Consider the following 115,343-nt stretch of genomic DNA (forward strand, 5'->3'; position numbering starts at 1 on the left):
TGTCTGAGCCAATAGAGACAAAGACAAAACCGATTATGAGAAGTAAGATGCTCAGTATCATATGTAATACCACCTCTTCAAAGAAATATTTTTTATCTTTTTTGCTTATTGGTTTGTTGTAAAATATATTATACAATCAAATAAATTTACTTGCAACTCGAAATGATTAAGTATTGCTTGTTAATCTTTTTTGTGGTAAAATATAATTAGTTATGACTAAATAAACTGTAAAAATTCTTTCTATCTGTTATATGCTTGAGTATGCAAAAAATATTTCAAAATCTTAACCTGATTTTTGTAGCAAATGTAATAATTATATTGTACAATTTTTCACGAGGTGGGAAGAAAAATAAATTGGGAAGTCTCTACAATACTTGATTTAAGGAGGGAGTAAGATGAAGATAGCTATTAACGGTTTCGGAAGGATAGGAAGACTTGTTTTGAGGGAACTCATTCGCCGCGGTAGTAACGTTGAGGTTGTTGCCATTAACGATTTGGACAAACCAGAGACATTAGCTCATCTCTTTAAATATGACTCAGTTCATAGAATTTTCCCGGGAGAAGTAAAGGCAACAGAAAATTCCATTATCATTGATGGAAAGGAAATCAAAGTATTTGCAGAAAAGGATCCAGCGAACCTTCCATGGAAAGACCTTGGTGTCGATGTTGTTATTGAATCAACAGGTAAGTTCACAGAAAGAGATGGAGCGATGAAGCACATTCAAGCAGGAGCGAAGAAAGTTATAATCACAGCTCCAGCAAAAGGTGAGGACATAACAGTAGTATTCGGTTGTAACGAAGATAAACTCGCACCAGAGCACCAGATTATTTCATGTGCATCTTGTACAACAAATTCAATAGCATCAATTGTTAAAGTACTCAACGATGAGTTCGGAATAGTCACAGGATACCTCGTAACAGTCCACAGCTACACAAATGACCAGAGAGTTCTTGACTTACCACACAAGGATTTGAGAAGAGCAAGAGCTGCAGCGATGAATATTATTCCAACAACAACAGGCGCAGCTAAGGCAGTTGCTCTCGTCGTTCCAGAAGTAAAGGGTAAACTCGACGGAATGGCTCTTAGAGTTCCAACTCCAGATGGTTCTATGTCAGTTTTGAGCGTACAGGTGGAAAAAGCAACAACAGCGGAAGAAGTAAACGCAAAAGTTAAAGCTGCTACAGAGGGCAAACTCAAAGGCATCATTAAGTACAACGACGAAGAGATCGTCAGCTCTGACATAATTGGAACAACATACGCAGGTATCTACGATGCAACACTCACAAAAGTTATGAATGGAACATTCGTAACAGTCTACAGCTGGTACGATAACGAATACGGTTACACCTGCAGAGTTGTTGATACAATCGAGAAAGTTGCAACGATGCTTTAATTTTGAAACCAAATAAGGGGGGGACTTGTCCCCCTTTTTTCTACTGTTTCTATAATTCTTCATGTTTGATAAGAAATTTATGGAGGTGAATAAGATGGAAAAGTTAACGATAAGAGATGTTGAGCTCAAGGGTAAAAGGGTAATAATGAGGGTCGACTTTAATGTTCCGACAAAAGAAGGTAAAGTTACGGACGATACAAGGATAGTCGAGGCTCTTCCAACAATAAAATACGCTCTCGATAACGGTGCAAAGGTAATTCTTCTCTCACACCTCGGCAGGCCAAAGGGGGGTCCAGATCCTAAATATACGCTGAAACCAGTTGCAGATAGACTTGCAGAGCTTTTTGGCAAGGAGGTAAAATTCGTACCTGCACTTTACGGAGAAGAGGTCGAGAAAGCTGTCGCCGAGCTAAAAGAAGGCGAAGTCTTGATGCTTGAAAACACAAGGTTCGATGCAGGCGAGGAAAAGAACGATCTTGAACTTGCAAAAAAATGGGCAAGTTTAGCGGATCTCCACGTTAACGATGCATTCGGTACAGCTCACAGAGCCCATTCAAGTAACGTCGGTATTGCGCAGTACATTCCATCAGTTGCTGGTTTCTTGATGGAAAAGGAAATTAAATTCCTTGCCAAAGCAACACTCAACCCAGATAAACCTTATGTAGTCGTTCTTGGCGGTGCGAAGGTTTCCGACAAGATAGGGGTTATCACAAACCTTCTCAGCAAGGCAGATAGAATAATCATCGGTGGCGCTATGATGTTCACATTCTGGAGAGCACTCGGCAAACAGACAGGAAATTCTCTCGTTGAAGAGGATAAAATTGAACTTGCAAAACAGATGCTTGAGCAGGCAAAAGAGAAAGGTGTTGAGCTTGTTATACCAACCGATGCTGTATGTGCACAGAAGATGGAGGCTGGGGTTGAGAAGAAAGTCTTCACATGCGAAGAAGGCATTCCAGAAGGTTGGAGCGGTTTTGATGTAGGACCAGCGAGCATTGAGCTTATAAAATCAAAACTTGCCGATGCAAAGACTGTTGTGTGGAATGGACCACTTGGTGTGTTTGAAATCGAAGATTTTGCAGCTGGAACGAAGGCTGTTGCCGAATTCATTGCTTCATTGACTGAAAAAGGTGTAACAACAGTTGTTGGCGGTGGAGACAGCGCAGCAGCAGTCTCTCAATTTGGTCTTGAGAAGAAGTTCAGTCATGTATCAACAGGTGGCGGTGCTTCTCTTGAATTCTTAGAAGGTAAAGAACTGCCTGGTATCACATCAATCGCAGATAAAAAAAAATAATTAACAGGAGATTTATTCTTGCTGGAAATTGGAAAATGAATAAAACACCCAGTGAGGCGCAATTCTTTGCAAATACGCTAATGAATGCGCTTGCTGGGTTTAATTCTTTTGACATATACGTAGCCCCTGTATTTGTTGCACTTGATAGGGTTCGGGAAGTAGTAAGTTCAAGCAATATAAAACTTGCTGCTCAAAACATGTATTTTGAAGATATTGGAGCTTTCACCGGTGAAGTATCACCAAAAATGCTTAAAGAACTCGGCGTAGAGGCAGTTATAATTGGACACAGCGAGAGAAGAAAGATATTCGGAGAAACCGATGAGCTTATCAACAAGAAGGTTAAGAAAGCGTTGAAAGAGGGACTAACTCCAATTTTCTGTATAGGTGAAACATTGGAAGAAAGGGAAAAAGGATTGACGTTCTGCGTCTTGGAAAAGCAAGTTCGTGAAGGTCTTTACGGAATTTCAGCAGATGAGGTTACAAGAGTTGTAATAGCGTACGAACCAGTATGGGCAATTGGAACAGGAGTTGTTGCGACACCTCAACAAGCACAAGAAGCTCATGAATTTGTGAGAAAATTGCTCGGTCAAATATATGGCGAAGAAGTTGCTCAGTCAGTTACAATACTCTACGGCGGTAGTGTTACGCCTGAAAATTTCTTCGGATTGTTTGTAAAGAAGGACATCGATGGTGCTCTTGTTGGAGGAGCAAGCCTAAAAGAAAGCTTTGTTGAATTAGCTAAGATTATGTCAAAAGTAATCTGCTAAGAGCGAAGACCTGAAGAATGACAAAGGTATGTCCCTCATGGGACATACCTTTTTTCTAAAATTGTCAGAATCTGTTTTTTGTAACGCTGAATCTTGAATTTTTGAAACTATGTGGTATAATAATAATGCTCATTTCACGAACTGACAAAGGAGAGGTGGCCGAGGGGTCTAAGGCACACGCCTGGAGAGCGTGCGGTGGCCACAAACCACCCGTGGGTTCAAATCCCACCCTCTCCGCCAGATTTTCGAAGCCGAGAAAGTGTATTTGTAAAACCGGGACAACTGTCCCGGTTTTTCGATTATCCTTTTCGAAAAAAAATTATGAGGTGGAGGCGGTTGCAATGCTAAGTGCGAAGGAAATAGAAAAGAGAGTTGCGGAGTTGGTTAAGCCAGTTGTTGAAAAACATGGCCTTGTACTCTTTGATGTGAAGTACAAATTGCAGTCTGGAAGATGGATACTGACTATTGTGATTGACAAACTCGAAGATTACGTTAGCACTAAGGACTGTGAAAATGTATCGTACGAAGTTGAAAGAATCTTAGATTCAGAAGACTTGATCCCAGGAAGATATTATCTCGAAGTTTCTTCACCAGGACTCGATAGACCTCTACGAAGCATAGACGACTTTAAGAGATTTGTTGGAAGTTATGCAAAAGTTAAGACCACAAAAACGGTTAGAGGTTACATTAGAAACGTTGATACCGAAAATGAAAAGATTGTAATCGAAGTTGATGGAAAAGAAATTACGTTTGATTACAAAGATATCAAATCTGCTAATTTAGAGATAGAAGAATAACAATGGATTGATAGGAGGTAGATTGAGCGATGAACAGCCCGATGTTGTTAGAGGCATTGAGAGAACTTGAAAGAGAAAAAGGAATTTCTGTAGAAGAATCGATTAGCATACTCGAGAAAGCTATCATGAGCGCTTACAAGAACAAGACAGGAGAAAGAAACGTCGAAATAGTTATTAACAGACTTTCAGGAGAGATAGAAGCTTATCAGCTCCTTGAAGTTGTCGACAAGGTTGAGAACGACACGCTCCAGATCTCCTTGGATGAGGCACTGAAAATCAAACCGGACGCAGTGATCGGAGACATTGTGAAGAAGAAAATGAACGTTAAAAAACTCGGCAGGTTTGCGATACAAGTTGCAAAACAGGTCCTTGTTCAGAAAATTAGAGAGATTGAAAAAGAAAAGCAGTACGAACGGTATTCAGAGCTTGTTGGACGAGTTGTTGTTGCTGAAGTGTTGAAAGTTACACCCGAATGGCTCGATATTCGTATAGGTAAACTCGAGACGCACTTACCGAAAAAGGAATGGATACCCGGCGAAGTCTTTGAGCAATCGGATTTCATAAAGGTGTATGTAAGAGAAGTAAAGAAAGATAAAAAAGGACCAAAGATAATAGTTTCACGAACGGATCCAGAGTTTGTGACTGGATTACTTAAACTTGAAGTGCCTGAACTGGAGAATGGCACGGTCGAAATAGTAAAAGTTGTGAGAGAACCAGGAGTGAGAACGAAAATCGCTGTCATTTCGAAGGATCCAAAGATAGACCCAGTTGGTGCTTGTATTGGTAACGAAGGTTCTCGAATTGCATCCGTCTTAAAAGAACTCAAGATAGAAAAGATAGATATAATCAAATGGTCGGAAGATCCAAAAGAATTAATTGCAAACGCTTTGCTGCCTGCTTCCGTCATTGAAGTTGAAATTCTCGACTACGAGGCAAAGGCTTCGCGAGTGCTTGTCTCGCCAAATCAGTTGTCTCTGGCTATTGGCAAAGCAGGACAGAATGCAAGACTTGCAGCAAAACTTACAGGCTGGAAAATAGATATTAAGCCTGTTATGAACGCATAACGAAGGGGCGAGAATATGCACGTAGATAGCTTAAAAAAAGAGCTTAAAGATCGGAAATGCCGAATGACTCCTCAACGTGAACAAGTGTTGAAAGTCTTTATCGAAACAAATAGTGAGCATCTTGGAGCTGAAGAGGTTTACAGATACCTTATAAGCAGAAAATTGAATGTCAGTAAGGCAACGGTATATAGAACTATAGATTTACTCGTCGAACTCGGCTTTTTGAGAAGACTTCAATTTGATGAAGGCGTTTTCAGATATGAATTGGTTGATAAGGAAGAGAAACATTCACATTTTATCTGTACTTCATGCGGAAAGATCTACGAGTTGAAGGGTGAGCTTTCTCCTGAAAATGTTATGAGAGAATATTTGCAACTAATGAGTAGTAAAGGGTACATTATCGAAGAGGTCGATTTAAAGTTCAGAGGTCTTTGTCCGAAATGTACAAAGAAGAAGAAAAAATAAAAGAATTTTTTCTTTATATATTACGCGGTACCATATTTAGGTTGGTACCGCGTTTATTTTCTATAACTATCGCTATGAATATTACGTATGTCAATGCAAATGCTATTGTTATTGAAGGGTGTCGCGGTATAGTAGGGAATTTTGATAGCGTTTGAGCAACGAGTTTCACAAACCAAGCAAATGGTGAGAGTGCATACAGCACAAATGACGAGAGGTAGTACATTTTACTGGAGAAAAGTAAATAGCTAATTGTTAATCCAAACATTATTATCTGCACTGGAATGGAGACAATTATAGTGCCTACTATCGAAAATGGATTAACTGGATTAATTAGCGAAACGTAAGGAGCACTACCAAGAAAACCTCCGACATTTGTCAAAATTTTATTGTCGCATACCAGCACACCAATTGTGGCAAAAAACGTCATGTAAAAGGACAGTGAGTAAACGATTTCCGGATTTGCAATGATCATCGCTGTTCCAATAATAGATACAGTATTTATCGGATTTATCTTATAGTCAGCTAATTGAAAGATTGAAGATAGCACTAACATAAGAAGTGCTCTAAAGGCAGGAAGGTTCATACCAGAACCGATGACAAAAATTGTTGGAAATAGCAGTGATAAAATTATTCTGAGAAATTTCCTGTGTGTTACAAGTTTCACTATTGAAAGAGCGAATAGATATAGCAAAGATACATGCATGCCAGAAACACAAAATATATGATACAAACCGCTTTGTATAAAATCTTCGTCTCTCGCCGCTGAACCGAAGAGGCTTTCGTAAAATGGATTGATCTTACTTACATACCTTCGAAAGGCTTCGAAGTGATTGTAAATTCTGTGTTTGAAGGAATTGTAGTTCGTTGCTGTTGCTAAGTAAGTTGGCTTGGCATAATAGAAAGGATAACTGTTTCTGCGTCGCAACTCGCCTTTGAAATAGACTATGGTACCTAACTTTTCCTCGTTGTACAATAAAACATCAAAGCCTAACTTTTTCCAGTTCACTCCATCAAAGTATGATAGTTTCAGAATTGAAGAATTGTTTTGAACGCTCTTAACTACACCAACGAATTCCGTTTTAACAGTCACATTTCCGACGAATCCGAGATTTACAATGAAGAATATAAGAAACGCCAAGCCAATTCTTGGCTTTTTGAAAAACAAGAGTGGAATTGCCAAAAAGAAAAGTGGGAACTTATAATAAGCTCCCACTAACGCACCTAAAATTGCACACCCGAAGTAGTAAAATGATGTGTAAATTTGTATCCCCCCAAGATACTCCCCCACATTTCACTCTAAATTATTTAGGATTTCTTATTACGCACCGAATTTCTCAAATTTTCCTGAATATGCCATTATTAAGTTCATAACGTCTGTTGCATGAATTGTACCAATTGTCCCCCTTGCACATTCAAATTCGTTGAATGCTTTGGAAAGGCCTTTTCTTGTGTATTTTGCGCAGAACATAATTGGTACTGGATGGAATGAATGTCCTTTCATGGCACATGGTGTTGAATGGTCGCCTGTTACAACTAACACATCGGGATTAAGTGCAAGTATTTCTGGGATTATTTTATCAACGTTTTCTATAACATGCACCTTGTCGTCAAATTTTCCATCCTCGCCGTATGAATCCGTCTTTTTAATATGTACGAAGAAGAAGTCGTAGTCATTCCATTCTGTTTTCAAAGTCTCGATTTCATCTTCTATTGTCTGTCCGGTTGGAATAATCGTCATTCCGACTAATTTTGCTAACCCTTTGTACATTGGGTAGACTGCGATAGCTCCCGCTTTCAATTTGTAAACTTCCGGGAATTGTGGAAGTTGTGGGTATTTTGAAAATCCCCTTACAAGTGCGAAGTTCAGCTTTGGTTGGTCTTTTAGAACTTCTTTGATTCTCTCCAAAAGTTTGTTAACTATCCTTGCTGTCTTTTCTGCTTCTGGTGAAAGCGCAGAGGTGAATTTTATCGGCTTCCCCTCTTTTTGTGGATCGGCGTCTTCAATTTTGTCTGAAAGGCCTTCCCCTGTTAGTTTGAGGACAAATCTGTGTTCTTTGCCAGGGTAGAACTGAACTTTTACGTCTTCTATTTCCTTGATGTTTGCGTTAAGAATTTCCACTACCTTAGCGCTTTCTTCAGTTGCTGGCCTTCCAGCTCTTCTGTCAACTACGATGTCACCTTGTATTGTTGCAAAATTTCCTCTTGCAACAACATCGAGTTCTCCAACATCGATATCTTCGCCAAGAGCTTCGAGAATTCCACGGCCTATCTGGTATCTAATTGGGTCGTATCCAAAAAGGCTAAGATGCCCTGGTCCACTACCTGGTGTTATTCCTTGAAGAACTGGGATTGTCTGACCAAGGTCACTCATCTGTGCAACTTTATCAAGGTTTGGAGTATTTGCTTTCATAAGTGGTGTCAAGCCTTCTTCATTTGGAAGATCACCGATACCATCCATAACCAAAAGAACAATCTTGCTGCTGTTTGGCGTTATTAATTCATGAACGAACTGTTGTTTGTCAAAGCTCATAACTTTTACCTCCTTTTAGAAAAATTAAACTATAAGTGATTTAATTCACAAAATATTATAACACAGCTTTTGATATTCGTGTAGAGAAGTTTAAATTTGCCAAAGGCCGTTTTTCATTAATTGATATTCCTTACCGCCTTTAATCCCGTAGACATTCATTTTGTCATTGCCAACCATGAAGTCTACATGTGTAATGCTCATGTTTATACCAGCGTTCTCTGGATCTCCACCAAAGCTCTCAACACAAGTTGGGTATGCTCGTCCCAATGCAAAATGCGAAGCCGCATTTTCATCGTACAGTGTGTTGTAGAAAACTTTTCCAAGTTTATATATTGGTGATGTCACATCGACAAGTGCAACCTCACCAAGATATGATGCTCCTTCATCAGTAGCTATAAGTTGCTGTAAGACCTCTTTTCCTTTCTTTGCATCAAAGTTTATAACCTTTCCATCTTTGAATTCGAGCCAGAACTCATCTATAATATTTCCTTGGTATACCAACGGCATGCTACTTGAGACTTTTCCATTAACCCCATATTTATACGGGGCTGTAAACACTTCTTCAGTTGGGATGTTTGGTAAGAAAGGTACACCATTAACATCGTGTTCTACACCGCTTAGCCAAAGATGAGCGCGTGGCAATTCAACAACTAATTCTGTACCAGGTCCTTCGTATCTCAATGCCTCAAATTTCATCTCATTAAGGTAGTCCTTTCTATTTTTAAGATTTTCCAGATGCTTGAGTAACGCATCATATCCATTTTCATCTATTCTTGCCATATATAGGATATCGTTCCAAAGTTGTGTAATGTCTTCTGTGCCGTAAACTTTTCGTGCCCATTCAGGATTTGGTACGCCAGCGACGCACCACCTGTTTTTATTCATCATCGTTCGTTCCATAATCTCTTTGAAAGCTATTTGTCTTGCTTTCGTGGCTGCACCTATTCTCTGGGCTGGTACGTCGGCAAGCAGATCCGCATACGAACCAACCAATGAGACGGTAGCAGCACCGTCTTCGAGAAAGCTTTTTGCCATTTCTATCTCCCAGTTGTATATGTTAGTAATTACCTCTTCGGGTGCTTTTAGTAATTTTTGCCTGGAGATGTAAGTATCGTTCCATACGACAAGTACTTCTTTTGCACCTAAATCGTAAGCCTGTTCGACGAAAATCCTTACGAAGTCTTTGTGATCCACAGAAGCGTTCACGATTAACTTTTGTTGATTTTGCAAGTTTACCCCAATCTTAAGTATAGCCTGAGAATAGTTCACAAAAAGCTTTTTTTTCATCACTAAAACTCCTTTCGTTAGTTTAAACTCAATCAGTCTGAACGAGTGAAAATACCAGTCCAACTATGAGTCCGAAAAAACCTATGTCAGAAGCGCAAATGGTCAGTGAAGTTAAAAAACTTATTATACAAAGCACGTAGAATTTCAAAATATTAGCGAAAAATCTTCCCAGATTCTTTTCTAATATAAATCTTGAATACTCTGAGTGATCTGCGCCAAGTGAGAGTACAAGTAATCTGAATCTCTTGTCCATTGAGTACACAGCAACAAGCAATTTATAGACCAGGAAGACGGAAGACATAATAATAAAGAATAGATAAGCAAGATATAGATTATCGACGTAATACCAAACAAGCGTCATGATGCTTAGCATCATCACGTCGTTAAAAAGAAACAGCGGCTGGTATCTAACACGAGCTCTTTTAGATATTATATTGTAAGAAACTAAGAGCCCAACTATACTTCCAACAAGTGTACTGATGCCACTACCGAACAATATGTTTAGAAAAGGCGTTATCATTGTTGCTTTTTGTCCTCCACTTTTCTATCTTTAAACAATTCTGCCATAGCACCCACAGATGATAAAACGGATGAGGCTTCAAGAGGTAAGAATATCTTCGTTGCTTGTCCATTAGCAACTTCTTTAAGAGTTTCAAGGTACTTTATAGCTATTAGGTCGTTTGTTGGATTACCGTCGTGGATCGCTTTGAAAACGTTCACAATAGCTAATGCTTGACCTTCTGCCTCTGCTATCAGCTTGTATTTATTAGCCTCTGCGACTCTCTTTATTGCTTCCGCTTCACCTTCAGCCTTTAATATCGCAGCCTGCTTTTCACCTTCAGCTTTCAATATTTCAGACTGTCGAATACCTTCTGCCTCAAGGATTGCTGCCCTTTTTGTTCTTTCAGCCTTCATCTGTTTACTCATTGCTTCCATTATATCTTTTGGTGGATCTATCTTCTTGATCTCGACTCTCGTAATCCTAATTCCCCATTTATCAGTCGCTTCGTCTAATACTGTTCTTAACTTTGCATTAATACTCTCTCTCGACGTAAGGGTCTGGTCAAGCTCCAGTTCACCTATGACATTTCTCAAGTTTGTTTGCGCAAGTTTTATAGTTGCAAATTCAAAGTTGTTGACATTGTACACTGATTTGAATGCATCTGTTACTTCGTAATAGATAACAGCATCGACCACTACAACCACGTTATCTTTTGTAATGACCTCTTGAGGTGGTACATCGATAACATGTTCGCGCATATCAACCTTTATCATGCGATCAAAGAATGGGATTATGAAGTGTAAACCTGAACGCACTTCTTTTTTAAACTTTCCAAGCCTTTCTATCAATCCGCGTTCGTACGGTCTTACAATTCTGATACCAGTAGCAGCAATTATTAACAACAAAAACGCTATAGCAAGAAGAACTATGTACATCACGACCCCTCCTTTTCAAATAATTTCAGTGCCATTAATCAGATTCCTTAGATTCCGCCGAACTTGATGGTCGCACAACTACATGTGCTCCTTCCACTTTTTCTATAATTACCTTTGCACCTTCGTTGATTATTATATGATCCTCAATCGAAACAGCTCTCCACATATCGCCGTTGACCTTTACAACGCCTTTTCCTTTGATGTTATCGATACGCTCAATTACTATTGCCTCTTTACCAATTATTTCATCTACATTAATGCTTCTAACTTCTTCACCTGTTAATTTCTTTGCCAATTTTCTTGTCAACAAAACCAATACTCCAGACACCACTATGAAAGTGAGAAGTTCGATAAGTGTGTTTTCGTAAAAATACGCAACAACAGCAGCAGCAAGACTACCGATTCCAAACCAAAAGATGAAAAATGTGGGTGTGAATATCTCTATTACCATTAGCACGACCCCAAATACGATCCAAAAAGCAACAGGTGATAACATTTCAATCCCCCCTCTACTTGAATGTTGCCAGTGCTAAGAAACGTTGATTCATACTTCGATTTTGTGCACCGTCTGCATGAATTCTACAAATTTGTTAACCAAATCCGGATCAAAGAATGTTCCAGCCATTCTCTTAATTTCGTTTATCGCCTGTTTCGGTGTCTTTATCTCACTGTCCCAGTCTGCAGAGACGAAATTTGTCACTTCATCATAGTAGTCGAGAATAGCTATGATTCTCGCAAAGTACGGTATGTCTGTTCCTTTCAGTTTGTCCGGAAAACCTGTACCGTCCCATTTTTCATGATGGTTCCTAACTGTTGGTATGTATCTCCAGAGGCTTTCATGTATTGATAGGTATATAGTTCCCATTGTTGGATGGTCTTCGTAGTGCGTTTCGAACGTTCTTAACCTTGTTGGAGAGTAAAGCATCAGCTGTTCAATTGCTATCTTTCCAACATCATGGAGCAAGGCGTGGTTTTTTAAATCCTCTACTTCTTCCGGTTTCATGTTAAGGTACATTGCAAAGCCTTCCGCTATCTTTGCAACCCTTTGGGAATGTGAAAAACCATATCTGTCTTCAACTTCTGTTAAAACTATAAGGTTGACAAACATTGAGCGTAATATCTTCTCTATATCACGTTCTGCAGGGGACAGCAACCCTGCCTTTTTTGCATAGAATGACAATATGTCTCCGTAACTTGATTCATCATCCTTAAACTGCGCGATTAGTACACCATTTGTCTTGATGACTATATATCCATTCTGTTCGAATATGCACGTACCTTTTTCTGTGTCATGACAGATTGGATCCATTCCAAATGCAGATCTGAACTCTTTCAAAAGCTTCTCTGGTAACAAATTACCACCTCACTTTTTGCGTTCGGATTGTTGAACATTAAGGGTTAAAAACTCAGTGTTGAGCTTTTCACAAATATCTCATGCTTCACTCTTTCAACAAAATCTTTCAACTCTATGTCGTGGAGATCTTTTCCTTCCCTTGTTCTGAGCGATATTTTCCCCGTCTCCTTTTCTTTCTCACCAACTATTATCATGTATGGTACTTTCTTCAACTGATTTTCACGTATCCTGTAACCAAGTGTTTCGTTTCTATCATCCAATTCAACTCTGATACCGTTTTTATCTAATTCTTGATATAAATTACGTGCATACTCCACGTACTTTTCGGAAACAGGTAATACAACTACTTGAACCGGAGCAAGCCACGTTGGGAACGCGCCCGCGAAGTGTTCTATGAGTATACCGAAAAATCTTTCGATTGAACCATACAGCGCTCTGTGGATCATGACAGGTCTTTTTTCCATACCGTCAGCGTCTTTATACGTGATATTGAATCTTTCTGGCATTTGGAAGTCGAGCTGTATCGTTGCACACTGCCATTCCCTTCCGATGACATCGCGTACGTGAAAATCGATCTTCGGTCCGTAGAATGCTCCTTCACCTTCAGCAACCACAAATGGTACACCCGTTTCTTCAAGGGCATTTCTTAGAGCTACGGTTGCTTTTTCCCAAGTTGCTTCGTCGCCCATATGATCTTCAGGCATAGTGCTGAGTGTTGCCCTGTATGTGAAGCCGAACACGCTGTATAATTCGTTTATGAATCTCACAACATTCGTTACTTCTTCGACAATTTGATCTTCACGACAGAATATGTGAGCGTCATCTTGCGTAAACGTTCTGACTCTCAGTAAACCATGCAAAACGCCACCGCGTTCGTATCTGTGGACTCTACCGAATTCAAACAATCTGATCGGAAGATCTTTGTAAGAGATTGGTCTATTCTTATAGATAAGAATGTGCCCCGGACAGTTCATAGGCTTTACAGCGTAAGTTACTTCCTCTTTTTCGGTGAAATACATGTTGTTTTTATAGTGATCCCAGTGTCCGCTCTGCCTCCACAGTTTCTCGTGCATTATAAGTGGTGTGCCAACTTCTTTGTAACCGTACTTTTTATGGAGCTTTCTCGATAACTCCATCAACTCTTTCAGAATTGTCATTCCATATGGAAGGAATATCGGCATTCCGGCTGCAACATCTGTATTTATGAAGAAAAGTTCTAGTTGAGGGCCGAGTTTCCTGTGGTCCCTTTTCTTAGCCTCTTCAAGCATTTTTAAATAACTTTCGAGTTCATCTTTCTTTGAAAATGCTGTTCCGTATATTCTTTGAAGCATTGGATTCTTTTCGTTGCCTCTCCAGTAAGCACCAGAAACAGATAATAATTTGAAATGCTTAACCTTACCTGTGCTCGGTAGATGAGGACCACGACACAAATCAACGAATTCTCCTTGTCTGTAAAAACTTACCTTCTCATCCGGTATCTCCTCTATAAGCTCTACTTTGTATGGTTGGTTCTTTTTCTTCATCAGCTCTATCGCTTCGTCCTTTGGCAACTCAAAACGCTCAATTTTTAAGTCCTCTTTTATTATCTTCTTCATTTCTTCTTCGATTTTTTCCAAGTCTTCTTCAGCGATCTTTGCATTAGCAATATCGAAATCGTAGTAAAAACCATTTTCGATTGTTGGACCGATGCCAAGCTTGACATTCTCTTCGCCATAGATGCGCATTACTGCCTGAGCCATAATGTGAGACATCGTGTGTCTATAAATCTCTACCGCTTCTGGGTCGTCTAATTTAACAATCTTTAATTCACAGTCGTAATCAATAGGTCTTTCTAAGTCCCAAAGTTGTCCATTTACCAACGCACCGGCAGAATTTCTCCACAGACCTTCTGAAATGTCCTTAGCAATTTGTCCTGGCGTCACACTTCCTTCGTATCTTCTTACACTTCCATCCGGTAACTTTATTTCCATTATCTTGCACCTCCGAGCTCTAATTTTCTATATGCATAAACGAATAAAATTACATTAACAATATAACCATAAACATATGAAAACGGATAGAGATAATAGTAAGGTAGCAAAAATATCACAGCTTGTAACAATGATGCGCTCCAAGGATAATAAAAATTATCTCTGTACAATTCTATCATAATTATAAAAAACGTAATAGCAACCCATATTAAACTTAAATTCATCGCTGCAAAACTTTGATATGAAACAGAGAATATCAACAGCCTTGCAATTTTCAAAGTTGGCTTTTCCTCCACAACTGACTCAAACAAGAAATACAAGGGAGTTATACTAAAATAATCTCTAAAAACGTTATCAACAAAAACAGCTGAAAAAGAGATAATCCAAGGTACAAAATTCATGTTACACCTCTTTTTACAGACCTATCTTATCTGATATTTCTTTCATCGCTTCGAGTGCTAATGTGTAAAATTCCTCTAAGCTAAGCCCTATGTTTTCGCAAGATTTCATCTGCTCTCTGTTTGCACCTTTTGCAAATCCCTTCTCTTTAAACCTATTAAGTAAGAAAGGAACATCTACAACCTCGAGCTTTTTTTCAGGTCTTATTAAAGCCGCGGCTACTATGAATCCACTTGTTGGATCCACCGCATAAAGTGCCTTTTCCATAGTTGTCTCGGGCGTTTTCTTCTCGCAGTGAGCTAGTATAGCGTTTTTTATTTCATCGCAAACCTTCCCATTAAGAATCTCTACACTTTTGAGCCCATGCTCTTCTGGTTTGTCTTTTGTATAGTCGTAATCAAGATCGTGGAGTAAGCCCGCAAGTCCCCATACCTCTTCGTCTTCACCAAAGTGCTTTGCCAATTTTCTCATGATAGCTTCGCACGCAAGACAATGATTTATAAGATTTTTGTTTGAAACGTGCGTTCTCAAGAGTATTAAAGCTTCTTCTCTGTTCAATTTGCATCCCTCCATGTGCGTTCTCGCTATCAGTTACTTATATTAAGTATATCACAAAATATGGTATAATTAACACGAAAAATCGGAGGTGATTCAATTGGTTTTGGATCTTCACACTCATACAACAGCTTCTGATGGTACACTCAAGCCGAAAGAACTGATACAAAAAGCACAAACGATAGGTTTAGAAGTGTTGGCAATAACTGATCATGATACAATTTCTGGCTTTGACGAACTCGATTCTGTAGTAGAAGAAACGGACATAACCGTTATAAAAGGCGTTGAAATAAGTGCTGATTATCCTACGGACAGTTTGCACATACTCGGGTACAATATTAAGGATTCACTTAGAGTAGCACACGTGCTAAACGAACTTATTGAATATAGAAACAAAAGAAATGAGATTATCTTGGAAAAAATGAATCAGTTCGGGTTTAAAGCAACTATGGAAGAAATAAAGAAAATAGCGAAAGGTAAAGCTATAGGAAGACCGCATTTTGCAAGGTTGATGGTTGAAAAAGGGTACGTGCAGACTATTGACGAGGCTTTTAGAAACTATTTGAAAGATGGCGGACCTCTTTTTGTTGAAAAGAAACGTTTAAAACCACAAGAAGCTATAGAATTAATCAAGGAAGCAGGTGGTATTGCAATATTGGCACACCCCTACCAAGTTCTGAAGGATGGACTACCTTATCCTATAGCTGACGGCGTAGAAAACCTCGAAAGCTTCATTCGTTACCTCATATCAAAAGGCTTAGACGGCATAGAGGCGTACTATTCGACTCATTTGCCGAAGCAGACGGAGGAACTTCTCAGCATAGCGAAGAAATACGATTTGTTAATAACTGCAGGTAGTGATTTTCACGGAGATAACAGACCTAACGTGAAGCTTGGAATGAATGTACCGTTCAAGACTGTTGGAAAATTTTTATCTAAGCTCTTTTGATTTTCCGAAATCCATAATAAGGGGTAAGATAAACATGCACAGAGAAAAGGATGTTAAAGAATACAGACTTGAAAGAGCTGAAAAGCTAACAATTCATGACAACATAATTAATGAATTAGATGCCGAGCAAAGAGAAGCAGTAATAAATTCTTCTGGAAAGGTGATAGTAATAGCTGGTCCGGGCAGTGGCAAAACCAAGGTAATAACTTACAAGATAGCCCATTTGCTTTTGAACGGGATTAAACCTTCTGAGATACTTCTTGTTACATTCACGCGGGCGGCTGCTAAGGAAATGATAGAACGCGCTCAAAAGGTTGCTGGGAAAAATCTTGATGGCATGATGGCTGGTACATTTCACCACGTTTGCAACGCCTTGTTGAGAAAGTATGGGTGGGTTATGGGGATAAAACCAAATTTCACCATACTTGATGAAGAAGATGCCACGGATTTGATGAAATTAGCAAGAAGCCGTTTTGTCACGTCGAAGCAAATGGGTAAAGCCTTACCAACACACAACGAACTGCACTCATTGTACTCTTATATGGTGAACACTATGCAGACTCCGTATGAGGTCCTCCTCAAAAAGGCAAGAAGATGGATTAATGTTGTCGATATAATCGAAAAGATATTTCAGGAATATATCTTGGAGAAAGAGAAACAGAACGTGCTTGACTACGACGACCTACTCTTGAAAATGTTACGATTACTTGAGGAACACCCAGACATACGAGAGCGGATTTCCTCACAATTCAGATGGGTTTTAGTTGATGAATTTCAAGATACTAACATACTTCAGTTAAGGATCGTTGAATTACTCAGTCAGGTTCACGGAAACCTTTTTGTGGTGGCAGACGATGCCCAGAGTATTTATTCTTTTAGAGGAGCAAGGTTTGAAAACGTTAGTGAGTTAATGAAAGACGCGAGGATTTTCAAGATACAGACGAATTATAGAAGTGCGGATAAGATTGTTGATTTGGTTAACGCGATGATTCCGCGCTCAGCTGTTCCGAAACGTTTGCGCGCAGTCAGAAGTAGTGTTCAAAAACCTATTGTTGTGAATACCTATGACCACTTTGACGAGGCACATTTTGTTACGCAAAGAATCATTGAGCATGTCGAAAATGGTGCAAGTTACAGTGACATAGCAGTTATATACAGAGCACATTCCCATTCCTTAGAATTACAGATAGAACTTGCAAAGAAGAATATTCCTTTCAAAATTCTCTCTGGTTTAAGGTTCACAGAAACCGCACATGCTAAGGATGTTATTGCGTTTCTGAAAATATTGGAGAACCCCTATGAGACGATTTCGTGGATGAGAATACTAAAGCTGTTGGATAATGTTGGGAATGTTAGAGCTGAGAAAATTATTAGCGAAATAACATCAACTGAAGACCCAATAGGTACATTTTTAAATGTAGATGTTAAGAGTGAAAACATCAAATCACTTAAGAATGTACTTACCGAATCACTTGGAAAGTCACCTAAAGAACAGATTAGAACTTTTTACGAGAATTTTTACAAATATGTCTTAGAAGTCCATTACCAAGACTTTAGAGATAGAGAAGAAGATATAGAAAGGCTCATCGAGATGGCGAGTTTTTATGAAACTACAGAAGCTTTGCTCAGTGAATTAATTGTTTCAGATGCACGGGGCATAACAATTGAAAATGATGAAGATAGTGGAAAAGTTACATTGACGACTGTACATCAAGCAAAGGGGCTTGAATGGAAAGTGGTATTCGTTATTGGAGTAAATCCGGGAGATTTTCCACATTTCTTGGCTTTAAAAGATAATTCGCTGGATGAAGAGGAAAGACTTTTTTATGTTGCGATAACTCGGGCGAAGGATGTGCTGTATATAACTCATTCTGTTCTATCAAGAGGAAATTATATCAGTTACGATAAGATAGAAAGAGATTTTGTCAAAGATATCCCTCCACACCTTGCAGAATTTTGGCGTGTTAGATAATTCTACTGAAACTTGGAAGTTTGAGAAGAAGGGATTTTGTGAATGAAAGAAATACTTTGAAATGGTATATAGGAACGAGTGGTTTTTCATTTTCTGATTGGATCGGTACGGTTTATCCAGAAAGCATCAAGAGTTCGGAGATGTTTACGTATTATTGTCAGCACTATGGTTTCAACGCAGTTGAGATAAATTATACTTTCTATCAGATGCCGTCTTATAAGTCTATAGTTTCTCTTTTAAGGAGGGCACCTACAGGTTTTAAATTTGCGCTAAAGATACACGGCTCAATAACACATGAAGGCAATCTTGAGAATATTGCCAATTTCCTCAAAAACACCCATATAGTATTCGATGAAGGCAAACTTGCTGGTTATCTTGCACAGTTTCCCTATACATTTAAGTATTCGGATGAAAATATTACTTTTCTAAAAAGGATTGCTGAGTGCTTTAAAGACTCAAAGGTGTTTATAGAATTTCGACATTTGAGTTGGTCTTATAAAGAGGATGTAGTTGAATTTATTAAAGAGTATTCACCAAACGTAAGTATTGTTATCGTCGACTTACCGAAGATTTCAGGATTGTACCCATTTAATACGTATTACAACAGTGAGGACGAAGAAATATACGTTAGGCTTCACGGACGTAAGAAAAGTTGGTTCACTGCTTATGAAAAAACAAGATATGATTATTACTATACAGAAGACGAGCTTGATGAGATTTCAAAGAGTATACTTTTACCAAATGTAAAGAAAGCCCTTGTGTTTTTCAACAATTGTTACAGAGGACAAGCTCTAAGGAATGCTCGTTCTTTTAGAGAGCAGGTAGGGGGCGAAAAGATTGGAATCTTCTAACAACTCTTCAAGAATGGATATTAATTCGCAAAATGAACGATTTGATGAAAACGTTAGTCAAAATAATTGGTGTTCGGAAGATAGATTAATCAAGGCTCTTAGGAAAGGCGATGAAAATGCATACAGGTTCCTCTATAAAACGTATGCTTCAAAGATAGGAGCCTTAGCTAAAAGTTTTATGGGGTCAGACGATGTAGACGATGTGATTCAAGAGGTATTTTTGAAGATTTATAAAAACATCAAAAAATTCAGGGGCGAGTCAAGGCTTTCAACTTGGATATACAAAATTGCTATTAACGTTTGTAGAGATCACTATAAAAAGTACAAGGGTAGAGATGTTTTGATTGATTTGTCTGAGACCAACGATAGCGACGAATATCAAACTCAGTACAGCACCGACGAAGATATTCAGGAAAACGTGGCTAATGAATTTTCTTACGAAAAGCTTAGAAAAGCAATTGAGAGGCTTTCACCAACTGATAGAATGATTCTCTACATGAAAGAGGTTGATGGGTTAACATATTCTGAAATAGGAAAAATAATTGATAAACCTGAAGGAACCGTGAAAAGCAGACTTCACTACATAAAAAAAGAGTTAAGGACGGCACTTAAGGAGGAGTCTTTAAATGAGTATAATGAGTGATCCAAAAGAATTCTCCGGGGAAAGAAAGTATTTGAAATTGGTGTTAAGCGAGTATTCTTACAAACCTGGGCCGATTATGGAAGAGAAAATCATTTTGAAGATAAAGCGAAGAAAAGTCAGAAGCCTAATTTATAGATACGGTATTGCTATTTTGATAATTATTTCAATACTTTTCGCTGGTTTCGAATACATTAAGCCTGGAAGCTATACTAACAGTTTTACACTGATGTTTCACAAAGCAGCAGAGACCTTTAAATTATTTACGGAAAATGATAATCCAAGCGTTATACCAGCTTCGGAAGATGCTTCCTTAGAGCACTCTAATGTTGAGAACGAAGAAAATGATGTTTTCAAAATAATCAGATATACTGCAATTGCAAGCGACGGTGGGTGGTAAAAAGGTAGAAATTCCAAAAAGCGAGGCAGAAAGATGATAAGACATACAAGAAGATTCTTTGTATTCGCTATATTTATAATTTTATTGCTTGTGCCGAGTTTCAATTTCTCAGAAGGCTATTATGTCAGAATGGTTTATGAGACGACCAAATCCGGCACTATGTTTAGAAGTGAAGAGGTTTATGAAAGCGGGGATATAAAGGTTGTTTTCGTGACGAGTCCCGAAAGTTTTACATGGGTAAGGGTGAAAGACAAATACTATATAGGAAACACCAACAATTTAACACGGACTTTTCAGATAAGAGATCTCGCGGATATAGCATACGAGTATGTCAGGTCTAAGAAATTAGATATCTCTGTTGATGGCGTATATAAATTTTCGGAAGATACCTTTTCTTTAGAAATTTTCGTCGTTTCAGGAGAGATAATTCGTATTTTTAGGAAAGTTGGAGACGTTTCAACAACGATGTATATAAACAAACTCCCAAAGCAGTTTGATATGAAAAGTATTTTATCAAAATTTACACTTGTTGAAAACCCTAATTTACCAGAGGAAGTATATAACTTGAATAATATCTTTTTATGGGCTTCCGTGTCAGAAGGTAAAGGATATATAAGGATTTCCGGCTATGATAAAGAAGGAAAACCCCTCGAAATGGAAATAAACAAAACAAGTGGTGATTTCAAAATAGGATCATACTATTTGAAAATATTAAAAGCAACTGAAAAAACGCAGAAGGAGATTAAGAATGCGTTGCGTGGTAATTGACGGTTATGTTGACGAACCTGCTGTTCTTGGAGTACCGCCTTACGTAAGCACTTATGTAAGATACGTTTCAGGAGCTTTCATTCTAAAAGGTTATGAGGTTGATTATTACACAATTGATGAAATACGTGCCAAAAGCCTATGGCACGTTTTTTCTGTTTATGATGTTGTTGTTATAGTCGGTGGTCTAACTGTTCCGGGAAAGTATGTGGGTGGAACACCTATAAATCCGTTTGAAGTTCAAAAAATATTTAGCAACTGCAAGAACTCTTACCGAATCTTAATGGGAGCATTGGCCAAAGCTTTCTCAAACAGAGGTGGAAGTCTAGCAAAGGATATTTCCAACAACATAGAAGTTGAAGAGACAGTGGATGATATAGGAAGATGGATTTCAGAGTATTTAGAGAAGCCTTATATTGATGCTATACGCTCTACCTCAATAAGTGGTTCAGAAATTGTGCAGAAACACCCGAGGTTCCCAAATATAATAGCTGAAATCGAAGTATCTTTGGGTTGTGAGAGAAGAACTTACTGCACATTTTGCACAGAACCCTTGTTACATCCTAAGTTCTTCTCACGTCCTGTTAAAGATATAATTGATGAAATAGAAAGCCTTTACAAGTCTGGAGTGAGAGCTTTCCGGCTTGGCAGAAGTGCGAATATAATAGCCTATGGTAGCGACTTTAACGATAATAACATAAACCCCTTGGCCGTTGAAGAACTTTACAAAGGCATAAGAGAAAAATGCCCCGATTTGAAGGTTTTACATACCGATAATGCCAATCCAGCTTACATATCTAAGAATTTGCCCAAGTCAGCTGATATCCTTGAAATTATAGTGAAGTACAATACCTCAGGAGATATCTTATCTTTTGGCGTTGAAAGTTTTGATCCGATAGTCAGGAAAAAGAATAACATAGACGGAGATGTACAAGATATTGATACAGCTGTCAGAGTTGTTAACGAAATCGGTGCAGTAAGAGATGCCACTGGCGTTCCAAAATTGCTTCCTGGCATTAACCTTATTTTTGGACTATTCGGAGAGACTAAGAAGACATACGAGTTAAATTACAGAAAACTGTTGGACTACCTAAATTCAGGGTATCTGCTTAGGAGGATAAATCTTCGTCAGTTAATGATCTTTCCAGGAACTCCTATATGGCATTTAGCGAAAAGAAAGACGCTGAAACCTAACAAGCAGTTCTTTGAACACTATAAATTTATTATTCGAAGAGACATTGATAATCATATGCTAAAGAGGGTTTTTCCACAAGGTACGATCCTTAAAGAGGTGATTCCTGAATTTCAAGAAGGTCGGATAACATTTGGTAGACAGCTTGGAACTTATCCGATCCTCGTCGGTGTTCCTGCCCAATTTAGTGTTCCAACAGACATAGTTGTTGTAGATTACGGACAAAGATCTTTGACGGGTGTAAGAAAAGTCAATTTTTCAGAACTGACAATGGAGGAGCTTCTCTGCCTTCCCGGAATTGGTAAGAAGAATGCACAGCGTGTCAAGGAGCAAGATTTTACAACTTTAGACAAAAGTTCATATGAGTTTCTAAAAAAATATTTCTTGGATTAAAACGAATAAAAAGCTGGTATAATTGTTAGGGAAAAATTCAAAGGGGGGAAGGGTTATGAAAAAGAAGATTTTTCTTTTTCTGTGCTTGATATTCCTAAGCCTGACTGGGTTTGCTCAATACAAAGATGTACCAGAATCTCACTGGGCTTACGAAGCTGTGGAAAAAATGTCAGACCTTGGAATTATCACCGGTTTTCCTGATGGAACTTTTAGGGGGAACGAAGTTGTTACGAGATTTCAGGTTGTCGTACTGATTTATAGGTTATACACTGCATTTGAGACAAACATTAAAAGCATCGATGAGAAAATAACATCAATTCAAGAAAAATTATCTTCAGAAACTCAAATGTCTCAACAAAAGGTTCTTATTGAAGTGCAGAAAAGTCAAGAAAAGACAAACTCGGATATAAACAAAGAAATTTCTGATATAAAGACTTCGCTCGCCCTCCTTACAAAAGATATGAAGCTGCTCACCGAGAATCTTTCCTCATTATCGTCAGAGATTACAGATGTAAAATCTTCAGTAGATAGCAGATTTTCAAGCGTTAAACAAGATTACGAAGCTTTGCGAAATGCACTTAGTGAACTAAATTCTAAGTACAACGTTCTAGACCTTAAACTCAAAGAACTAGAATCATCATCAAAGAAAGTTTCAGAAACCGTATTTCAATTGTCTGATAAGATTTCTGAATTAGAATTGAAAGTAAATCAAGAAATAGAGTCTTTGAAGCAAAGTGTTGCTGGAGCGGGAAACAAGAATTTGCAGCCAGTCTCTGAAAAGGACAGAAGTGAAGATATTGATGCGCTTAAATTGAAGATAGAATATCTTCAGAAGCAACTAACGATGGTTCAGGAATTGAAGACTGAGATAGAATATCTTAACAAAAAGGTTTCTGAAATTGAGAGCTCATTGTCAGAGGTTAAAGCACAAAAAGAAACTATCCAAGCTGACAGTAAAACCAAGATTGATGAGACGGAAATTGAGGAAATGCTCAGAACTATCCAAGGGTTGCTAAATGAAATAGCTTCTATGAAGACTGAAGCAACTCTCTCAAAGGATAAATTAAATATGCTGCTGTCCAAAGTTGATGAATTAGGTGCTAAATTGTCACAGATGGAAACTTACGATCAAGAAGTTAAAGTACAAGTTGAACAATTGAAAGCAAGTATTCAAACTCTTTCAGAAGCAGTAGATAAGAATGGTCTTATTTCTGACGGCACTGATACAACGATGTTGGCAGAATCTGTAGAGATAATTAAACAGAAAATTCTTGAGAGTGCGGAGCTAACAGCACTTATGAAATCGACAAGGAAATTGGTAGAGCTCGAAACTAAGGTTGATTCCTTAAGTTTGAAGATTTCAGATATAGAGAAGAGCATATCAACTATGGGCAACTATGTAACGAGATCAGAGGTCGAGTTGTTGAAAGCTGAAGTTAAAACGCTCAAAGAGCTTTTGGGAGAGTTAAATGCGAGTTCTTTAGATAGCGAACAAATTGCACAGATTTCCAAACAGATTCAACAGAAAAACCAGATGATTGATAATCTCTCTGTAAAGGTAGATGAATTGACCATTTCCTATTCATCTCTCACAAAGAATGTTTCAAGCATAGCCGAGAAAGTTGAGAAGCTTTCGAATTCCGTAGACTATCAATCTCTTGCTTCTGATATTGCTGATTTGAAAGATAAACTAAGCAAACTTAGCGATGAGCTCCAAAAAAGGGTAACCACAACGCAGCTCAATTCCGTTAATCAAAATATCCAAAAGGTACTCTCACTAACTCTTAATCTGCAAGATGAGGTAAAGGTTTTGACGAAAAGGGTAGAAACCTTAGAGGCCCAGAAAACACAGTCTGAAATAAAACCAGAAACGACTGAGAAAAGAGACGAAGCTTCTGCACAGAAAGTACCTGAATTGGAGAATATTGAAAAAGAGGTTGCTAAAATTGAACAAAATCAGGCAAAAATTACAGAAGATGTTAAAATCCTTACCGGGCAGGTAAAGGGTTTGAATTCAGATACGGGCGAACTAAGAGTAAAAATGAAAACATTGGAGGAAGAAATCAACAATCTTAATAAAATTTACATCGGTCTTATGGAAAAGATTGAAAAGATTTCTTCTAGTCAGATACAGACAAAGCCGACAGTTCTTCCCACTGAGCAACTGGATGAGATGCTGGAAAAATACGTTACGAGAGATATGTTTGAAAAAGACATAGCTTACATAAAGGGTGTTTCAGGGAATATTCAGAATAAACTTGAAGAGATCACAAGTTACGTTGAGAATATTGAACAAAAGATCAGTGCACTCGAAAACCGTGACGAGATTTTAAATGACACAGTAAACAATATCGCTGCTGCTGTTTCTGAATTGGCAGATAACCTAAAAGGTATACAAAATGACGTTGAAGAAATAGAAAGCAAGATATCTCAGATAGAAAATCGGACTCAAAATCTTGAAAAGAAATTTATTGACATGAGTGTTGATCTATCACTTATTAAAGAAACTCAAAATAGATTAACCAGTGATTTAGAAGCTATCTCAAACCAGATGCGGGAACAAAACAGAAGAATTGAAGAGCTTGGTGATAAGAATATTCAGATAGAGAACGAAAACAAAAATGTAAGTGGAAAGTTAGACGCTTTAGCCTCAGAAATTAAGAATCTCGAAAACAAGAATTTGGAGCTTGAGAATAACTACGGAGCCATGCTTATGAGAATTGAAGACTTAGAAAAACAATTAGAGCAGATCAACACTACCAAAAGAGATTATGACGAAGACATGAAGTGGCTGGAACAGGATCTTACCACAAAAATCATGCTCACTGAAACAAAACTGTATGAATTAACTGGGGCACTTGAGAAGAAAATAGAAACTGTTAAAGGATTACTGAACGAAAGTGAAAAAGGATTGGGTGAAAGGATAGATTCTACACTAAATCTGCTGAACGAGAATAATAAGAAAATGGAAGATAAATTGGAAGAACTCAGGAAGGAAAATGAAACGCTTAGGACTTGGCTTGTAATAATAGGTTTGGCCATTGTGGGATTAGGTGCGTATCTGTTTTTGCATACTCACTAAAGTTTTCTAAGTTTATATAAGACAAACCTAATGTTTTATGAGGTGTATCATGGTATTCTACTCATTTCTCGTTGTAAACTTTAGAAATAAATTTCTGTTTTTTATGAACATACTTCTTCCTGTTGTTTTCATAATACTATTTGGAGCAGTTTTTGGCAAACAAGAGAGCGGTCTGTCTGTTGGGTATTTTTCCGACAGGCCGCTTTCTTTTGAAGCAGCTGGGTGGCAGGAGTTAGAAAACATACCGGACAACGATGAGATTGAGAAGAGTTCATTCGATGCGATTGTAGTCGCAAGAGAAGGAAAGATAGATGTCTACATCAAGTCTGCGCTATTTGAAAACAGTTATGATTTGGAAGCTTTCAAACTCAAGTACGCTTCAGCCAATCGAACGTCTATTATTAATGTGAAAGCTCATCAAATAACGATCGGCAAGAATCTTTCGGATCTCGAGTACATAATGATAGGTGTGATTTCCATTTCTCTGCTTTCAGTTGGTCTGAATGCTGGTGTAAATATATATACGGACTATGTCAGATATGGACTTTTTAAGAGATTGGCAACTACTCCGATCAGTGCTTCGAACTTGCTTATCAGCTCGGTTGGTGCAAACATTATCACTGGTCTGATCTCTTCTTTTCTTGTGATTCTTACATCCAAAATTCTCTTTAAAGCAGATATTGTTATCCCACCATCGAGAGTTCCAATTTACATCTTAGTTGTCATCTCGTCAGTTCTACTCAATCTAGCCCTTGGAGCCTTGATTGGCTTATCATTTCGAAAGGCTGCAAAAGGCGTAGCACAGCTTCTTTACACTCTCTTCATATTCTTTTCTGGGGTTTACTTTCCGATCGAGTTTATGCCAAAATCATACCGAATAGTATCTTACATCACAACGCCTCGGTACGTTCACATGCTGTTCCAAAAAGTATACGACATAGACGTGCTTAGCAATACAGCATTTTTTATTTTAGTCACCTCTTTCACTCTCTTAGGATTTATCGTTGGAAGTTATAGCATTAAGTTACACCTCAAACAAAGGTAAATCTGTTCTGAATTATTAATATTCCATGGTGGTGATACGCTTTGAGCGAAATTATATTAAGTGCAAAGAATTTAAAAAAGTATTATCCAGGAGTTAGGGCGGTCGACGGTGTGTCAATAGAGCTCCGTAAAGGGGAAGTAATATCGATCCTCGGACCAAATGGCGCTGGGAAAACAACTACAGTTGAGATACTCGAGGGTTTGAGAAAACCTGATGGGGGGGAGATATTTTATTTTAATAGACCTTTCCGCGGCACAAAGGAGTTTAAAGAATTGATAGGGGTTTGTCTTCAAGAAAACTTCTTCTTTGAGGAGTTAACGGTTCTGGAAACGCTCCGCATGTACTCAGCTTTGTACAAGAAGAAAGTTGATCTTGGGGAAATCATTGAAATATTCGAACTGAACGAAAAACTTAAGTCAAGAGTTAAGAATTTGTCAGGGGGTCAGAAGCAACGATTGGCACTTGCTCTCGCGTTTGTCAATGATCCGGAGATAGTTTTTTTAGATGAACCGACTGTTGGATTGGACCCGCACATACGTCGGCACTTATGGGACATAATAAGACACTACAGGCAAAAAGGTAAAACTATAATACTTACAACACATTATATGGAAGAAGCACATCAACTTTCCGATAGGGTCTACATAATGGACCACGGAAAGATAATCGCACACGGGACACCACAAGAGCTTATAACCTCCTCTGGACTCCATTCGGTTGTCGAAGTTAGGAAACAAAATTTGGAAGGCCTGAAGCTTGAGGAATTTGAAAATGTAATAATCTCAGGTGAATATGTATATATTTCGGCAATAAACATTGTTCCAATTTTGGAAAAACTGCTTGAATACGATATTCATGACTTCGTTGTGAGACAACCAACCTTGGAGGATGTCTTCTTGAAATTGACGGGTAGAAAGATTGACTGACGACATTGATTTTGTTCTTTTTAATAATCAAGAAAGCGGGTTGATAATGTGTATAATTTGGCACATATTTTTGAGATTTTTAGCGCACTATTTAAGGAACTTTTCATAAGGTCAAAAGAGAGTGTTTTTTGGTTGGTCTTGTTTCCAACACTATTATTCTTAATACTGACCTCGATTTTTGGAAATGTCGGGGAAAATATAAGTCTTAAGGTTAAAATACTTGGGAAAAGCGAAATACTGAAAGATGTTTTTACGTCTATAAAGCAATTCGAAGCTGAATTTGTAGAAAATTCAAATATAGAAGTTCTCAAGGAAGAACTTAAGAATGGGAAGATAAACGCTTTTGTAGTGTTACCAAAAGATTTTGACTCAAGATTCGGGTTAGCTAATCTGTTGAGAAACACAAGATTGATGAGAAAATTGGATATAGAAATATACTACGTACCTGTAAGGCAGGAATCGCAGATCGCGGCTGACATTTTAAATGGAGTATTCAGTTCAATCGGAGGTTCAGAAAGAATTGAGTATGCCGTCCATAAGCTGAATGCTACACAATTCAATTACAACTATTTTATCTATCCGGGCGTTATAGGGATGGCGATTCTATCGGCTTTCTTGTTTGGCTTCTTGGATATATTAACTTATACGCATCGCAGAGGAATTGTTAAAAGGTTATATTTAACTCCGACGAGTCTTATAACTCTTTACACACTAATCGGTCTAATTTGTATGATTGTCCTTGTGATTGGTTTGATAGTCCTGAGTTTTGTTGCGCAACTGAAAGGTGTGCAAGTTATGAGATACGTCCCGACGATGCTGATTCATGTTTCTATGGCATCCGCCGTCATGATTTCTATGGCAATGGCAATCTTGACCGTATCTAAGAATACTTCAAGGCTTTTCATATTTGAGCAGATATTTTTTCAAGTCCAGATGTTTGTTGGAGGCTTTTATTTCCCGCTCAAACAAGCCAACCATATAGTCAGATCAATAGCTCAATTTTTACCAATCACTTACACTGTTGATGCACTGAGAAAGGTAGACGGCTTTGAAGCATTTCAAAATCATCTGCTTGTTCCAACTCTCTATATTTTCTTTTTTGCTCTAATTGTTGTACTCAACAGGAAACGACTATCTGTAGGGGTGTAAGAAGATTAAGTATATGAAAGGTAATTTTGCACGATACAAAATCATACCCTACGTAGTAATTCTTAGCATAGTAGCTCCAATATGTACCATATTCTTTTTCAAGATACTGTCTGTAAAGTCTGACTACAAAGTGGGCTTTACAGAGTATGGTCCGTTAACAGATACGATTTTACAATTTATGTACGGTTCTAATTCCTTCCTTTACGTCTCTTCTCTCGATGTTTCACATCCTGAAATACTAAACGCGTTGATAAGTCTTCAAAAGAATGGTATAGACGTGAGAGTTCTCACTGAGAAGCCAGTTACAAATATTAATTCGAAGATTGATATCTCAAAAGGACTCCACCATGTAAAATTCATGGTTAACGACAATGGTGTGGTTTTCGGATCAGCAAATTTCAGCAAAAGTGGTTTAGAAAGTGGCTTAAATGACATGATATTCTTTTCAGTTCAGTACGTTGAGAGATTTAAAGAGTTCTTCCTAAAAGCTTGGGATTATGGTACAATTGTTAAAGTCAAGGACTTTCAAGTATCTCCTGTTGATAAGACAGAAGAATTTGTATTAAAAACTATTCAAAATGCAAAGAAAAGGGTCTGGATATGTGCTTATGCGTTTACTGATTCAAATCTGCTTGCTTCACTAAAATACAAAGAAAGTACAGGGGTAGATGTTAGATTAGTTACGGATAAATGGTTTTTATCAAGTCCTTTGTTAAAATACAAGCCGCACAATTCTGTAATCGTAAGTAGTCGAATGTTGCATCATAAGTTTATAATTGTTGATTCTCTTCTTATTACTGGCTCAACAAATTATACAGAAAGTGGATTTCACAGAAATGTTGAGATGATGTGGAGCACAAAGAACAAATATATATTAAAGCGTTACGAAACTGTTTTCTTAGAACTCTACAATGAGAAAGCTCACGGAAGGTGGTAACGACAGTGGAGACAAAGATAGTTGTTGTTAAAGACCCGTACTCAGATTCTATAGATGTGGCGTGTGAAGTGCTGAGAAGCGGAGGGCTTGTCGCATTTCCAACGGAGACCGTTTACGGATTAGGTGCAGTCGCGACTAATCCTGAAGCGGTGAAGAAAATATTTGAAGTTAAAGGCAGACCTCAAGATAATCCCTTGATAGTCCATCTCTCTTCAATCGAACAGATCACCAATTTTGCATATTTAGATGAGAAATTTGTACCAGTAATTAAGAAACTTTCACCTGGACCTATAACATTCGTCTTGAGAAAAAAAGATGTCATTCCGGCTGAAGTTACTGCTGGACTTGATACAGTTGGGATACGAATTCCAGCACATCCTGTTGCGCAGAGATTGATAGATTGTTCTGGACCAATCGCTGCACCGAGTGCTAATTTATCAGGAAGACCGAGTCCAACAGATGCTCAGAGTGTCATTGAAGATTTGAAAGGTTTAATAGAATGTATCATCGACGCAGGACCAAGTGCGTTTGGAATAGAGTCAACGATTGTTGACCTCACTCGTGAAAAGCCTGTTGTACTCCGTCCGGGTCCTATAACACTTGAAGAACTGAACGAGATATTCAAAGAATTTGGTGGAGTTGAATATCACAAAACAAATATGGAAATCAACAAACCACTTGCTCCTGGAATGAAATACAGGCACTACGCTCCAGATAAGCCGCTAAGAATCTTAGAAAGTAACGCGCTAAAGGATTTCATTAATACAAACACACTGATATTGTGTACAGAAGAAACTAAGGATTCGCTACTTAAGGATGCTGAAAATGTTTATATTATAGGTCAGTTTAAAAAGCCATATACGATTGCGCAAAATTTATATAAAAGTCTGAGGTTTATAGACAAGAGTCCTTATTCCGATGCTGTTATAGAGAAGTTCCCAGAAGAGGGTTTATTCTTTTCTATAATGAATCGCATCAAAAAAGCGGCGATAAAGAAATAAACTAAATGAACCTGACGGTTGTGGAGGGAGGAATAGCATAGGATGGATAGAGAAAAATTCGAGAAGAATGAGAAATTGTGGAGATCAACCACCGTACTTGCGGTTAGGAGAAATGGAAAGGTAGTTATGGCTTCGGATGGCCAGGTGACATACGGAAATACAGTTATGAAGGCGAGTGCCAGAAAGGTTAGAAAAATTGGTGATGGAAAGGTTTTGGCTGGATTTGCAGGTGCAGTTGCCGATGCCATGACTTTATTGGAAAGATTCGAAACGAAATATAGAGAGTGGAATGGAAATTTACTCAAAGCTGCGATAGAACTGGCGAAGGATTGGAGAATGGATAGGGCGCTCAGAAGGTTGGAAGCACTGTTAATTGTTGCAGACAAGGAACATCTTTTAGTAATATCCGGAACAGGTGAAGTAATCCAACCTGATGAAGATATAGCTGCTATAGGTTCTGGAGGACCCTACGCACTTGCAGCGGCTCGCGTTTTGATTCGCAACACTGACTTTGATGCTCGCAAAATTGTCGAAGAATCGATGAAAGTTGCAGGAGAAATATGTATTTACACAAACGAAAATATCGTAATAGAAGAACTGGAGTAAGAGAATATTCATAGGGGCATTCGATATGGTAGTTGGATATGGCACAATACTCATAAGGCTGTTTGGGGTCAATTCTCTAAAAGAGAAAAGAAGCATAGTGCGTGGTATCGTGAACGAATTGAAGAAGAGATTTGAAGTTTCGGCAATTGAAGCTGGAAGGCAGGATTCAAAAGATTATATTATGATTGGTATTGCCTTTGCCACTCTCTACGAAAAAGACGCAGAATCGAAGTTTGACAATATAGAGTATTTCATTGAAAGTATCCATACGATAGAGGATTTTTCATATGATTTTCACCATTTTTAAGTATAGTGATTCCTTAGGCTTGTGGAGGTATGATATGGATTTGGAGTTAGTAATTAAAGACTTAGGAAATTTGGTGAGTAAACTCGTTCTTCCGGAACGCAAGCCACATGTGGACGGAGTTGTAGATTTTTGTCGTAGGCTATCTAAAAGGTACAACGTAGACTCAAAGATTCTTGAGATAATGGCACTTGCACATGATGTTTTTAGAGATGTTGAAGCCACAACGCTCATGAGAATGGCAAGAGCTTACAATATTCAAATAACTGAGTTACATCAGAAGAAACCAATTTTGTTACACGGTCTTGTAGCCGCGGAATTTATCAAGAGCAAGTATGGAATTACCGATGAAGATGTACTCTTAGGAGTAGCATACCACACCTCAGGGCATCCGAATTTTGGAACGTATTCTAAAATGCTCGCACTGGCTGACTCGCTTGAATTTACAAGAGTGTACGACAAAGTGAATCAGTTAAGAGAACTTGCATTTTATGATATGGAAATCGCCTACAAAGAAGTAATCCGCAATAAGATTGTCTATGCTGTTAACTACAACCTTTACGTGCTACCATATACCTTAGAGACATGGAATAACTTGGTGGAAGGAGGAAACTCATGAGAACTGGTGGCAAAAAGACCTACATTGGAAGAAGGAAAGAACGTGAGGTAAACTGGGTAAAACCTACTATCATTGTTTTTGGGATACTGCTTGTTATTATTGGACTCTATTTTGGAGTAAAAATTGCAGCCATTCGGAACTCACCTGAATTCGATTTAACGAAGATTTCAGCGTACTATTTTTATTTACCAGATTTGTCAACTGACATATCCAAGATCGTCGAAGCAAACAATAGTTTGGTCATAGTCGATGGCAACAAAAGGGTCGTTGATATCATAGACATACCGGCAACTCTTTTCGTAAACTCATCGAAAATAGATGCTTTGAATACAAATCCAAAAGATTTTGCGGTGGCTGTCTTAGGATTGCTTCAAATAAAATCTGATTACGTATACACGGTAACTTTAAAATCTGATTATTTAAGGAAGATAGGTGTTTCGAATATTGATGAAATGATTAATACATATGGCAAGAGAGGGTTGCAGATCTTTGATTATTTTTCTCTGAAGGGACAAGTTTCGATTCTAAGACCTGAGTCTATAATCACCGATGCGAGTTTGGCAAAACTGTACAGTTCACTTGGGAAGTTTAATATCAGAAAACACGCACTACCGCTTCTAACACAGAAGCCGCTTAAGATTACTGTCGACGAAAAGATTTATTATAGAACATATTTGGATGAGGGAAAATTATCTGGATTTTTGGAAGAACTGAAAAAATGAGAATCTCTTTCAATAAGGAGTCAACTATGCAAAATTAAATTTTTGTTTTGAGTGTGAGATAGCATAATCAATATTGAACTTCTCTTTCTTTCTCAACATTGCGTACAACGTTCGCAATAACTTGTGTACTACTGACATTATCGCTTTTTTGTACGGTATACCTTGCTGCCTTTTTCGTTCATAGTATGTTCGGAAATATTCGTTGTGAATCACTACACTCACTGCCATTAGCCATAGTATTCGTCTTAGGTGGGCATTGCCCCTTTTCGATATGTGTCCTTCTACTTTGCTTTTGCCTGATTGGGCAATGCTTGGATCGAGTCCACAATACGCAATGAGTTTTTTGTATGTACTAAATCTTGAGATATCTCCAACTTCTGCCAAGAAATGCATCGCGCTGTTTTCACCAATACCTGGTATTGACGTGAGTATCTCGATATCAAGGTTTATCGCACTACATTCGCAATATTCTTTCATCATCTTGTCGTGTTCTTCAAGCTGTTGCTGTAAAAATTGTAGTTCTTTGATATTTTGCACAAGAATCTTTTCTTTCATCGGCCAATATTGAGCAATCGAGTTATTAGCGAGTTCTTTAAGTTTTTGAGCATTAAGTTTTGTACTTCTGCCACGGTCTTTGGAAAAGAACACATCCAGATTACGAGCCTTTTGAATAGCCTTGGCAGAAGGGAAATGAGAAAGAAGATTGAGGATAGTGTCACTGTAGATATTGGTAACTCTTTCGAGTTCAGGGAAAAGAACGTTGAGCAGTTTTTCGATATTGCCTTTAACTTTTGCGATGCGGTGGATAATGTTTTCGCGTGCTCTGACAATATCACGAAGCTCAGAGTTGACAAAAGCAGAAGAAGGAATTTGATGTTGTAGGTAAAACAAAGCAGTAGCGATAATGCGAGCATCGATTTTGTCGGTTTTGGTCTTTCGAAGAGAAGCAAAGTTTTTAACAGTTAGAGGATTAAAAACAGCGCAAGCAAAGTCGTTGGAAGAAAGGAAAGCCAGAAGGTTGAGATGATAACAGCCAGTAGATTCCATAGCGATGATGATGGATTGTTTTGGGAAGGCAGAGAGTTTGTTTGCGAAGGAGGAAAAGCCTTGCTGGGACATATCGAAAGAAGATTCGAAGATGATGGAACTGGGATTAGAGATAGCGCAGACGTTGAACTTATCCTTGGAAACATCGATGCCGACGAAAACAGGGAAGTTATCCATGAAAAATCCTCCTTTCGAATGATGAGGGCAGGGAGCCTGCTGAACCAATCCTCCATGCTGACGAGGGCTGAAAGCCCAACCAACTAATCATGGTTAAAGGCAGGCAACAGACTCCTTAAATGGCTTAAAAGCCAAGGTGACATAAGTTGTCCTGCCCTCAATTTTTTTAAGCTAAATTATTTATACCATATTTTTATGTAGGAGGTAAAGTTATGAAGAAGTTTGTTTTTTTAGCTATCGTGTTCCTTTTGTTTGCAACAAGTTTTGCATTTGAGCTGAACAGTGGAGTATTGTACTCCTTTTCCGGTCAATTGCTCTATGCGCTGGAATTTAATACTCTTAGTAATCTCGTTAATGGTCCGAGCACAACAAGTGGATTCAGTTTGATGTATATAACAGATGTGGCCGAGAAGCACTTTGGAGCAATAGGTGGGCAGGCAAAGTATGACATTAACCTTGAAATTGGTAGGATTTCTTTATACGGTTTTGGAGGTATGTTATTTCCAATTTTTGAATTCGGTTTTGAGAAAATCACGAGCATCGTCAGGGTTGGAGCGAAATATTACATAGGAAACATAATTATCAATTCAGGAATTTACTCATTGTACTTAATAGATAGTACAAAGCTTGAAGGAGTTGAATTTTCAATAGGTTATACATTTTAGTTTGAAAGGTAAATTTGATAGTTTTTTATATTTCTTTATGCACAGTTTTACTTTAGTATGCGAGGTTATATTGAGGTTGAAAAAATGTCTTTTTATAATATCATAACCTATGGTGTAAACATTTCTAATTGAAGGAGGTATATTTTATGGCAGTAAATATGAAGGGCAAGTCTATTCTTTCCTTAATGGACAACACGCCTGAGGAAATAAGGTACTTGCTTGATATTGCCAAACAGGTCAAAGCAGAGAGCCGTGCAGGTATAAGACACCAGAGATTTGTTGGAAAAACGCTTGCTCTGATTTTTGAAAAAAGGTCAACAAGAACAAGATTAGCTTTTGAGACTGCTTTCGCTGAGGAAGGCGGACATCCAATATTCCTTTCCATTCAAGACATTCAACTTGGTGCAAAAGAGTCTGTTGAAGATACAGCAAGGGTCCTTGGAAGAATGGTTGATGCTATTGAATTCAGAGGATTCAAACAAGAAACTGTTGAGATTCTTGCAAAGTATTCCGGTGTTCCGGTTTACAATGGTTTGACTGATCTTTTCCACCCAACACAGGTCTTAGCTGACTTACAGACGGTAGAGGAAGAATTCGGAAGGCTGAAGGGTATCAAGATGGTCTTTATGGGTGATGGTAGAAATAATATGGCCAATTCCTTGATGGTTGGGGCAGCAAAAATGGGGATGCACTACGTTATCTGCTCACCGGAATCACTCAGACCGGAAAAGTGGTTGGTTGACGAATGTTTGAAATTTGCTCAAGAGAGTGGGGCAAAGATAGAATTTACAGATAATCCGGAAGAGGCTGTCAAAGGTGCGGATGTCATTTATACGGACGTCTGGGCCTCAATGGGTGAAGAAGACAAAGCTGCAGAAAGAAGAAAATTGCTCCAGCCATATCAAGTTAACGAAGAACTTATGAAGAAAACAGGAAAGCCTGAAACGATATTTATGCACTGCTTACCAGCTGTTAAAGGCGAAGAAGTAACATTTGAAGTTATAGAAGGCAAACAATCAAGAGTTTGGGATGAAGCAGAGAACAGAAAGCACACAATTAAAGCGATAATGATAGCTACATTACTTTAATCAAAACACTAATAATGAACAATGATAATTGAAAAATCGGCGGTGAGGTCACTCACCGCCGTCTTCTTTCTACATCTGCTCGATTATCTTATACAATCTCTTAGCCGCCAGATAGGTTCCTTCTTTTTCGTATCCCTCAACGCCAAGCATCGTTCTAATCTCTCCAACCTTCACCCCGGTTTCGAACATCTTTTTCATGAATACCTGTGCAATTTTGTGGTGTGCCTCTTTTCTTTGTACGGCGCCAAATGGATTAGCAAAGTAACTTTCTGTCATTCCTTCCTCTGAAGTTGTACCTTTCGACATACGACGCCCAGCCGAGAATACTTCAAGTGCCTTTTCTACATCGTCAAAGAAGACGATCCTATCCTCATCGTTATCGGTTTCTGTGTAATTGTTCGCATAGAAGAAAAAATCAATTGGCGTTGGCGTTATCACTTCTTTATAATTGTTGAATGGTACTATAACTCGTGCATTTATCTTATCTGGATTCATAAATATACTTCTGTCCATTGTGTAGTAAGCGTATCCTGGCGGTAAATCATCAAGCCTTACGAACGCTCCAGTTTCCGTTCCGTAGGCTACAACTCTACCATTTACGATGTCTAAAGAGCCCATGTCATCGATTATAACGTCAACATAAGCCACTTCTTCTAATCTGTTCAATGCATCTAATGTTTCACTCTTACCAGCTCCGCTGTCACCTACGAACATCGCGACTGCACTCTTGCCATTTTTCAAAACTATCCTCGCCATTGAACCATGGATTGGAAGTTTTCCTTGATCAACCCTTATCAAATTGTGAAGCGTAAGTATTGTTTTTTTCATGTATCCAAAATAATCATTCTCATCAAGGGCTGGAATCACACCAATGTATGTGTTTTCTTCCTTGAATATCACACCGTTTTTCCATTCTGGTTTATAGTCTGGTATCAATTCTGGTTGTAACCCGAATATTAGAACACCTGAAACTTGCTTGCTCTTCATGTCTATAAGCTCTGCAAACTGAAAGAGATTTCCAAGACCTGCGGCATGTGACAAGAATTCCTTGTGGACATAAATATAGATTAATAATTCTGCAGCTAAAATTGGCACCAAGTACCAATCACGTTCTTTATTTGGCAACTTTATCCTATCTAATACTCTATTCTCAACGACAGGAAGTGTTCCTTTTCTCTTGTTTGATTTAGTATAGAATATAACAGGCGGATCAAAAATAGCACCCCAGATGACAGGAACGTTATCAAAGTGTCTCAATTTTTCTTGGGTGCACTCGAATGTGTCTACAAGGAAAGTAACCTGTGCGCCGCTCGGCAACTGACGTATTATATTTGTATTATCTGAAATTATATTTTTCATTATTGTCCTGTAGAGATTTCTGACTAAATTCTTAAATTCTTCAGCAACCATTGCTGCAGTAAACACAATGCTCGTTTTTCTTGCACTATCTAACGTATAGCTTTCTCTTTTCATCATAAATCTGTGTTTATTTCTCCAAAAAGAGTAAAAAGACTCAACGAATTTTGCTAAATCCTCAGGATTAACGTAATTTATAATAGTAGTTATCTCGCGGATATTCCGTAAGGTGAGTAAATGAAGGTATTCAACTATATGCCTAATGTCATAATCTTCGCCAATTCGAAAGGCTTCTAAAGTTCTTAATAGCGGAGAATTCCTTTCTTTTAAAACGTCTATATACTCTCTCAGAAGTGCTTCAAAACCTGGGTTACTAAGTATTTCACTAGAATCCGTATATACGATTGAACCGTCGATAATCACACTTCTACCCATCTTATTCCCTCCTTCAAAAGAAAGGCTAGTCTCTTTTGGTCAACTAAATAAAGATAACCAATTAGAGCTTCAAATCCTGTGCTTTCCATATAAAAGCGGTCATTACCATGCTTTCTTGCTCCCTTACTGTTCACGCCCCTTCTTACTATATCGAGTTCTTCTTCAGTAAGCAAAGGCAAGAGTGTTTTAAGAAATCTGCTCTGTCCTTCTCTTGAAACGTATTTACTCGCTGCTTTGTGTAATTCTCTAACTTTCCAGTCTTTTAATGTATATATTTTTATGAATAGATTAAAAATTGCATCACCAAGGTAGGCGAGTGTATCTGTTGAGAGCTCTATTGGATTTACATTAGGTTTTGGAAGAAAATCCAGGAAACTCCTTTCTGATTCTTCAAATTCTTTCGACATTTCTTGTTGCAACTATATCAACTCCCGTGTTAAGTATGTTTTCTATAATTACTTCACCAGCTTTGATAGGTGCTTGGACTTTCGTTTGTTTAAGTATTTTCATAATATCATTTATCAGTCTTCTTGGAACAGGTTTGGTTGTTTTTACTGAAACTAATGGAATCTCGCCGTTTATAACAAGTACACTTGAGGTTAGAATTCGCAACGGTTCTGTCATTTCTTGCTTTCCGTATTCAACACCTCTTGGACATTTATTACCCGTTACTTTAATTTCTCCAGTGTCTTCTTTTGTCACAATTAGTCTACAGCCAAGTGGACACATTATGCACACCATTTCTTCAGTTATCATTCTAACACCTCCACGAGTATGTCACCGCTACCAAGTTTGGATTCCGGAATCTTTATACTCACCATCTCACTCGGGAGTAGGTTGAGATGTTTCTTACTGTAAAGCAAGTTGTTTCTTTGCTTAACTCTTATTGTTCCCTCTGCAATCGGCTTTTTAACTCTCAGATACAGGTTAAGGTTCGTTCCTTCTTCATACCATGAAGGGAATAATATCCCAACGTTTGTACCTTTCTCAACAAAAAATCTTGCTGGTTCCCAATTGTTCTTAGCATACATAGCAGCAAATTTTCCAGCGATTGTTCCCTCATCTGTGACCCAGTCAACTAAATCATATATGACAGTACAATTACCTGCTGCAAATACCCAATTCAAAGATGACCTTCCACTACTCGATGTAACTATACCCTTAGTCCAGGGGTCTATTTTTAAGAAATCTTTGAAAAGTGTCGATTGTGGAATGAGACCAACCGAGAGAACTAATGTATCAACTTTAAACTTTTTCTCAGTTCCCGGTATAGGCTTAAAACTTTCGTCTAACTGTGCTATCACAACTTCCTCTAACCTCTCTTTGCCGTAAATACCAACGACTGTATGGCTAAGGTAAAGTGGGATATCAAAATCTTTCAGGCACTGTCGTATGTTTCTTTCCAGACCGCCAGGATATGGCATACGTTCTACTACCGCAACAACCTCAACACCTTCCAAAGTCAACCTTCTTGCCATAATCAGTCCTATATCTCCAGAACCTACTATAAGAGCTCGTTTACCTGGTAACCTGTTTTCTAAGTTTACGAACCTTTGCGCAACACCAGCTGTGAATACACCGGCAGGTCTTGTACCTGGCACCAAAACGCCGCCCATAGGTCTTTCTCTTGCACCAGTGGCAACTACCAAAGACTTTGGCCTGTAAATTGTTATACCTTCGGTTGAAGCCACGATGACTTCTTTCCTTCTGTGATCGATCTGATGGACATATTGTTCGACTTTTACATCGATATTTGGATACTGTGCGACTATACTTTTTATGCGCTCGGCATATTCAGGTCCTGTCAACTCTTCCCTAAAATAGTGCAATCCGAACCCGTTATGGATACATTGATTTAAAATTCCACCACTTCTATCATCTCGTTCTACTATAACAACATTGTTAACTCCTTCCCGGGCTGCGCCAATCGCAGCGCCAAGACCTGCTGCACCTGCACCGATGACTAAAACATCTATATTTTTCTCGGTCATATTTCCCTCACCCGCCCGTTGAGAATTTGACTTTTTTCACTTCTCAGTTTTATTTCTGATATATCTATATTCAATTCACGCGCTAATATCTTCATTATTCTGTGCATGCAAAATCCGCCTTGGCAACTTCCAAACATGGCTCTTGTACGGAACTTTATTCCATCGATTGTTTTGGCACCTTTCTTTATAGCTTCAAGAATTTCTTTTTCAGTCACTTTATTGCAAAAACATATCATCTTTCCAGCAAGAGGATCTTTCCGTATTTCCTCGTCCCACAAAGCAGGTGGAAGTTCTGCGTATTTCTTAATTCTTTCCCTTAAAGGGTTAAAGTCTTTCTTAGTTGTGAAATTTTCTCCCATAGCTTCTTGGATTTCCTCAACAATGTACTTGGCTATAGCTGGTGCTGCAGTCAAGCCCGGAGAACGCATAGCCATGACGTTGAAAAATCCGAAAACGCTCGTTCTACCAATGAAAAAGTCCTTTTGCGGACTTTCTGGCCTTAAACCAGCAAACGTTTTTATCGAGGCTCTGAAATCGATGAGAGGGGTCATTCTCAAAGCTTTTGACATTAGGGCTTCGAAGCCTTCGAAGGTTGTTGAGGTATCTTCCCTAAACTCTTTTTCAGGTGGCAAATCCACGGCAGTTGGGCCAACTAATATTCCACCATCAACGGTTGGGGTCACGAGTGTACCTTTTCCGAGAATTGAAGGCGTCGGGAAGAGTACACTTTTTACAAAACCTCCGAATTCTTGCTTGTCTAAGAGAATGTATTCTCCTTTACGTGGATGAAGTGGCACGTATTCTGCGCCCGCTTTTTTCGCAATTTCATCCGCATACATACCGGCTGCATTGACCAAAGCGTCTACTTCAAATTCTCCAATGTTTGTAATCACTTTCTTTATTTTTCCGTCTACAGTAGATATGTCAAGTATTTCTGTATTCAAATAAAGCTTTGCACCATTCTGAATGGCATTTTCTACCGCTGCCATTGCAACCATCCATGGTTCGGTAATACCAGCTGTAGGTGCCCAGAGTGCTGCTATAACTTCCGGATTTACGTTTGGTTCATATGCCAGTATCTTATCTCTATCCCAAATCTCTATTCCAGGTACATTATTTTGCTCGCCACGCTTGTATAGCTCTTCAAGCGTCTTAAGCTCTTCGTCTTTGAAAGCAAGCACCAAGGAACCTATTCTTTTGAGGTCAAATTGTAATTCTTTAGAAAGTTCCGAATAGATCGCATTTCCTGGAACACAGAACTTGGAGCGAACAGTACCTGGCTCATCATCATAACCGGCATGCACAATGGCTGAATTAGCTTTCGTGACTCCCATTCCTACATCAGAAGCTTTTTCGAAAATGATAACCTCAACATCGTACCGGCATAATTCCCTTGCTATAAGGCTTCCGACAACGCCCGCACCGACAATTCCTATTCTCATATTTCTACCCCCAACATGTTTGATAATCATTCAATTTAATTCTACCATATGATAGAATATTTTTGAAACTTGCTTAACAGAAGGAGGAATGCCAATGTTTATTGCTTTCGAAGGCATTGATGCTTGTGGAAAGAGCACACAAATACAACTTTTTGCCGAGTATATTAAGAAGAGGGGATTTAAGTATACTACTGTTCGAGAACCGGGTGGCACAAAGTTAGGTGAAAAAATACGGGAAATTCTTATAAATGAAGACATGAATTCAAGGAGCGAGCTTTTACTCTTCTTAGCTTCAAGAGCACAGCTTGTTGAAGAAGTTATAAAACCAGCTCTGAAGAGAGGAGAAATAGTCATAGCAGATAGATTTGCTGACTCAAGTGTGGCTTACCAAGGCGGAGCAAGAGGGCTTGGTGTTGAAATTGTCCAGCGGCTCAACGACTTTGCAACAGACAACGTATATCCAAATTTAATCTTCTTCATCGATATTCCTGTTGAAATTGCTATTCAAAGACTTGAAAAAAACCAAAAGGACCGCATTGAAAAAGAAGGGGCAAAGTTTTTCGAAATCGTCAGAGAAACATACTTGAAGTTAGCAAAAAACAATAAGAATTTTGTTATAATAGATGGTAATGATGATATTAACGAAATCCATAGGAGAATCGTAGAGCATTTTGAACTGAGAACCAAGAGTTTAAATCATTGACATATACTTTTCTATTATGTCTCTGAAAAAATCAAGTATGTCTCTGAAAAAATCAAGCATACTCTCGATCATCCAACCAAAGAGAAACATCAACGTTAAGAACACAACAAGTATCCTTGGAGCAAAGGTTAATGTCTGTTCATGGATTTGTGTAGCAGCTTGAAAAATGCTTATAAGGATTCCAACAATAAGGCTTATAAGCAATGGAGGTGTGATTAAAGTTAACAAGAGTTGTATACCATGCTTGACAACATCTAAGAAGACTTCTAAAGTCATAGCATAACCTCCTTGCTGAAACAGTTAGATCAACACGATTAAATTATAACAAAACAATATAATTTTTCAAACACTGTAAAATCGGGGGGATATCTATGAGAGATTCTAAGCTTTTGAAAATTCTTCTCTTTCTATTTGTCTTATTATTAGCATCCTGTACGTATTCACCAAAACCAGAATTTGCCAGTATTAGTTATGATGGTAGAACGTATACTGAGTTTACGACTCCAATCGAGGTAGTTCGTTCAAAACAAATAACAGTAAATATGAAAACGCAAGGAACTTATGCGTACTCATATAAACTTGACGGGATTTCTCTTGAAAGTGCTACAACAACTAATTTTATAACACTTAAGAATTACAACGCTAAGTTGAACCTTACAAAGGAATTTTTCATTAATCAACATGTTTTGACAATGACTGTGGCTGCGTCAGGAAGAAGTGCTACACTGGAAGTTCCAATAAAAATTCAAAATCAAAAGCCTGTAATTGAAATAAAGAAAAAAAGTGATACAGAGATTTCTATATCTATTGTTGAACCAGATGGTGACCAAATTAAATTCAAAAATGTGAAGTTGTACAAAGATGGCAAAGAAGTCGGTAATGTTGCCGAGGGAATAATAAGCGTTACCGGATTTACGCAGGGTGTGTATAGAATAGTGGCGCAAGCTACTGATGAATTTGACGAAGTTTCTCAAACGGAATATTCATTTGAGATTCAGGGAAGTGGTGGCATCCAAGAAGAAAACACACCTCCTAAAATTACAATTTTACAGCCATTCATGAATGAGATAACACCATCAAGCCTTATATTGAGATTCCAGGGTAAGGACGAAAATGCTGGAGATGTTTTAACTTACGATGTTGCTGTTGCGGAATACGGAAGCTCTGAAGAAATTCTTAAACTACAGAACACAAAATCAACAGAAATTATCGTTCCAAACTTGAAAAATAGTACAACATACGTTGCTACTGTAACGGCTTACGATACTGCGAGAGCTTCAGCAACTGACTGGGTTATTTTTACGACAAACTTAAGAGAAAGATATCTATACTCACTGGGTAGGGATTTTTCGGGAAAGGGAATGATAGCAATTTTGAAAGCAACGACTTTAGATTCCTTAAATACCGTTGGAAGTTTTGTTTATGATTCTGAGATAACTGATTTTGATGTTGTTGAAGATTACATTTATGCTATCAGTGGAAAGAAATTAATTGTTGTTAATGCTCGTGATAAATCAGAACCAGTCAATAGCAATGAAATTTCTTTTGATTCTAATCTTTCCGTTATTAGGGTTTACAAGAATTATGCAGTAGTGGGGGTTGGTTATGATAAGATTGAAGTTCTTAATCTAACGGTTCCCTCCTCACCAACATATGACAGTTATAAATTTGGCGAAAAAATATTTTCATACAAGCTACCCATTCTGAAAACGCAAATAGAATCAACTAACAGCTTAAAGATGAAGAACTCTATTGACATAACTCAAGGAAGGATAAACGATATAGTCTTGTTCGCAGACAAGGCATACATAGCTGCAGATTTAGGTGGAATATTCGAGTTGGATTTGAGTTCAATTCCAAATTTGACAATCAGAGACATCAAGAATGTTATACCTGGTGACTATAGTACTTTGGATATAGGTATTTTTGACGGAAAGTATACTTTGGCATATGGCTCAGGATATACGGTTGGAATAGTAAATATTCCAATATTATCTTCCTCGGTTGTAACTCCTGTGAATTTTGATTTTGATACACCTGTCAGGAAGGTTAAAATTCATGATGAGAAGATGTACATTTTAACAATGGACAAATTCTACGTATGGGATGGTTCTACTGTACGTTTGATTAAGTATATGCCAAGCAGCAACCTCAGGGATTTTTACTTTTCACAGGGTTATTGTTTTGTATTTGATGAATCAAAGGGACTGTGGACATTCAGATTAGAAGGAGGAAGTTACAAGCTTCATGAACCGAATAAGGTTTACCGTTCAGTTATCCATCAGTACCATAATAAATTCATCTTTTTAATTGGTGATGGATTTGTTCATGATGGTATTGATAGTGAAGGGCTATATGTCGTTGATGTTAGAGAACCAAAAAATCCAGTTGTTCGCGATAAGATAATTGGTAATTTTTCAAAACTGAAAATTAATCCATATGTATCGAATCCAACTGTAGGCGTTCTAAGTAATAAAACAATAACTCTTTATTCATTTAGTATGAGTACGCTCAATTTTTCCACTCTTACGTCTCTTGATCTAAGTTCATATGCAAAAGTATATGATTTTGTGGTAGATGCCAACAATAATGTGTATGTTCTTGCAAATAATGGGACGAACAATATAGTTGCACGGTATATGCATGGTATTTCACCATCATTGGACAAAACTATAACTCTTCCAAATACAATAGATCAGGATATACCATACTTTTCTGGAATTACGGAATTTGTTGAACCATATTCAATAGAACTTGTAATAGACACTCTTTCAAAGAGCAAAGATGTTATTTCTGTCTTAGTTGCTCTCGGAAGCGCGGGAAGTATGAGGCTATCAGCCGACCTGAGTGAACAAAAAACAATACTAACAAGGTACTACTTAGTTACAGAGTCACAAAGCGGGGGTTATACTTTGAAAAAGTATAACCCAGGGAATGATTTAAAAATAATTTCAGATAAATATTTCGACAGGCTGTTCGTGGCAGATGGTGAGTACAATGGGGTATGGATTTTGGATAAAAACGGCGTAAATCTTATAGGTGGCTCTGAAGATAATTTGACATCAACCCCGCTGTTTGAAAGTGCGCCAGCAAGAGATATCACTTGGTATGCCGACAAGATTTTTGTAGCATGTGGTAGTTACGGTTACAAGATAATCGACGTTTTCTCAAAGAGCGTCATCGCAGATGTAAGGTTTTCAGGCATGACGTATGCCTTTAGTGTTAGTTCTGATGGTAAGTACCTTTATGCATCAACTGATAATGGCTTGATAATATACGATATATCTGTTATTAGTAATCCTCAACCACTCTTTACTCTTAACATGCCTATGATGAAAGTCTTAGGTAGATGATGTGGATACGAAGAACAAAAAGGGGACATACGTCCCCTTTTCTTTTTATTCGAGCGCTTTTCTAACCAGCAAAACTCTTTACCAAGCTAACTATTACAGATTCCCACCCATTAGCAAGGACAAATACTAATATCTTGAAAGGTAGAGAGACTAAAACCGGTGGAATCATTATCATACCTAAGGAAAGCAAAATACTTGCTACAACCATGTCTATGATTATGAAAGGTATGTAGATTAAAATTCCCATTTTGAAACCGATTTCTATTTCACCCAAAATGAATGCTGAAGTCAATAGCGAATCAGACGCATCCTCTACTCTATCCACGTTTTGATTCAAAGCTCGTGAAAGTACAAAAACATTGTCTTCGTTGTGATGGTTGACAAGTTCTTTAATCATAAATGTTCTTACAATGCCCATAGTCCTTGAGAAGAATTCTTGATATGTTATCTTTCCGTCCATATAAGGTTGAAGCGCAGAATTGTTTATATCGTTCCACACAGGTTGCATGATAAAAAATGTTAAAATCAATGCTAAACCAATAAGAACCTGGTTTGGTGGAACTTGACGAGTTCCGAGTGCGTTTCTGACAAAAGAAAATACAATTATTATCCTTGTAAATGAAGTAAACAGCATCAAAATACTGGGTGCTAACGTAAGAACAGTTAGCACCAAAAGTATTTCCAAAGTAGCGACTAAGTCTCTTGGTGATTGATTGGGATTGACTTGAATACTTATTCCAGGTAATGGAACTTCATCCTGAGGAAAGGACGATGTAAAAAGAAGGATTAAGAAGAATATTGTAAGGAACTTTTTCATTTCTTACCACCAACGAGTTTACTAAGAATATCCTCAAAACTTTTTCCGGATTCTAACTTTTCTATCTCTCCTTCATCTATCATGTCTAGTTTTTTCAGTACCTGTGCGTAGTTTGGACTGACTAATATCACGTAATATTCTTTCAGTATTCTTACCAAAACCAAGTATGTTGTTCGGTCTATGTAGATTTTGCTTAGTACTTTAGCAAAACGCCCCCCAACAGTTGTGGGGAGCTTCCTTCTCAAGAACCAATATGTGAATACCAAAACCAAGATTATTAGAATAAGTCCTATAAAGAAACTTATTAAATTCTCGATTTCTTATCTCTCCTCGAATTCAAAATTTCAAAGATATTATTTCAAGACTTTTTGAACAGCTTCTATTACCCTTGCTGCTTGGAAAGGTTTAACTATGAAATCTTTTGCACCAGCTTGTATTGCTTCTATAACCATTGCTTGTTGACCCATAGCACTACACACTATCACTGTCGCGTTCGGATCAATTTTCTTAATTTCTTTTATTGCATCGATTCCGTTCATTTCGGGCATTGTAATATCCATAGTTACTACATCTGGTTTTAGTTCTTTGTATTTCTCAACCGCTTCGATGCCATTAGCAGCCTCTCCCACAACTTCATGTCCTGATTTTGTAAGTATATCTTTGAGCATCATCCTCATGAAAGCTGCATCATCAACAACTAAAACACGTGCCATCTTATGCCACCTCCGAACCTATAATCTCTTTTAATATTTCTTCCAGGTTAAGATAAACTATCAATCTCATATCTTTCTTTATAAGACCTTTCGCTTTTTTGCCGTATGTATTCATTTTTCCTAAATTTGTCTCAAGTTCATTGCTACTGGTTCTAAGAACGCCTATAACCTCGTCAACCATTAGTCCGAATTCAACATCCTCAATTTTTACGATTATGATCTTTTTATAGTTACTTTCTGCATTGCTCGACAATAACAATGGCAAGCTTATTACCGGGACTATCTTTCCTCTAAGGTTAATCACACCTTCTATTACTTTTCTTGCTCTTGGTACTGGTGTTATTTCTGTTTTTTCTATTACAATTTCCACCATTTCAACGTCAATTGCCATTTCCTGATTGAGAGCTTTGAAAACAAGCACTTCGAATTCCATGATCTTATCGCTCATTTCTGTCACCTCTCTTTTCTAAATATTTTCAACAATATTTGCTACGTCTAATATTAGTGCGATACTACCATCACCGAGTGTGGCACCGCCACTGAATATTCTGACGTCGCTGAATATCTTTCCAAGTGATTTAATAACTATATCCTCTTGTCCTATTAATGTATCAACTGTAAGACCGTACTTCCTCGTACCTGACTTTACGACAACAACGTTCATTTCCTTGGGTGTTTCTTCGTGTTTCATTTCAAACACGTGCCACAGTTTAATCAAAGGTATAACCTCACCGCGTATGACTATAACTTCTTCGTTTTGAACCACTTTTATGTCTTCAGAACTTATAATTAACGTGCTGTCAATTATCGATATAGGAATGGCATAGACGTATTCATTTACTTTGACAAGCAACGCCTGGATGATAGCAAGTGTTAAAGGTAATCTTATAGTTACCTTCGTACCTTTTCCTATTTTACTCTCAATTGAGATCGAGCCATTTAGCGAATCCACAGTGTTTTTTACAACATCCATCCCTACTCCTCGGCCAGAAAGTTCACTCACTTGTTCCTTGGTTGAGAATCCGGGTAGGAATATAAAGTCAAATATCTTCTCATCAGGCATTCCTGCGGCCTTTTCTTCAGTTATTAATCCTCTTTCAACAGCTTTTTTAAGTATCTTTTCTCTACTCATTCCTCTTCCATCGTCTTCAACTTCTATAACTACGTTGTTTCCTTCATGGCGAGCAGATAGTTTTACCGTGCCGATCGGTGGTTTTCCAAGGGCTATTCTTTCTTCTTTCGTTTCGATTCCATGGTCTATAGCGTTTCTTATGAGATGTACTAATGGATCACCTATAACTTCCACGAAAGTTCTGTCGAGTTCTGTCTCTTCACCTTCCATGACAAAATTTATCTCTTTGTTCAACGATCTTGACAGATCTCTTACCATTCTTGGGAATCTGTTAAACACAAATTCGATAGGAACCATTCTGACCTTCATAACGACGTTTTGCAAGTCCAAAGTAATCCTGCTAAGCTGTGCCAAGGATTCATCGACTTCTTTGATATTGTATTTCTTGAGTATATCTGCAATTCGACTTCGCGCTATCACAAGTTCTCCCATTAAGTTCATGAGAGTATCAAGTTTTTCAGTATCTACCCTCACAGTCTGTGTTACTTTGACTTTTTTCTGCTCTTTTGTTTGTTCTTCGGTTACTCTCTCATCTTTTTTACCAGTTTGCTCAGACTTCGCTGCCACCTGCTTAAGTGGCTTAACAACTACATTCTTGACTTCGGAGACGTTCATAAGCTTTTCATAGATTTTTTCTTGCGGTACATTACCAACACCAATCAGTTCAACAGATAGGTCAAACTTCTCATTTTCTATATCCTCCACAGAAGGAATTGAGTGGATTATTTCTACGCCAAGTTCTTCCAGCGAGTGGAAAACCATGTACATTCTGGCAGATTTTAGCTGGGTCCCTTCTTGAAGCGTAACAACAATATGATATGCAGGTATATTTTTCTTCGCTGCTTCTTCAAGTACGTCCTTCACTACTTCTTGCGCGAATGTATCTGCTACATCTTTTGACTCCATAACTTTTTCTTCTTCACGCACATTCTTTTCTGCCTTTTGAACTTCCTTAGAAACTGTTTCGCCTTTGGCTATCCTTTCGAAGATTTCAACAAGTCCGTTGATATCTTCGCTTATATTGTCTGTGCCACTGCTCATAATTTCTGCAATCATCTTTTCAATCATATCAAGACCAGCGAATAAGAAATCAAGCTCATTGCTTGATATTTCTACCTTTCCTCCACGCACAGCCTCAAGATAGTTTTCCATTCTGTGACACAGTTTGGCAAGTTTCTCAAATCCCATGGTTCCGGCCATGCCCTTTAGTGTGTGAAGTGCCCGAAAAGCTCTATTGATTTGTTCCATGTCTGATGGATTTTTTTCTAACTCGAGAAGCGAGTCATTTAGAAGCTGAATATATTCTTTTGATTCATCGATAAAAACACTCAGATATTCATTGTATTCACCCATATGAGTATCCCTCCTTTTTCGGGCTTTAGGATATTACTATCTTATAATAACTAAAATACCCTGAGTTATATTTCCACATAAGCAACTTGGATGGTACATTAAACCCTATTGTCGACTTAATTATATCACTAATATCGATAAAAAGTTTAAATTCGTATGCTGAAATTTTAGAAAAATCAAAATAAGTCGGAACATCTTTAAATCTCGTGCGAGTTTTGTCGTACAGCTCGTACTTAGATCTTTCCAAAGTTCCAATAAAAACTCTGTTCGAAATACTGTAAATATAAAGCTTTATATTACCCTGAAGGTTCAGGATCCATTCTTGTTTTTGGCTGTCATAGATACCTCCTATTTTTGATACACTTGTTTCAAGGTTTTTGCCTGTGTAATTATCAAAGATAAACAGGAAATCTCCAGTATCTATGCGCCCAACAGTGTGCACGTTCGTTGAAGATTTTGAAAGAGTCGATGCAAAATATAGAAATCTGTTCATATCACTTGATGTACCTTGAAACCATTGGTTGATAGAATTGATTACTTCGTCTGTATTACCAGCTGGTGTTGACAAGTAGTAGTTCCAAGCAAATGGAATGTTCCCAAGATTTTCGGTTACCTTTTTGCTAACTGCCTCTTTCTTGTTTTTTTGTTCAAAAGTCGCGTAAAAACTACCTGCGGATACTGTAGAATAGAAAAGAATATACTCCGAATCTTCAGCATCTATCTGGGATACACCTGGTAAATTCAACTTGATTACATTCGGTTTTGCATATCCACTTATAAAGAATGTTCCTGACCTTAATCGGTCAAATACTTTCGTTATCTTTGATAACTGCATTTCCTGGGTTTTTGAGGTCTTCAAAGCAAGCTCCAAAGTGGTTTTACTTCCAGCTATTATGAAATATTTTCCAGTAAATCCACAATATAAAGAGTCTCCAAGTATGTATTGATTATTTCCAAGAGTCTTGTAGCTAACAGATAGTAAGAACGACAAAGCCTTTACAAATTGCGCTGGACTGTTTGTTTGGAAAGCTAAGAAACTATTTGTAGCAATTGACTTAACGAAATCAAAGTAAAAATTCAAGTCGAACGATATTATCTCGGTAAAGTTTATTTCTGCACCCTTGGAAGCAAAGATAATATCTTTAGAGATAGCGTCTTGCACTACCGATGGTAACACACCTGTCTTGTACCGCATGTCTTCCAAAATCCTCATGAATGCATCTTCAAATCCGAGACCCTTTCTTCCAAATATAAACGAGAAGAAAGGGACTTTTTTGATCTCATCGTACCAGGAACCTGCTTGAGATATTCTTAACACAAAGTCATAATCTTTGTGTACTAAGTCCAATATGTCGTTATCGGCGAACGATAATGTAATGAATGAAAATGTAATCAAAAGTATTATGATTCTTCTGGCGTATGCTGTGATCATTTGTGGTGTTCCTCCCAGGCGTTGTTAACAACCTTCATTATATTCTGTTTAATCGTTTCAGGTTCAGAATACGCTTCTCCATAATATCTGACTACAAGGAAGAATTCTATATTCCCATCTCCTCCAAGAATCTTTGAATACGTTAAATAATCTGGGATAAATTCTTCATGAATAAATTCATCGAGAAGATTTTCCAAGATCGTTACATGGAGTTCTCTCTTCCTTACCACTCCAGAGTGCTTGTGCCCAACTTCAAACTGTGGTTTTATTAAAATTATAGCATGCCCGTTCGAATTTAAAAGACTTTTAATTGGTTTAAGTAACTTGGTTACAGAGATGAAAGACACATCTACAGTTACTACGTCCACCTTTTCCCCAATATCTTCAAAGTGCAGTTCTCTCGCATTTTTTTCGATCTTGCATACTCTTGGATCCGTGGCTACTTTTGGATGTAATTGTTTTGTGTTAACATCCACAGCATATACTTTCTTGACACCATGTTGGAGCAAAAAGTCAACAAATCCGCCCGTTGAACTACCTATGTCACACGCGATCCTGTCTTTTAATTCTATGTTATATTCGTTAAATAATCCTTCAAGTTTATATCCAGCTCGACTAACATATTTAAGCTCTTTCAATAGATAGATTGAGTCGTCTTTTTTTATTAATTTTGACGGGTCGGTACATACTTTACCGTTTACTACAACATTGCCCGTCTCGATGATCTGACGTGCTTTTGTCCTGCTCTCTGCGAAGCCTTTGTGCAGTAATGCTATATCGAGTCTCACTCTTTCAGAAATACTTCCCATGTTCCCACATCCGTAAGAATTCTTAGTTTGTCGTTCAAAACATAAATGAAGATTAGTTCATTGCCTAAGAAAGTCTTTCCAAGAAATACGCCGAAACCAGTATTTTGTAAGCTACTTATGCTCGGATAAAAGAAATGTGCTTCACTTTCTTCGATATGGTGTTGATCTACCTTCTCCAAAGAGGTTTCTCTTACATGATAGCATAAGTTTTGACTACATAGAAATACGTCGCTTCCGTGTTTAGAAAACTTGAAAGCTCCTTCAACACCACCCAGATGGTTGACTTTTCTGGTTTTTAAGTTCACTGAATAAACATTTCCAGAAATATCGAGTACATAAAATCTGTCTTCATTGAGTAAGAAATCCAACGGAGTGTTCGATACTTTTAGTCTCCAACTCAATGTCGTGTCGGTAATGCTTCCGTCTGAATACAAGATTATTTTATTCCAGCCAAAGACAGGAACGGATTGATTATAACTATACTTTTTAGTTCCCAATGATATTGTATAAGACTTTGTCATCAAAAAATTAGTTGATAATAGAATCGGGATTTCTTCCACCTGAATTTGCCTGCTGTTTGTAGTTGTCAGAACACCACTTCGGTAAGTGCTACCATCAATAGTTATATAGTGTTCGTAAAAATTCAGCTTGTCTTCAACCACTATTATTGGGATCTTTCCGTACGACGACACATATAATATCTCAGAATTAGGTATAAAAACAATTGTTTTCAAGTCTTCTGCTTTCTCTCGATGAATATCAACATTAAAAATGGATTTCAGTATCGCACTTGCATTCTCTACAAAAATTTCTTTTGGAAGCACGTAAGATTTTTCACCAAAATTTAGTGCTATCTCATCAACGTTCTCGGTTACCTCAAGCACCCCAAGGTATTTTACATTAGTAGAACTTGCATCTTCTTGCTCAAATAAGTATTCAGTAGTTGTACTTTCAAAATTTATTGAATAATCCGGTGCTATACCAAATTTTACGAGATTTGTAGATACTAAGGTTCTAATTTGAACTGAAATATTCCTTGATTTAATACCTACACGTGGAAGCGAGTACCACTTTTCAATCACTTCTTTGGATTGTTCATTTAAAATTCTGTCTGGCAAATATATGCCGAGAAAATTGAAAGCTAAAATAACACTTTGTATAAGAACAATCCATGCGCAGGTGCCAATCCAGCGGATTTTGATCGATCTTTCGATTCTAACACCTCCAGAATATGTTCTGGTTTCCATTGATTTGTTCCTACTTTTATTAAATTAGCCACTAAACTTCTAACCATGCCTCTTAAATACGAGATTCCTTCGACTCTTATCAGTATAAGATCTTTTTTTAAACGTAGTATACGCAAAGCACTGATGGTTCGGATAGGATTTGTATCATCTTCTCCCCTCTTGCTGAACGCTGTAAAATCATGCTCTCCAACTAAGTAAGTAGCAGCTTCACGCATAGCCTCTACATTCAATTTATATGGAAACCACCAAGTATATCGTCTTAAAAATATGTCGTTACTTTTGGAATTCAAAATGAAATAGTGGTATATCCTCTTTTTCGCTTCGTACCTTGGGTTAAAATTCTCATGTACAAACCAAGCTTTCTTCACATAGATATCTCTTGGTAAGTTTGCATTGATGGCGTTTCTAATATCTAGTTCACTAAGTCTTTCTGAAGGGATATCGAACGATGCTACTTGACCGCTTGCATGTACCCCTGTGTCAGTTCTACCGGCTGCATATGTTTGAATTGAAGTCTTGAAAACACGTTCGAGTGCCTTTTCCAATTCGCCCTGAACTGTTCTCACATCGTTTTGTCTTTGATAGCCAAAGAAATCTGTCCCATCGTACGAAAATTCTATCGCAACGCGTTTCATATATTTACTATCCTTCCTCCACCAGATTTTTTTCCAGCAATTAGTGCGGTCCTGATTTTGGACAATATACCATTTAAGTCAGTTGCATCAGCTGGGTACTTTACAATGGCTCCCGTGAACGTTATACCGGGGTATCTTTCCTTAACACTTTCGACAACCTTTTCTGCAACGAGCATTCCGTCTGACTTGCTTTTCGTCCAAAGGAGTACCATAAATTCGTCACCAAGATGAGAATAAACGCCGAATGTTTTCACCTCTTGCTCTAATGTATGTTGTACATGTCTGATGAGTTCATCTCCAAATCTAAAACCCTTTTCCAGATTGATTTTTTCGAAACTATCGATATCAAGGTAAACCAAAGTAAATGATCTATTTGACATTATAGCCTTTGATATTTCCTCCATCAAAGAAGATAAACTTATCTCTTTACCGTAAGGGCTTGTAAAAAGAATACTGTAATGGCTATCTTTCAGTATCTGCAATATCTGCCAGGCAAAAAATTTTGCCAATTCAACTTCTCTTTTTGTTGGTCTAAGTCCGTTGGAAGGTTTATCAAAGCTTATATAACCTATGATCCTGTTACTGTATACTATAGGAACTAAAAATAAATCGTCGGGATCCCATGCGTTTTCTGCATCGAGTTTGGCATAATCTAAAGGTTTAAATGTATATTCTTCATCAAGCGCTAAGCTTCCCTTAGGTATGAAGAAAGCACCTCCTATATCAAACCGGCTCTGCATTAAGAGAATTGTGTCTTTTATGTCTGGTTGCTTTTGCTTTATAATAGCAAAATCCTCGTCTGTAATACCATACTTAGATATTCTTACTACCTTTCCAGTCCTATTGTCGAAAAGACTCATTAAAGAGACGGAAAATCCTGTCATTTTGCAAGTTACTTCTAACAGCTTTGACAATATAGTATCTACATCCTCTGTTCCAAAGCTCTCAAGTATCTTGGGCATCTTAAGTAGATTTTCTGTTTCCCTTGATATCTGTTCCTTCTCATATTGTAATTCCTGATACCACACCTGAGCGTTCACAGTGTAATACAGCTGGATCAAAAAACCAGCATAGAGCAGCAATGTGAAAGATAAATTTGTGAATTTTGATTCTAAAAAGAGGTACGCGGTTGTAAGTATTGCCGAACTATAAATGCCAAGTAAGAACACAACGGCTGTAACCCGAAAAAACTTTTTCACAGAGACCTTTGCAAATGACTTTACATAAATTACTGTAAGAATCGAGTTTAAAGAAAAATAAGATATTGAAAATAACGGTATCCTATAATAATCCGTCGATGATAACTTAAAAAGGAATGTAGCTAAACCATATTGCGCTAATTCAAAAGAGCTTCTCAGTACAAAACTTTTTAAATTGATTTTCCTTTGTACAAGAATTGAACCAATAGATAAAAGGGCTGTGGTTTCAGGTGATAAAAACAGAAGCAAAAAAAGCGCAGCGAATGCCTTCATATTAAATATCACACCGGCAATCGGTATCTGCACATACTGGGCAAAAACCATTATTAAGAAACCGAGTATCAAAAGTCTTAAATCATAGCTTACAATCAAAGGCCTCGAAAGAAAAAAGAACAAACCTCCTATAAGAAATAACGAAATAACAAAAAAGAGTTCTTTTTTAGACACATCCTTCCCCCCAATGTTACGTTATATGAATTGTAACATAATACCACAATATTTTAAACTCATGTTTATGTATATTTTGGCATATATATTCTATCATAAGTTCGATAATTTATACAAGGAGGGACAAAAGAGATGGAAAAACTCAGAACAATAGCAAGCAATTACGGAACACCAGTCTTAGTAATGGATTTAGAAGTAGTTAGACAGAACTACTTAAACTTAGTGGAGAATATTAAGAACTGTAAAGTATATTACGCAGTAAAAGCGAATTCTCACGTTGAGATTCTGAAACTTCTAAGGGATTTAGGTAGTTATTTCGACGTTGCATCAAGAGGCGAGATTGAAAAACTTCTATCACTTGGAGTTGAACCCTATAGAATGAGCTTTGGAAATACAATAAAGAAAACAGAAGATATAAAGTTCGCTTATGAAAATGGAATTAGGATGTTCGCTGTAGATGCCGAAATGGAGATAGAGAAAATTGCAGCTGTTGCACCGGGATCGAATATTTACGTGAGAATCAGCACAAATGGAATGGAAGACGACGCCGATTGGCCATTAACAAGGAAATTTGGTACAAGCGTAAGCCATGCCATTGAACTTGTTAAATATGCAAAGGAAAATGGCTTAAATCCTATCGGTTTGAGTTTCCACGTTGGTTCGCAAAACTACAACCCAGAAAACTGGCGCACGGCTATTAGGGAAGCGGCGATCGTTTTTGAGGAAGCAAAAGAGTTTGGTGTGAAGATGACAATGATAAATACTGGTGGTGGAATGCCAGTCAAGTACGTAAGAAGTATTCCGGCGGTGAAAGATATTGCAAAGGTTATAAACGAGGCAGTTGAAGAGTATCTTGGAGATAATATAACAGTAATAGTTGAGCCTGGAAGATCGATGGTTGGAAATGCGGGTATAATGATTACAAGAGTTATACTCAGAAGCCAAAAAAGTGAGGAAAAATGGCTTTATCTTGACGCAGGTGTATTCCATGGCTTGACAGAAACTATTCAAAACATCAGATACAGAATAACAGTTGATGGCAAAGAAGACGAGGAATTGGAAACATTTGTTTTAGCAGGTCCGACATGTGATAGTGTTGATGTTATGTACTATGACGCTCAGTTGCCGAAAAGCACCACAATAGATGATCTTGTTTACTTCCATGCGACAGGCGCATACACTTCAGAATATGCCACAAACTTCAACGGTATTCCTTCACCAAAGATAGTTTTTGAGAATGGAGTAATCTCAGAAGTGGAACAATATGCTGAATCAGTGAAGGTTGAAAAGGAATAAAAACAGTAATAAGAAATATCAAAAAAGCTGGGATCAATCCCAGCTTTTGTTTTGTCCATTCACCACCATCTGTTGACCCTTTTCCTTCCAATAACAACCTCTGATCTTGTTCCTTCATGTATCCTTATTGCTTGGCGTCCTGAGAGAATCGATATAGCGTTCATGAACAAAGTTGAAGGTGTGACATACTTTTTAGTCGTTATCTTTGCAAAGAGTGGTATAGTTAGATATCTGAGTATACTTTCAATGATAAAGAATATCTGTAGTCCGAAAATATGAAACTCTCCAATGTAAAAATCAAAATGGTTGAACATTCTCGCAATAGGCCCACCAATCATTGACCCAAGCATACCACCTAATCCACCAAGTGCCGAGAAAACAGCAAAGTACATCGGTGAGCTAGTCGAAGCTGTTTCCATCGGTAAAGTGATAATTGAAAGGTTAACAGCAGCCCATCCAACCCCAGACAGTATAGCATCGAGCGTAAGAGCCAATATCCAATCACGTTCATTCATCAAAATCCAAATCGCTGGTGTCATGGATACTATTGCCAAACCAGTTATAAGCACACTTTTGTGCCCGAACTCATCTGCAAGTTTGCCCCATAGCGTATAAAATAACATAGAGAGCAGGGAAGCCGTTATAGATGTGTAGCTTATATATGTCATTGGTAATTTTAAATTATTTAATTGGTGGTATGGAAAAAATGGTGCTGCCATGAGTACAACAAAATTCCAAAAAAAGTATGCCTTTGAGAGCTTGATAAAGTTCTTGTCTGAAAGCACTATCTTTAGATCGTTGAATGTACCTGCCCGTTTTGACCTCTTTTCTTCGATAGGTGCTATCGCCATCAGAGATATAATGGTAGTTATTTCTGTCGCTAGTATTATTAACAAGAAACTGTAAGGTTTCTTTACTGAGTCGTTTATTAAAGAGAAAGAGTAAAACGTTAGTAAAGTCATAAATGAGACAAAGAAATTTCTCAAACCAAGGTACTTACCTCTTCTCTCGGGACTTATTGTATCGTAAACAATGCTTATCCAGACGTTACCAGCAAGAGCGGCGAATATCTGACTTATCGCGAAAACGGTTATGAATATTTCCGGGGGCTTATGCTCTGCGAAAAGATAGGGTATCAGTATGAGCCAGAGAAATCTACCCGAGTTAAAAAAACCAAGAAGGATTTTCTTGCTTGGAATCCTTTCTATTATTGATGGTGCAAAAATTTGGAATATCTGAAACGCCATCGGGAATGAGGCTGCTAATCCAAGTGATACTTCATTCAGGCCGAAGTATATTGCAATTGCTGTAAATATAGCTGTCTGCGTTAAGACTATATAAGGAGTCGAAAATACCCCTTCAACTGTTAAGTAAAACTCATTCTTGTCTTTGTGAAATCTCAGAAAATTTCTCATCCCTTCATCACTCCGAGTGGGATGCATTTTGCCACTTTGAGTGATATTCCAAGTTCATCGACTATCTGAACAACTTTATCGACGTCTTTGTAAGCTTCGGGAGCTTCCTCAACGATACCTTTTTTAGATTTTGCCATTATTTTTATGCCTTTGGATTTGAGCTCGTTAAGGACTCTCTCGGTTGAAAGTTCCCTTGTTGCTTCTCTCCTTCCAAGGGCTCTACCCGCACCATGTGCTGTTGACCCAAATGTCATCTCTTCGGCCTTTTTTGTACCGACAAGCAAGTATGAAGCTGTCCCCATACTTCCAGGTATTATGACTGGCTGGCCAGTTCTTTTGAAGATTTCCGGGAGTACGTCATTGCCAGGTCCAAAAGCTCTCGTCGCTCCTTTTCTATGTACAACCAGTTTTCTCTTTTTTCCATCTACAACATGCTCTTCAACTTTAGCGATGTTGTGTGCTATGTCATATATAACCCTTACATTTACTCCTAAGACAGTTTTGAAAACCTTCCTGATAAGATGTGTTATTATCTGCCTATTTGCAAAAGCGTAATTCGCTGCACAATTCATCGCACTGTAGTATTTCTGTCCCCAATCACTTTTAAATGGTGCGTTTATTAATTGCTTATCAGGGAGATTTTTGTTGTGTTCTTTTAAGTTGTCCCTCATCAGCTTTATGTAGTCCGTTGCTATTTGATGTCCAAATCCTCTGCTCCCTGTGTGGATCAGTACAGTTATCATTCCCTTTTCTACTCCTAATATCTTTGCTACCTCTTCATCGTAAACTTCCGCAACTTCCTGAACCTCTAAGAAATGATTCCCGGCTCCAAGTGTTCCGAGCTCGTCTTTACCCCTTTCAAAAGCTTCTTCGCTGACGTTTGAAAAGTCGCACTCTCTTATACAGCCAAAGTCCTCAATTCTTTCCAAATCATCTTGGTAGCCGTAACCTAATTCGATAACCTTCTTAGCACCTTTTTCGACAATTTCCTTAAATTCCTTTCTTGAAAATTTCTTCTCGCTTCTCTCTCCAACCCCCACAGGAATTGCTTCATACAACCGTTGAATAATCACTTCTAAATTATCTTTTACCAGATTACTATGTCCTTCAACTACAAGCATTCTGACACCGCAATTTATATCAAATCCGACTCCACCAGGACTTATAACACCGTCTTCTATATCAAAGGCAGCTACTCCACCTATTGGGAAACCGTATCCCCAATGTATATCTGGCATCGCTAAGGCGTAATGAACAATCCCTGGTAAAGTGGCAACGTTCTTAATTTGTTCTACAGCGTCTTCATCTATCGTCTCATAGTCAGAAAGAACAACAGCATCCACCTTCATGCTTCCCGTTTTTCTAATTCGGTAGATGTATTTACTTTCCTTTTCAATATTCGAAAGTGCCATAAAAAACACCTCCTTTCTGGTGCATTAAAAAAACCACCCTAAGCCTTGAAACGCTAAGGGTGGTGAGCTCTCAAAACTAATACCTTTCGTGCGGACTGTATTCTTCTTTTGATTTCTGTAAGACCTCGTATATTTTCTCCAAGTCGGCTTCGACTCTCAATTGTTTCCCAGTTCTCCGTTTAATTTCTACGAAGCCCTCATTTAATGCCTTACCTATAGTCATTCTGAATGGTATACCTATTAGATCAGCATCGCTGAATTTTACGCCAGGAGAGACATTTCTGTCATCGAAGAGAACCTCTTCGCCTTTTTCTGACAAGAATTTGTACACTTTTTCTGCAAAACTCATCAAATTCTCGTTACTGCTCACTGGTGTAATTACAACGGTAAACGGTGCAACAGATAGCGGCCATATGATACCTTTTTCGTCGTAAAGTTGTTCAACGATCGCACCCATCGTTCGTGATATACCCCAACCATAGCAACCCATGATGAATGGTTTGAGCTGCCCATCTCTATCCATGTATTTTGTTCCCATAGCTTCTGAATACTTTGTGCCAAGCTTGAATATATGCCCAAGCTCGATACCCTTTTTCATGTTCATGGGCTTTCCACAATGTGGGCACGGGTCACCTGCTGTCGTGACAACCAAGTCTGTCCATTCACTTGGCACAAAATCTCGCCCAACGTTTACATTCACGAAGTGGTAATCTTTCTCCATTCCACCAACAACAAAGTTTTTCATGCCTTTTACTTGATTATCCGCTATTATCTTTATACCCTTGACTCCAACGGGTCCTAAAAATCCGATAGGAACTCCAAAATCTCTATATATATCGTCAGGTGTTGCAAATGTTAATGATTGGTCATTAATGAAAGCTTTAAGTTTTTCTTCGTTTAGTTCCCTATCGCCAGGTACTAATGCCATGAAATAGCCATTTCGCCCTTTGTAGATTAACGTTTTAACGATTTTTCTTACCGGAACACCAAGAAAATCAGCAACATCTTGTGCTGTTTTTACGTTTGGAGTGTAGACTTTTTCAATGGTCTTTTCATCTTCATTGTCGTACACGATATCACCAACATATGGTACTCTCTCGTCATTACCGGCGTAACCGCACTCACAATAGAGTATATTGCTTTCCCCTGTGTCGGCAAAAGCCACGAATTCGTGACTTTCGCTACCGCCTATCGCACCGGACGACGCTTCAACAACGGCATATTTCAGACCTATGCGCTCCATGATGTTTGAATAAGCTCTTCTATGAGCTTGATAAGTCTCATCCAAAGACTCCCAGCTGTCGTGGAAACTGTAGCCATCTTTCATTATAAATTCCCTTGCGCGCAGGACTCCGAACCTTGGACGGATTTCATCTCTGTATTTATTTGCCATCTGGTAAAGTGTTATTGGAAGCTGTCTATAGCTATTCAATTCGTTTTGAACGAGGAAAGTGACGAGTTCTTCGTGAGTTGGTCCCAATGTAAAATCTCGTCCATGGCGGTCTTTCAACTTCATCATCTCAGGACCGTAATCTTCCCACCTGCCCGATTGTTTCCACAGTTCAGCAGGTTGAATTATTGGCATCAAAATCTCATTTGCACCTATTTTGTTCATTTCTTCCCTAACTATGTTTTCAATCTTTAAAAGAACTCTTCTACCCAGTGGTAGGTAAGTGTAAACACCTGCGGCTATTTTTCTTATGAACCCAGCTCTGATGAGTAATTCTTGGCTTGGAACTTCGGAATCTGCCGGGGCTTCTTTCAAAGTTGGCGCGTAAAACTGCGTATATCTCATTTTTCTCCCTCCACTATCTCATATTTCGTTCCTTCTGGTGTGTCGAGTAACTTCACACCTGCTTCTAACAGTGTATTTCTCACCTTGTCGGCTAAATCGTATTGCTTTTGTTTTCTGAATTCAGTTCTCAGATCTATAACCTTTTGAATTACATTGTCGACTATGTCTGATGAAATCTCAGTTGTGACAATTTCTGCGTCAAATATCCCCAATACAGGTCCGAAAACACGCTTAATCAAGTGATACATTTTAAGGGCCCTCTGATCATCTCCACTGTCCATAGCTTTGTTCAATTCTTTTGACACGTCGAAGATTATCGAAAGTGCTATTGGTGTATTAAAGTCGTCAGAGAGGGCTTCAACAAACTTGTCTATGTATTCTTTCATTTCAGTATCTTCTTTTGGAACCAACGGGTACTTGTATTTTTCTGTAAACCTCTTCAAAGTATTATGAACTCTCGTTGCGGCTTTCATGTTATCGCTCAAGATTTCATCTGAGAATTCCATAGGTGACCTGTAGTGTTTGGACAGAAGGAAAATTTTGACGCCATCTTTACCGTATTTTCTAACGGCTTCTCTAACCATGAATGTATTTCCCAGAGATTTGCTCATCTTGTCCCCACGCACGATGATCATTCCGTTGTGCATCCAGTATTTTGCAGGTGGCTTACCGGTCAAAGCCTCACCCTGTGCTATCTCATCTTCGTGGTGCGGAAAGATTAAGTCCTCACCGCCACCATGGATATCGAACATATCACCGAGGAGCTTTTGAGACATTACTGAACATTCAATGTGCCATCCTGGTCTTCCTGCACACCATGGACTTTCCCACTTTGGCTCGCCGGGCTTGGCCGATTTCCACAAAACGAAATCAAGAGGGTCTTTCTTTGCATCGCTTATATCCACACGTGCCCCGGCACGTAAATCGTCCGGATTTTTCCCTGATAATTTACCGTAGCCTGGCAATTTCCTAACGCTAAAATATACATCACCATTCTCAACAGGATATGCGTATCCATTTTCAATAATTCTCTTAACAGCCTCTACTATATCTTCAACAAAATCGGTTGTCCTGGGATGATAGTTTGCCGCCCTTACACCAAGTAAATGCGCATCGTGGAAATATTCTGCAATAAATGTATCTGCAACTGTTTTCCAGTCAACTCCCCATTCATTAGCCTCGTTAATTATCTTGTCGTCGATGTCTGTAAAATTCTGAACCATTATCACCTTATAACCAACAAATTCGAGAAACCTCCTAAATGCATCAAAAACAACCATTGGACGGGCATTTCCAATGTGTATGTAGTTGTACACGGTAGGTCCACAGACGTACATCTTAACTATTCCTGGCTCGATTGTTTCAAGCGGTACTTTATTCTTTGTTAGCGTGTCCGTTATATGTACCTTATGGCTCATTCCACTCACGCTCCAAATGTTATTTCTTTATCACTTACTTAGGAATTGCTCTATCCTTGCAAGCACTTCTTCTTTGCCGAGTATCTCCAATATATCAATTAGCTCAGGACCTTCGTGTTTTCCAGTGAGTACAAGTCTTAGCGTCATGTAGAAATCTTTACCTTTAAGCTTTGCACCTTTCATCACATTTTTAAACGCTGCATATATACTTTCCTTGTTCCAATTTTCTATGTTCTTCAATTCGTTTAACAAGTTTTCGTACGTTTCATGCGCTTCTGGTGTTTTCTCTGGCAAATTTTCTGGTCTTTTGAAGAAGAACTCTGTCAGTTCTGGCAATTGCGAAAGTTCTTCTATTCTGTCCTTAACTGCTGGGATTATCTTTTCCAAGTAGCTTTCATCAATATCTTTACTCATGAATTCTTTCGCTAACAACACGATTTCCCTAACCGGTTTCATCCTTATGTGTTCTGAATTCATCCAGCGCAATTTCTCTGGGTTGAAAATTGCCGGATTCTTTACTAATCTTTCCAATGAGAAACTTTCTACTAATTCTTGCTTTGTCAAGATTTCCTTTCCTTCTGGGTGTGACCATCCAAGCAATGCTAAGAAGTTCACCAATGATTCTGGTAAGTAGCCTCTCGACTTAAATTCTTCTACAGAAGTTGCACCATGCCTCTTACTCAGTTTACTTCCATCAGGACCGAGTATCATTGAGACATGTCCAAAAACAGGTGTATCCCAACCGAATGCTTCGTAGAGTGCAACTTGCTTAACTGTATTTGAAAGGTGGTCATCACCACGCAAAACATGAGTTATCTTCATCAGTCCATCATCGATAACACAAGCGTAATTGTATGTTGGCATGCCATTGCTTCTAAGGAGTGCGAAGTCACCAACGCTACCAGCTTTAAAAACGACCTCACCTTTTACAACATCGTTTATTATGTAATCCTTTCTCGGCATTGAGAAGTAAATTGCAGGTCTTAATCCTTTTTCTTCGTACTCTCTTTTTCTTTCTTCTGTGTTATAAGGTTCAAGCATCTCTCTTGTATAGTGAGGTGGCTTACCCTCTGCCAAAAGCTGCTCTCTCATGGCCTCTATTTCTTCAGGGTATGCATAGACTTCGTAAGCTTTTCCCTGCTTGACAAGCTCTTGTGCATATTTATGATAAAGTTCTGTGCGCTCACTCTGTCTGTATGGCCCATAATCACCACCGATGTCTGGTCCTTCGTCCCAATCGAGTCCCAACCATTTCAACGCACTTATCAGTTGTTCCTCGAAGACTTTTTCGGATCTTTCGATGTCCGTATCTTCTATCCTCAGTATAAACTTTCCGCCCATCTTTCTTGCAAACAAGTAATTGAATAAAGCCGTTCTTGCCCCACCTACGTGTAAATAACCTGTTGGGCTTGGAGCAAACCTAACTCTTACCATAATATAATCAACTCCTTCTCAAATATTTCAATAATATTATTTATGGATAAATCGGGGGGCATGCCCCCCGAATTGACTTTGTCTTTCTGAAATTAAATCTTGAATAGGTTTGAAATTATTCAAGAGGTTCGAACATATCCTTACTTACTCCGCAAACTGGGCATGTCCAATCGTCTGGAAGATTTTCAAACGGTGTGCCTGGATTGATGCCGGAATCTGGATCTCCAACTTCAGGATCATAAATGTAACCGCAAACAGTGCATCTGTACTTCATATTTCCACCTCCATTAGGTACTAAGGTACATTTATTATATCATATACTTTTAGACATTTTCAACAAGTTTCTTGAGAATCTACAAAGTGGTGTGGTATCATATAGAATATGGGTTGAATACACGATGTACAAGGAGGAATGAACGCATGAGAATACACATACTATCCTACGGTGGTAGCATAAGGGTGCCTAAAACAGTAGAAGTTGCTTACTCCACACCTGTACTATTAGAATACAACGAACGTAAGGTGCTTATCGACCCGGGAGACTATGTGTCTTTTCATTTCTTGGAAGAAGAATTTGAAAAAAGAAGCATCAAGCTCGAGGATATAACCGATATATTACTTACTCATTTGCACTTAGACCACGCATACGCTACACGTCTTTTTTCAAATGCTACAGTTTATATCCACCCAGCTTATAAGAATAAGCCTTACAGTAAATTTGGAATAATTAAAAGCAAATTGTATTTGGAAATAATTAATTCATGGAAGCGCGTAATTGAAATAGATGCTGGAAGTAAACTTTTCGATGGTAAGGTAACTGTCTTTCACACCCCTTGGCATGCAAAGGAACATCTGTCTTTTGTTATTGAAACTTACAATATGGGCCGTGTGCTTTACACGGGAGATATCGTAATGAATAAAGTAGAGTTTTATGATATAATAAGGTGGTTAAGAAAAGATGACTGTGCACGCTTCATAAACAAAATAGGCTCGAAGTGTGACTACATAGTATTTACTCATGATGAATTTATTAGAGCAAGTGATTATTTTAGGAGGTGAAAGAAATGAGGATAGCAATGGTGTCGTATGAAGTTTATCCGTTTGCAAAAGTTGGTGGTTTAGCTGACGTAGTTGGAGCGCTTCCGAAATATCTTGAAAGACAAGGCGTTACGGTTGATATCTACATGCCATATCACAAAAAGGTAGACGAAAATGCTGCGAAATTTGGTTATACCATCGAGAAACTCTCTGAAGGAATTGAACTTCCAGTACTATCAACAACTGAGAAATTTGATATATACAAAACAAAATTGCCAGGAACGAAAGATGTCAATGTCTTTCTTATAGCGAACGAATATTATTTCAGTGCAGATGAGGTATACGCTGGACCTGATTTGGCAGAGCAAGCGATATTTTTCTCTAACGCTGTTCTTGAAGCGGTAAAAAAGCTGAATTTCACTTACGATGTGGTTCATGTTAATGATTGGCAGACCGCTTTGATCCCAGTGTACATGAAAACTGTTTACAGAAACGATGATTTAATATCCAGAGCAGCTTCCATGATTACGATTCACAATTTAGGATACCAAGGAATTTATGAACCATCGTACATGAGATTTGCTGGGCTACCTGATTATCTCTTCAACATAGACGGTCTTGAATTTTATGGAAAAATGAACTTCCTTAAGGGCGGCATAATATTTTCAGACATTATCAACACTGTAAGCCCAACTTACGCCAGGGAAATACAAACTAAGGAGTACGGTGAAAAATTGGATGGCGTGCTGCGAATGAGATCCTCAGACTTATATGGTATTTTAAATGGTATAGATTACGAAGAGTACAACCCAGCAACAGACAAGCGAATTTACGTCAATTATGATTTAAATACCATAGAAAAGAAAAAGGAAAATAAAAGGATGCTTCAAAAAGAGCTCGGTCTTCCTGAAAGAGATGTACCTGTCATAGGTATGATAAACAGACTTGTAGTTCAGAAGGGTTTGGACATTATGGCTGAAATAATGGACTACGTGTCTTTGCTTGACATTCAGTTTGTTCTTCTCGGTACAGGAGATGAAGAATACGAAGAAATGTTTAAGAAACTTGGTGAAAAATATCCTGATAAGTATTCGATAAACTTGAAATTCGATGTGGTTCTTGCGCAAAAGATATACGCAGGTAGTGACATGTTCTTAATGCCATCGAGATATGAGCCTTGCGGTTTAGGGCAGATGTACAGCCTGAGATACGGCACAATACCTATCGTTAGGTACACTGGTGGACTTGCAGATACAGTGAAAGAATATGATCCGATTACGAAAGAAGGAACTGGATTTGGCTTTGAAGGCTTTGATCCAGCTCATCTGTTTGAAGCCATAGCGAAGGCCGTATACTTCTACAACGATAAGGAACACTGGGGTACTCTGATAAGGAACGCAATGTCTACAGATTTAACCTGGGACAGTTCGGCAAAGGAATATGTAAAACTCTACCAACGTGCGAAATCTAAAGTTCAGTAAAACCAATAGAATGCAAGAAATGAAAACTTGGGAGGAATTCATATGCCAGAATACCGAAAAGATCCCGTGGTAAAAAGATGGGTCATCATCTCAACGGAACGAGCTAAAAGACCGCATGATTTTCAGGTGCAGCCAGAAGAAGTTAAAGTTGCGTTCTGTCCTTTCGACTACGGTAATGAGCATACAACACCGCCAGAAATTTTGGCTTTCAGGCCAGCTGATACCCAACCAAACACGCCAGGCTGGTGGGTACGAGTTGTGTCAAACAAATTTCCAGCTGTTGATCCAGAGTTACCAGTAGATAGGTACGGTCATGGAATGTACGATGCTATGACCGGTTTTGGATACCACGAAGTTATCGTTGAAACTCCAGATCATGAATCAACATTTGCTCTGTATGATTACAAGCAAGCTGAGGAAGTAGTCTGGGCATACGTAACAAGGTTCAGAACGATGGCAAAAGATGAACGAGTCAAATATATTCTCGTCTTCAGAAATCACGGAAAGGAAGGCGGGGCATCTTTGGCACACCCGCACAGCCAAATTATTGCAACGCCGGTTGTTCCAAAGACTGTCCAAGAGGAACTTGACGGTGCCAAGGATTACTATTCGTACAAAGAGAGATGTGTCTTCTGCGATATGATAAACCAAGAAAAGATAGAAAACAGAAGATTGATCGAAGAAAACGAACACTTCATAGCTTTTGAACCTTACGCAGCTCGGTTTCCATTTGAAACGTGGGTTCTTCCAAAGAGGCATTCACATGATTTTGGCAGCATAACTGAAGATGAGGTAAGATCTTTTGCAAGGATAATGAAGGACGTTCTTCACAGAATTTATGTTGTTCTCAACAATCCGCCATACAATTTCTTAATACATACAGCACCAGTTTTTGAGGAAGGCAAGACTTACTATCACTGGCATGTTGAGATCATTCCACGCTTAACACGTGTAGCAGGTTTCGAATGGGGTTCTGGATTTTATATCAACCCAGTACCGCCTGAAGACGCTGCAAGGTACTTGACTGAGAATTACCAAGAAGCTTTAGAAAAACAATCTAAATAAGGAGGTTAAAATATAATGGATTTTAAACTTTCTGAGACCCTGGCCAAAGTGGGATGTGAAATTGGAGGGATGAGTTAACAAATAAAAAAGAGAGTTAACAAAAAGGGGGAACCGTGCCAAAATTGTATCGAACACCAATCAATACGAAAGGAGGCACAGTTCCCCGTGATCAAAGTTATTATACCAGAAAAATCATTAGAAGCTATTGCGAAAATTGTCTTTAAGAGGTCAAGGAGGATGTTTACGAGGAAATATTCGGATTTAGACATATTAAGAGTCATCATTGCAATGTGTTTGACGAAATGTCAGTATGTGAGGGAGTTCTACGATGAAGTCAAGAGAGGGAATATCTATTATCCATACAAGTTACCAACTCGGCAGACGTTAACGTATCGGATGAAATATATAGACAAAGCGAAGATATCAGGAATAATGAAGAAGGTAGCAGGGAGCATACTTGCGATAGATTCGAGCGAGTTGAGAAATAAGAAAGAGAGATTGCATGCGTTGTACAACAGCAAAGAGAAAGTAGTAGTGGACTTCGAGGTAAGTGAGAGGCGAGAATGGGACGTAGGGATAGAAATGACGAAAGGGTGCAAAGGTAGTTTAATAATAGGAGACAGGGGATATCACGTTAAAAAGTTCAGGGCAGAAGGGGAAGGAGAAAAGATAATCAGGCCGAGGGGAAAAGCTGGTGAAGAATTCATGAAAAGTGAGCTGATGAGGGCGATATACAGGAAGAGGTGGGAGATAGAGTACTATTTTGAAAGGTTGAAACTGGGATTAGTGATAGAGAAGATAAACAAAGCGACGTTGTTTACGAAGTTAACGATAAGGTTAATTGGGCAGGAGTTAACATACTTGATAGGGATGCTGAAGAAACAACCGAAGCTATACACAGTTCTGTTCACTTAGATTTTACATTGGCCAGGGTGAAACTTTCTGAAGACCAAAAGATTACCACGTTAAAAGAAAATGTAAAGCATTTTATCGCTGTTCTGAGTGGAAAGGGTGGGGTTGGTAAGACAACTGTCTCTGTGAACTTAGCAACGGCTCTTGCCGAGAGTGGCTATAACGTTGGAATACTTGATATCGACATCCACGGACCGGATATTGTTAGGATGCTCGGTGGGAATGCAACTCCGCTAATTGACGAAGATGAAAGAATAGTGCCTGCAGAGATACTTCCAAATCTGAAAGCCTTATCAATATCCATGATGGTGGAGGAAGGTAAGCCAATTATCTGGCGTGGTCCTTTAAAACATTCGGCAATAAAACAATTCTTGGGTGATACCAATTGGGGTAAGCTTGATTTCATGATATTTGATTTGCCACCGGGGACGGGTGATGAAGCACTAAGCCTTTTCCAGACGCTTGGCCAAATAGATGGAGTAATTATGGTCACAACACCACAAAAGGTGGCACTCGATGATGTTAGGAGAGCGATAGCATTCGTCCATGCAATGAATCAGAAAGTCCTTGGAATAGTAGAAAACATGTCCTACATGAGATGTAAAGAGGAAGTCGTGTATCCATTTGGAAAAGGCGGGGCCGATGCACTTGCCGAAGAATATTCAGTTCCCGTCTTAGGACGCATTCCCATGGATCCAAAAGCTCTTGAATTACTCGACGAAGGTAAACCAATAACACTTTATTACAGAGAGAGCGAAATTGAACAGGCTTTCAGAACATTAGCTGAAAATGTTGCAAAGGCAGTTGAGAAGTAAGACAAACACTATTAATTTGAAGAGAGGTTAAAACGTGAGGATAGAACCACCTTCAAATGACCCGAAATTGAAAAGTTCGAATATCAAGGGTAAAAAATCTCACAAAAAAGAGTCAGTGCACTCTGAGATCAAGAGTTCATTTGCTGGTATATTCGAAGAAGCTGAGAGCGAGGCAATCAAAAAGACCATCGAAGAGATGGTAAGTGAAGTTGTTGAAGCGGGTAACGACTTTGTCCGTTCGCCAACACCTGAGAATTTGAAGAAATACAAAGAACGCATAAAAAATATTCTAAAATATGTAGAGAAGAACCTGTATAAATTAGCTGGTAAATATGACTATTCATTATCTCAGCCGAGATTACACATAATTGCTGAGCAAATTGACGAAAGGCTTGAACAGCTGACGAGCCTACTCATGCAGGCAGAAAAAGATACACTAAAAATGGCAGAGAAAGTTGGAGAGATTAACGGTATTATTTTTGATCTGTACAAATAATACCTCTATATAATGTGAAAGGAGCGAAAAAGGTGAAAGATTTCTTCCTCGGAGTTGTACAAGGACTTACAGAGTTTCTACCAGTGTCAAGCTCAGGACATTTGGGACTTTTTTCGAAACTTTTCGGACTTCAATCTAATTTATCTTTATTTGCCTTTCTGCACCTCGCAACTTTCTTAGTGGTTCTAATTTTTCTCTGGAAAGATGTTTGGAGTATTCTTTACGGCATGTTCAAGCTTGATAAAGAAATATGGAACTTAGTTTTTAAACTCATCGTTGCTACCATTCCAGCCGGTTTAGTAGGCTTGTTTTTTGAAAAGAAAATCGAAAATATTTTCTCGTCACAGTGGGTTATTGGGATATTTTTCTTGATTACTGCAGCCTTTTTGTGGTTTTCAGATGCTGCATCTGGAAGGAAATCACTTAACGAGCTATCATTTTTGGATGCTCTGCTCATAGGACTTTTTCAAGCTGTAGCAGTATTACCAGGTATTTCAAGAAGCGGTATTACATTAGTAGGTGCCTTATTAGTAGGTCTTAACAGGGCAGATGCGTTTAAATTTTCTTTCCTTCTAAGTCTTCCGATAACACTTGCAGCAGGATTGTTTGAACTTAAAGACGTTGTTTTGAATGCAGCTACATTTTCTGGATTTGGTGGAGCTTTTGTTGCCGGTATTGTGGCTCTGCTTGTTGTAAAGCAACTTACGATATCAGCTCATCTAAGATACTTTTCCATTTACCTAATATTGCCCGCTATATTAAGCTTTTTTATTAGATAAAGGATTCTATAGACAAAAAATAGCGATAGTCCCTGGGGGTTCACACCTCCAGGGTTTTTGTTTTTTGAACGATTTCGGGCCTTGTGATATAATCTTAATGGATTTTTAAGTACAAGTGATATTAGGATATTTAGGAGGGGGTTTTGTGAAGAAGATTTTATCCATTTTCTTAATATTGCTTACCTTTTCTGGATTTATGCTCGCTCAAGAGTTTTACTTTAACACAAAGTATGGGTTTGGGCTCTCAGGCACACATGGACTACTATATTACACACTGGGTTTTCCGTATAGTGAGATAGGTTTTAAGATACCAATTGATGCGAATGGAATATTATCTGTTAATACTCAGGGTGGATACGATTTCCAATTCTCAACTTATTCTTTCAAACTGGCACCCATTCTTCAATTTTACGGATTTTCGATAGGCGTACCTTTTGAACTGTCAACAAAATATGTAGAATCGCAACAAGCAACTGAAACCGGCAGAATGAACGTGGGAATAAACTTTTCAGCTAAATATGACACAATTATGATTAATATATTTGCATCGTATTCTATGTTCTACTTGTACTACGACCCGGCTTTTAATGTTAATGTTCCGACAGTGTATACAGAAAATATATTTAGATCTATACTCGATTTCAAGATCTCGTATGTTCAAAGCAGTTATTCCTTAGGAATAGGTTATTCTTTACCTGTTAGGTGGTTGCCTTACAGATCTACTTTTATCACTGGACAGGATGGAGGATACATAGAGGGGAGATTCTCAGTGAAATTCTGAAAAATTCGGAGGTTATCGTGTGCAAGAAAGATTAAAGAAGGCAATAGATAATCTAATAAAGTCGAACGCATTTTATGCATATATACTTATGGGTAGTCAATTCATTGAGGGAAATGTGAAAAACATATCTATAAGTATCACAAAGAATGGTGATGTGTTGTTTGTATACAACCCAGTCAGCGTGGCAACAAAAAGCGACATAATGGTAGAAGGTTTAATACTCCACGAGCTTATGCACATTATAAACAGGCACTATTTGATACACCCGAAAGATAAACGCGATAAAGCGGTGTGGGACATAGCTAAGGATGCAGCGATTAATCAATTCATCCCTCAACTTGATGCGTTCAGCATACCTTTAAACGTTTTGATTGAAGAAGGTCACGGTACTGATAACGATTTGATATTTGTAGGTCCTCCTATTGATATGCTTAACAAAACGGCCGAGGAATATCACGATTACATAGTTGACCAATTCCTGAAGCGTGGAAGATATGATATAGAGACGATTGCTGAGAGGTTACCCGATTCACACAAGATGGAAAGTGATCTCCCTGTTGAAATGCTATTGGAGGTTACCGAGCAGAAAATTGGTAAAGCTTTTAATCTCTTTGGTGGTGAACTTCCTTCTGGTGTAAGGCAGAACATAGAACTACACTTGAAAAAGCCAGTAATCAACTGGGAAACAGCGATAAGGAAGTTTGTTGGACTCTCTCAGAGAGGTGAAAAATACTCAACACCATTAAGACCGAACAGAAGGTATGATGACCAGCCGGGTTGGAGATATACTTATCTACCGAGGATCTGTGTGATAATAGATACGAGTGGCAGTATCATAGAAGAGGAGATGAATCAATTCGTAAGTGAGATAGATGCCATTGCAAGACAAGAAGTACCTTTAAAACTTATACAAATTGACAAATCAGTTACGTTCATCGGGGATTACAAACCAGGTGGGTGGAAGAGCTTTGAAGTGTACGGTGGTGGCGAAACTGATCTGCAACCAGCTGTAGATATCGCCGAAACGAGATTCAGGAGTGAGGGTATAATAATATTCACGGACGGGTATGTAGACCTACCAAAAGTCAGCCGCAGAGTTTTGTTCGTGTTGAGTAAAAAGCACAATTCTGAGTTTTATATTGATGCAAGAAAAATCTATGGGAATGTATACGTTTTAGAATAAAGGCACGGAATTGGAGGAGAGGAAATGGAGGAATTCAGCGAGAAAATTCTTGTGGAATCAAAAGTTAGTTACTTAGAATATATTAAAGAAAAAATAGATTATCCAGAAGTTTTAAATACTTACAAGTATTATTGTTATTCGTCTCTTGGAAAAGAGTATCTTGAAAGTCTTAATCCATACAATGTTGATGTTATTCAGGAATTGACATATGTTTCTGAACTTTGTGACTTTGTCAGAGTTGAAGGATACCCAACGTCCGATGCTTTTATAGATGTAAGACCCATCTTGCAAAAAGTAGAATCTGGTTTGCTGATCGAAGGTGAGGACTTCCTTGCCATTCTCAAATTTCTCTCCGGAATAAAAACGTTAAGGGAAAGTTTTAAAAATCAGCGTATACTAAATTCACAAGCCACAGTGCTATCGTTCGTATCAAAGCTCGGGAATTACGACGAGATAATAAATGCTATAAGAAGCGTAATAGACGATAACGGGAAAGTGAAAGACAATGCTTCGGTACTTTTGAAAAAAATCAGGAACGAGTACAACGAAACACTGAGAGACATAAGGCATAAACTTGAAAGATTCATTGCACACAATCAGAATGTCTTGCAAGAGCTTAGCTACACCATAAAGAACGAAAGGTACGTCTTACCTGTCAAAGCAAATGAAAGAGGGAAATTGAAAGGTATCGTTCACGGACTATCTTCCTCCGGTTCAACGGTCTACATTGAACCGGAAGAAATAATACCGATGAACGATAAAATTCGTATTCTTTCAGAAGAAGAAGCTAAAGAAATTGCTCGGATACTGAGAGAACTGACTTCTAAGATATTCGACAGGCTTTCTCAAATAAAGTCTGATATAAATGTTTTGAAACGACTCGATGGTTTGTTTGCAAAAGTCAGATATGTGATTGAAAAGAATGCTTCCATAGTAATTCCTGAAGGCAAGTACTTAAAACTTTCGAGAGCACGGCATCCCTTAATACATCCAGACAAAGTAGTTCCTGTAGATATAGAACTTCCAGCGGACAAACTTGGTATTGTGGTTACAGGTCCAAACACTGGTGGAAAGACGGTGCTGCTCAAGACAATAGCCGTTTCCATAATTTTAGTGAGAAGTGGTTTTCCAATATTGGCTGGCGAGAGTAGTCGCATACCGCTGTTAGATATCTACGTTGACATTGGCGATAGTCAGAGCATTTTGGAAAACCTTAGTACCTTTTCAGGCCATATCGTGAACATAGTGAGAGCTCTCGAGTTGGCTGATGATAACTCATTGGTACTGATAGATGAACTTGGCTCAGGTACTGATCCGTACGAAGGAAGTGCGATAGCACTCGGAATAATCGAAGAACTCGTAGCCAGAAGGATCAAGTTTGTTGTGACTACCCACTTAACGCCAGTAAAATTATACTCGATGTCCCACGATAGACTCGTCACAGCATCGATGGAATTCGATCCGGAGACTCTGTCACCTAAATATAGAGTTTTAATGAACATACCTGGAGCTTCTCATGCTTTCGAGATCTCGAAGAAATACGGTTTACCAGATGGAATACTTGAAAGAGCAAGAAAACACCTTGATGAAGAACATGTGAAAATTGAGGAATTGATCAAGAGTTTGAACAAACAGATAAGCGAACTCGAGTTCCGCAAAAGAGAGCTTGAACAGACGCTCAGGGATTATACCAGACAAAAGAGGGAATTTGAGGAAAAGTACAAATTGTTGAAAGTTAAGAAAATGGAAGAATTCGATAAAGAACTGAGAGAGGTCTACAAAGATATCCAAAAAGCGAAGCGAGATTTACAAATAACACTTCAGAGCAAGAATACAGAAAGTGAGCAGCTTATAAGGAAGAGACTCAAAGAAATTGAAAGTGAAGTCAAACACCTTGAAAACGTACAAGAAAAAATCGAGAAGGTTATGTACGAAACAGTAGTTTCTCAGGAAGAGAGGACGATAAGCGTTGGTGATACAGTAAGATTGTTTGACGGTACAGCTTTGGGAAAAGTCGTAGAATTTAAAGGAAACAAAGCCGTCGTTGATTTCAATGGTTTGAAAATCGAAATCAAACCAGAGAAGTTGGTGAAAGTAGGAACCAAAGAATCAGCAGAACTAACCCAAAAACCGAGTCATCCTCATACAACAAAGCACAGAGTTTTTGGTCCGAGCCTAACAAGTAACGAAATAGATGTCAGAGGAATGACTGTTGAAGAAGCTGTTGAGAAAATAGACGAATTCATCGACCAGCTCCTTATGTCTGATTTTACGATGGGCTACATAATCCACGGAAAAGGTACAGGTAAGCTTGCCACCGGAATATGGAATCACCTACGCCATGACAAGAGAATTAAAAATTACAGATTTGGTAGACCAGACGAAGGTGGTGTTGGTGTCACTGTTGTAGAGATATAATCAAAAAGAATATTTGGAGGGCGATATATATGATCTTTGCACTTGACATAGGGACTCGAAAAATCGCAGGTTTGCTTGTCGATATGGACGAAGATGGAAAGATGATAGTCCACGATGTAGTACTCAGAGAACATGAGCACAGAGCTATGCTTGACGGTCAAATCCATGATGTTGAAAAAGTTGCGAAAGCGGTGAAGATTGTTAAAGAAGAACTCGAAAATAGAAACAACGTCAAGCTTGATAAAGTTGCCGTTGCACTTGCTGGTAGGTTTCTAAAAACATATTTCGGCGAAGCAACGATGAACATCGCTGATTTGGGGGAACTCACGAGTGACATAATAACAAAGATAGAGCTTGAAGCTGTTGCAAACACTATGGAGAACGTTGAACCTAACATGTACTGTGTTGGATACTCTGTTATTAGGTACGAACTTGATGGGATGTGGTTCAAGAAACTCGAAGGGTTGAGAGGAGATAATGTCACAATAAAAGTAGTTGCCACGTTTTTACCAAGCCATGTTGTCGAAGCTATGCTTTCAGTCTTAAAAAAAGTCAATTTGACGATAACCCATCTTACATTGGAACCTATAGCCGCTGTTAATGTTACCGTACCAGAAGATTTGAGAATTCTCAACATCGCACTTGTAGATGTTGGTGCTGGGACGAGTGATATTGCGATATCCAAAGACGGAACTATCGTAGCGTATGGTATGGTACCAATCGCTGGTGATGAGCTGACAGAAGCTATCACAAAAACCTTTTTGCTCGACTTTTCAACAGCAGAATATGTGAAAAGGAACTTAGAGAAAAATGAGGTTCTCAGGGTCAAAAATATATTAGATAAGGAAAAAGAGATAAGAGTAAGTGATGTTATCAAAGCAATTGAGCCAGTTGTAGAGATGATGACTAAAAAAGTTGCCGAAGAGATAATTGAACTCAACGGCGAAAAGCCGCAAGTAGTAATGGTCGTTGGTGGTGGAGCAAAGGTTCCCACTTACACGCAATTTCTTGCGAAGCATTTGGGTATAGATGAAGAATATGTCTCGCTCAAAATGGCAAAGAACCTTGACTTTATCGACCGTACCGGCCAAATCATAGGAAGCGAATTCGTTACGCCGCTTGGTATTGGATACACAGCACTCACGAAGACCGGGAGCGTGTTTGAACACGTGACTGTGAACGAAGAGCGGATACAGCTAATCGGCTTTAAGGGAAGTTACACAGTTTGGGAAGTCTTGGCACAAGCTGGAAAAGATATTCACAGTTTGCTTGGAAAGCCTGGAAAATCTGTGGTTGTTGAAGTTAACGGCGAACCGGTTGTAATTAAAGGTAAAATGCCAAAACCGGCACCGGTTAAAGTCAACGGACGAGAAGCAACGTTAAGAGATGTAGTCAAACACGCTGATGTTATAGAGGTTGGCGAAGCTGCTGATGGTGAAGACGCAAATCCAATGCTATATGAGATAATTAAGCCGATTAGGCTTAGGTCTTTAGAAAGTGACGAGATAATTGAATATTATCCACGCGTAAAGGTCAATGGCAACGATATTATCCAGAATATTCCACTGAACGACGGCGACGTTATAAAATACGAAAGCGTTAAAGTCAAGGAAATAAGAGAATTCTTGGCACAGGACTTGATCAAAATCGAGTATTCAGTGAATGGTGCGTACAGAGAATTTACCGCTGGAGAAGTTAAGATATTTAAAGATGAGTTAGAATTACGCGATGAGAACAGTGTAGAATTGGGTGAAGAATTGAAATATGCACTTGTACTAAATTATCCAAAGGTTAAAGATTTACCAGAAATGGAAAAGATAAGTGTAGTCATAAAAATAAACGGACAACCGACTGTACTAACAAAAGAAGGCGTGATTGTTTTGGTGAACGACCAGCTTGTTTCTCCAGAGTATGAAATCAGAGACGGTGATAAGATAAAGACTCAGATACCGGATGAACAAGGCTTTATAGTTGCTGATATACTAAAACTTTTTAACTTCGACATCAAGAAAGTGAAAAGCTATAACCTCTTGAAAAACGGGGAAAAAGTGGGCTTTACCGAACCTTTAGAAAGCGGTGATGAAATAATCTTCGAGTTTGAAACAATCGAAGACATGGAAGAAGTAGATTGAGAAAGTATTAATTAGAAGATAAATAGAGAAAATATAACTAAAGTCACCTGCGGGTGACTTTTTTTACTTTTTACACAAATCATTGACTGAAAAATGTTACTCTTTCTATTCTTCGTGTAACATGTTTCAATAATAGAATTGGGTTAATTAGAATAATTTTAATTTTGGAGGTTGTTTATGCCAGGCATTTTTGAAATTTTACGCTTGGGAAAGGTAAAAATTCTTCTCCTCTTTTTATTAATATCTATAGTGATTGTCCTAACTTCAAACCAGAGTGCACAACAAACAAAAGGAGTGAAAGGGATGCAAAAAATCAGGATATGGCTTACAACATCGGATCAGAGGCATCTGCTTGATGAAGTAAGAATTGATGAACTCGGAGATTTAGCATATCGCGAAGAATTCAAGATTGTTGTAAATCCTGATAAGAAATACCAAATCATGGATGGATTCGGCGCTTCTTTTACGGACGCGTCAGCATATTTAGTGTATCACAAATTATCAGATGAAAAACGCAGAGAGGTTATGGAAAAACTATTTGACAGAGAAAAAGGAATAGGCATATCGTTTCTAAGACAACCCATGGGAGCTACTGACTACACCACAAAAATATACAGCTACGATGATCTACCGGAAGGAGTAAAAGAAGATAGGGAACTGAAACACTTCTCTATAGACCACGATAGAAAATACATAATTCCACTTTTAAAAGAGGCTTTGAAAATGAATCCCCAGCTCAAAATAATGGCTTCGCCGTGGAGTGCACCAGGTTGGATGAAGACAACAGGCAGCATGATAGGCGGTTCGCTACTCAGAAGGTACTACGACGTTTACGCACAGTATTTTGTGAAATTCATAAAGGCATACGAATCAGAAGGAATACCCATATACGCAATAACAGTTCAGAACGAGCCACTATACGTTCCGAAAGAATATCCTGGTATGAAAATGGACTGGGTAGAACAAGCAGACTTTATAGGCGACTATCTTGGACCAGTTTTTGAGAAGGAAGGTATAAAGACCAAGATTTTGACTTATGATCACAACTGGGACAACACAACTTATGCTGCGTATGTCCTTTCTGATGAGAAAGCGTCTAAGTACGTTGCTGGATCTGCTTGGCACTTTTATGGCGGGAAGCACGAAGCTATGACAAAGATAAAAGAGATGTTTCCTGACAAAGAAATCTGGTTCACGGAAGGTTCTGGTGGTGATTGGGTGCCCGCTTTCTTCAACGCGTATATGGATCAAATGATGCATGTCATTAGAATACCTCGAAACTGGTCGAAGACAGTAGTTTGGTGGAACATAGCACTCGATGAGAAAAGAGGACCTACAATTCTCTCAAATAGCACATGTAGGGGGCTTATAGAGATAAATCAGAAAACAGGTGAAGTCAAATACAATCTCGATTACTATACATTGGGACACATAAGTAAGTTCGTTTTACCCGGAGCCTACAGGATAGATTCGTATACTTATCTGGACAAATTAGAAACCGTTGCTTTCGAAAATCCTGATGGAACAAGAGTTTTAATAATATCAAATAGAACTCAGACAAATAAGAAAGTGAGTGTAATTGAGCAGGAAGAAGAAATTTTTGAAATCGTGTTACCATCGTACGGTTCTGCGACGGTTGTTTGGCGATAATTTCTGGTGTGGCGCACCACAAAACAGGAGGTGTTTAAAGATGAGAAGACATGTTACAAGGCTGTTGTTACTTGGATTATTGGTAGTTTTCTCACTCAGTGTCTTTGCAAAGGTAACGATAACTGCGTCAGTTTGGAGCTGGGATGTGGAAAAGTACAAAAAGATTGTTTCAGAATTCAACAAGTACTATCCTGATATTGAAGTTGTTCTGGTTGTCAATGAACCTGATGTCAATGGGTTTTTAACAGCTCGTGTATCAGCGAAGCAACTACTTCCGGATGTTGTAGTCCAGTCATGGGAAGCACTTCCGTATCCTGTCTCTCAAGGATGGATATACCCTATTGATGAATTTTTGAAGAACGATGCTGATCTAAAACATATGCCGTTAGCTCTTAGACAGTCTTTCGTGTACAACGGAAAGACTTACGCACTTCCTGAAAGGCTCCACTTCCAGGGTATCGTCATGAACTTAGACCTGTTGAAGAAACTGAACTTGCAGGCGCCAAAGTACGAAGCGTTTACAGTCAATATATTCAAAACGTACCTGAGAAAAGCAACGACTCGAGAGTATTCGGGTATAAACCACCTCTGGGATTTTGATAATGTAGAAGCAGCTGTCCTTAGCAAGGACACAACATTCTGGGGATTCAATCCAAAGAAATGGGAATTTGAACTCGCTACAGGTGGTTGGTTGCCAGCAATTAAACTGCAAAAAGAACTCAAAGGTGTTCCAGGACTTGTTTCAGACGACCTGAAAAATGACGAGCTGAGAAACAAAGGGGAACTCGACGATTATCAGAAGAAGTTTGGAAAAGATGCAGATGCATTCAGAGAATCAAAGGTTTTAATGGGACTTCACGGTACTTGGGACTGGAGCTGGGTAAGAACTCTTCCGTGGAATCTTGACTATTATCCTATGCCATTTGAACCACAAGTTGGGCAGAGAATACCAGTTCACGTGAACTACGCATTTATGACATCGACAACGAAGTATCCGAAAGAGGCATTCGCATTCTTGAGATTCCTGACATACGACCCACGTGGAGTTGTCGCAAGATTGAAGATAGACGTAGCAAATGGTGAAGAAAACGGAAGGCTCATCGATTGGTTCGTTCCAGCGACGATGCACCCAGATGTGATTAAATACTTTGATTCACTGAAAATCCCAAATGGTGTTAAGTGGATGCTCAAGAACCTCGACAAGGCTGTGCGTGTTGATATGTGGAAAACTGTTCCTGGCTGGGATCAAGCAACATGGGACGTTATATTCCCAGTAAGCGAGAAAGTGAGAAGAGGCGAAGTACAACCTGAAACCGTAGCAGTTGAAACGCAAGAAAAGGCGAACAAGATTATAAAAGACGCTTGGAGCGACTTTTCTAAGAAGTTAACTGAAGTGGAAAAGAAATTCCCGGAGATCAGAAAACAGGTTGAAGGAAAATAGTGTCATCTTTTAGAAACAAGGGGACCTGTGAAAAATCACAGGTCCTTTTTCATTTAATCGTTTCTAAACGCTCAGCACAAAATAGGCACTTTGTTTAAGCTAAAACAGGTTTTGTATGTAACAAGTTTCAAATCTATAATGTAACAAAATTTGAGAAATTTTCAATTTGTTTCATCGTGCAACTATGGTCTTATACTATTAAGCATTTTGAACATGTTTTGTGAGTTTGTTCTTACAGGTGCAAAAACGGGTGGAAAACCTAAAAAGACAGAAGGAGGCGTATGGGTATGAAAAGAGTGTTCTTAGTTGTTACGGCGGTTATCGCTATTCTCTTTGCATTTTCGGCATGTGTGCCAAAACCACAAGAACCAGGAAACGGAGGCACGCCAGCGGCTACAAGTCTTGAGTTTTTTGACAGTAAACGTGAAGACGCGCTAAGTTATTATAAAACTGGCACATGGTATTTCTTTAAAACAGGTGACTATTTTATAGCGGATCCCATCATAAAAGCTGATGGAACAGTTGTCGCAACAAGAACATCACTTGTATGTGGTTCGGAACCCTGGGGCCCAAGAACTTACGAAGCACAACTTGTTAGATTTTACGACAAGACGAAAACAGACTTCACAATAAAACTCTGGCTCAAAGGAAACAAAGATGCTCAAATAAAAGCATATTTTGGAAGCGAACCATGGCAAGATTGGGCATACAATACTTCACGGGATATTCCAGTAACTACCGAAGGAACCGAAGTAACATTACAATTTACACGAGATAAAGGTGTCGACAAGTGGTTGAAACTTTCGTTAGAATTTGCGCATGTTCCAGATGTTGAACTTCAAGTGAAAGTTTTAGAAGAAACTGCTAACTAAAGCCCACTTGTAAATTGAAAAGGAAGAAGGTAGGGACTATGAAAACCATCTTTAAATTTCTTATTATAAGTCTGACAGGTCTTTTCCTATTTTCCTGTCAATTCCAAGAAAAAGTTGAAGCTGTAGCAACAACAGTTCAACAGCAGGCAACCGAAAGTGCAGTTGGGGTTAGTTTATTGAATAACTGGAATTTCAGATCCAACATCAAGAATGATCAAACAAACGCACCATTCGAATGGTGGATTTGGGAAGGCGGAAAGTACGGAGTCGGTAGTGCAAAAGTAGAAAACTACGGTGTACGAGACAACTATGCTTTTATAAAAATTGCTGATTCCGGCTCTGACACCTGGCACGTCCAGTTCAATCAGTGGGTTAAGCTCACACCAAAACAAGCTTATTACATTTCGTTCAGGGCAAAGGCAGATAAACCAAGAACAATCAATGTCAAGGTTCTCCAGAATCATGATCCATGGTCTAATTACTTTGCAAAGACCGTTGAGCTGACAACGGAATGGAAAACATACGAATTCTATTATATCCACAAAGAAAGATCAGATGAAACTGTCAACTTCGGTTTCGAGCTTGGTAAGCTTGATCCAACAACGATTTACTTTGCTGATGTAATAATTAAACCAATAGACAAGTCAGAAATTCCACCTGAGGCATTGGAAGAGGAAGTAGAATTGGAAACGCTTGACTTTGATCTTCTAGAAGATGAGGAAGAACCAGATAATTTAGTAAATAACGGAGATTTTGGATACAAGATAGTAAACGATCAAGGTAGTATGCCATCAGAATGGTGGATTTGGCAAGCAGGTCAGTACGGCATAAGCAGTGCAAAAGTCGCAACTTATGGTGTTGTTGATGGCTACGGATTTATCAAACTTGATGATACTGGTTTCGAAACGTGGCACTTGCAGTTCAACCAGTGGATCAAAGTGAGAAGAGGACATAGCTACACGATCACATTCAAAGCAAAAGCGGATGACCCAAGACCAATAAGTGTCAAGCTTGTTCAAACAGGTGCTCCATATGGTGTTTACTTTGCTCAAACGGTTAACCTAACAACAGAATGGCAAACCTTCCAGTTTGAATATACCCACCCAGAAGATGGGGATCCAGTTGTAACCTTCAGCATCGAGCTTGGTAAAGAAAAGCCAACCACAGTTTATTTCGACGACGTTGGAGTACTTCCGAAAAAATAGGAACGCAGAATTCGTATGTTAGAATTCCTGGGTAGCACGTCGAGTGCTACTCAGGTTTGAATTAATAAGCTTAAGGAGTCAACTATGCAAAATTAAATTTTTGTTTTGAGTGTGAGATAGCATAATCAATATTGAACTTCTCTTTCTTTCTCAACATTGCGTACAACGTTCGCAATAACTTGTGTACTACTGACATTATCGCTTTTTTGTACGGTATACCTTGCTGCCTTTTTCGTTCATAGTATGTTCGGAAATATTCGTTGTGAATCACTACACTCACTGCCATTAGCCATAGTATTCGTCTTAGGTGGGCATTGCCCCTTTTCGATATGTGTCCTTCTACTTTGCTTTTGCCTGATTGGGCAATGCTTGGATCGAGTCCACAATACGCAATGAGTTTTTTGTATGTACTAAATCTTGAGATATCTCCAACTTCTGCCAAGAAATGCATCGCGCTGTTTTCACCAATACCTGGTATTGACGTGAGTATCTCGATATCAAGGTTTATCGCACTACATTCGCAATATTCTTTCATCATCTTGTCGTGTTCTTCAAGCTGTTGCTGTAAAAATTGTAGTTCTTTGATATTTTGCACAAGAATCTTTTCTTTCATCGGCCAATATTGAGCAATCGAGTTATTAGCGAGTTCTTTAAGTTTTTGAGCATTAAGTTTTGTACTTCTGCCACGGTCTTTGGAAAAGAACACATCCAGATTACGAGCCTTTTGAATAGCCTTGGCAGAAGGGAAATGAGAAAGAAGATTGAGGATAGTGTCACTGTAGATATTGGTAACTCTTTCGAGTTCAGGGAAAAGAACGTTGAGCAGTTTTTCGATATTGCCTTTAACTTTTGCGATGCGGTGGATAATGTTTTCGCGTGCTCTGACAATATCACGAAGCTCAGAGTTGACAAAAGCAGAAGAAGGAATTTGATGTTGTAGGTAAAACAAAGCAGTAGCGATAATGCGAGCATCGATTTTGTCGGTTTTGGTCTTTCGAAGAGAAGCAAAGTTTTTAACAGTTAGAGGATTAAAAACAGCGCAAGCAAAGTCGTTGGAAGAAAGGAAAGCCAGAAGGTTGAGATGATAACAGCCAGTAGATTCCATAGCGATGATGATGGATTGTTTTGGGAAGGCAGAAAGTTTGTTTGCGAAGGAGGAAAAGCCTTGCTGGGACATATCGAAAGAAGATTCGAAGATGATGGAACTGGGATTAGAGATAGCGCAGACGTTGAACTTATCCTTGGAAACATCGATGCCGACGAAAACAGGGAAGTTATCCATGAAAAATCCTCCTTTCGAATGATGAGGGCAGGGAGCCTGCTGAACCAATCCTCCATGCTGACGAGGGCTGAAAGCCCAACCAACTAATCATGGTTAAAGGCAGGCAACAGACTCCTTAAATGGCTTAAAAGCCAAGGTGACATAAGTTGTCCTGCCCTCAATTTTTTTAAGCTAAATTATTTATACCATATTTTTATGTAGGAGGGTGACTGTACCAATGTTAGAATTGTTCAAGAACAGAGCTTCATTTATGATCATTCTTGTATTTTCGCTACTCGGTACGTTACTATTTTCTGGAAGCGTTCAAATAACCGGTAGAGTTGAATTCAATTATCGGGTTAATCCCGATTTTACGCTCGGAACGTCTAATGCTTTCGTAGGTGACAATGCTGCTTATTTAGTTGTTACTGCAAACGGTCCTGTTATGGTTGTCGATATGAAATACACATCACCCAATTTTACAAGTATCTATGTTAACGAGCTTTTTGTACCTTGGAAAGTGAATGACAATTTAACAGCTTTCTTTGGTTATAGAAACATTGCGGATTACGATGGTTTCTTAGGAAATGCAGGTTCTCTGAAATGGGCTAAGAACGGCGTAGGAATACTTTGGTATAAGAGCGTGTTTTCTCTAATATATGGTATTCCCGGTCTTATGATTGAAGCCGGAACAGATTTTCAATCTACACTTACTTCACCGTTGAGCTACGTCGTCTTGGCCAAGACTTCGGTTGGACCTGTAAAAATTAATGCCAACGTAACTGGAAAGATAGACGGTACGCAGACTGCCGTTGGTGCAAGGCTTGCGTATAGGATTTCTCCATTTAACTTGTACCTTGCAGTTGGGTACAGTTTTAGTACGGCTTCAATCACGGGATTGTTAATTGGTCTTGACGGTCAAGTTGGAGATCTCGGTGGATTGGCAGAAGTTGACGCAACTGAATTTGACAAAGTCAAGTTATATGGTGATATTTATTATAAGTTCCAAGCTTACAAATTTGGAGCTACAGGAAACTATGATTTTAGCAACGGAAAATTTGTTTTGCAACCGTATGTAGTAACTAAACTTGGTGCTGCAGATGGGAGGATATCAGCAAGGTTTGAGGAAACCGGTTATAAGTATCTTTTGTTAAACGTCGGTTTTGGATTCTAAAAGGTTCTTAAATGGTTTTTTGAGGAGGGATTATTATGAAGAAGTTCGTGTTTTTAGCTTTGCTAATCATTTTTACCGTTGCCAGTTTTGCAAAAGCAACAATAACAGTGTCTGTATGGAGCTGGAATGTTGATAGGTACAAAAAGCTCGTTGCAGAGTTCAACAAATACTATCCAGATATAGAAGTAAAAATAATCGTAAATGAGCCAGATATCAACGGTTTCTTAACAGCGACCGTTTCTGCCAAAAAGGCTCTCCCAGACGTTGTTGCGGAATCATGGGAACCACTCTCGTACCCAGTTTCACAGGGTTGGGTTTATCCACTTGACGAATTCTTCAAAGATGATCCGTACATAAAGTATGTCCCAGACAGTGTAAGGAATGCATTTAAATACAACAACAAAACTTACGCACTTGGCGAAAGATTACACTTTGAGTGTATCGTTCTGAATCTTGATTTGCTCAAAAAATTGAATTTGACAGCTCCGACGTACGAAAATTGGACCGTTGACCTTTTCAAGAACTATGCAAGAAGAGCAACCACAAAGGAGTACTCTGGAATAAATCAATTGTGGGAATTTGATACGTTCATGGCAGCTATTTTGAGCAAAGAGACAACATTCTGGAGCTTTGACCCAGATAAATGGGAATTCGATCTCGTTAACGGTGGATGGATACCGGCAATAAAATTGCAAAAGGAACTGAAATCAATACCAGGACTTGTTGCTGATGACTTGATAAACCAAGATATGAGAAATCAAGGACAGCTCGATGATTATCAGAAAAAATTCGGCAAAGACGCAGATGCATTTAGGGAATCGAAAGTCTTAATGGGATTCGAAGCAACGTACGACTGGAGTTGGCTCAGAACAGTACCTTGGAACTTCGATTATTACCCAGTTCCACATGATCCAAAAATCGGCATACGGTTACCAGTGCACATTAACTATACGTTTGTGAGTTCAACAACAAAGTATCCTAAGGAAGCATTCTTGTTTGCAAGGTTCTTAACATATGATCCAAGAGGCGTTGTGGCAAGGCTCAAACTATACGAATCTGAAGGTGTGGAAAATGGTAGACTTACAGACTGGTTCATCCCAGCAACAATGCATCCAGATGTTGTTAAATACTTTGAGACTTTGAAAATTCCAAATGGTATAAAGTGGATGCTCAAGAATCTTGACAAAACAGTCCGTGTTGATATGTGGAAGATAGTTCCTGGCTGGTTCGAAGCGATTTGGGATGTCATATTCCCAGTTAATGAAAAGATAAGAAGAGGAGAAACGACACCAGAAGCTGTTGCAAAGGAGACTCAGGATAAAGCAAACAAAGTTATAAAGGAATCCTGGACCATATTTGCTAAGAAGTTAGCTGATGCAGAAAAGAAATTCCCACAAATCAGAAAACAAATCGAAGGTAAATAATTAATTAAATTACTTCCACCGATGGGCATAATTTTTAGCCGTCGGTGGATTTATAACCAAAGTTGGTGGGGAGTTGATAATAAGTGAGGAAGTTTGTCATTTGGTCTTCTATAATTGTCTCAGTTGTGGTTGGTTTATTGATTATTCTCTATTGGACAGGAAAGTTAACTTATGAAAGTTATGCACTCAATATATCCAACTTAAGAACTTCTTCCGTAGCATCGACAGAAAACCTTGCAAAACAAGGCTTTAAGAATCTTATGGAACAACGGATCAGTCGTGCACAAGACTACGGCATCAGTGTTTTGGATACTCCTGTTTTGTTAAACAACGACGAATCGTTTAAGTTAATAGTTAATATGCCAGAAAGAGGTCTATACTACGCAATCTTGAAGTACAGGTATACTCAACAATTATCGAGCACTGGCGCACTTGAAGTGAATGTCAACAGTGTGCCATATTTGGCTATCTTGGACAACTATTCATACTACAACTACAGTGAAAAAGTGTACGATAGGTACGGTAACGAGATCACTCCGGAGCAAATTCCTTTTGACGATTCTTTCGTTTCATATTTAAAGGATTCACACCGCATCGGTAGTTTACCGATATTGTTTGAATTAAATGATGGAGATAATGAAATTGAAATAAAGAACACAAGGCGCCCTATAATTTTAGAAGGGTTATATTTTGTGCCGATTTCGAAAGAGTTCAGTACAGTATCATATGCAAAATACATAGAAAGCAATCCTAAGAAAAATGATATAGGAAACGAGAAGCCAATCTTGATAGAGGCAGAGCATATGGCTTTCAAATCCGACTCTTTGGTATCTATAGTGAATGAACAAACTGCGCAAGTTTCACCATATGAATTACTTAAGAAGAAAGTCAATGTAATAGACGAGAATACATTTAAACAGTCGGGACAAGAAGTCCATTGGAGTTTCTATATCCAAGAACCTGGGTATTACAAGATTGCGTTCAGATACAAGCAATCTTTGAATCGTGGGGTACCTGTATACAGGAGAATCTACATAGATGGAAAGGTTCCGTTTACTGAGCTCATGAGTTATAAATTTCCGTTCACAGGATTTAAGTGGGTTGACTTTACGTTGTCTGACAATAATGGAAAGCCATATGAGATTTACTTGGACAAAGGTTACCATACGTTGTCTTTGGAAGTCACTACAGGCGTATATGAAGAGAGCGTGAGATTTTTACAAGATAGTGTGAAAACTTTACAAGCGATAGGTCTGGATATACGCAAATTAGTTGGTAATAACCTTGACCCGAACAGGACTTGGAATATCGAAAAGTACTTACCAAATGTTGTTAGTGATCTCAAGTCTATAGCAACGAACTTGCGACTACAACACAACAAACTAATCGGGATTGTTGGACAGAAGGGCCTTCCTTCTATTGCCGACATGTTGGTGTGCGCCGGAATAATAGAGAATATTTTAAAGCGTCCCGAACGCATACCTTTTTATCTTGATGTTATAAGTGAAGGAGCAGCATCTGTTGCACAAAGGTTATCAGAGCTTTCGATGAACCTTCGCAACCAACCTATGGGGATCGACAGGGTACTGATCTACCAAGGCGAGAGTGAGAAGTACATCCCAAAAGCTAATGCATTTTTGATTACTGCGTACGAAGAACTTCACAAATTGTGGCTCTCTTTCTTTAATAAGAACGAGGCTTATTCGATATACGAGAAGGTAGATGAGAGAAGCTTGAGGATATGGGTTAATAGGCCTATTCAATACGTCGAAACTCTGCAGTACTTAACCGATACTGATTTCACAAGGAAAACAGGCATAAAGGTTGTTTTCTCAGCGATGCCAAACGAACAGAGGTTAATCCTTGCGAGTGCAGCGGGAAACGCGCCTGATGTGGCTCTAAGTATCAGCAACTGGATACCTTTTGAACTCGCTATCAGGAATGCCCTTTATCCGTTGTCCAACTTTCCAGATTTCTACAGTTTTGTGAGCAGAAATATAAACGTTGAAACTTTACTTCCGATGGTCATAGAAGATAAGGTTTATGGCATAACGGAAACGCAGAACTTCTATGTGCTTTTCTATAGAAAAGACATTCTCGACAAGCTCGGAATTCCAGTTCCGAATACTTGGGACGATGTGAAGAAGATTTTACCGGAGTTACAGAGAAGAGGTATGAATTTCTCTATCCCAATGTGTGAACAAACAACAAAATATTTCAACACTACAGCTCCGTTCTTCTTCCAAAATAACGCAAGACTTTATACAGAGGATGGGGTCAAAACGGCTATAAACACTGAAGAAGGAGTTAAGTCATTTGAGCTAATGACTGAAATATTCACCATATTCGGTATCCCTGAACAAGTTGCTAATTTTTATAATTCTTTCAGATACGGACGTATACCAATCGGTGTTGGAGATTTCGGTTTGTATGTAACGTTGATGAACGCAGCGGATGAGATATACGGATTGTGGGATATAGCACCGTCCCCAGGGGTAGTCGATGAGGAAGGTAATGTATTGAGATATCAAGTTGCCGGAGACAGGGCAGATGTCATATTTGCAACGTCTGAGAAGAAAGAAAAAGCTTGGGAATTCATAAAATGGTGGATGTCTAAAGAGACACAACTGAAATTCGCACGTACATTGATCAACAGATACGGACCTTTGTACATATGGAACACGGCGAACATAGAGGCATTCAAAGAGCTTGATTTCATAGATGAGAGACATAAGAAAGTAGTTTTAGAACAATGGCGCTGGATAAGGGAAGTTCAACGACACCCTGGAGGATACATGACAGAGCGCGAAATCAGTAACATCTGGAACAGGGTTGTTGTAGAAGGTGCACCACTTAGAACGGCGATTGACAGATCAGTGATTCTTATAAATAGAGAGCTTGAAAGAAAGTTGACTGAATTTGGATATATCAAAGAAGGTAAGGTGTTGAAGAATTACAGGATGTACGACTCAATGGAAGAATTCATGAGAGTTAATAACGTTCCTATGCTGAATGTACTGAAGAACGTTGAGGAAAGTAATGAAGAGAGTAACGAAATAGGTAATGATGATCGAGGTGATACCGATGAAAATCAGTTCTAAAAAGGATAAGGGCCATTGGATATTGCTATCACCATACTTGGTTTTGTTTTTAATATTTATCGCACTCCCGGTAATAGTTGCGATATATTTATCCTTCACTTATTTTAACGCAATAGAGAGACCAACTTGGATAGGACTGCAAAACTACATAACGCTCATCACAAGAGACACGCTTTTCATGCAAAAGGTATTACCAAACACGATAAAGTACGCACTTATCGTTGGAGTTGGCGGGTATATCTTATCATTTATCCTAGCTTGGCTTGTTGCTCAATTGACGCGCGTTCCACGTACTATCTTTGCTCTTATTCTATACTCACCATCTCTTACAGCCGGTGTTACTATGACTGTCTTGTGGCGTGTCATTTTCAGTGGTGATCAGCAAGGTTATCTAAATGCGTTGCTTTTAAACCTTGGATTGATTGATAAACCGATTCAATGGTTGCAATCGCCCGAACATCTTATGGACATAATGATTTTAGTTGCACTGTGGAGCAGTATGGGTGTTGGTTTCTTGGCAATGCTGGCTGGTATATCGAACATAGACGAACAATTGTATGAAGCGGCGTATATTGATGGAATCAAGAACAGACTTCAAGAAATAATATATATAACCATTCCAGCGATGAAGCCTCAGATGCTTTTCGGAGCGGTTATGTCAATAGTCAATACATTTACATCCGCTGGCATCGGTGTAGCTCTCTCAGGTTCAAACCCCACACCACAGTATGCGGGTCAATTGATAGTGAACCACGTAGAAGATTATGGATTTTTGAGGTACGAAATGGGATACGCCGCGGCTCTTTCAGTGGTTCTACTTTTAATTATTTGGTTTTTCTCAAGAGTCGCGTGGCGATTGTTTGGTGAAAGATAGGCTCTTTTAAAAGAGAGGTGGAAAAAATGGCAAAATTTTCGACGAAGACGAATCCACGGTATTTCCATAAGAGTCAGCTTAAATTCTATTTCATATTGACACCTATCGCTATTTTCATGTTGTTACCGATAATATTTATCTTTTCGCAAGCTTTTAAACCAGTTGATGAGCTTTTCCTCTATCCGCCGAGGTTCTTTGTTAAAAGACCAACTTTGGCGAATTTCTACGAGTTGTTCGCCATGACCAGAACTTCGACTATACCCGTGAGTCGATACCTTATGAACAGTATACTGACTGCGTTTTTCGTTGTTCTGTTTACGATAATAATTTCTGTGTTCGCTGGTTACGCTCTTTCTAAAAAGCAATTCAAAACAAAGAATCTGTTATTCACGATAAACAACCTTGCGTTAATGTTTGTTCCTGTGGCAGTTATAATACCAAGATATCTATTAATCCAGGAGCTGAGACTTATAGACACGTTTTTGATAAATATACTTTCGTTGTTGGCAATGCCAATTGGTGTTTTCTTGATAAAGCAGTTCATAGATCAGATACCAGATGCACTTATAGATGCTGCACTCGTAGATGGTGCTAATGATTTCCAGATAATTTTTAATCTAATAATTCCTATGCTAAAACCCGCTATTTCAACCGTTGGAATATTAGCATTTCAAGTGGCATGGAATAGCGCCGAAGCCTCTTTGTATTACATAAACAATGAAAATTTAAAGACATTCGCTTTCTACGTTTCAAACCTTACGCAGACCACAGGAAACACGATTGCCGGACAAGGAATTGCCGCAGCAGCGGGATTAATTATGTTCGTTCCGAACCTTGTATTATTTATAATCATGCAATCGCGAGTAATGAACACAATGGCTTACAGTGGTCTTAAGTAACCGAAGTGAATTTTGAGCGAATTTTGATATGGGTGGTGCTTGAAAAGTGCAGCCAAAAGTTAGTATAAGATTTTTGATTATCATATCTCTATGTTTTGTCTTTCAAACATTGTTGAGCAATAACAGTCCGTTTCTGACTTACACAATCTCCGGTAGGAATGAGTGGAAAATTACTCAGGATGCGTATGTTGTGAGTGAAGTTCTCTTTAAAGATTTGGACCTTTACTATCCTGAGGACATATTCATCAAAGATGGCAAGATGTATATTGCAGATTCTGGAAATGCAAGAATAGTTGTTTACGATATGAAAACAAGAAAAGTAAGCTTGATTGGTGAATTCTCGCTTTGGCAACCTACAGGTGTCTTTGTTGATGAAAATTATGTATACGTTGCAGATCCAGGAACTTCTGAAGTGATTGTTTTCGACAAAGAAGGAAACGAGGTAAAAAGAATCGGTAGGCCCTCAAACCCGTTGTTTGGCGAAGGTGCGAATTTCAAACCCAAAGAACTTATCGTTGACAAAAGAGGAAATCTATACATAGTCAGCGAGGGCACTTTTGAAGGTGTAATCCAGCTTGACCAGAATGGCGAATTTCTTGGCTACTATGGAGCAAATCTCGCATCTATGACACTATTAGACAAGATCATTGACATCTTCTATACGCGCGAACAAAAAGAAAGACTACTAAACAGAATCCCAAAGCCGTACACGAATATCACAATTGATAGCAAGGGGCTCATATACACCGTAACACAAAAAGAAAGAGGAAACGCTATAAAGAAGCACAACACCCTTGGTAACAACATACTGCCGATATCGAGAGAAGCAAGGATGATTGATGAACCGAATTTTATAGATTTAGCAGTTGATGATAGCGGAAGGATATACGCCTTAACCGAAACAGGACTGGTTTATGAATACGATGCTGAAGGCAACCTTATCGTTTCATTCGGTGGACGCGCAATTGCCACTGAGAGAAACGGTCTCTTTACTGTTGCTGCTGCAATCTGTGTTGATGAAAATGGCAAAATTTACGTTTTAGATAAAGAACGAGGACTTGTGCATGTTTTCAATCCTACGCAGTATATAAAAACTCTTCACAAAGCCTTGGAGCTTTATTCTGAGGGTAAGTACCTGCAAAGCAAAGAGCTTTGGAAGGAAGTGATGATTTACGACGGATATTCAAAAATAGCACACTACGGTCTTGGAAAAGCGTATTTCCAAGAAGGTAATTACCGTCAGGCACTCGCAGAGTTCCGCATAGCTCAAGCAAGACGCGACTATTCCGATGCTTTCTGGGAAATAAGAAACGAGTTCTTGCAAAAGCACACAAGAGGATTATTAATTGCGTTTATAATCCTCATAATTCTTGTCTCAATACTAGATAATCTCTACAAGAGAGAAGTAATAAAATTCAGAATAGATGTTAAATCTAAACTTGTGAAGGATTTACTATACATTTGGAACATTCTTAGACATCCACTCGATACATTTTACTACATACAGAGAAAGAGGTATGGTTCAGTCCTTTCAGCAACTATAATTTACGCGATTTTCTTTATAGTTATACAGTTAGAATATTTTGGACGGAGTTTCATTTTCAATCTGAACACAGCAGACAGAAGTGTTGGTTTTGTCTTTTTAGCAAGTTTTGCACCCGTGTTTTTGTGGGTCTTTGCGAATTACCTTGTCAGTTCAATAAACGATGGGCGAGGAACTTTACGAGACATATATATCTTCACCGCTTACAGCTTTGCGCCTTATATACTGTTCCAGCCATTCGTTATTCTTCTAACGTACATTCTTTCATATAACGAAGCGTTTCTTGTTTCGTTTGCTTCTGACATCTTCATCGCATGGAGTGCCGTTTTACTCTTCACAGGTGTAAAGGAAATTCACGATTACGATATCAAAAATACCGTTAAGAGCATACTCTTAACGCTTGCTTGGGTGTTCGTTATCATACTTGTATATTCAATAGTTTACATGCTCTGGGACCAACTCGTTCAGACAGGTTACGCAATTGTTCAGGAGGTGCTCTACCGTGCACGTTAATAATATAAAAAGTGTTCTATTAATAGTAGGATCGATTATGATGATCAGTTCTATGCTTTTCAGTCAAGGTATTGGCGATGAGTTCTTATCCAATAGATTCACTCGTCCCGAGGTACCGGTAGAAATAATCTCGAAATTTACAACGCAAGATTATGAAAAGGTCGGCGATAGCGGAATATTGGAACTTTACATCGACAAGAATAGTACTTCTATGAGAGTATTAGACAAGCGTTCAGGGTACGTGTGGGGAGATGTTTTGACCGATACAGATGCCTACAACGAAATGAACGATGTTTGGAAGAATATCGCAAAATCCCTTGTAATGATAGAGTACTTTGACGATCGAGGCATTTCAAGTGTAGTTGGTTCAGCTTCACCAGATGTTAAGAAAACGTGGAAAGTCCTAAAGAATGGGGCTTCTTGTACATTGAATTTTGAACCTGTTTCGATAAGTTTCACAGTATTTGTTGAAATATTTGGTGACAAGCTCGTCTTCAGTTTGGATCAGAAGACGATATCTGAGAAAGATAAATACACTTTGGCTTCTGTAATATTTGCTCCATTTCTTGGAAGTACCATAGCGGATGAGATAAATGGATATGCATTTGTTCCAGATGGTCCAGGAGCGCTGATAAGATTCTCAAGACCGGCGCATTATTTGAACTGGTTTGAAAAGCGAGTTTACGGAAAAGATTACAGTATCGAAAATCTTGTAAGTGTAAACGACTTGCGAGCCAATAGACCAAACGATTTTCTTAGAGAGGAACCGACAGTGCTCGTTCCTGCCTTTGGTGTTGTGCACGGTGTTAAGAAAAACGCTATTTTTGGAGTAATAACTTCGGGTGCTGAGTACAGTGCAATTATTTCGTATCCAAGTGGCATACTCAGTTCTTACAACTGGACTTCCGCAAAGTTCATATACAGACAGAAGTACCTACAACCAACATCACGAAGTGGTGCTGGAATTCAGGTAGCACAAAAAGAAATGAATAAGTTCAACGCAAGATTGGAGCTTGTCTTTTTAACAGGAGATCAAGCTGATTACGTAGGGATGGCAAAGTATTATAGAGAGGCTTATTCGAAACAGATATTCGGCGAAAAGCCAACTAAAAAAGAATATAAGACAAAAGATATACCGCTCTATCTTACAGTCTTGGTAAGTGATATTGAAAAGCAGTTAATCGGACAGAAAGTTGTGCAGATTACTTCGGTGGAAAACATCAAGGCAATGAGTGAAACATTATCAAAGAGTGGAGTAGGTAATTTAGTATTCCTCCTTAAGGGTTGGGAAAAGGGAGGAGTTAACGGGAATAAGATTAACAGTACAAAGGTGGAACCAAAATTTGGCGAAATTGACGATATAGCTAAGTTTGCATTGGAGCATTCTGCGGCTTCGGGAAAATCTTTCGAATTGTACTTTGTTACTAACACGACAAGGGTAACGGAAAAACAGCTCAATCTTAAAAATGAAGTTGGATTGAATTTATCGCAGTCTTTGATTTTTGAAGAGAGAGATAACAAAGATTTGTGGCTTTACAGGAGCTATTACACAAAAATAGATTTGTCAAGTCGATATCTCGTTGAACGCATTAAAGAACTCAACAGAAACAATATAAAGAACATCGCCATTGAGGAGTTTGCAAATAAACTATATGGTCATCTTAAACGCGATGAGGAAATCTATAGAAGCGATGCACGAAAACTGGTTGAAAAAACACTATCCGATGTGAAGAATCAAGGCAACAATCTTATACTCTTCGTCCCGAATGTTTATTCATGGAAGTATATGAAAACCTTTGGAAATATACCGATGAATTCAAGTCAGTACCTTTTCGAAACCGATACGGTTCCGTTCTTACAGATAGTTCTAAGTGGTAATGTCGTGTATTTCACACCATATATGAACAATGGTTTCTTTTCAGATACCGATGTGCTCAAATCGATTGATTTTGGTGCATATCCATCGTTCATCGTCTCTTGGCTGGATAATGCTTCACTGAAGGATACACCTCTGTGGGATTATCCATCGACAAGATTTGCTGACTGGAAGTCTAAGATAGTTGAGATTTACAAGAAAATAAATGGAGCTCTTAAATACGTTAGAGGTTCTAAGATTATAGACAGGACAGTTATCCACCCTGGGTTTGTTCGTGTAGATTATGAAAACGGATACAGCATCTTGGTGAATTACACAGAAGAAAGGGTCAAATTTGGAAACGTAGTTGTTGAACCTGTTTCATACAGAGTTGTTAAAGTAGTGAGAAACGGAGTTGATGGAAATGAGAATAAGTAGAAGCGCAAGAAAAGCTATTGCTGGATATGTCTATATAATGCCTTGGATAATTGGTTTCTTGCTTTTTACGGCGTTTCCATTCTTCTATTCACTCTACTTGAGCTTTTTCCATGTCAACTTTACCGTTTCTGGAATAGAAACGGAGTACGTTGGATGGAAGTATTATATATACGCTTTCAGAAATGATACAGCATTTCCTCTGAACTTTTCAAATACGATTATAAACATAGTGCTTTCGACACCTTTGGTAGTAATCTTCGCTTTGATAGTAGCCATCTTGCTAAACAGAAAACTGCATGCAAGAACGTTCTTTAGGCTTCTGTATTTCTTGCCCGTTGTCATAATCAGTGGTCCTGTGATTTCGGAGCTTGTTACCAACAATGCTGCAAGTATAGTCGATCCAAGGAGGTACTTTATTTACAGGTTCTTCTTAATGATTCCAAACACGATTAGTTATCCGTTCTTGTACATGTTCAACAACCTTGTGCTTATACTATGGTTCTCCGGAGTCCAGATTCTTTTCTTCCTTGCTGGTCTGCAAAAGATAAGCAGTAGCATATATGAAGCCGCACAAATTGACGGTGCGAACGATTGGGTAATCTTCTGGAAGATAACATTGCCACTCGTTAGACCTTTTGTCATAGTTAACACTATATATACAATCGTCGACTTGGCATCGTTTGCTAACAACCCAGTTAACACGAGTATAACTCAGCACATGTTCGATATTGATAAGCCTTATTCGTACTCTTCAGCGCTTTCTTGGATTTACTTCGCAGCTGTGATGGGCATACTCGGCGTTGCGTACATGCTTCTGCATGAAAGGAGGAAAAAGAAAATATGAAAGATAAAAGCTTTCACTTTTCGTACTACAAGCATTTTAAAGATCCAGCGACTAAGACAATTATATATATAGTTCTCATTGGTATCGGTTATGCTTATCTTTATCCTCTCCTTTACATGATAACAACTTCGTTTATGACTGTCGATGATTTAGTAAATTCAACCGTTGTCTGGATTCCGACGAAGTTGACCATTGAAAATTTCAGAAGGGCATGGACCGTTCTCGATGCAACAAAAGCCCTTTTCAACAGCGTGTATACTTCAACACTTCCGGCACTGCTACAGACTCTTGTAACAGCCTTAATAGCTTACGGACTTTCAAGGTTTGAGTTCCCTCTGAAGCGACTTTGGATTGTATTGATGCTTGCTACTTTCTTGATCCCCACGCAAGTAACATTAGTCACAAAATACATGCTGTTCAGCCAGTTAAGGCTTACTGGAACTATTTTTTCTTCTATATTGCCAGCAACACTTGGGCAGGGCATAAGAAGTGCTATTTTCATACTCATGTACTATAACTTCTTCAACATGTTGCCAAAGGCATTTGACGAGGCAGCAGAGCTCGATGGAGCAAACTCATTCCAAATATTCTATAAAATCATACTCCCGCTTTCGCTACCGGCTATCGTAACAGCTTTCATATTCTCTTTGGTGTGGTACTGGAATGAAACGCTACTTTCCGGGTTGCTTATGGGAAACAACATCAAAACACTTCCGTTGGCACTTCGCGATTTCGTTGCAAGGTATGCCGTGTTGTTCCCAACAGCTGATGGGAGTGCAGCAAATAGGATAAATGAGGGAATTAGAATGGCCGCAACGATGATTACTATATTACCACTCTTAGTAACTTACTTGATTTTGCAGAGGTATTTCGTTGAAAGTCTCGAACGAACAGGAATTACAGGTGAGTGATAAATTGAGTATATACAAAGAAGGAGGAGGAATAGTATGGATATCGAAGCTCTTGTTTCAAAAATGACCACGGAGGAAAAGATTAGGCTTGTAGTTGGTGTTGGAGTTCTCGGTGCTTTTGGAAATCCAGAGCCGAAAGTTAGTGGTGCAGCTGGCGAGACGGCTGAAATTGAAAGGCTTGGAATACCGAAAACAGTTTTGGCAGATGGACCGGCTGGATTAAGAATAGACCCCGAGAGAAAGAACGACGAAAGAAAATATCATGCAACTGCGTTTCCCGTTGAGACGATGTTAGCGTCGACTTGGAATAGAGATATCTTAAGAAAAGTTGGCAGAGCGATGGGGGAGGAAGTTAGAGAGTACGGTGTCGATATACTCTTGGCACCAGCGATAAACATCCACAGAAATCCACTCGGCGGAAGAAATTTTGAATACTATTCAGAAGATCCGTATTTAACAGGCGAAATGGCTGCGAGTTTTGTTGAAGGTGTCCAATCTGAAGGTGTTGGCGCATGCATTAAGCACTTTGTAGTAAACGAGCAGGAAACAAACAGGATGACAATAGACACAGTTGTATCAGAAAGAGCTCTAAGAGAAATATACTTAAAACCATTTGAGATAGCTATCAAGAAGGCAAAACCTTGGACGGTGATGAGTTCATACAACAAGATGAACGGTCTGTATACCTCACAAAATAAGTGGTTGCTTAAAAAGGTATTGAGGGATGAATGGGGATTTGAAGGTTTTGTGATGACAGATTGGTTTGCTGGTGACAACGCTGCTCAGCAGATAATGTCAGAAAACGATTTGCTCATGCCTGGAAACACGTACCAGATATTCAAAAATAGAAGACCCGAGATAGAAGAAATAACAGAGGCATACGAGAAGGGCGAGATAACAGATGAAATGTTAAATGAAAGGGTTAAGGCGATACTAAGAGTGTTGGTGAAAACACCTGCTTTCAAAGGTTATAAGTACAGTAACAATCCAGACCTCGAAGCACATGCAAAGGTATCCTACGAAGCTGGTAGCGAAGGTGTCGTGTTGTTGAAAAATGATAATACACTTCCAATAAACGAAACTACCAAGATTGCCCTTTTCGGCACAGGACAAATAGAAACTATCAGAGGAGGTACGGGTAGTGGTGAAACGCACCCGCAATATATGATAAGCTTCCTTGATGGACTCTTGGAAAAAGGTTTGAACGTAGATAAAGAACTTGCAGAGTTCTATCGGAACAAGATAGCTGAATTTCGCAAGACCGACTATGTAATAACTAAAGGACAGTGGGGAGAAGATATTGTTCCAAGATTGCCTCAGGACATCATTTCACAAGAGGAGATTGAAAAGATAGCTGAACGGAATGACTTGGGTATTTATATACTTACGAGAATATCAGGCGAAGGTGTCGATAGAAAGCTCGAAAAAGGTGACTTTTATCTGACTGACGATGAATTCTCAATTATTAAAAAGCTTTCCGAAACTTTTAGAAGCAAAGGTAAGAAGTTCGCTGTAGTCTTGAACATAGGCTCACCGATAGAGATTGAAAGTTGGAAATCACTGTGCGATGCGATAGTCTTGGTCTGGCAACCAGGTCAGGAAGCTGGAAGAATACTTGCTGATGTTCTTACAGGGAAGATAAACCCGTCAGGAAAATTACCAACTACGTTCCCAAAAAGGTACGAAGATGTACCTTCGAGATCTTTCCCAGGTGAACCAAGAGAAAATCCAGCTGTTGTTGTCTACGATGAAGACATATACGTTGGCTACAGGTACTACGATACATTCAGAATAGAACCGTCATATGAGTTTGGCTTTGGACTTTCATATACAAAATTCGAGTACAAAGACCTTCAAATACAGCAGGTAGGTAATAAAATATATGTTTCTTTCACGGTAGAAAACACAGGAATGTTTGCAGGAAAAGAGGTAGCACAAGTATATGTACGTGCGCCACGTGGAAAAATTGACAAACCTTACCAGGAATTGAAAGGCTTTGAAAAGACAAAAGAATTGCAACCGGGAGAGTCTCAGAGGATTTCTGTTGAAATTCAGATTTCAAACCTTGCTTCATTCGATGGAAATTGCTGGAAGGTTGAGCCTGGAAGGTACGAAATCAGGGTTGGTGCATCATCCAGAGATATCAGACTTACTGGCTATATAGAGATAATGTAATCCTTCAACGAGGGGGCATTAGAATGGCTAAATATTACTTCAACACAGATGATAGATTCGTAATTGAGGACTACAATAACTCAAAACCATTTGCAGGTTTCCTTCCTGGGATTGCTGGAAGGCATGGCATTCCATTGTGGGTGTTCTATGTAAATAGGGCGCAGTGCATCGCCTCATTTGGACTGGCGCACAAGGACAATCCAATACTGGAATTCCACCCGGCGTTCCGTTCGTATCAAACAGTCTACACGAACGGCTTCAGAACTTTTATCAAAGTACACGAAAAAAATATATTACATGAAGCTTTTGTGAAAAAGAACGAGAAAATTATCCAAAAGATGTACATCGCAAGAGAGTCACTCGAAATTGAAGAGATAAACGAAGAAATTGGTCTTAAAACTAACGTACTTTACTTTACATTGCCACAGGAGAAACTTGCAGCACTTGTTAGAAAGGTTGTAATTGAGAATATTTCAAGCGAAACTTTAAGTCTCGAAGTACTTGACGGATTGTCGATGTTGTTGCCATTTGGAATAAACGATTACGGACTTAAGCATGTGGGTAATACCCTAAAAGCTTGGATGGAAGTTCTCGAAATTGAGAATGGAATTCACATATTCAAGCTCCGTTCTACTGCGGAAGATGTAGCAACCGTTTCAGAGATAAGAGAGGGAAATTTCTACGTCTCATTTAAGATTCAAGAGAGTGAAAAAGAACAGCTGAAACCTTTAGTGGATCCAGATGTAGTATTTGGGTTTGATACCTCTTACGTTTTGCCGCAAGTATTTGCTGAGCTGAATCTTGAGCAGATAAAACGTATCAAACAAGTCATGTCAAATAGAGTTCCATGCGCATTCTCACCAGTCATAACCGTTTTGGAACCTGGTAAGAAGGTAGAAATATATACAGTAGTTGGTCATGCTCCAAATACAAATTTACTTGTTGAATATTCTGAAAAATTCTCCGATAGTAAGTATTTAGAAGAGAAGTACCGCGAGAATAGGCTGATAACGGAAGACATCGTAAGCAGAGTGTGGACAAAGACAGGCTCCAAATTATTTGACGAGTATGCAAAGCAAAACTATCTCGATAATGTACTAAGAGGTGGCTATCCAGTTATAGTTAGAAATGGTGAAAATCCTTTAGTTTATCACATATATTCAAGAAAACACGGCGATTTGGAACGCGACTACAACTACTTTGTATTGTTGCCTGAGTATTATTCTTCAGGAAACGCAAACTATCGAGATGTAAATCAAAACAGGAGAGATGATGTATTCTTCAATCCAGGAGTTGAAAGATACAACATAAGGTTTTTCATGAACCTAATACAGACAGATGGTTACAATCCTTTGGTTATAAACGGTGTAAAGTACAGAGTAGATGTGACAAAACTTGACAAGTTATTGCTAAATGATTTCTTCGAAGATGGTACTAACGTAGATGTAGTTTTAGAATTCTTGAAAAGTAATTCATTTACTCCAGGAAAGCTCTTAAAATTCATTGAAGATAAAAATATAAAGCTTAGAAAAGATTTTGAAGAATTGCTCAGATATTTAGGAAATTACATCGAAGAAGAAATCGATGCTGTACATGGTGAGGGATACTGGACCGATCACTGGACGTACAATTTGGACTTGATAGAAAGTTACCTTTCGGTATATCCGGATCACAAAGAAGAACTGCTCTTCAACGATGAAAGCTACACTTACTACGATGACACTTATTGTGTACTTCCAAGGAGCAAGAGATACGTAATTGCTGACGGTAAAGTGAGGCAGTATAAGTCTACATACGAAGACCAAGAAAAGAAAAGACTGATAGAATCCCGCGCTGAATACAAAAACGTTATGCGAAAGAATAAGGGAACTGGTGATATTTACAAAACATCCTTGATCGCTAAGTTAATAAATTTAGCTGTCGCAAAATTTGCGACACTTGATCCAAGTGGCATTGGTATTGAAATGGAAGCAGGAAAGCCAGGCTGGTATGATGCATTAAACGGATTGCCTGGATTATTCGGTTCTTCTGTTGCAGATAGCTTTGAGCTCCTTAGATTGCTTGATTTTATAATAAGAACACTGAAAGAATATCCGCATAAAACGTTGCGACTTCCAGTTGAGGTCCTTCAATTATTGAGAGATCTTGTGACACTTGTCAGAGAATACGGCAACTCAACTTCTGAAAACAGGGATTTTGACTTCTGGAATAAGATATCGATACTTAGAGAAAAGTACAGGGAAGAGACAAAGTTCGGCTTCATTGGTGATGAGAGAGAAATCTCAGCTTTGACCACTGCTGGGGAACTTGAAGCACTTGCTAACAAGCTTAGAAATGCTCTGGACAAAGCAGTTGAAGAAAATGACCACTTGATGCCTACCTACTTCTATTACGATGTTGAGAATTACGTAGTTGAAAAAGTGGGCTCTGAGGATATAGTAAAAGTCTTAAAATTTTCAAGAAAAAACATGCCGCTATTTTTGGAAGGAATTGTAAGAGGTATGAAAGTATATAAAGAGCCTGAAATTTTGAAAAGCATATATTCAAAAGTGAAATCTTCAGGTTTGTATGATAGAAAACTGAAGATGTACAAAGTGAATGCTTCTCTTGAGAATCAGAGCATAGAGATAGGTAGGGCGAAGGCATTCACACCAGGTTGGTTGGAAAATGAATCGATATGGGTACATATGGAGTACAAATACATGCTTGAGCTCTTAAGAAGTGGACTTTACGATGAATTTTTCGAGGATTTCAAAAACGTGATAATTGCATTCTTAGATCCTGCAATATACGGAAGGAGCCCACTTGAAAATTCCTCGTTTATAGCCAGTAGTGCAAATCCTGATGAGAAAGTGCACGGAACGGGCTTTGTTGCTCGACTAAGCGGTGCAACCGCAGAATTTCTAAGCATTTGGAGAATAATGATGGCAGGAAAGAATCCGTTTAAGGTTGATAATGGAAAGTTAGTCTTAGTTTTCGAACCTGTCTTACCAGGTTGGCTCTTTGATGAGAATAACAAGATATCGTTTAAATTCTTAGGAAATTGCACTGTAACGTATGTAAATCCTGATAAATTGGACACATACAAAGTAGATTATTCAAAGCAAAGAGCAACTCTGTTCCTCAATGATGGAGAAAGAATAAGTTTGAGCAGTGGACTAATTGAGGAAAAATACGCCGAAATGGTACGAAATGGAAAGGTGGATCGAATTGAAATTCTTATCGCTCAGTAGTAAGATAAATTATAGGCATATAAAGAGGTGGTTTAAGATGTTGAGAAGAAGATATATATTAATTCCTTTTGTCTTTCTCATTCTTATTTTCACAAGTTGTATAGCATCGTTAAAGGAGTTTGAGCCTATGATAAAAGACAGCAGATGGAAACTTGTTTGGTCCGATGAGTTCAGCGGTCCTAAAATCGATACTTCAAAATGGAGATTCGAGATTGGAAACAACAACGGCTGGGGAAACGGTGAGTGGCAGTACTATACTGAAGGAAAGAATGCCTGGATAGAGAATGGCATGCTCGTTATTGAAGCAAGAAACGAGACAGTGAAAGAAGGTAGTAAGACGTTCAATTACACTTCAACACGTATGAAGACAGAAGGTAATTTCTCAGTGCAGTACGGAAAGATTGAGGCGCGTATAAAATTCCCTTACGGAAAGGGTCTGTGGCCAGCGTTTTGGATGCTCGGGACTAATATAAGGTATGTCGGATGGCCCATGTGTGGAGAAATCGATATAGTCGAATTTCTTGGACACGACAAGTGGACAGCCTACGGTACGCTGCATGGACCTGGGTATCACGGAAATAGCGCTATAGGTGGCAAAATCAGGTTAGAGCCACCAAAGCCTGATTTTACAAGTGATTTCCACGTATTTGGGGTAATGTGGGATGAAGAAAAGATTGTTTGGTACGTCGATGATACCGTTTACCACATTGTCACAAAATCCGCGGTGGAGTCAAGAGGAAAGGTATGGGTCTTCGATAATGAATTCTTTATAATACTGAATATGGCTGTTGGCGGATACTGGCCTGGATATCCAACAAATGAAACAAAGTTTCCTGCAAAGATGTATGTAGATTATGTAAGAGTATATGAACTACAAAGCAATGAATAAGATAAACAGATTTGCATCGAGGTGGTACGATGGCAAATATTAGAGATGTTGCAAAAATGGCAAACGTTTCCATAGCAACGGTCTCAAGGGTTCTGAACGGCAACGAGAATGTATCTGAAGAGACCCGTAGGAAAGTGCTCAATGCTATAAAGAAACTAAATTATAGACCGACGATTTCTTTCAGAACAGCCTCTTCTGATCTGTTTAAAACTATTGGAATACTTATACCTGACATAAGAGGTTATCATTACAGTGACATTGTCATGGCAATCGAGGAATATGCGTACACAAAAGGTTTCGATATAATGCTTGCCCTTCCGAAATGGGAGGTCGACATCGAACAGCACATCCTTGATCAGTACTTCAGGCGTAAGGTCGATGGAGTTATCTTGGGAGAACTTTTTGGAAGTTACAAATTGATAGAGCGCTTCAAGAGAAGCGGTATCCCAATGGTTGTTGTTGATTTCCAGGTCGACGAGATCGATTTCGATACTGTGAACGTGGACAATGTAAGTGGTGGCTATCAAGCGATCAAGTATCTTTATGAGCACGGGCACAAGAAGATTCTTTTTATACCCGGTCCACAACAATCACCAGCAGCTGTCGATAGGGAAAAAGGTATTAGAAAATTCATTGATAAAGTCAGGGATGAAGAGATTGAGATTTTTTATGGAACACATAGAGGCTATAACTCCGAGCACGGATGGGTTAGTGTTGTTCAGCACCTGAAAGAACATGGGCTAAACTTCACAGCTATCTTCGCTGTTAATGACTGGACAGCTATCGGTGCGATAGATGCTTTAAAGGATAACGGAATTAGAGTGCCAGAAGATGTATCTATAATAGGATTTGATGATGCTCCATTTGCACAGTACACAAATCCAAGGTTGACAACTGTTATGCAACCCCGTTGGGAAATGGGGACTACTGCTGCACAGTTGTTAATAGAGAGAATAGTGAATAAGAAAGTGCGTTTGCCAAGAAATATAATTTTGCCAGCAAAGATTATCGAGAGGGAATCTGTGAAGGATATCAACAAGTGAAATCTGCAATGGTTTAAATATCATACTTATAGTTCTTTAATGTATAAAATGACGCGCAAGCTTCCTTTTTTGTGCAAATCTTCAGGAAAGCTTGCGCTTTTTTCTTAAATTATTTTTAACATTTGATAGTATAATAATAACGTTGTCCCTCTTTTGGGGATTTTATCAAACAAATCATGGGAGGTGTGGTGTATGAAGAAACTTTTTATACTGTTTTTAGTATTCGTTGTTGCTTTGGGCTTTGCAGAAGTCAAGATTCAGTTCTGGCACGCAATGGGCGGTTGGAGAATTGACTTGATTCAGGGTATGGTAAACGATTTTATGAAGGCAAACCCAGGAATCAAGGTTGAAGTGCAGTATGTTGGGAGTTATGAGGAAATATTGGCAAAGACAGTTGCATCACTACAAGCAGGTACTCCACCACATGTTGTCCAACTGAACGAAATCAGTACGAAGAAGATGATCGATAGTGGAGTTATAGTTCCAGTTGAAGATATGATTAAAAAGGATCCATCATTTGATAAAGGTAAGCTCTTACCTCAGGTGGTTAAATACTACAGCATTGGCGGAAAGCTTTATTCTATGCCTTGGAACAGCTCAACACCGTTGCTCTTCTACAACAAGACCATGTTCAAACAAGCAGGACTTGATCCAGAGAAACCACCAAGAACTTTCAGCGAAGTGATTTCCTACTCGAAGAAATTGTTAAAGAAAGACGACAAGGGAAACATAGTAAGAACTGGTATCACATGGCCACTTTATGCATGGTTCTTTGAACAATGGATGGCAGAGCAAAATAAGTTGCTTGTTGACAACAACAACGGAAGAACAGGCAACCCAACAAAGGTAGTCTTCAATAACGAAGCTGGCTTGAAGATTATGGAATTTTGGAACACATTGACAAAAGAAGGTTTAATGATTAACACAAAGAAAGGGGACTGGACAGCTGCAAGACAGCTCTTCATATCTCAAACGGTCGGAATGATAATTACGTCAACATCAGATGTTGCATTGCTTGTTTCAGAAGCGGCGAAGCAAGGCTTCGAAATTGGTGCGGCTTACATTCCTATACCAGACGGAGTACAGCGAGCTGGTGTTATAATAGGTGGAGGAAGCCTGTGGCTAATTAAGCAGAAGAACCAAGCCGAGATAGATGCGGCATGGAAATTGATTAAGTATCTTGCCGATGTTGATCCACAAATCGCATGGCATAAGGGAACTGGGTACTTCCCAGTAAGACTTGATGCGAAAGAAAAGCTTGAGAAAGAAGGCTACTACAAGGAAAATCCACTCCACTATATCGCCATTAAACAGTTGTTAGATACAATTCCTTCATACGCAACAATGGGTGCGGTTGTTGGTGCTTTCCCAGAAATAAGGTCAGCGATCGATAATGCCGTTGAGAAAATGCTAAATGGACAGCTAACGCCAAAGCAAGCTTTGGAGGAAGCAGAAAGAGAAGCAAATAAAGCTATAAAACAATACTTTTAATGGATTCAATCAAAAAGAAGGGCTGGCGTTGCAGCCAGCCTTTTTTGAATTCTTATGTTCAGGAGGGTGCTAGAAGTGAGAAAGTTGTTACCTTACATCTTTATACTTCCAACATTTATCATAATTTCACTCTTTATATATTATCCAGCAATAAATTCATTTTATCTAAGTTTTTTTAAAGTGTCTGTCTTTGGCAATAGGAAGATGTTTGTTGGATTAGAGAATTATATAGAATTATTTTCAGACGAGAAGTTCGTTAAATCATTCACTTTTACGATTGTCTTCACAATAATTACGGTAATTGTCTCTATTTTTATAGCATTTTTTGTGGCGTTGCTGCTTAATCAAAGAGTTCCCGGCGTTAGGTTATTCAGGACTTTGATATTCGCTCCTTATGCTGTCTCAACAGCCGTGGCAGGAGCGCTCTGGGGATTTTTACTGAACCCAGTTGTTGGGCACGTTAACTATATTATGACAAGGTTATTCGGAATACAAGTGAACTGGTTAGTTACCGCACCATACGCTGCATACGCTGTAATAATTGCTGCAATTTGGAAAACATTGCCATTTAACATAATATTCTACATTGCAGGTTTGCAAAGTATTCCTGATGAGCTTGTTGAAGCAACTAAGCTCGATGGTGCAACTACTTGGACAAGAATGTGGAGGTTGTATTTTCCCTTACTTTCACCTATTACATATTACCTTGTGATTATGAGTATAATAAGCGCTATGTTCCAGTCGTTTGCTATTATCGATGTTATGACACGCGGTGGTCCCGGTGATTATACAACGAACATCATTTACAGGATCTACCTTGACGGTTTTAGATTCTCAAAAACAGGACCGGCAGCTGCGGAAAGCGTCATATTGTTTGCCATAATGATCATAGTCACTCTAATATACTTTAAAGTTGGACGTAAGAGCGTTCATTATCAGTAAAAGGCGGTGGGAGTTATGAAGAAGAGTACTCGAAAGATTGTAAATACCGTTTTTGTAGAGATAGCCCTGATAATATTTTCAATAATCATGTTTGCACCTATATTCTTAGCGTTGACTATGAGTATTCAATCTTCAGAATTCGTTTTTGCTTACCCGCCTAAGATTTTGCCACGTGGGTTCAACATAGAAAATTACATACAAGCTTTTAAAATAGTGCCTTTTGGAAGGATGATGTGGAACAGCTTTGTAGTAGCGTCTTTAATAACACTTGGGAAGCTTTTCACTGGTATCCTTGCAGGTTATGCGTACGCAAATTTCAAATTCAAGGGTGATTCGTTAACGTTTGGTTTGATATTTTCAACTTTATATATCCCAGCGGAAATATTGTTAATTATCCCTCTGTTCCAAGTCGTTAGCAAACTTGGATGGGTTAACACATACCAAGCGATGATTGTACCATTCATCGCAAGTGCAACGAATGTGTTTTTGTTCCAACAACACTTTAAGACTATTCCAAGAGATTTCGAAGATGCCGCGAGGATAGACGGGGCAAGTGCTATGCAATATCTTACAAAGATAGTTCTTCCGCTTTCTCGCCCAGTTATAGGGGGGGCGGCTATAATTAATTTTACATACGCTTGGAACATGTATTTGTGGCCTATGATTGTGGCAATGCGTGATGACATGAAGACTGTGCAAGTGGCGATAAATATGATAATCAATGCTGAGTCTTCAAATAACTGGGGAATAATTATGGCAGCGACAATTATTGCTTTGGCACCAACACTTCTGTTATTCTTCTTACTCCAAGATTTGTTTGTCAAATCACTCGTTGGAAGCGGATTGAAAGGTTGATATATCCAAGGAAAAATGGGGCGTGCGCCCCACTTTGTTTTTATGTTTTTATTTTTCTGGCCTATCGAACTTTATGGCTTTAATATCAACTTTGTATCTATGCCCGTCTACGTCGATGTAATACGTCAAGATGAATTTGTTATCCGGCAAGTTTTGTAAATACGTAGCGTCCACTGTTTCCCAGAACATGTTTTCTGCAATGATTTGAGCTTTTTCTTGTCTAATTGATTCGTTTAGTGTTTCTCGCTGAGCGGGGATTGTAGTGGCTATTATTGTCAATAATAACATCAGTACAAGCATTGCATATAGTATTTCCGTGTAGACCATAACCTATCCCCATACCCCCTTACTCGTGTTCATCATCAACTTTTAAGAAATTCGGCAATACCTCTTGTAGCCGTCTTACCTGCCCCCATGGCTAAGATTACAGTCGCAGAACCTGTTACGATATCTCCTCCCGCAAAGACCTTTGGTATGCTCGTCTGCCCCATTTCATTTGTTACAATGTATCCGTACTTGTTAGTTTTCAAATCCGGAAATTGGTTTAGGAGGAATTTATTCGCCTCAGTTCCGATAGCTTCTATAACTGTATCAGCTTCGATAACGAAATTGCTGTTCGGAATGATAACCGGTTTTCTTCTCCCGCTTTCATCCGGCTCGCTCAGTTGCATCCTTACACATTCAATTGCGACTAAATTCCCATGCGCGTCACCTATGTATGTAACCGGTGTTGATAAGTACATGAACTCAATGCCCTCTTCTTTGGCATGCGCTATTTCGGCTTTACGAGCCGGCATCTCCGATTCGGTTCTCCGGTACACTACCGTTACATGTGCCCCCAACCTTAAAGCGCTGCGTGCAGCATCCATCGCAGTGTTACCTCCCCCGACAACGACAACTCTTTTTCCAATCCTGATAGGTGTATCGTATTCAGGAAACTTGTATGCGCGCATGAGGTTTACTCGAGTCAGGAATTCGTTGGCAGAGTAGACTCCATTCAGCTCGCTTCCTGGAATTCCCATGAATTTCGGAGTACCCGCACCGACGCCTACAAAGAGTGCATCGTATTTTTCAAGTAATTCCTTTGGCGAGATTGCGTAACCTACTGGTATGTTCTTTATAAAATTTACTCCAAGAGCCTCTAAATGTGAAATCTCTTTGCCAACAATCTTTTTTGGCAACCTGAACTCAGGTATTCCATATACGAGAACCCCTCCAAATTCATGTAGCGCTTCGTATATATCAACACTGATTCCAAGCTTTCCAAGTTCTGAGGCTACCGTAAGACCAGCAGGACCAGAGCCTATGACAGCAACCTTCTTATCTACGTAATCTTTTTGTGCGTTTGATGTGTTAGAAGACTCTTCGTCGGTCAAATTGTTCACATTATTCTCTCTTGCCCAGTCTGCAACAAATCTTTCGAGCGCACCGATATTTATAGGTTTTCCAATTTTGTTGAGAACACAAACCCCCTCACACTGTATTTCTTGTGGGCAAACCCTTCCGCAGATAGCAGGGAGGTAATTATATGATTTTAGTATTTTAAAAGATCTATCTAAATTACCTTTAACGATTTCTCTTATGAAACCCGGTATATCTATGCCAACTGGGCAACCTGATATACAAGTTGGTACTTTACACTGTAAGCACCTTTTCGCCTCTTCCTGTGCCATCTCGTATGTGTAACCCAAAGATACTTCTGAAAAAGTGTGGTGCCTTTCTTCTGGTTCTAATTCCCTGACTTCTATTCTGTCTTTTACAGCCACGAGATATCACCAACCTGCTTAATGAAACTTTCCAAAGCCAATGTTTCTTGTTCTCTATACTGACTGAGTCTTTTGATAAAACTTTCCCAATCCACATATCGGCCATCAAATTCGGGTCCATCGACACAAACGTACTGTATTTCACTTTCTCCGTCTTTCTTTATAACCGTCCTGCAGCCTCCGCACATTCCTGTGCCATCTATCATAATCGAATTAAGTGATACCCACACAGGTGTATCAAATTCCTTTGCTACCAAACTTGCATATTTCATCATAACTGCAGGTCCTATCGCCCAAATAACGTCGAATTTCTCACTTCTAAGCTTGTCTTTCATAACATCTACAACGCTTCCTTTTTTGCCATAACTTCCATCGTCCGTGCAAGTTGTTAAGTCATCTGCGAAGGTAAATTCATCCTTTAGGATTAGTTCATCTACTGTCTTCGCACCTATTATTACATTTACTCTGTTATTAAAACTTTTCAAAGCCTTAGCTATTGGGAAAATTGCAGCTATACCAATACCACCGCCGATGATTAAAGTATTTCCATAGTACTTTATCTCACTTGGCTTGCCCAGAGGACCAACTACATCGTGCAGTACATCACCTTTATTTTTCATACACAATTCAAGAGTAGATTTACCTATGGCTTTTACAACTATCCTGAACTGCTTCCCACTGACATCTGCTATGGTTAATGGTATACGCTCACCTTTTTCTGTATTTCGAACAATTACAAATTGTCCGGGTTTTGCGTGTTTGGCTACGAATTCGTTGTTGATCCAGAATTCGTACACACCTTTGCAGAGCCTTTTTTTCTCTACTATTTCATTTATGGGATTTTCCATCATGGATACCTCCAAATAGGGAGATAGCATATGCGCTTTCTAATTCACAGCTGCAAATCCTTGAGTTTTGTCTGAGCTTTGACTATTGAAGATATGACTCTTGAGAGAGTTTCAAATTTTTCAGATGCTTTGTTCATCACTTCTACTGCAGAATTGAAATTCCCAGTTTCTTGTACAAGCTCGCTCTTTGTTTGTAATAGTAATTCTGAAACGTGGGATAACAAAGCAGAATTTTGCTGCATGAATCCCATCAATTGTTCCATCGAGGTCTGTACTGCTTTGAATATATCTCCAACGAGCTTTATGCTTTCAAGTGCTTCAGAGACTGACTCCGAAAGCTCTTTAACAAGTTCGTTGATATCCTTAGCGACCCTGTTAGATTCGCCTGCCAATTTTTGTACTTCGGAAGCTACAACGGCAAATCCGCGACCGAATTCACCTGCTCTTGCTGCCTCAATGGAAGCATTCAGAGCCAGTAAGTTAGTCTGTTTTGCAATCTTTGTGATTTCAGAAACCATATTCTCAACCTTTGAAAACATTTCTAAGGTACTTGATGTGTTCTTTACTGAGTTCATAACTATTTCGTTTATCTTTGTAATATCCGCACCAGATTTTCTTAGCTCATTAGTGATGTTCTTATTGACAGTTTGGGAATATTCTATGCTGTTAACAATATTCTTACTCTCTTCTTCAAATTGTCCAGAAAGCTCTACCAGTCTTTTTTGCATATTTCTGAAAACCAACTCTAAATCTTTTATGTTTTCCTGCACACCCTTTACGCGAGATATTAGTGCCTCATCTAATTGAGCCATAAATGATGTCATGAGGTTTTCAGCAAAAAATGCGGAAGACATCTTTTCGACAGTATCTTTATTCATGTTTGGCATTTGTATCACCTACCGTATATCTCATCAATGATGTCGATTCCGCACTTTAAGTTTCTAAACCAATCAAAAAGTTTCTTTACATTTTCGCCTCTAAATATTGCACCGTGCTGAGGTGCTACTATTTCTATGTCTTTTCTTTCTACTATGCTGAGCCATTTTCTTAGGGCAACGCTCGAAGTAATATATCTTCTGTGGAACAACTCCATAAGCTTTACATGCTCATTGAAGTTATCTACAAATACATACCTCTGCCCTTTTGGGAAAACTGCAACACCCAAATCACCAGAGAACAGAATCTTTGCTCTCGGGTCATACAATGTAAAATTCCCTGTTGAATGTAAGTAGTGCGCTGGTATGAATTCAAGTTCCGTACCTGATTGGAGGCGAAGCTTGTCACCTTTGTCTGGAAGAGCAACAACTCTACGCTGGTCATAGATCCCGAAGTGAGGTAAGAATCTTGTCCAAAGTGCTGATATATAAATCTTTGCGTTTTCCGCTATCGAAAGCCATAGTGTTATTCCAGATGTCACGTCCGGGTCTTGATGGGTAAAGAAGATGTACTTGATTTTGCTCGGCTCAATAATCTCCGATACGTTCGCAAGGACTCTTGGAAAGACATGGGCACCACCTGGATCTAAGAGCATCGCTTCGTTGCCATCAATTATTAAATATTGGTTCGTCTGGACTATACCTTCCTCTTCCATTTCTTCCCAAGCCAGAAATATGAACTTGTGAACGCCGTCGTCGTAAAGCGTTATGTTTTCAATTCCTTCCTTCGTTGCCATACTTTCACCTCCTGAGTCGAAGAATACCTGTTTTGTCTCACATTAGAATTCTATCATACTTTTGTATTTTATCGAAAGAAAATGTATCCGAACGTTCCCGAGATGAGTAACAAGAGCACAACGTCTATTTTTGTATAAAGTAAGATAAAAATTGCCAGAAGCGTAATAATAAAAGATGTTACTGAACCAAATGAGGAGCTCAAGAAACTCAAAGCAGCGGATGCTATCATTGCCAAGACTATGGGTTTTAGTTTGGATATAACAAACTGAACTACAGTATTTTGAGAATGCCTTCTGTAAAATAAATAAAGTGTCAAAGTGGAGATAACGGGAACCAATATGACAGAAAGCGTAGCCACTAAAGAACCGAAAATTCCTCCCATTTTATATCCCACAAACGTCGCAGCGTTTATTCCAATTGGTCCTGGCGTCGATTGCGAAATAGCCACAATCTCATTGAATTCTTCTACAGAAAGCCATTTGTTAGTATCAACGACATAGTGGATTATTGTTTTCAGTATACTGTATCCACCACCAAAACTAACTGCACCTATTTGCAAGAACGTCGTAAAGAGTTTTATGCAAATCATTTTCCATTCACTCTCCTACCAATATAGGTTCTAACAATACCGTACAAGATTCCAAGGAGTATCAGATAGAATGGACTAAAATTGAAAATGCTTAATAATGCAAGAGCTACAGCAAAGACAATAATGTCTTCCTTGCTCTTTATACTCGTCTTCCACATCTTTAAGACGCTTACAAATATTACAGCAAAGAGTGGTACCTTCATACCTTTCAAAAACGGTTGCAGAACGTTGTAAAACTTTCCAAGAACAACGGCGATCGTTATTATTATAAGTGTTGGAAAGAAGATAGCACCGGCAACGGCTGCTAACAGTCCTGGAATTTTCCGAAGCTTATAACCAACCAGCGTTGAAGTGTTTACTGCAATTGGTCCTGGCATCGATTGGGCTATGACAAGTAATGCTGAAAACTCATCGTCAGAAATGAATTTGTGCTTGTTGACGTATTCATCCCTGATCACAGGAACCATAGCGTAACCACCACCGATGGTAACACCACCAATTTTCGCATTTATCGAGAAGATTTTCAGCAGAGAAACATGTGTAGCATCACCGTTCAATTCTTCCACCTCCGACGTTTTCATATTCTCAATCAATAAAGTGCGTGCTAAAATGATTATAACATCAAAATGGGGGTGTATCAAAGGGTCAACGCCCCACCACTGAAGTGGCGGGCTTGAAGCCCCCGTTGACTAGCCTCAGCTATGGTCCAAAGGACCATCAGGCTACGTTAGATGGGTCACGACACCATGGAATGCTGCTCAAGTTCCATGCTCTGTCGCCTATCGTTAAACAGTTCTGGCGGGTAGGAACAGTGCGGTAGGCACGACAAGCCCATCTAACATTGGCGATGAGCTCCTAACTCCGTAAGGAGGTTTACAGCAAAGGATGGGTGTATGCCCACCCTTATCTAAGACAAAAACATATTTGAAAGGAGGGAAGAGGCTCTCTCATTACAAGACTAAAGTTGCGTGTCTCCGAGAGCCAAGGACGATGAAGTCTGGGATCGGACTTCTTTGGATGACTATCAGAATTGTACTGCTCGGATACGAAAGGATAGCTGGGAACAGAATTTCGAGAGGTTCTCCAACTTTCGTTGCGGCGTGGGGTTTTTTCTTCTTTTCGTTTCTCTCATTGTTCCCGTTTTTCAACTACATTACCAAAGAAATCTTGTTGCTTTCTCTGATAAGTGGTACTATTTATTCTGTTTCATTTTCCCTATATACATATGCGTTAGGTCATGAAGATGCTTCAGTGATAGCACCGCTGTACAACCTCAACGCTGTTTTCTTAGTTGTTCTATCAGCTATCTTCCTTGGAGAACAATTTAGTTTGAAAAGACTTATAGGTGCACTGCTTATGATTTATGGTGTTAGTTATCTAAAAAAGGGAGATAATATAGCGATCTCTTACAAGAATATTTTCAAAAGCAAGGGTGCGGTTGCTATGATATTGGCATCGAGCTTGATGGCAGTTGGAAGGATAATCGACAGGAAGATAACGATAGATGTCTCACCGATAGGGTATTCTGTTGGGATATATTTGATTATAAGTCTCTACATACTACTTTACGGTCTCGTTAGAAAGAATAAACCAGTAGAGTATTTCAATCTCGTAAGAGAAAAATGGTTATACTTAATCCTCGGTGGAATATGTAATGCATATTCTTACGTTGCGCTTCTCAAAGCCTTCAACTACTTCGGCGTGAGTGTAGCTGAGCCACTTTCGATGTTGTCAGTCTTTGTCACGATGTTCTTTGCAAAGGTTTTCTTAAAAGAAAAGATAGGAGTCAGAGTCATAGCTGCGGTTCTGCTGTTTTTTGGAAGTATCTTAATATATTAAAAGCACCACTTTTTTCAGTGGTGCTCTTCTAAATCATGTATTTATCTACGTAAATGTCCACGGTTAGAGGCACTCTGAGCTTAACAGCGTTTTCCATCTCAAATTTCACAATTTCTTTCATTATCTCAACCTCGTCTTCAGGAACTTCAAAAACAAGTTCGTCGTGTACTTGTAATATCATCAAGCTCTTCAAATTTTCTTTTTTCATTCTTTCGTATATATTAATCATCGCTATCTTCATTATATCTGCTGCTGTTCCTTGTATCGGTGTGTTTATCGCGATTCTTTCACCTTCTGCCCGGATATTTTGATCCTTTGAATTGATCTGTGGTATCTCCCGGCGTCTTCCAAATAAAGTTTTTACATATCCGTTCTTCCTCGCAAATTCTTTTGTCGTTGCTATATATTCCTGTACGTTCTTATATGTTTCGAGATATGCCTCTATTACTTTTCTTGTCTCTTTTACATCCATTCCAAGCCTTTTTGCCAAGCCATAAGGTGATACGCCGTACACTATGGCAAAGTTGATCATCTTCCCAACGCGCCTCATACTGTCTGTAACGAATTCCTCACTAACATTGAAAATCTTCTTCGCACTTTCTAAGTGGATATCTTTGTCTTCTCTAAACGCTCTTATCAACTCCGGATCCTCGCTTATGTGTGCAAGCACGCGCAATTCAATTTGGGAATAATCGGCCCCCAAGAGCCACCAGCCTTCTTTTTGTGGCCTTACCGCCATCCTTATTTCCTTACCTTCGTCAGTTCTTCCCGGCAGGTTTTGGAGATTTGGATCCGAGCTACTCAACCGTCCCGTTGCCGTACCAGTTTGATTGAATGATGCGTGCACCCTGCCAGTGTACTTGTTAACCATGGATGGAATCGCATCAACATATGTACTCTTGAGTTTCTGGATTTTTCGATACTCGAGTAGTAGCTTCGCTATTTCATAATCACCTGCAAGGTTCTCAAGTACTTCGACATCTGTTGAGTAAGCACCAGTGCTTGTTGACTTTACAGCAGGTAGGTTGAGTTTCTCGAATAGTATATATCCAACCTGCTTAGGTGAATTTAGATTGAAGACCTCACCAGCTAATTCAAATATCTTTTGAGAAAGGTTGGAGAGCTTCTTATCCATTTCATTTGACAAGTTATTTAGATAACCAATATCGAAGTAAACGCCGTTCAATTCAAGTTCCGCAAGAACTTTTACCATCGGTA

Annotated in this window: 103 protein-coding genes and 1 tRNA gene (2 of these 104 only partly in view); 61 read left to right on the top strand and 43 right to left on the bottom strand. The window is 38.8% G+C overall.

Annotation, left to right across the window (positions count from 1 at the left end; all coding sequences use genetic code 11):
* A protein-coding gene (locus IB67_RS03715) for a calcium/sodium antiporter (protein WP_498875481.1) crosses the window boundary here: on the bottom strand, positions 1-61 show its start. 884 nt of this gene lie to the left of the window's left edge; 61 of the gene's 945 nt are visible here — the first part of the coding sequence; it begins with the start codon at positions 59-61; its stop codon lies beyond the left edge, outside the window.
* A 334-nt stretch (positions 62-395) separates the two neighbouring features.
* Between IB67_RS03715 and gap the strand changes: the two genes are divergently transcribed.
* The 7 genes from gap to IB67_RS03750 all read left to right on the top strand — a co-directional run bounded on the left by gap (position 396) and on the right by IB67_RS03750 (position 5,781).
* Positions 396-1,394, top strand: coding sequence for a type I glyceraldehyde-3-phosphate dehydrogenase (gene gap, locus IB67_RS03720; protein WP_498875482.1), 999 nt, complete (start codon positions 396-398; stop codon positions 1,392-1,394).
* 94 nt (positions 1,395-1,488) lie between these two features.
* Positions 1,489-2,688, top strand: a complete 1,200-nt coding sequence (locus IB67_RS03725) for a phosphoglycerate kinase (RefSeq protein ID WP_072760247.1) — start codon at positions 1,489-1,491, stop codon at positions 2,686-2,688.
* A gap of 14 nt (positions 2,689-2,702) precedes the next feature.
* Positions 2,703-3,455, top strand: a complete 753-nt coding sequence (tpiA, locus tag IB67_RS03730) for a triose-phosphate isomerase (protein ID WP_281246568.1) — start codon at positions 2,703-2,705, stop codon at positions 3,453-3,455.
* Positions 3,456-3,604: 149 nt separating this feature from the next.
* Positions 3,605-3,695: transfer RNA gene (locus IB67_RS03735), tRNA-Ser, on the top strand.
* 101 nt (positions 3,696-3,796) lie between these two features.
* Entirely contained in the window at positions 3,797-4,252 is a 456-nt protein-coding gene (rimP, locus tag IB67_RS03740; protein WP_072760243.1) for a ribosome maturation factor RimP, read from the top strand.
* 29 nt (positions 4,253-4,281) lie between these two features.
* On the top strand, positions 4,282-5,316 hold the full coding sequence (gene nusA, locus IB67_RS03745) for a transcription termination factor NusA (RefSeq protein ID WP_072760241.1): 1,035 nt from the start codon (positions 4,282-4,284) through the stop codon (positions 5,314-5,316).
* 15 nt (positions 5,317-5,331) lie between these two features.
* Positions 5,332-5,781, top strand: a complete 450-nt coding sequence (locus IB67_RS03750; protein WP_072760239.1) for a Fur family transcriptional regulator — start codon at positions 5,332-5,334, stop codon at positions 5,779-5,781.
* A 13-nt stretch (positions 5,782-5,794) separates the two neighbouring features.
* Here the strand turns inward: IB67_RS03750 and IB67_RS03755 are convergent, their stop codons facing one another.
* The 10 genes from IB67_RS03755 to IB67_RS03800 form a co-directional block, all read right to left on the bottom strand.
* The gene (locus tag IB67_RS03755; protein ID WP_498875483.1) at positions 5,795-6,994 is read right to left on the bottom strand and encodes a ComEC/Rec2 family competence protein; all 1,200 of its coding nucleotides are present in this window, start codon (positions 6,992-6,994) and stop codon (positions 5,795-5,797) included.
* Positions 6,995-7,099: 105 nt separating this feature from the next.
* Positions 7,100-8,311, bottom strand: coding sequence for a 2,3-bisphosphoglycerate-independent phosphoglycerate mutase (locus IB67_RS03760; protein WP_072760237.1), 1,212 nt, complete (start codon positions 8,309-8,311; stop codon positions 7,100-7,102).
* A 90-nt stretch (positions 8,312-8,401) separates the two neighbouring features.
* Positions 8,402-9,598 (bottom strand): aminopeptidase, encoded by a 1,197-nt coding sequence (locus IB67_RS03765; protein WP_072760235.1) that lies wholly within the window; start codon positions 9,596-9,598, stop codon positions 8,402-8,404.
* Between the two features lie 28 nt (positions 9,599-9,626).
* Entirely contained in the window at positions 9,627-10,118 is a 492-nt protein-coding gene (locus tag IB67_RS03770; protein WP_072760233.1) for a hypothetical protein, read from the bottom strand.
* On the bottom strand, positions 10,115-11,035 hold the full coding sequence (locus IB67_RS03775) for an SPFH domain-containing protein (RefSeq protein ID WP_072760231.1): 921 nt from the start codon (positions 11,033-11,035) through the stop codon (positions 10,115-10,117). The genes IB67_RS03770 and IB67_RS03775 overlap by 4 nt, the downstream gene beginning before the upstream one ends.
* Positions 11,036-11,069: 34 nt before the next feature.
* Positions 11,070-11,531 carry an NfeD family protein gene (locus IB67_RS03780; RefSeq protein ID WP_072760229.1) on the bottom strand — a complete coding sequence of 154 codons (462 nt, stop codon included), beginning with the start codon at positions 11,529-11,531 and terminating at the stop codon, positions 11,070-11,072.
* Positions 11,532-11,579: 48 nt separating this feature from the next.
* Entirely contained in the window at positions 11,580-12,389 is an 810-nt protein-coding gene (locus IB67_RS03785; protein WP_072760227.1) for an HD-GYP domain-containing protein, read from the bottom strand.
* Positions 12,390-12,433: 44 nt separating this feature from the next.
* A complete protein-coding gene (gene thrS / locus IB67_RS03790; protein WP_072760225.1) occupies positions 12,434-14,359 on the bottom strand; it encodes a threonine--tRNA ligase in 1,926 nt (641 codons plus the stop codon).
* A complete protein-coding gene (locus IB67_RS03795; protein ID WP_072760223.1) occupies positions 14,359-14,760 on the bottom strand; it encodes a hypothetical protein in 402 nt (133 codons plus the stop codon). The genes thrS and IB67_RS03795 overlap by 1 nt, the downstream gene beginning before the upstream one ends.
* A 13-nt stretch (positions 14,761-14,773) precedes the next feature.
* Positions 14,774-15,316: an HD domain-containing protein gene (locus IB67_RS03800; protein ID WP_424696819.1), complete on the bottom strand. Its 543-nt coding sequence runs from the start codon at positions 15,314-15,316 to the stop codon at positions 14,774-14,776.
* Positions 15,317-15,404: 88 nt separating this feature from the next.
* Here IB67_RS03800 and IB67_RS03805 point away from each other — a divergent pair, with 88 nt between their 5' ends.
* Genes IB67_RS03805 through IB67_RS03885 form a run of 17 tightly spaced genes read left to right on the top strand, consistent with a single transcriptional unit; the run spans position 15,405 to position 32,866 of the window.
* Positions 15,405-16,262 carry a PHP domain-containing protein gene (locus IB67_RS03805; RefSeq protein ID WP_498875484.1) on the top strand — a complete coding sequence of 286 codons (858 nt, stop codon included), beginning with the start codon at positions 15,405-15,407 and terminating at the stop codon, positions 16,260-16,262.
* A 34-nt stretch (positions 16,263-16,296) separates the two neighbouring features.
* On the top strand, positions 16,297-18,234 hold the full coding sequence (locus IB67_RS03810) for an ATP-dependent helicase (protein ID WP_072760217.1): 1,938 nt from the start codon (positions 16,297-16,299) through the stop codon (positions 18,232-18,234).
* A gap of 38 nt (positions 18,235-18,272) precedes the next feature.
* Positions 18,273-19,085 carry a DUF72 domain-containing protein gene (locus IB67_RS03815; RefSeq protein WP_464309353.1) on the top strand — a complete coding sequence of 271 codons (813 nt, stop codon included), beginning with the start codon at positions 18,273-18,275 and terminating at the stop codon, positions 19,083-19,085.
* Positions 19,072-19,728, top strand: coding sequence for an RNA polymerase sigma factor (locus tag IB67_RS03820; protein WP_245789633.1), 657 nt, complete (start codon positions 19,072-19,074; stop codon positions 19,726-19,728). Before IB67_RS03815 ends, IB67_RS03820 begins: the two co-directional genes overlap by 14 nt.
* Entirely contained in the window at positions 19,712-20,125 is a 414-nt protein-coding gene (locus IB67_RS03825; RefSeq protein ID WP_072760215.1) for a hypothetical protein, read from the top strand. The genes IB67_RS03820 and IB67_RS03825 overlap by 17 nt, the downstream gene beginning before the upstream one ends.
* A gap of 33 nt (positions 20,126-20,158) precedes the next feature.
* Positions 20,159-20,893 carry a hypothetical protein gene (locus tag IB67_RS03830; RefSeq protein WP_143145308.1) on the top strand — a complete coding sequence of 245 codons (735 nt, stop codon included), beginning with the start codon at positions 20,159-20,161 and terminating at the stop codon, positions 20,891-20,893.
* Positions 20,874-22,475 carry a radical SAM protein gene (locus IB67_RS03835; RefSeq protein WP_072760213.1) on the top strand — a complete coding sequence of 534 codons (1,602 nt, stop codon included), beginning with the start codon at positions 20,874-20,876 and terminating at the stop codon, positions 22,473-22,475. The genes IB67_RS03830 and IB67_RS03835 overlap by 20 nt, the downstream gene beginning before the upstream one ends.
* A 55-nt stretch (positions 22,476-22,530) precedes the next feature.
* The gene (locus IB67_RS03840) at positions 22,531-25,557 is read left to right on the top strand and encodes an S-layer homology domain-containing protein (protein ID WP_072760200.1); all 3,027 of its coding nucleotides are present in this window, start codon (positions 22,531-22,533) and stop codon (positions 25,555-25,557) included.
* Positions 25,558-25,606: 49 nt separating this feature from the next.
* Positions 25,607-26,602, top strand: coding sequence for an ABC transporter permease (locus tag IB67_RS03845; protein ID WP_339747056.1), 996 nt, complete (start codon positions 25,607-25,609; stop codon positions 26,600-26,602).
* A gap of 41 nt (positions 26,603-26,643) precedes the next feature.
* A complete protein-coding gene (locus IB67_RS03850) occupies positions 26,644-27,528 on the top strand; it encodes an ABC transporter ATP-binding protein (protein ID WP_072760196.1) in 885 nt (294 codons plus the stop codon).
* 48 nt (positions 27,529-27,576) lie between these two features.
* The gene (locus IB67_RS03855; protein ID WP_072760194.1) at positions 27,577-28,677 is read left to right on the top strand and encodes an ABC transporter permease; all 1,101 of its coding nucleotides are present in this window, start codon (positions 27,577-27,579) and stop codon (positions 28,675-28,677) included.
* 13 nt (positions 28,678-28,690) lie between these two features.
* Positions 28,691-29,614 (top strand): phospholipase D-like domain-containing protein, encoded by a 924-nt coding sequence (locus IB67_RS03860; protein WP_084634412.1) that lies wholly within the window; start codon positions 28,691-28,693, stop codon positions 29,612-29,614.
* A 5-nt stretch (positions 29,615-29,619) separates the two neighbouring features.
* A complete protein-coding gene (locus IB67_RS03865; protein WP_072760192.1) occupies positions 29,620-30,615 on the top strand; it encodes an L-threonylcarbamoyladenylate synthase in 996 nt (331 codons plus the stop codon).
* 42 nt (positions 30,616-30,657) lie between these two features.
* Positions 30,658-31,221 (top strand): ATP-dependent protease subunit HslV, encoded by a 564-nt coding sequence (gene hslV / locus IB67_RS03870; protein ID WP_072760190.1) that lies wholly within the window; start codon positions 30,658-30,660, stop codon positions 31,219-31,221.
* Between the two features lie 25 nt (positions 31,222-31,246).
* Positions 31,247-31,528, top strand: a complete 282-nt coding sequence (locus tag IB67_RS03875; protein WP_072760188.1) for a DUF503 domain-containing protein — start codon at positions 31,247-31,249, stop codon at positions 31,526-31,528.
* Positions 31,529-31,562: 34 nt separating this feature from the next.
* Positions 31,563-32,144, top strand: coding sequence for a bis(5'-nucleosyl)-tetraphosphatase (symmetrical) YqeK (gene yqeK / locus IB67_RS03880; protein ID WP_084634411.1), 582 nt, complete (start codon positions 31,563-31,565; stop codon positions 32,142-32,144).
* Positions 32,141-32,866, top strand: a complete 726-nt coding sequence (locus IB67_RS03885) for a hypothetical protein (protein WP_072760186.1) — start codon at positions 32,141-32,143, stop codon at positions 32,864-32,866. The genes yqeK and IB67_RS03885 overlap by 4 nt, the downstream gene beginning before the upstream one ends.
* Before the next feature lie 24 nt (positions 32,867-32,890).
* Here the strand turns inward: IB67_RS03885 and IB67_RS03890 are convergent, their stop codons facing one another.
* Positions 32,891-34,090, bottom strand: a complete 1,200-nt coding sequence (locus IB67_RS03890) for an IS110 family RNA-guided transposase (RefSeq protein ID WP_498875160.1) — start codon at positions 34,088-34,090, stop codon at positions 32,891-32,893.
* A 212-nt stretch (positions 34,091-34,302) separates the two neighbouring features.
* Between IB67_RS03890 and IB67_RS03895 the strand changes: the two genes are divergently transcribed.
* Together IB67_RS03895 and argF are read left to right on the top strand one after the other, a co-directional pair.
* The gene (locus IB67_RS03895; protein ID WP_072760184.1) at positions 34,303-34,755 is read left to right on the top strand and encodes a hypothetical protein; all 453 of its coding nucleotides are present in this window, start codon (positions 34,303-34,305) and stop codon (positions 34,753-34,755) included.
* A 146-nt stretch (positions 34,756-34,901) separates the two neighbouring features.
* Positions 34,902-35,843: an ornithine carbamoyltransferase gene (gene argF, locus IB67_RS03900; RefSeq protein ID WP_072760182.1), complete on the top strand. Its 942-nt coding sequence runs from the start codon at positions 34,902-34,904 to the stop codon at positions 35,841-35,843.
* A 69-nt stretch (positions 35,844-35,912) separates the two neighbouring features.
* Here argF and IB67_RS03905 read toward each other — a convergent pair whose 3' ends face one another.
* Genes IB67_RS03905 through IB67_RS03925 form a run of 5 tightly spaced genes read right to left on the bottom strand, consistent with a single transcriptional unit; the run spans position 35,913 to position 41,067 of the window.
* Entirely contained in the window at positions 35,913-37,634 is a 1,722-nt protein-coding gene (locus IB67_RS03905) for a hypothetical protein (protein ID WP_072760180.1), read from the bottom strand.
* Positions 37,619-38,041 (bottom strand): ribonuclease III domain-containing protein, encoded by a 423-nt coding sequence (locus IB67_RS03910; RefSeq protein ID WP_072760254.1) that lies wholly within the window; start codon positions 38,039-38,041, stop codon positions 37,619-37,621. The genes IB67_RS03905 and IB67_RS03910 overlap by 16 nt, the downstream gene beginning before the upstream one ends.
* Positions 38,025-38,390 carry a DUF1667 domain-containing protein gene (locus IB67_RS03915; protein ID WP_072760178.1) on the bottom strand — a complete coding sequence of 122 codons (366 nt, stop codon included), beginning with the start codon at positions 38,388-38,390 and terminating at the stop codon, positions 38,025-38,027. The genes IB67_RS03910 and IB67_RS03915 overlap by 17 nt, the downstream gene beginning before the upstream one ends.
* A complete protein-coding gene (locus tag IB67_RS03920; RefSeq protein WP_339747045.1) occupies positions 38,387-39,625 on the bottom strand; it encodes an NAD(P)/FAD-dependent oxidoreductase in 1,239 nt (412 codons plus the stop codon). Before IB67_RS03920 ends, IB67_RS03915 begins: the two co-directional genes overlap by 4 nt.
* Positions 39,622-41,067, bottom strand: coding sequence for an NAD(P)/FAD-dependent oxidoreductase (locus IB67_RS03925; RefSeq protein ID WP_072760174.1), 1,446 nt, complete (start codon positions 41,065-41,067; stop codon positions 39,622-39,624). Before IB67_RS03925 ends, IB67_RS03920 begins: the two co-directional genes overlap by 4 nt.
* A gap of 94 nt (positions 41,068-41,161) precedes the next feature.
* Between IB67_RS03925 and tmk the strand changes: the two genes are divergently transcribed.
* A complete protein-coding gene (tmk, locus tag IB67_RS03930; RefSeq protein ID WP_072760172.1) occupies positions 41,162-41,770 on the top strand; it encodes a dTMP kinase in 609 nt (202 codons plus the stop codon).
* On the opposite strand, the gene fliQ is transcribed toward tmk, so the two are convergent.
* Positions 41,759-42,046 carry a flagellar biosynthesis protein FliQ gene (fliQ, locus tag IB67_RS03935; RefSeq protein WP_498875485.1) on the bottom strand — a complete coding sequence of 96 codons (288 nt, stop codon included), beginning with the start codon at positions 42,044-42,046 and terminating at the stop codon, positions 41,759-41,761. The two genes, tmk and fliQ, sit on opposite strands and share 12 nt — an antisense overlap.
* A 95-nt stretch (positions 42,047-42,141) precedes the next feature.
* On the opposite strand from fliQ, the gene IB67_RS03940 reads away from it, so the two are divergent.
* Complete coding sequence (locus tag IB67_RS03940) at positions 42,142-45,123, top strand: fibronectin type III domain-containing protein (RefSeq protein ID WP_072760168.1); 2,982 nt, start codon at positions 42,142-42,144, stop codon at positions 45,121-45,123.
* 61 nt (positions 45,124-45,184) lie between these two features.
* On the opposite strand, the gene fliP is transcribed toward IB67_RS03940, so the two are convergent.
* From fliP to IB67_RS03990, 10 genes are all read right to left on the bottom strand, one after another.
* Entirely contained in the window at positions 45,185-45,940 is a 756-nt protein-coding gene (gene fliP / locus IB67_RS03945) for a flagellar type III secretion system pore protein FliP (protein ID WP_072760166.1), read from the bottom strand.
* Positions 45,937-46,185 carry a flagellar biosynthetic protein FliO gene (locus tag IB67_RS03950; protein ID WP_245789629.1) on the bottom strand — a complete coding sequence of 83 codons (249 nt, stop codon included), beginning with the start codon at positions 46,183-46,185 and terminating at the stop codon, positions 45,937-45,939. The genes fliP and IB67_RS03950 overlap by 4 nt, the downstream gene beginning before the upstream one ends.
* 108 nt (positions 46,186-46,293) lie before the next feature.
* Positions 46,294-46,653, bottom strand: coding sequence for a chemotaxis protein CheY (cheY, locus tag IB67_RS03955; protein WP_072760164.1), 360 nt, complete (start codon positions 46,651-46,653; stop codon positions 46,294-46,296).
* 1 nt (position 46,654) lies between these two features.
* A complete protein-coding gene (locus tag IB67_RS03960; protein ID WP_072760162.1) occupies positions 46,655-47,101 on the bottom strand; it encodes a chemotaxis protein CheW in 447 nt (148 codons plus the stop codon).
* A gap of 18 nt (positions 47,102-47,119) precedes the next feature.
* Positions 47,120-49,138: a chemotaxis protein CheA gene (locus IB67_RS03965; protein WP_072760160.1), complete on the bottom strand. Its 2,019-nt coding sequence runs from the start codon at positions 49,136-49,138 to the stop codon at positions 47,120-47,122.
* Positions 49,139-49,163: 25 nt separating this feature from the next.
* Positions 49,164-50,570 (bottom strand): hypothetical protein, encoded by a 1,407-nt coding sequence (locus IB67_RS03970; protein ID WP_072760158.1) that lies wholly within the window; start codon positions 50,568-50,570, stop codon positions 49,164-49,166.
* On the bottom strand, positions 50,567-51,379 hold the full coding sequence (locus IB67_RS03975; protein ID WP_084634410.1) for a TlyA family RNA methyltransferase: 813 nt from the start codon (positions 51,377-51,379) through the stop codon (positions 50,567-50,569). Before IB67_RS03975 ends, IB67_RS03970 begins: the two co-directional genes overlap by 4 nt.
* A complete protein-coding gene (locus IB67_RS03980) occupies positions 51,355-52,626 on the bottom strand; it encodes a hypothetical protein (RefSeq protein ID WP_339747031.1) in 1,272 nt (423 codons plus the stop codon). The genes IB67_RS03975 and IB67_RS03980 overlap by 25 nt, the downstream gene beginning before the upstream one ends.
* Complete coding sequence (truA, locus tag IB67_RS03985; RefSeq protein WP_072760155.1) at positions 52,521-53,261, bottom strand: tRNA pseudouridine(38-40) synthase TruA; 741 nt, start codon at positions 53,259-53,261, stop codon at positions 52,521-52,523. Before truA ends, IB67_RS03980 begins: the two co-directional genes overlap by 106 nt.
* On the bottom strand, positions 53,258-54,907 hold the full coding sequence (locus IB67_RS03990; RefSeq protein ID WP_424695503.1) for a sensor domain-containing diguanylate cyclase: 1,650 nt from the start codon (positions 54,905-54,907) through the stop codon (positions 53,258-53,260). The genes truA and IB67_RS03990 overlap by 4 nt, the downstream gene beginning before the upstream one ends.
* 132 nt (positions 54,908-55,039) lie before the next feature.
* On the opposite strand from IB67_RS03990, the gene IB67_RS03995 reads away from it, so the two are divergent.
* Complete coding sequence (locus IB67_RS03995) at positions 55,040-56,203, top strand: type III PLP-dependent enzyme (protein WP_072760151.1); 1,164 nt, start codon at positions 55,040-55,042, stop codon at positions 56,201-56,203.
* A 59-nt stretch (positions 56,204-56,262) separates the two neighbouring features.
* On the opposite strand, the gene IB67_RS04000 is transcribed toward IB67_RS03995, so the two are convergent.
* The 6 genes from IB67_RS04000 to rd all read right to left on the bottom strand — a co-directional run bounded on the left by IB67_RS04000 (position 56,263) and on the right by rd (position 63,951).
* Positions 56,263-57,618, bottom strand: a complete 1,356-nt coding sequence (locus IB67_RS04000; RefSeq protein ID WP_072760149.1) for an MFS transporter — start codon at positions 57,616-57,618, stop codon at positions 56,263-56,265.
* Positions 57,615-59,030, bottom strand: coding sequence for an RtcB family protein (locus tag IB67_RS04005; RefSeq protein WP_072760147.1), 1,416 nt, complete (start codon positions 59,028-59,030; stop codon positions 57,615-57,617). The genes IB67_RS04000 and IB67_RS04005 overlap by 4 nt, the downstream gene beginning before the upstream one ends.
* 76 nt (positions 59,031-59,106) lie before the next feature.
* Positions 59,107-60,825, bottom strand: coding sequence for a proline--tRNA ligase (locus IB67_RS04010; protein WP_072760145.1), 1,719 nt, complete (start codon positions 60,823-60,825; stop codon positions 59,107-59,109).
* Entirely contained in the window at positions 60,822-62,243 is a 1,422-nt protein-coding gene (gene cysS / locus IB67_RS04015) for a cysteine--tRNA ligase (RefSeq protein WP_072760143.1), read from the bottom strand. The genes IB67_RS04010 and cysS overlap by 4 nt, the downstream gene beginning before the upstream one ends.
* A gap of 30 nt (positions 62,244-62,273) precedes the next feature.
* The gene (gene gltX, locus IB67_RS04020; protein WP_072760141.1) at positions 62,274-63,677 is read right to left on the bottom strand and encodes a glutamate--tRNA ligase; all 1,404 of its coding nucleotides are present in this window, start codon (positions 63,675-63,677) and stop codon (positions 62,274-62,276) included.
* A gap of 115 nt (positions 63,678-63,792) precedes the next feature.
* On the bottom strand, positions 63,793-63,951 hold the full coding sequence (rd, locus tag IB67_RS04025; RefSeq protein WP_072760139.1) for a rubredoxin: 159 nt from the start codon (positions 63,949-63,951) through the stop codon (positions 63,793-63,795).
* Positions 63,952-64,097: 146 nt separating this feature from the next.
* On the opposite strand from rd, the gene IB67_RS04030 reads away from it, so the two are divergent.
* The 15 genes from IB67_RS04030 to IB67_RS04100 all read left to right on the top strand — a co-directional run bounded on the left by IB67_RS04030 (position 64,098) and on the right by IB67_RS04100 (position 81,945).
* Positions 64,098-64,736, top strand: coding sequence for an MBL fold metallo-hydrolase (locus IB67_RS04030; protein WP_072760137.1), 639 nt, complete (start codon positions 64,098-64,100; stop codon positions 64,734-64,736).
* Positions 64,737-64,741: 5 nt separating this feature from the next.
* Positions 64,742-66,196 carry a glycogen synthase gene (locus IB67_RS04035; protein WP_339747018.1) on the top strand — a complete coding sequence of 485 codons (1,455 nt, stop codon included), beginning with the start codon at positions 64,742-64,744 and terminating at the stop codon, positions 66,194-66,196.
* 42 nt (positions 66,197-66,238) lie between these two features.
* Complete coding sequence (gene galT, locus IB67_RS04040) at positions 66,239-67,261, top strand: galactose-1-phosphate uridylyltransferase (protein ID WP_072760133.1); 1,023 nt, start codon at positions 66,239-66,241, stop codon at positions 67,259-67,261.
* 165 nt (positions 67,262-67,426) lie between these two features.
* A complete protein-coding gene (locus tag IB67_RS04045) occupies positions 67,427-68,176 on the top strand; it encodes a transposase (RefSeq protein ID WP_498875164.1) in 750 nt (249 codons plus the stop codon).
* 17 nt (positions 68,177-68,193) lie between these two features.
* Complete coding sequence (locus tag IB67_RS04050) at positions 68,194-68,988, top strand: Mrp/NBP35 family ATP-binding protein (RefSeq protein WP_498875512.1); 795 nt, start codon at positions 68,194-68,196, stop codon at positions 68,986-68,988.
* 34 nt (positions 68,989-69,022) lie between these two features.
* Positions 69,023-69,484, top strand: coding sequence for a YaaR family protein (locus tag IB67_RS04055; RefSeq protein WP_072761162.1), 462 nt, complete (start codon positions 69,023-69,025; stop codon positions 69,482-69,484).
* A gap of 32 nt (positions 69,485-69,516) precedes the next feature.
* Positions 69,517-70,263, top strand: coding sequence for an undecaprenyl-diphosphate phosphatase (locus tag IB67_RS04060; RefSeq protein ID WP_072761161.1), 747 nt, complete (start codon positions 69,517-69,519; stop codon positions 70,261-70,263).
* A 145-nt stretch (positions 70,264-70,408) separates the two neighbouring features.
* Positions 70,409-71,044: a hypothetical protein gene (locus IB67_RS04065; protein WP_072761160.1), complete on the top strand. Its 636-nt coding sequence runs from the start codon at positions 70,409-70,411 to the stop codon at positions 71,042-71,044.
* A 19-nt stretch (positions 71,045-71,063) separates the two neighbouring features.
* Positions 71,064-72,227 carry a vWA domain-containing protein gene (locus tag IB67_RS04070; RefSeq protein ID WP_072761154.1) on the top strand — a complete coding sequence of 388 codons (1,164 nt, stop codon included), beginning with the start codon at positions 71,064-71,066 and terminating at the stop codon, positions 72,225-72,227.
* Positions 72,228-72,251: 24 nt separating this feature from the next.
* Complete coding sequence (locus tag IB67_RS04075) at positions 72,252-74,645, top strand: endonuclease MutS2 (RefSeq protein WP_072761151.1); 2,394 nt, start codon at positions 72,252-72,254, stop codon at positions 74,643-74,645.
* Between the two features lie 29 nt (positions 74,646-74,674).
* Complete coding sequence (locus IB67_RS04080) at positions 74,675-76,777, top strand: cell division protein FtsA (RefSeq protein WP_072761149.1); 2,103 nt, start codon at positions 74,675-74,677, stop codon at positions 76,775-76,777.
* 303 nt (positions 76,778-77,080) lie between these two features.
* A complete protein-coding gene (locus IB67_RS04085; protein WP_072761163.1) occupies positions 77,081-78,427 on the top strand; it encodes a glycoside hydrolase family 30 protein in 1,347 nt (448 codons plus the stop codon).
* Positions 78,428-78,467: 40 nt separating this feature from the next.
* Complete coding sequence (locus tag IB67_RS04090) at positions 78,468-79,868, top strand: ABC transporter substrate-binding protein (protein WP_339747002.1); 1,401 nt, start codon at positions 78,468-78,470, stop codon at positions 79,866-79,868.
* Between the two features lie 287 nt (positions 79,869-80,155).
* A complete protein-coding gene (locus tag IB67_RS04095) occupies positions 80,156-80,740 on the top strand; it encodes a hypothetical protein (RefSeq protein ID WP_072761144.1) in 585 nt (194 codons plus the stop codon).
* Between the two features lie 38 nt (positions 80,741-80,778).
* On the top strand, positions 80,779-81,945 hold the full coding sequence (locus tag IB67_RS04100) for a carbohydrate binding domain-containing protein (protein ID WP_072761142.1): 1,167 nt from the start codon (positions 80,779-80,781) through the stop codon (positions 81,943-81,945).
* Positions 81,946-82,027: 82 nt separating this feature from the next.
* Here the strand turns inward: IB67_RS04100 and IB67_RS04105 are convergent, their stop codons facing one another.
* Positions 82,028-83,227 (bottom strand): IS110 family RNA-guided transposase, encoded by a 1,200-nt coding sequence (locus IB67_RS04105; protein WP_498875160.1) that lies wholly within the window; start codon positions 83,225-83,227, stop codon positions 82,028-82,030.
* Between the two features lie 217 nt (positions 83,228-83,444).
* On the opposite strand from IB67_RS04105, the gene IB67_RS04110 reads away from it, so the two are divergent.
* From IB67_RS04110 to IB67_RS04185, 16 genes are all read left to right on the top strand, one after another.
* Positions 83,445-84,380: a hypothetical protein gene (locus tag IB67_RS04110; protein WP_072761140.1), complete on the top strand. Its 936-nt coding sequence runs from the start codon at positions 83,445-83,447 to the stop codon at positions 84,378-84,380.
* A 35-nt stretch (positions 84,381-84,415) separates the two neighbouring features.
* On the top strand, positions 84,416-85,804 hold the full coding sequence (locus tag IB67_RS04115; protein WP_072757915.1) for an extracellular solute-binding protein: 1,389 nt from the start codon (positions 84,416-84,418) through the stop codon (positions 85,802-85,804).
* A gap of 83 nt (positions 85,805-85,887) precedes the next feature.
* Positions 85,888-88,905, top strand: a complete 3,018-nt coding sequence (locus IB67_RS04120) for an extracellular solute-binding protein (protein ID WP_072757917.1) — start codon at positions 85,888-85,890, stop codon at positions 88,903-88,905.
* Positions 88,889-89,779: a carbohydrate ABC transporter permease gene (locus IB67_RS04125; protein ID WP_072757919.1), complete on the top strand. Its 891-nt coding sequence runs from the start codon at positions 88,889-88,891 to the stop codon at positions 89,777-89,779. Before IB67_RS04120 ends, IB67_RS04125 begins: the two co-directional genes overlap by 17 nt.
* Before the next feature lie 26 nt (positions 89,780-89,805).
* The gene (locus IB67_RS04130; RefSeq protein WP_072757921.1) at positions 89,806-90,678 is read left to right on the top strand and encodes a carbohydrate ABC transporter permease; all 873 of its coding nucleotides are present in this window, start codon (positions 89,806-89,808) and stop codon (positions 90,676-90,678) included.
* Positions 90,679-90,868: 190 nt separating this feature from the next.
* Positions 90,869-92,734 (top strand): YIP1 family protein, encoded by a 1,866-nt coding sequence (locus tag IB67_RS04135; RefSeq protein ID WP_424695358.1) that lies wholly within the window; start codon positions 90,869-90,871, stop codon positions 92,732-92,734.
* Between the two features lie 37 nt (positions 92,735-92,771).
* Positions 92,772-95,027, top strand: coding sequence for a DUF5696 domain-containing protein (locus tag IB67_RS04140; protein ID WP_072758282.1), 2,256 nt, complete (start codon positions 92,772-92,774; stop codon positions 95,025-95,027).
* The gene (locus IB67_RS04145) at positions 95,014-95,871 is read left to right on the top strand and encodes a carbohydrate ABC transporter permease (RefSeq protein ID WP_143145244.1); all 858 of its coding nucleotides are present in this window, start codon (positions 95,014-95,016) and stop codon (positions 95,869-95,871) included. Before IB67_RS04140 ends, IB67_RS04145 begins: the two co-directional genes overlap by 14 nt.
* Complete coding sequence (locus tag IB67_RS04150; protein WP_072757925.1) at positions 95,868-96,782, top strand: carbohydrate ABC transporter permease; 915 nt, start codon at positions 95,868-95,870, stop codon at positions 96,780-96,782. Before IB67_RS04145 ends, IB67_RS04150 begins: the two co-directional genes overlap by 4 nt.
* Positions 96,783-96,818: 36 nt before the next feature.
* Positions 96,819-98,957: a glycoside hydrolase family 3 N-terminal domain-containing protein gene (locus IB67_RS04155; protein ID WP_072757928.1), complete on the top strand. Its 2,139-nt coding sequence runs from the start codon at positions 96,819-96,821 to the stop codon at positions 98,955-98,957.
* 23 nt (positions 98,958-98,980) lie between these two features.
* Positions 98,981-102,190, top strand: a complete 3,210-nt coding sequence (locus tag IB67_RS04160) for a cellobiose phosphorylase (protein ID WP_434223569.1) — start codon at positions 98,981-98,983, stop codon at positions 102,188-102,190.
* Between the two features lie 127 nt (positions 102,191-102,317).
* Positions 102,318-103,079 carry a glycoside hydrolase family 16 protein gene (locus tag IB67_RS04165; RefSeq protein ID WP_245789457.1) on the top strand — a complete coding sequence of 254 codons (762 nt, stop codon included), beginning with the start codon at positions 102,318-102,320 and terminating at the stop codon, positions 103,077-103,079.
* Between the two features lie 29 nt (positions 103,080-103,108).
* Positions 103,109-104,122 (top strand): LacI family DNA-binding transcriptional regulator, encoded by a 1,014-nt coding sequence (locus IB67_RS04170; RefSeq protein ID WP_498875486.1) that lies wholly within the window; start codon positions 103,109-103,111, stop codon positions 104,120-104,122.
* Positions 104,123-104,314: 192 nt separating this feature from the next.
* Positions 104,315-105,613 (top strand): ABC transporter substrate-binding protein, encoded by a 1,299-nt coding sequence (locus tag IB67_RS04175; protein WP_072757934.1) that lies wholly within the window; start codon positions 104,315-104,317, stop codon positions 105,611-105,613.
* Between the two features lie 75 nt (positions 105,614-105,688).
* Positions 105,689-106,555 carry a carbohydrate ABC transporter permease gene (locus IB67_RS04180; RefSeq protein ID WP_339744589.1) on the top strand — a complete coding sequence of 289 codons (867 nt, stop codon included), beginning with the start codon at positions 105,689-105,691 and terminating at the stop codon, positions 106,553-106,555.
* 15 nt (positions 106,556-106,570) lie between these two features.
* Positions 106,571-107,410: a carbohydrate ABC transporter permease gene (locus tag IB67_RS04185; RefSeq protein WP_072757937.1), complete on the top strand. Its 840-nt coding sequence runs from the start codon at positions 106,571-106,573 to the stop codon at positions 107,408-107,410.
* A gap of 48 nt (positions 107,411-107,458) precedes the next feature.
* On the opposite strand, the gene IB67_RS04190 is transcribed toward IB67_RS04185, so the two are convergent.
* From IB67_RS04190 to IB67_RS04220, 7 genes are all read right to left on the bottom strand, one after another.
* Positions 107,459-107,737: a hypothetical protein gene (locus IB67_RS04190; protein WP_072757939.1), complete on the bottom strand. Its 279-nt coding sequence runs from the start codon at positions 107,735-107,737 to the stop codon at positions 107,459-107,461.
* Positions 107,738-107,772: 35 nt separating this feature from the next.
* On the bottom strand, positions 107,773-109,176 hold the full coding sequence (gene gltA, locus IB67_RS04195; protein ID WP_072757941.1) for an NADPH-dependent glutamate synthase: 1,404 nt from the start codon (positions 109,174-109,176) through the stop codon (positions 107,773-107,775).
* Positions 109,167-110,027: a sulfide/dihydroorotate dehydrogenase-like FAD/NAD-binding protein gene (locus tag IB67_RS04200; RefSeq protein ID WP_072757943.1), complete on the bottom strand. Its 861-nt coding sequence runs from the start codon at positions 110,025-110,027 to the stop codon at positions 109,167-109,169. The genes gltA and IB67_RS04200 overlap by 10 nt, the downstream gene beginning before the upstream one ends.
* A 41-nt stretch (positions 110,028-110,068) precedes the next feature.
* Positions 110,069-110,911: a methyl-accepting chemotaxis protein gene (locus IB67_RS04205; protein WP_072757945.1), complete on the bottom strand. Its 843-nt coding sequence runs from the start codon at positions 110,909-110,911 to the stop codon at positions 110,069-110,071.
* Positions 110,912-110,916: 5 nt separating this feature from the next.
* The gene (locus tag IB67_RS04210) at positions 110,917-111,696 is read right to left on the bottom strand and encodes an oxygen-binding di-iron domain-containing protein (RefSeq protein ID WP_072757947.1); all 780 of its coding nucleotides are present in this window, start codon (positions 111,694-111,696) and stop codon (positions 110,917-110,919) included.
* 68 nt (positions 111,697-111,764) lie between these two features.
* The gene (locus IB67_RS04215; protein WP_072757949.1) at positions 111,765-112,286 is read right to left on the bottom strand and encodes a chromate transporter; all 522 of its coding nucleotides are present in this window, start codon (positions 112,284-112,286) and stop codon (positions 111,765-111,767) included.
* Complete coding sequence (locus IB67_RS04220) at positions 112,283-112,843, bottom strand: chromate transporter (protein ID WP_245789458.1); 561 nt, start codon at positions 112,841-112,843, stop codon at positions 112,283-112,285. Before IB67_RS04220 ends, IB67_RS04215 begins: the two co-directional genes overlap by 4 nt.
* A gap of 433 nt (positions 112,844-113,276) precedes the next feature.
* On the opposite strand from IB67_RS04220, the gene IB67_RS04225 reads away from it, so the two are divergent.
* Positions 113,277-114,125, top strand: coding sequence for a DMT family transporter (locus IB67_RS04225; RefSeq protein WP_072758288.1), 849 nt, complete (start codon positions 113,277-113,279; stop codon positions 114,123-114,125).
* Between the two features lie 28 nt (positions 114,126-114,153).
* Here the strand turns inward: IB67_RS04225 and polA are convergent, their stop codons facing one another.
* A protein-coding gene (polA, locus tag IB67_RS04230) for a DNA polymerase I (RefSeq protein WP_072757951.1) crosses the window boundary here: on the bottom strand, positions 114,154-115,343 show its end. 1,504 nt of this gene lie beyond the right edge of the window; the window shows 1,190 of its 2,694 coding nt (coding positions 1,505-2,694); the start codon falls outside the window, past its right edge — the gene reads right to left on this strand; its stop codon occupies positions 114,154-114,156.

Source organism: Fervidobacterium riparium, from assembly GCF_025370035.1.
GTDB lineage: Bacteria > Thermotogota > Thermotogae > Thermotogales > Fervidobacteriaceae > Fervidobacterium > Fervidobacterium gondwanense.

Bases quoted from the DNA above. Each gene is read 5' to 3' on its own strand.
- IB67_RS03725 (WP_072760247.1), top strand. From the start codon at position 1,489: ATGGAAAAGTTAACGATAAGAGATGTTGAGCTCAAGGGTAAAAGGGTA.
- IB67_RS03960 (WP_072760162.1), bottom strand. From the start codon at position 47,101: ATGAGCGATAAGATCATGGAATTCGAAGTGCTTGTTTTCAAAGCTCTC.
- IB67_RS04200 (WP_072757943.1), bottom strand. From the start codon at position 110,027: ATGATGGAAAATCCCATAAATGAAATAGTAGAGAAAAAAAGGCTCTGC.
- IB67_RS03970 (WP_072760158.1), bottom strand. From the start codon at position 50,570: ATGATCACAGCATACGCCAGAAGAATCATAATACTTTTGATTACATTT.
- gap (WP_498875482.1), top strand. From the start codon at position 396: ATGAAGATAGCTATTAACGGTTTCGGAAGGATAGGAAGACTTGTTTTG.
- hslV (WP_072760190.1), top strand. From the start codon at position 30,658: ATGGATAGAGAAAAATTCGAGAAGAATGAGAAATTGTGGAGATCAACC.
- IB67_RS03895 (WP_072760184.1), top strand. From the start codon at position 34,303: ATGAAGAAGTTTGTTTTTTTAGCTATCGTGTTCCTTTTGTTTGCAACA.
- IB67_RS03890 (WP_498875160.1), bottom strand. From the start codon at position 34,090: ATGGATAACTTCCCTGTTTTCGTCGGCATCGATGTTTCCAAGGATAAG.
- IB67_RS03760 (WP_072760237.1), bottom strand. From the start codon at position 8,311: ATGAGCTTTGACAAACAACAGTTCGTTCATGAATTAATAACGCCAAAC.
- fliQ (WP_498875485.1), bottom strand. From the start codon at position 42,046: ATGACTTTAGAAGTCTTCTTAGATGTTGTCAAGCATGGTATACAACTC.
- IB67_RS03775 (WP_072760231.1), bottom strand. From the start codon at position 11,035: ATGTACATAGTTCTTCTTGCTATAGCGTTTTTGTTGTTAATAATTGCT.
- IB67_RS04115 (WP_072757915.1), top strand. From the start codon at position 84,416: ATGAAGAAGTTCGTGTTTTTAGCTTTGCTAATCATTTTTACCGTTGCC.
- IB67_RS04165 (WP_245789457.1), top strand. From the start codon at position 102,318: ATGATAAAAGACAGCAGATGGAAACTTGTTTGGTCCGATGAGTTCAGC.
- IB67_RS04225 (WP_072758288.1), top strand. From the start codon at position 113,277: ATGAAGTCTGGGATCGGACTTCTTTGGATGACTATCAGAATTGTACTG.
- IB67_RS04190 (WP_072757939.1), bottom strand. From the start codon at position 107,737: ATGGTCTACACGGAAATACTATATGCAATGCTTGTACTGATGTTATTA.
- IB67_RS04105 (WP_498875160.1), bottom strand. From the start codon at position 83,227: ATGGATAACTTCCCTGTTTTCGTCGGCATCGATGTTTCCAAGGATAAG.
- IB67_RS04090 (WP_339747002.1), top strand. From the start codon at position 78,468: ATGAGAAGACATGTTACAAGGCTGTTGTTACTTGGATTATTGGTAGTT.
- fliP (WP_072760166.1), bottom strand. From the start codon at position 45,940: ATGAAAAAGTTCCTTACAATATTCTTCTTAATCCTTCTTTTTACATCG.
- tmk (WP_072760172.1), top strand. From the start codon at position 41,162: ATGTTTATTGCTTTCGAAGGCATTGATGCTTGTGGAAAGAGCACACAA.
- IB67_RS03905 (WP_072760180.1), bottom strand. From the start codon at position 37,634: ATGGGTAGAAGTGTGATTATCGACGGTTCAATCGTATATACGGATTCT.
- IB67_RS04100 (WP_072761142.1), top strand. From the start codon at position 80,779: ATGAAAACCATCTTTAAATTTCTTATTATAAGTCTGACAGGTCTTTTC.
- IB67_RS03975 (WP_084634410.1), bottom strand. From the start codon at position 51,379: ATGGGAAGTATTTCTGAAAGAGTGAGACTCGATATAGCATTACTGCAC.
- IB67_RS04130 (WP_072757921.1), top strand. From the start codon at position 89,806: ATGGCAAAATTTTCGACGAAGACGAATCCACGGTATTTCCATAAGAGT.
- IB67_RS04005 (WP_072760147.1), bottom strand. From the start codon at position 59,030: ATGGCACTTTCGAATATTGAAAAGGAAAGTAAATACATCTACCGAATT.
- cysS (WP_072760143.1), bottom strand. From the start codon at position 62,243: ATGAGCCATAAGGTACATATAACGGACACGCTAACAAAGAATAAAGTA.
- IB67_RS04175 (WP_072757934.1), top strand. From the start codon at position 104,315: ATGAAGAAACTTTTTATACTGTTTTTAGTATTCGTTGTTGCTTTGGGC.
- IB67_RS03995 (WP_072760151.1), top strand. From the start codon at position 55,040: ATGGAAAAACTCAGAACAATAGCAAGCAATTACGGAACACCAGTCTTA.
- IB67_RS04170 (WP_498875486.1), top strand. From the start codon at position 103,109: ATGGCAAATATTAGAGATGTTGCAAAAATGGCAAACGTTTCCATAGCA.
- IB67_RS03940 (WP_072760168.1), top strand. From the start codon at position 42,142: ATGAGAGATTCTAAGCTTTTGAAAATTCTTCTCTTTCTATTTGTCTTA.
- IB67_RS04205 (WP_072757945.1), bottom strand. From the start codon at position 110,911: ATGCCAAACATGAATAAAGATACTGTCGAAAAGATGTCTTCCGCATTT.
- IB67_RS03965 (WP_072760160.1), bottom strand. From the start codon at position 49,138: ATGGGTGAATACAATGAATATCTGAGTGTTTTTATCGATGAATCAAAA.
- IB67_RS03915 (WP_072760178.1), bottom strand. From the start codon at position 38,390: ATGATAACTGAAGAAATGGTGTGCATAATGTGTCCACTTGGCTGTAGA.
- IB67_RS04150 (WP_072757925.1), top strand. From the start codon at position 95,868: ATGAAAGATAAAAGCTTTCACTTTTCGTACTACAAGCATTTTAAAGAT.
- IB67_RS03840 (WP_072760200.1), top strand. From the start codon at position 22,531: ATGAAAAAGAAGATTTTTCTTTTTCTGTGCTTGATATTCCTAAGCCTG.
- IB67_RS04125 (WP_072757919.1), top strand. From the start codon at position 88,889: ATGAAAATCAGTTCTAAAAAGGATAAGGGCCATTGGATATTGCTATCA.
- IB67_RS04085 (WP_072761163.1), top strand. From the start codon at position 77,081: ATGCAAAAAATCAGGATATGGCTTACAACATCGGATCAGAGGCATCTG.
- cheY (WP_072760164.1), bottom strand. From the start codon at position 46,653: ATGGCACGTGTTTTAGTTGTTGATGATGCAGCTTTCATGAGGATGATG.
- IB67_RS04075 (WP_072761151.1), top strand. From the start codon at position 72,252: ATGGAGGAATTCAGCGAGAAAATTCTTGTGGAATCAAAAGTTAGTTAC.
- IB67_RS04155 (WP_072757928.1), top strand. From the start codon at position 96,819: ATGGATATCGAAGCTCTTGTTTCAAAAATGACCACGGAGGAAAAGATT.
- IB67_RS04215 (WP_072757949.1), bottom strand. From the start codon at position 112,286: ATGATTTGCATAAAACTCTTTACGACGTTCTTGCAAATAGGTGCAGTT.
- IB67_RS04160 (WP_434223569.1), top strand. From the start codon at position 98,981: ATGGCTAAATATTACTTCAACACAGATGATAGATTCGTAATTGAGGAC.
- IB67_RS04095 (WP_072761144.1), top strand. From the start codon at position 80,156: ATGAAAAGAGTGTTCTTAGTTGTTACGGCGGTTATCGCTATTCTCTTT.
- IB67_RS04210 (WP_072757947.1), bottom strand. From the start codon at position 111,696: ATGGCAACGAAGGAAGGAATTGAAAACATAACGCTTTACGACGACGGC.
- IB67_RS03875 (WP_072760188.1), top strand. From the start codon at position 31,247: ATGGTAGTTGGATATGGCACAATACTCATAAGGCTGTTTGGGGTCAAT.
- IB67_RS03765 (WP_072760235.1), bottom strand. From the start codon at position 9,598: ATGAAAAAAAAGCTTTTTGTGAACTATTCTCAGGCTATACTTAAGATT.
- IB67_RS03825 (WP_072760215.1), top strand. From the start codon at position 19,712: ATGAGTATAATGAGTGATCCAAAAGAATTCTCCGGGGAAAGAAAGTAT.
- rd (WP_072760139.1), bottom strand. From the start codon at position 63,951: ATGAAGTACAGATGCACTGTTTGCGGTTACATTTATGATCCTGAAGTT.
- IB67_RS03835 (WP_072760213.1), top strand. From the start codon at position 20,874: ATGCGTTGCGTGGTAATTGACGGTTATGTTGACGAACCTGCTGTTCTT.
- IB67_RS03910 (WP_072760254.1), bottom strand. From the start codon at position 38,041: ATGTCGAAAGAATTTGAAGAATCAGAAAGGAGTTTCCTGGATTTTCTT.
- IB67_RS03885 (WP_072760186.1), top strand. From the start codon at position 32,141: ATGAGAACTGGTGGCAAAAAGACCTACATTGGAAGAAGGAAAGAACGT.
- IB67_RS04030 (WP_072760137.1), top strand. From the start codon at position 64,098: ATGAGAATACACATACTATCCTACGGTGGTAGCATAAGGGTGCCTAAA.
- IB67_RS03795 (WP_072760223.1), bottom strand. From the start codon at position 14,760: ATGAATTTTGTACCTTGGATTATCTCTTTTTCAGCTGTTTTTGTTGAT.
- IB67_RS03860 (WP_084634412.1), top strand. From the start codon at position 28,691: ATGAAAGGTAATTTTGCACGATACAAAATCATACCCTACGTAGTAATT.
- IB67_RS04185 (WP_072757937.1), top strand. From the start codon at position 106,571: ATGAAGAAGAGTACTCGAAAGATTGTAAATACCGTTTTTGTAGAGATA.
- IB67_RS04010 (WP_072760145.1), bottom strand. From the start codon at position 60,825: ATGAGATATACGCAGTTTTACGCGCCAACTTTGAAAGAAGCCCCGGCA.
- nusA (WP_072760241.1), top strand. From the start codon at position 4,282: ATGAACAGCCCGATGTTGTTAGAGGCATTGAGAGAACTTGAAAGAGAA.
- IB67_RS04000 (WP_072760149.1), bottom strand. From the start codon at position 57,618: ATGAGAAATTTTCTGAGATTTCACAAAGACAAGAATGAGTTTTACTTA.
- yqeK (WP_084634411.1), top strand. From the start codon at position 31,563: ATGGATTTGGAGTTAGTAATTAAAGACTTAGGAAATTTGGTGAGTAAA.
- argF (WP_072760182.1), top strand. From the start codon at position 34,902: ATGGCAGTAAATATGAAGGGCAAGTCTATTCTTTCCTTAATGGACAAC.
- IB67_RS04110 (WP_072761140.1), top strand. From the start codon at position 83,445: ATGTTAGAATTGTTCAAGAACAGAGCTTCATTTATGATCATTCTTGTA.
- IB67_RS04035 (WP_339747018.1), top strand. From the start codon at position 64,742: ATGAGGATAGCAATGGTGTCGTATGAAGTTTATCCGTTTGCAAAAGTT.
- thrS (WP_072760225.1), bottom strand. From the start codon at position 14,359: ATGGAAATAAAGTTACCGGATGGAAGTGTAAGAAGATACGAAGGAAGT.
- IB67_RS04080 (WP_072761149.1), top strand. From the start codon at position 74,675: ATGATCTTTGCACTTGACATAGGGACTCGAAAAATCGCAGGTTTGCTT.
- rimP (WP_072760243.1), top strand. From the start codon at position 3,797: ATGCTAAGTGCGAAGGAAATAGAAAAGAGAGTTGCGGAGTTGGTTAAG.
- IB67_RS04140 (WP_072758282.1), top strand. From the start codon at position 92,772: ATGATGATCAGTTCTATGCTTTTCAGTCAAGGTATTGGCGATGAGTTC.
- IB67_RS03980 (WP_339747031.1), bottom strand. From the start codon at position 52,626: ATGGAAACCAGAACATATTCTGGAGGTGTTAGAATCGAAAGATCGATC.
- IB67_RS03845 (WP_339747056.1), top strand. From the start codon at position 25,607: ATGGTATTCTACTCATTTCTCGTTGTAAACTTTAGAAATAAATTTCTG.
- IB67_RS03830 (WP_143145308.1), top strand. From the start codon at position 20,159: ATGATAAGACATACAAGAAGATTCTTTGTATTCGCTATATTTATAATT.
- IB67_RS04145 (WP_143145244.1), top strand. From the start codon at position 95,014: ATGAGAATAAGTAGAAGCGCAAGAAAAGCTATTGCTGGATATGTCTAT.
- IB67_RS03925 (WP_072760174.1), bottom strand. From the start codon at position 41,067: ATGAGAATAGGAATTGTCGGTGCGGGCGTTGTCGGAAGCCTTATAGCA.
- IB67_RS03770 (WP_072760233.1), bottom strand. From the start codon at position 10,118: ATGATAACGCCTTTTCTAAACATATTGTTCGGTAGTGGCATCAGTACA.
- truA (WP_072760155.1), bottom strand. From the start codon at position 53,261: ATGAAACGCGTTGCGATAGAATTTTCGTACGATGGGACAGATTTCTTT.
- IB67_RS03920 (WP_339747045.1), bottom strand. From the start codon at position 39,625: ATGACCGAGAAAAATATAGATGTTTTAGTCATCGGTGCAGGTGCAGCA.
- gltX (WP_072760141.1), bottom strand. From the start codon at position 63,677: ATGGTAAGAGTTAGGTTTGCTCCAAGCCCAACAGGTTATTTACACGTA.
- galT (WP_072760133.1), top strand. From the start codon at position 66,239: ATGCCAGAATACCGAAAAGATCCCGTGGTAAAAAGATGGGTCATCATC.
- IB67_RS03780 (WP_072760229.1), bottom strand. From the start codon at position 11,531: ATGTTATCACCTGTTGCTTTTTGGATCGTATTTGGGGTCGTGCTAATG.
- IB67_RS03750 (WP_072760239.1), top strand. From the start codon at position 5,332: ATGCACGTAGATAGCTTAAAAAAAGAGCTTAAAGATCGGAAATGCCGA.
- IB67_RS03810 (WP_072760217.1), top strand. From the start codon at position 16,297: ATGCACAGAGAAAAGGATGTTAAAGAATACAGACTTGAAAGAGCTGAA.